The 115,343-nt window shown below is 51.0% G+C and carries 89 protein-coding genes and 1 pseudogene (1 of these 90 running past the window's edge); 49 read left to right on the forward strand and 41 right to left on the reverse strand.

Annotated elements, in window-relative coordinates:
- Window positions 1–472: 472 nt before the first annotated feature.
- Complete coding sequence (locus ACFSW8_RS16370) at window positions 473–1,843, reverse strand: DNRLRE domain-containing protein (RefSeq protein WP_377088054.1); 1,371 nt, start codon at window positions 1,841–1,843, stop codon at window positions 473–475.
- Window positions 1,833–2,342, reverse strand: coding sequence for a sigma-70 family RNA polymerase sigma factor (locus ACFSW8_RS16375; protein ID WP_377178786.1), 510 nt, complete (start codon window positions 2,340–2,342; stop codon window positions 1,833–1,835). The genes ACFSW8_RS16370 and ACFSW8_RS16375 overlap by 11 nt, the downstream gene beginning before the upstream one ends.
- Before the next feature lie 146 nt (window positions 2,343–2,488).
- Between ACFSW8_RS16375 and ACFSW8_RS16380 the strand changes: the two genes are divergently transcribed.
- Entirely contained in the window at window positions 2,489–4,393 is a 1,905-nt protein-coding gene (locus tag ACFSW8_RS16380; RefSeq protein WP_377088052.1) for an FAD-dependent oxidoreductase, read from the forward strand.
- Window positions 4,394–4,714: 321 nt separating this feature from the next.
- Window positions 4,715–5,431 (forward strand): PEP-CTERM sorting domain-containing protein, encoded by a 717-nt coding sequence (locus ACFSW8_RS16385; RefSeq protein WP_377088046.1) that lies wholly within the window; start codon window positions 4,715–4,717, stop codon window positions 5,429–5,431.
- Window positions 5,432–5,481: 50 nt separating this feature from the next.
- Here ACFSW8_RS16385 and ACFSW8_RS16390 read toward each other — a convergent pair whose 3' ends face one another.
- The 3 genes from ACFSW8_RS16390 to ACFSW8_RS16400 are packed head-to-tail and all read right to left on the reverse strand — an operon-like array spanning window position 5,482 to window position 7,883.
- Window positions 5,482–7,029 (reverse strand): serine/threonine protein kinase, encoded by a 1,548-nt coding sequence (locus ACFSW8_RS16390; protein WP_377091410.1) that lies wholly within the window; start codon window positions 7,027–7,029, stop codon window positions 5,482–5,484.
- A gap of 6 nt (window positions 7,030–7,035) precedes the next feature.
- Window positions 7,036–7,278, reverse strand: a complete 243-nt coding sequence (locus ACFSW8_RS16395; RefSeq protein ID WP_377088044.1) for a hypothetical protein — start codon at window positions 7,276–7,278, stop codon at window positions 7,036–7,038.
- Entirely contained in the window at window positions 7,275–7,883 is a 609-nt protein-coding gene (locus tag ACFSW8_RS16400; protein ID WP_377088042.1) for an RNA polymerase sigma factor, read from the reverse strand. Before ACFSW8_RS16400 ends, ACFSW8_RS16395 begins: the two co-directional genes overlap by 4 nt.
- Window positions 7,884–8,048: 165 nt before the next feature.
- Between ACFSW8_RS16400 and ACFSW8_RS16405 the strand changes: the two genes are divergently transcribed.
- The 34 genes and pseudogenes from ACFSW8_RS16405 to ACFSW8_RS16570 all read left to right on the forward strand — a co-directional run bounded on the left by ACFSW8_RS16405 (window position 8,049) and on the right by ACFSW8_RS16570 (window position 57,947).
- The gene (locus ACFSW8_RS16405) at window positions 8,049–8,732 is read left to right on the forward strand and encodes a hypothetical protein (protein ID WP_377088040.1); all 684 of its coding nucleotides are present in this window, start codon (window positions 8,049–8,051) and stop codon (window positions 8,730–8,732) included.
- A gap of 80 nt (window positions 8,733–8,812) precedes the next feature.
- Entirely contained in the window at window positions 8,813–10,354 is a 1,542-nt protein-coding gene (locus ACFSW8_RS16410; protein ID WP_377088038.1) for a right-handed parallel beta-helix repeat-containing protein, read from the forward strand.
- 49 nt (window positions 10,355–10,403) lie between these two features.
- On the forward strand, window positions 10,404–11,819 hold the full coding sequence (locus ACFSW8_RS16415; RefSeq protein ID WP_377178788.1) for a sulfatase-like hydrolase/transferase: 1,416 nt from the start codon (window positions 10,404–10,406) through the stop codon (window positions 11,817–11,819).
- A gap of 163 nt (window positions 11,820–11,982) precedes the next feature.
- Entirely contained in the window at window positions 11,983–14,223 is a 2,241-nt protein-coding gene (locus ACFSW8_RS16420; protein ID WP_377088034.1) for a beta-N-acetylhexosaminidase, read from the forward strand.
- A 474-nt stretch (window positions 14,224–14,697) separates the two neighbouring features.
- Window positions 14,698–15,366 (forward strand): hypothetical protein, encoded by a 669-nt coding sequence (locus ACFSW8_RS16425; RefSeq protein ID WP_377088029.1) that lies wholly within the window; start codon window positions 14,698–14,700, stop codon window positions 15,364–15,366.
- A 9-nt stretch (window positions 15,367–15,375) separates the two neighbouring features.
- Window positions 15,376–15,456 carry a PEP-CTERM sorting domain-containing protein gene (locus ACFSW8_RS16430; protein ID WP_377178846.1) on the forward strand — a complete coding sequence of 27 codons (81 nt, stop codon included), beginning with the start codon at window positions 15,376–15,378 and terminating at the stop codon, window positions 15,454–15,456.
- A 160-nt stretch (window positions 15,457–15,616) separates the two neighbouring features.
- Complete coding sequence (locus ACFSW8_RS16435) at window positions 15,617–16,345, forward strand: PEP-CTERM sorting domain-containing protein (protein ID WP_377088028.1); 729 nt, start codon at window positions 15,617–15,619, stop codon at window positions 16,343–16,345.
- Window positions 16,346–16,389: 44 nt separating this feature from the next.
- A complete protein-coding gene (locus ACFSW8_RS16440) occupies window positions 16,390–17,172 on the forward strand; it encodes a PEP-CTERM sorting domain-containing protein (RefSeq protein ID WP_377088027.1) in 783 nt (260 codons plus the stop codon).
- Between the two features lie 63 nt (window positions 17,173–17,235).
- Window positions 17,236–20,094 (forward strand): VCBS repeat-containing protein, encoded by a 2,859-nt coding sequence (locus ACFSW8_RS16445; RefSeq protein WP_377088026.1) that lies wholly within the window; start codon window positions 17,236–17,238, stop codon window positions 20,092–20,094.
- Window positions 20,095–20,106: 12 nt separating this feature from the next.
- Window positions 20,107–20,592, forward strand: coding sequence for a hypothetical protein (locus ACFSW8_RS16450; protein WP_377088024.1), 486 nt, complete (start codon window positions 20,107–20,109; stop codon window positions 20,590–20,592).
- Window positions 20,593–20,655: 63 nt separating this feature from the next.
- Window positions 20,656–21,381: a PEP-CTERM sorting domain-containing protein gene (locus ACFSW8_RS16455; RefSeq protein ID WP_377088023.1), complete on the forward strand. Its 726-nt coding sequence runs from the start codon at window positions 20,656–20,658 to the stop codon at window positions 21,379–21,381.
- Window positions 21,382–21,399: 18 nt separating this feature from the next.
- Window positions 21,400–22,098, forward strand: a complete 699-nt coding sequence (locus tag ACFSW8_RS16460; protein WP_377088021.1) for a PEP-CTERM sorting domain-containing protein — start codon at window positions 21,400–21,402, stop codon at window positions 22,096–22,098.
- 198 nt (window positions 22,099–22,296) lie between these two features.
- On the forward strand, window positions 22,297–27,501 hold the full coding sequence (locus ACFSW8_RS16465; RefSeq protein WP_377088018.1) for a LamG-like jellyroll fold domain-containing protein: 5,205 nt from the start codon (window positions 22,297–22,299) through the stop codon (window positions 27,499–27,501).
- 89 nt (window positions 27,502–27,590) lie between these two features.
- Window positions 27,591–28,109: a sigma-70 family RNA polymerase sigma factor gene (locus tag ACFSW8_RS16470; RefSeq protein ID WP_377088016.1), complete on the forward strand. Its 519-nt coding sequence runs from the start codon at window positions 27,591–27,593 to the stop codon at window positions 28,107–28,109.
- Entirely contained in the window at window positions 28,106–29,704 is a 1,599-nt protein-coding gene (locus ACFSW8_RS16475) for a LamG-like jellyroll fold domain-containing protein (protein WP_377088015.1), read from the forward strand. The genes ACFSW8_RS16470 and ACFSW8_RS16475 overlap by 4 nt, the downstream gene beginning before the upstream one ends.
- Window positions 29,705–29,742: 38 nt before the next feature.
- Window positions 29,743–30,531 carry a hypothetical protein gene (locus tag ACFSW8_RS16480; protein ID WP_377088012.1) on the forward strand — a complete coding sequence of 263 codons (789 nt, stop codon included), beginning with the start codon at window positions 29,743–29,745 and terminating at the stop codon, window positions 30,529–30,531.
- 39 nt (window positions 30,532–30,570) lie between these two features.
- A complete protein-coding gene (locus tag ACFSW8_RS16485; RefSeq protein WP_377088011.1) occupies window positions 30,571–33,135 on the forward strand; it encodes a sulfatase-like hydrolase/transferase in 2,565 nt (854 codons plus the stop codon).
- Between the two features lie 95 nt (window positions 33,136–33,230).
- Window positions 33,231–34,640 (forward strand): sulfatase, encoded by a 1,410-nt coding sequence (locus tag ACFSW8_RS16490; protein WP_377088007.1) that lies wholly within the window; start codon window positions 33,231–33,233, stop codon window positions 34,638–34,640.
- A gap of 129 nt (window positions 34,641–34,769) precedes the next feature.
- Window positions 34,770–36,218, forward strand: coding sequence for a cardiolipin synthase (gene cls, locus ACFSW8_RS16495; protein WP_377178790.1), 1,449 nt, complete (start codon window positions 34,770–34,772; stop codon window positions 36,216–36,218).
- A 33-nt stretch (window positions 36,219–36,251) separates the two neighbouring features.
- On the forward strand, window positions 36,252–36,650 hold the full coding sequence (locus ACFSW8_RS16500) for a hypothetical protein (RefSeq protein WP_377088003.1): 399 nt from the start codon (window positions 36,252–36,254) through the stop codon (window positions 36,648–36,650).
- A gap of 104 nt (window positions 36,651–36,754) precedes the next feature.
- The gene (locus ACFSW8_RS16505; protein ID WP_377178792.1) at window positions 36,755–40,276 is read left to right on the forward strand and encodes a hypothetical protein; all 3,522 of its coding nucleotides are present in this window, start codon (window positions 36,755–36,757) and stop codon (window positions 40,274–40,276) included.
- A 39-nt stretch (window positions 40,277–40,315) separates the two neighbouring features.
- On the forward strand, window positions 40,316–41,095 hold the full coding sequence (locus ACFSW8_RS16510) for an SDR family NAD(P)-dependent oxidoreductase (RefSeq protein ID WP_377088000.1): 780 nt from the start codon (window positions 40,316–40,318) through the stop codon (window positions 41,093–41,095).
- 186 nt (window positions 41,096–41,281) lie between these two features.
- Window positions 41,282–41,497: an RNA-binding protein gene (locus ACFSW8_RS16515; protein ID WP_377087999.1), complete on the forward strand. Its 216-nt coding sequence runs from the start codon at window positions 41,282–41,284 to the stop codon at window positions 41,495–41,497.
- Window positions 41,498–41,652: 155 nt separating this feature from the next.
- The gene (locus tag ACFSW8_RS16520; RefSeq protein WP_377178794.1) at window positions 41,653–42,969 is read left to right on the forward strand and encodes an alpha/beta fold hydrolase; all 1,317 of its coding nucleotides are present in this window, start codon (window positions 41,653–41,655) and stop codon (window positions 42,967–42,969) included.
- Between the two features lie 223 nt (window positions 42,970–43,192).
- A complete protein-coding gene (gene dnaE, locus ACFSW8_RS16525) occupies window positions 43,193–46,867 on the forward strand; it encodes a DNA polymerase III subunit alpha (protein WP_377087997.1) in 3,675 nt (1,224 codons plus the stop codon).
- A gap of 56 nt (window positions 46,868–46,923) precedes the next feature.
- Window positions 46,924–47,889 carry an IS1096 element passenger TnpR family protein gene (locus ACFSW8_RS16530; RefSeq protein WP_377087996.1) on the forward strand — a complete coding sequence of 322 codons (966 nt, stop codon included), beginning with the start codon at window positions 46,924–46,926 and terminating at the stop codon, window positions 47,887–47,889.
- A gap of 29 nt (window positions 47,890–47,918) precedes the next feature.
- On the forward strand, window positions 47,919–50,255 hold the full coding sequence (gene hsdR / locus ACFSW8_RS16535; protein ID WP_377087995.1) for an EcoAI/FtnUII family type I restriction enzme subunit R: 2,337 nt from the start codon (window positions 47,919–47,921) through the stop codon (window positions 50,253–50,255).
- Window positions 50,256–50,344: 89 nt separating this feature from the next.
- A complete protein-coding gene (locus tag ACFSW8_RS16540) occupies window positions 50,345–51,673 on the forward strand; it encodes an AAA family ATPase (protein WP_377087993.1) in 1,329 nt (442 codons plus the stop codon).
- Window positions 51,657–52,262, forward strand: a complete 606-nt coding sequence (locus ACFSW8_RS16545) for an HNH endonuclease family protein (protein WP_377178796.1) — start codon at window positions 51,657–51,659, stop codon at window positions 52,260–52,262. Before ACFSW8_RS16540 ends, ACFSW8_RS16545 begins: the two co-directional genes overlap by 17 nt.
- 205 nt (window positions 52,263–52,467) lie before the next feature.
- Window positions 52,468–53,933 (forward strand): annotated as a pseudogene (locus ACFSW8_RS16550) (class I SAM-dependent DNA methyltransferase).
- 2 nt (window positions 53,934–53,935) lie between these two features.
- On the forward strand, window positions 53,936–55,135 hold the full coding sequence (locus tag ACFSW8_RS16555; protein ID WP_377087990.1) for a restriction endonuclease subunit S: 1,200 nt from the start codon (window positions 53,936–53,938) through the stop codon (window positions 55,133–55,135).
- 46 nt (window positions 55,136–55,181) lie between these two features.
- Window positions 55,182–55,898 (forward strand): DUF3800 domain-containing protein, encoded by a 717-nt coding sequence (locus tag ACFSW8_RS16560; protein WP_377087989.1) that lies wholly within the window; start codon window positions 55,182–55,184, stop codon window positions 55,896–55,898.
- Window positions 55,899–56,394: 496 nt separating this feature from the next.
- Complete coding sequence (locus ACFSW8_RS16565; RefSeq protein WP_377087986.1) at window positions 56,395–56,919, forward strand: hypothetical protein; 525 nt, start codon at window positions 56,395–56,397, stop codon at window positions 56,917–56,919.
- Window positions 56,913–57,947: a DEAD/DEAH box helicase gene (locus ACFSW8_RS16570; protein ID WP_377087985.1), complete on the forward strand. Its 1,035-nt coding sequence runs from the start codon at window positions 56,913–56,915 to the stop codon at window positions 57,945–57,947. Before ACFSW8_RS16565 ends, ACFSW8_RS16570 begins: the two co-directional genes overlap by 7 nt.
- 311 nt (window positions 57,948–58,258) lie before the next feature.
- Here ACFSW8_RS16570 and ACFSW8_RS16575 read toward each other — a convergent pair whose 3' ends face one another.
- The 11 genes from ACFSW8_RS16575 to ACFSW8_RS16625 form a co-directional block, all read right to left on the reverse strand.
- Window positions 58,259–58,573 (reverse strand): hypothetical protein, encoded by a 315-nt coding sequence (locus tag ACFSW8_RS16575; RefSeq protein WP_377087981.1) that lies wholly within the window; start codon window positions 58,571–58,573, stop codon window positions 58,259–58,261.
- 65 nt (window positions 58,574–58,638) lie between these two features.
- Window positions 58,639–60,459 (reverse strand): sulfatase, encoded by a 1,821-nt coding sequence (locus tag ACFSW8_RS16580; RefSeq protein ID WP_377087979.1) that lies wholly within the window; start codon window positions 60,457–60,459, stop codon window positions 58,639–58,641.
- Window positions 60,456–62,027, reverse strand: a complete 1,572-nt coding sequence (locus ACFSW8_RS16585; RefSeq protein ID WP_377087978.1) for a hypothetical protein — start codon at window positions 62,025–62,027, stop codon at window positions 60,456–60,458. Before ACFSW8_RS16585 ends, ACFSW8_RS16580 begins: the two co-directional genes overlap by 4 nt.
- 98 nt (window positions 62,028–62,125) lie before the next feature.
- Window positions 62,126–62,878: a PEP-CTERM sorting domain-containing protein gene (locus ACFSW8_RS16590; RefSeq protein ID WP_377087976.1), complete on the reverse strand. Its 753-nt coding sequence runs from the start codon at window positions 62,876–62,878 to the stop codon at window positions 62,126–62,128.
- Between the two features lie 207 nt (window positions 62,879–63,085).
- Complete coding sequence (locus ACFSW8_RS16595) at window positions 63,086–63,883, reverse strand: hypothetical protein (protein ID WP_377178798.1); 798 nt, start codon at window positions 63,881–63,883, stop codon at window positions 63,086–63,088.
- Window positions 63,884–63,910: 27 nt separating this feature from the next.
- Window positions 63,911–65,458 (reverse strand): LamG-like jellyroll fold domain-containing protein, encoded by a 1,548-nt coding sequence (locus tag ACFSW8_RS16600; RefSeq protein ID WP_377087973.1) that lies wholly within the window; start codon window positions 65,456–65,458, stop codon window positions 63,911–63,913.
- Between the two features lie 23 nt (window positions 65,459–65,481).
- Window positions 65,482–66,018 (reverse strand): sigma-70 family RNA polymerase sigma factor, encoded by a 537-nt coding sequence (locus tag ACFSW8_RS16605; protein WP_377087972.1) that lies wholly within the window; start codon window positions 66,016–66,018, stop codon window positions 65,482–65,484.
- A gap of 113 nt (window positions 66,019–66,131) precedes the next feature.
- Window positions 66,132–66,725 (reverse strand): alpha-ketoglutarate-dependent dioxygenase AlkB family protein, encoded by a 594-nt coding sequence (locus ACFSW8_RS16610; protein WP_377087971.1) that lies wholly within the window; start codon window positions 66,723–66,725, stop codon window positions 66,132–66,134.
- Between the two features lie 10 nt (window positions 66,726–66,735).
- On the reverse strand, window positions 66,736–67,749 hold the full coding sequence (gene rtcA / locus ACFSW8_RS16615; protein ID WP_377087969.1) for an RNA 3'-terminal phosphate cyclase: 1,014 nt from the start codon (window positions 67,747–67,749) through the stop codon (window positions 66,736–66,738).
- A gap of 302 nt (window positions 67,750–68,051) precedes the next feature.
- The gene (locus ACFSW8_RS16620) at window positions 68,052–69,563 is read right to left on the reverse strand and encodes an RtcB family protein (protein ID WP_377087968.1); all 1,512 of its coding nucleotides are present in this window, start codon (window positions 69,561–69,563) and stop codon (window positions 68,052–68,054) included.
- Window positions 69,564–69,574: 11 nt separating this feature from the next.
- Complete coding sequence (locus tag ACFSW8_RS16625; RefSeq protein WP_377087966.1) at window positions 69,575–69,946, reverse strand: zinc-ribbon domain containing protein; 372 nt, start codon at window positions 69,944–69,946, stop codon at window positions 69,575–69,577.
- Between the two features lie 288 nt (window positions 69,947–70,234).
- On the opposite strand from ACFSW8_RS16625, the gene rtcR reads away from it, so the two are divergent.
- The 4 genes from rtcR (at window position 70,235) to ACFSW8_RS16645 (ending at window position 75,638) form a co-directional block, all read left to right on the forward strand.
- Window positions 70,235–71,830, forward strand: a complete 1,596-nt coding sequence (gene rtcR / locus ACFSW8_RS16630; protein WP_377087962.1) for an RNA repair transcriptional activator RtcR — start codon at window positions 70,235–70,237, stop codon at window positions 71,828–71,830.
- Between the two features lie 113 nt (window positions 71,831–71,943).
- Window positions 71,944–74,013: a TonB-dependent receptor gene (locus tag ACFSW8_RS16635; RefSeq protein WP_377087960.1), complete on the forward strand. Its 2,070-nt coding sequence runs from the start codon at window positions 71,944–71,946 to the stop codon at window positions 74,011–74,013.
- A 137-nt stretch (window positions 74,014–74,150) separates the two neighbouring features.
- The gene (locus ACFSW8_RS16640; RefSeq protein ID WP_377087957.1) at window positions 74,151–74,873 is read left to right on the forward strand and encodes a platelet-activating factor acetylhydrolase IB subunit; all 723 of its coding nucleotides are present in this window, start codon (window positions 74,151–74,153) and stop codon (window positions 74,871–74,873) included.
- A 42-nt stretch (window positions 74,874–74,915) separates the two neighbouring features.
- Window positions 74,916–75,638 carry a cupin domain-containing protein gene (locus ACFSW8_RS16645; protein WP_377087956.1) on the forward strand — a complete coding sequence of 241 codons (723 nt, stop codon included), beginning with the start codon at window positions 74,916–74,918 and terminating at the stop codon, window positions 75,636–75,638.
- Between the two features lie 47 nt (window positions 75,639–75,685).
- Here the strand turns inward: ACFSW8_RS16645 and ACFSW8_RS16650 are convergent, their stop codons facing one another.
- From ACFSW8_RS16650 to ACFSW8_RS16660, 3 genes are all read right to left on the reverse strand, one after another.
- Window positions 75,686–76,675, reverse strand: a complete 990-nt coding sequence (locus ACFSW8_RS16650; protein WP_377087954.1) for an MDR family NADPH-dependent oxidoreductase — start codon at window positions 76,673–76,675, stop codon at window positions 75,686–75,688.
- Complete coding sequence (locus tag ACFSW8_RS16655; RefSeq protein ID WP_377087952.1) at window positions 76,672–77,934, reverse strand: Glu/Leu/Phe/Val family dehydrogenase; 1,263 nt, start codon at window positions 77,932–77,934, stop codon at window positions 76,672–76,674. The genes ACFSW8_RS16650 and ACFSW8_RS16655 overlap by 4 nt, the downstream gene beginning before the upstream one ends.
- Before the next feature lie 149 nt (window positions 77,935–78,083).
- Window positions 78,084–78,491 carry a DUF4259 domain-containing protein gene (locus tag ACFSW8_RS16660; protein ID WP_377087951.1) on the reverse strand — a complete coding sequence of 136 codons (408 nt, stop codon included), beginning with the start codon at window positions 78,489–78,491 and terminating at the stop codon, window positions 78,084–78,086.
- A 161-nt stretch (window positions 78,492–78,652) separates the two neighbouring features.
- Between ACFSW8_RS16660 and ACFSW8_RS16665 the strand changes: the two genes are divergently transcribed.
- Window positions 78,653–79,207 (forward strand): hypothetical protein, encoded by a 555-nt coding sequence (locus ACFSW8_RS16665; protein ID WP_377087950.1) that lies wholly within the window; start codon window positions 78,653–78,655, stop codon window positions 79,205–79,207.
- Here the strand turns inward: ACFSW8_RS16665 and ACFSW8_RS16670 are convergent.
- The 5 genes from ACFSW8_RS16670 to pdhA form a co-directional block, all read right to left on the reverse strand.
- Window positions 79,185–79,595, reverse strand: a complete 411-nt coding sequence (locus ACFSW8_RS16670) for a VOC family protein (RefSeq protein ID WP_377178800.1) — start codon at window positions 79,593–79,595, stop codon at window positions 79,185–79,187. The genes ACFSW8_RS16665 and ACFSW8_RS16670 overlap by 23 nt on opposite strands.
- A 114-nt stretch (window positions 79,596–79,709) precedes the next feature.
- Entirely contained in the window at window positions 79,710–80,978 is a 1,269-nt protein-coding gene (locus ACFSW8_RS16675) for a pyruvate dehydrogenase complex dihydrolipoamide acetyltransferase (protein ID WP_377087947.1), read from the reverse strand.
- Window positions 80,979–81,245: 267 nt separating this feature from the next.
- Complete coding sequence (locus ACFSW8_RS16680) at window positions 81,246–81,656, reverse strand: hypothetical protein (protein ID WP_377087943.1); 411 nt, start codon at window positions 81,654–81,656, stop codon at window positions 81,246–81,248.
- A gap of 193 nt (window positions 81,657–81,849) precedes the next feature.
- Entirely contained in the window at window positions 81,850–82,833 is a 984-nt protein-coding gene (locus tag ACFSW8_RS16685) for an alpha-ketoacid dehydrogenase subunit beta (RefSeq protein ID WP_377087941.1), read from the reverse strand.
- Between the two features lie 30 nt (window positions 82,834–82,863).
- A complete protein-coding gene (gene pdhA, locus ACFSW8_RS16690; RefSeq protein WP_377091408.1) occupies window positions 82,864–83,928 on the reverse strand; it encodes a pyruvate dehydrogenase (acetyl-transferring) E1 component subunit alpha in 1,065 nt (354 codons plus the stop codon).
- A 374-nt stretch (window positions 83,929–84,302) separates the two neighbouring features.
- Here pdhA and mnmG point away from each other — a divergent pair, with 374 nt between their 5' ends.
- On the forward strand, window positions 84,303–86,174 hold the full coding sequence (mnmG, locus tag ACFSW8_RS16695; RefSeq protein ID WP_377178802.1) for a tRNA uridine-5-carboxymethylaminomethyl(34) synthesis enzyme MnmG: 1,872 nt from the start codon (window positions 84,303–84,305) through the stop codon (window positions 86,172–86,174).
- Window positions 86,167–86,607: a DUF1499 domain-containing protein gene (locus ACFSW8_RS16700; protein WP_377087940.1), complete on the forward strand. Its 441-nt coding sequence runs from the start codon at window positions 86,167–86,169 to the stop codon at window positions 86,605–86,607. The genes mnmG and ACFSW8_RS16700 overlap by 8 nt, the downstream gene beginning before the upstream one ends.
- A 149-nt stretch (window positions 86,608–86,756) precedes the next feature.
- Here ACFSW8_RS16700 and ACFSW8_RS16705 read toward each other — a convergent pair whose 3' ends face one another.
- Entirely contained in the window at window positions 86,757–87,209 is a 453-nt protein-coding gene (locus tag ACFSW8_RS16705; RefSeq protein ID WP_377178804.1) for an acyl-CoA thioesterase, read from the reverse strand.
- A 165-nt stretch (window positions 87,210–87,374) separates the two neighbouring features.
- Between ACFSW8_RS16705 and ACFSW8_RS16710 the strand changes: the two genes are divergently transcribed.
- Both ACFSW8_RS16710 and ACFSW8_RS16715 read left to right on the forward strand, forming a co-directional pair.
- A complete protein-coding gene (locus ACFSW8_RS16710) occupies window positions 87,375–89,222 on the forward strand; it encodes a hypothetical protein (protein WP_377087936.1) in 1,848 nt (615 codons plus the stop codon).
- Window positions 89,223–89,308: 86 nt separating this feature from the next.
- Complete coding sequence (locus tag ACFSW8_RS16715; protein WP_377087932.1) at window positions 89,309–90,808, forward strand: trypsin-like peptidase domain-containing protein; 1,500 nt, start codon at window positions 89,309–89,311, stop codon at window positions 90,806–90,808.
- A gap of 103 nt (window positions 90,809–90,911) precedes the next feature.
- On the opposite strand, the gene ACFSW8_RS16720 is transcribed toward ACFSW8_RS16715, so the two are convergent.
- Window positions 90,912–92,285, reverse strand: a complete 1,374-nt coding sequence (locus ACFSW8_RS16720; RefSeq protein ID WP_377087931.1) for an FAD-binding oxidoreductase — start codon at window positions 92,283–92,285, stop codon at window positions 90,912–90,914.
- 95 nt (window positions 92,286–92,380) lie between these two features.
- Window positions 92,381–92,980, reverse strand: coding sequence for a hypothetical protein (locus tag ACFSW8_RS16725; protein ID WP_377087930.1), 600 nt, complete (start codon window positions 92,978–92,980; stop codon window positions 92,381–92,383).
- A gap of 405 nt (window positions 92,981–93,385) precedes the next feature.
- Between ACFSW8_RS16725 and ribD the strand changes: the two genes are divergently transcribed.
- Window positions 93,386–94,474, forward strand: a complete 1,089-nt coding sequence (ribD, locus tag ACFSW8_RS16730) for a bifunctional diaminohydroxyphosphoribosylaminopyrimidine deaminase/5-amino-6-(5-phosphoribosylamino)uracil reductase RibD (RefSeq protein WP_377087928.1) — start codon at window positions 93,386–93,388, stop codon at window positions 94,472–94,474.
- Between the two features lie 9 nt (window positions 94,475–94,483).
- Here ribD and msrB read toward each other — a convergent pair whose 3' ends face one another.
- Window positions 94,484–95,050, reverse strand: a complete 567-nt coding sequence (gene msrB / locus ACFSW8_RS16735) for a peptide-methionine (R)-S-oxide reductase MsrB (RefSeq protein WP_377178806.1) — start codon at window positions 95,048–95,050, stop codon at window positions 94,484–94,486.
- A 103-nt stretch (window positions 95,051–95,153) separates the two neighbouring features.
- On the opposite strand from msrB, the gene ACFSW8_RS16740 reads away from it, so the two are divergent.
- Window positions 95,154–96,182, forward strand: a complete 1,029-nt coding sequence (locus ACFSW8_RS16740; RefSeq protein WP_377087925.1) for a tRNA dihydrouridine synthase — start codon at window positions 95,154–95,156, stop codon at window positions 96,180–96,182.
- Between the two features lie 73 nt (window positions 96,183–96,255).
- Here the strand turns inward: ACFSW8_RS16740 and ACFSW8_RS16745 are convergent, their stop codons facing one another.
- The 5 genes from ACFSW8_RS16745 to ACFSW8_RS16765 form a co-directional block, all read right to left on the reverse strand.
- Window positions 96,256–96,984, reverse strand: coding sequence for a PEP-CTERM sorting domain-containing protein (locus tag ACFSW8_RS16745; RefSeq protein ID WP_377087924.1), 729 nt, complete (start codon window positions 96,982–96,984; stop codon window positions 96,256–96,258).
- Window positions 96,985–97,466: 482 nt separating this feature from the next.
- The gene (locus tag ACFSW8_RS16750) at window positions 97,467–98,774 is read right to left on the reverse strand and encodes a sulfatase family protein (protein ID WP_377178808.1); all 1,308 of its coding nucleotides are present in this window, start codon (window positions 98,772–98,774) and stop codon (window positions 97,467–97,469) included.
- 127 nt (window positions 98,775–98,901) lie between these two features.
- Complete coding sequence (locus ACFSW8_RS16755) at window positions 98,902–100,383, reverse strand: sulfatase family protein (RefSeq protein WP_377087919.1); 1,482 nt, start codon at window positions 100,381–100,383, stop codon at window positions 98,902–98,904.
- A 190-nt stretch (window positions 100,384–100,573) separates the two neighbouring features.
- The gene (locus tag ACFSW8_RS16760) at window positions 100,574–103,978 is read right to left on the reverse strand and encodes a DUF6288 domain-containing protein (RefSeq protein WP_377087916.1); all 3,405 of its coding nucleotides are present in this window, start codon (window positions 103,976–103,978) and stop codon (window positions 100,574–100,576) included.
- Between the two features lie 700 nt (window positions 103,979–104,678).
- Window positions 104,679–105,371 (reverse strand): PEP-CTERM sorting domain-containing protein, encoded by a 693-nt coding sequence (locus ACFSW8_RS16765; RefSeq protein ID WP_377087913.1) that lies wholly within the window; start codon window positions 105,369–105,371, stop codon window positions 104,679–104,681.
- 117 nt (window positions 105,372–105,488) lie between these two features.
- Here ACFSW8_RS16765 and ACFSW8_RS16770 point away from each other — a divergent pair, with 117 nt between their 5' ends.
- Entirely contained in the window at window positions 105,489–106,637 is a 1,149-nt protein-coding gene (locus ACFSW8_RS16770; protein WP_377087911.1) for a helix-turn-helix domain-containing protein, read from the forward strand.
- On the opposite strand, the gene ACFSW8_RS16775 is transcribed toward ACFSW8_RS16770, so the two are convergent.
- The 5 genes from ACFSW8_RS16775 to ACFSW8_RS16795 all read right to left on the reverse strand — a co-directional run bounded on the left by ACFSW8_RS16775 (window position 106,631) and on the right by ACFSW8_RS16795 (window position 111,805).
- The gene (locus tag ACFSW8_RS16775; protein ID WP_377178810.1) at window positions 106,631–107,434 is read right to left on the reverse strand and encodes a hypothetical protein; all 804 of its coding nucleotides are present in this window, start codon (window positions 107,432–107,434) and stop codon (window positions 106,631–106,633) included. The two genes, ACFSW8_RS16770 and ACFSW8_RS16775, sit on opposite strands and share 7 nt — an antisense overlap.
- Before the next feature lies 1 nt (window position 107,435).
- Entirely contained in the window at window positions 107,436–108,992 is a 1,557-nt protein-coding gene (locus tag ACFSW8_RS16780; RefSeq protein ID WP_377087909.1) for a hypothetical protein, read from the reverse strand.
- Complete coding sequence (locus ACFSW8_RS16785) at window positions 108,992–109,849, reverse strand: hypothetical protein (RefSeq protein WP_377087907.1); 858 nt, start codon at window positions 109,847–109,849, stop codon at window positions 108,992–108,994. Before ACFSW8_RS16785 ends, ACFSW8_RS16780 begins: the two co-directional genes overlap by 1 nt.
- A gap of 159 nt (window positions 109,850–110,008) precedes the next feature.
- Window positions 110,009–110,815 carry a phytanoyl-CoA dioxygenase family protein gene (locus ACFSW8_RS16790; protein WP_377087905.1) on the reverse strand — a complete coding sequence of 269 codons (807 nt, stop codon included), beginning with the start codon at window positions 110,813–110,815 and terminating at the stop codon, window positions 110,009–110,011.
- A gap of 15 nt (window positions 110,816–110,830) precedes the next feature.
- Complete coding sequence (locus ACFSW8_RS16795) at window positions 110,831–111,805, reverse strand: aldo/keto reductase (protein ID WP_377087903.1); 975 nt, start codon at window positions 111,803–111,805, stop codon at window positions 110,831–110,833.
- Window positions 111,806–112,001: 196 nt separating this feature from the next.
- On the opposite strand from ACFSW8_RS16795, the gene ACFSW8_RS16800 reads away from it, so the two are divergent.
- On the forward strand, window positions 112,002–112,793 hold the full coding sequence (locus ACFSW8_RS16800; protein WP_377087900.1) for a helix-turn-helix transcriptional regulator: 792 nt from the start codon (window positions 112,002–112,004) through the stop codon (window positions 112,791–112,793).
- A 32-nt stretch (window positions 112,794–112,825) separates the two neighbouring features.
- Here ACFSW8_RS16800 and ACFSW8_RS16805 read toward each other — a convergent pair whose 3' ends face one another.
- The 3 genes from ACFSW8_RS16805 to ACFSW8_RS16815 form a co-directional block, all read right to left on the reverse strand.
- Complete coding sequence (locus ACFSW8_RS16805; protein WP_377087898.1) at window positions 112,826–113,935, reverse strand: zinc-binding dehydrogenase; 1,110 nt, start codon at window positions 113,933–113,935, stop codon at window positions 112,826–112,828.
- Complete coding sequence (locus ACFSW8_RS16810) at window positions 113,932–114,639, reverse strand: creatininase family protein (RefSeq protein WP_377178812.1); 708 nt, start codon at window positions 114,637–114,639, stop codon at window positions 113,932–113,934. The genes ACFSW8_RS16805 and ACFSW8_RS16810 overlap by 4 nt, the downstream gene beginning before the upstream one ends.
- A 97-nt stretch (window positions 114,640–114,736) precedes the next feature.
- A protein-coding gene (locus tag ACFSW8_RS16815; RefSeq protein ID WP_377087893.1) for a phytanoyl-CoA dioxygenase family protein crosses the window boundary here: on the reverse strand, window positions 114,737–115,343 show its 3' portion. Its footprint extends 368 nt past the window's final position; only the last 607 of its 975 coding nucleotides appear in the window; the start codon falls outside the window, past its right edge — the gene reads right to left on this strand; its stop codon occupies window positions 114,737–114,739.

Below are 115,343 nucleotides of genomic sequence, written 5' to 3' on the forward strand. Positions count from 1 at the left end.
AAGTCGCCTAACTAACCTACCAATAATTTAGACACTCCCTGACCGAAATCCGTGGGGAAGCTCACTCTCAGGAAACTGGAAAATCACAGACAACGACACACTCATCATCGGTGAAACCCACTTCTCACACGATCCCAAAACAGGCACACTCAATGCCAACCTCCACCCTAACAGCCCCTTCTCTTCACTCCATATCCAACTCCCAGTCGTGCTCCACTAAAACCATTTTTAAGCAAGTCAATGCTAGGCGGTGTGGACAAAATGGTTTGCCGCCCGCTGAGAGTAGATTGTGCATCTGGAAAGGCGGATTTCATGACGTGGAGAAACATCCTCGCCATGGAAGACAACGAAGCCAGATACAAAAGATGCCTCAGCCTCCCAAATCCCTTTGCCGCAAGGCAACTGACTCCATATCACCCTATCTAAAAACGGGCGGTGAAGCATTGTGTCCACACCGCCTAGGGCTTGTGGACTAATCTAACTCCACCCTGAGGCGCGGTGCCCTCCCACCGGGTGTCTGGTTGCCAGCAAAGGCATGCACCAGGCCCTCCGGCCGTGTCTCAGTCGTCCGCCGCACCACGATCAATGTGAGCACCCCATTGCTATCCTCCCGCATCACCTCAGCTAACCGGCTCCCCTCCACTTCCACCTCACCAGATTGCTGCCCACGTGGAATCGTAAAGGCACCCACTAGCTCCACACGATCCTCCTCTAACTTCCAGCCAGACCTTCTCACATTCGCAGGTGCATTCTCCCACGTCAAAACAGCAGGGTCCCAGTCCTCATCCACCCCATCCTTCAGTGCGTATACCTCAAACTTAGAGTCGGGAACCAAACTAGCATAACCATACGGACTCGCCATCTGCATCAACTTTAAACTCACCCTACCAAAACTCCGTCCCTTCAATCCCCCAATGTCAAACTTCATATACGATTTCCGCTTATATGTCTGGTTCATCGGGTTCTTTACTAACAACAAATGCGGGTGCAAATGCGTGTCCGCATGATTGGAAATAATCGTCGCATGCCCACCTTCCCCATAGGCTGTACTTACTTCTATAAAGTCAGCGGCAGCCTCTTCGAGCTCACTGTGAATAATCTCCCCATCATTTCTCCGAAACACCATTCCCTCTCCACCCGTCTGCACTCCCTCGTTAGTCACTAACAACTTTTTCCCAGCACTCACTTCATGGAAAACCTCAACCTCTCCGTCTATCACATCCACTGTCGATGCCTTCGACCCCTTATCCACATACACCGAAAAAACCGTGCCCAAATCCTTTACCTCTAAGTCCGGTGTGTCCAAACGAAACCCAATTGCCTGCTCCGGCACCTCAGCCACCACACGACCATACAAAACGCGCGCCTGCATCTCCGATACTAACTCAATCGCAGCCGGTGCCTCTAAACTCACCACTGCGCCTGATTCAAAACTCAAACTCGCCGTCCCATGTAATAACTCTAACGCACCCTGACTCAGCACCTCACCCTCAGTCGTCGGTAAACTGCACTGACCCCACTGCGCGAGCGAACTCTCACTGATACTCGCGATCCCCTTCTCCCTCTTTGACATAGGGATAAAAAGACTCAAAGAAAGTAATACCAGCGCCGCTATCGCTGCCACCTTCCATCCCACACTCCCCCTGCCAACCTCCACTACTTCCGCAAATTGCATCGCATTGCTCGATGCCAATAAACTATGTTGAAGCGTGATATCTTGATACAAATCTAACACATCTGCATCACCCATCAATGCCGCCTCTAACTCCTCGACTTCGGTGTCCGTCGCCTCCCCACTAAATACCTTCTCAATCAATACCACCCATTTTTCTTTATCCTTCATCCCTACCTCCTTGGTTTAAACATTCTCTTAAACTCAACCGAGAGCGGCTCAGCGCTCGGTAAGCAGCAGCTACCGTCTTGCCCGTCTTCATAGCGATCTCTTCTATGCTAAATTCTTCCTTGTATCGCAACCGTATCAACTCCCTCTGTACCCCCTTCATCTTTGCAATACACGCACTCAAACGCCGAGACATTCCATCCACCTGACCCACCGTCGGAACCTCCTGCGACTCCAAATATTCCATACAAGCGTCCGAAAATATCAAACGCTTCCCCTCAATCGCTTTCTTCTTCCGAAAGGCCATCACCCGATGAAACGCCACTTTCCGACTCCACGCCCCAAAGTTACTTCCCAACTCAAACTTCTCAAACTCCCTCCACAACGCCATCTTAATGTCCTGAAGCACATCCTCCGCATCCGCTGAGTTCGGTATCATCCCATACACATAGCCACTCAGATACCTCTCGTGCTCTGCGAGTAACTGCACGTACGGCTCCATTCTGCTATCCTCATCTTTCACGTCCCTTACACAGTGCCCGTCTCTCACATTTTGGACAGAAAAATTCTCCTTCTAAGAAAAAATCATCATTTATTTCTATTCTCGCATTTTCTGTCCAATCCTCTCGCCCAGTGCACTACATGAGTATGCCAGCAATCACAAACCGACGTAAATTCCTCGGCTACGCAGGAAGCACCGCCCTCACCCTCCTCATGGGCCAACGCGCACTCGCAGCACCACAATACTCAGAATTCGCCTTCATTGAAGCCGAAGGTTTCGATGACCTCGGTGGCTGGGAACTTGATCAACAATCCATGGACCAAATGGGCTCTCCCTACCTCCTCGCCCACGGCCTCGGAATCCCAGTCAAAGACGCCACCACCACCCTCAATCTCCCATCCGCAGGAACCTACCGTGTCTGGGTCCGCACCAAAGACTGGGTAGCCCCATGGAAAGCCCCCGGTGCTCCAGGTAAGTTCCAACTCCTCATCAATGACAAACCAATCAAAGAAACCTTCGGCACCAAAGGTGACCAATGGCATTGGCACGACGGTGGAACGGTCAAGCTAGATAAAAAAAACAAACTCTCCCTCCACGACCTCACCGGCTTCGAAGGTCGCTGCGAGGCCATCCTCTTCTGTAAAGACCCCAACTTCGTCCCCAGTAATAACCTCGAAAAACTCACGCGCTTCCGCCGTAAACTACTCGGCCTCCCAGACAAACCAAGCAAGGCCGGCCACTTCGACCTCACCGTCGTGGGGGGCGGCCTCGCAGGTACCTGTGCCGCAATCTCAGCCGCCCGCAATGGCCTCAAAGTAGCCCTCGTCCAGGACCGCCCCGTTCTCGGTGGTAACGCAAGTGAAGAAGTCCGTGTCTGGCCAGAAGGTCATACTAACAAAGCCCCCTACCCACATGTCGGTGATATCGTAAATGAAATCCTCACCGATAAACCAAAACGCGGAAATATGAATGGCATGCCAGCCGAATACTTCGACGACCAAAAGAAACTCTCCGTCGTCGAACGTGAACCTAACATCACCCTCTTCATCAATAACCGTGCCATCCAAACCTCAGGCACTCCAGACTCCATCACAGGTGTCACCATACAAGACACCATCACCGCGGAACAAAAATACATCACCTCTGACTTCTTCGCCGACTGCACCGGTGATGCCGTCATCGGCCATCTCGCAAAAGCCGACTATGAATACGAGGTCAAACAACTCATGGGCAGCACCAACCTCTTCAGCCTCCTAGATGCCTCAAATGAAGAACAAGTCCTCAAATGCGAATGCAAAGATAAAGCCGCTCTCGCCGCACAATATAAAGAAGGGAAGCATGAACAACCATTCCCACGATGCCCATGGGCACTCGACCTATCTAACAAACCATTCCCAGGCAGAGACCACCCCAAACTGAGCGGCTTCTCTCGTAAGTGGTATTGGGAAAGTGGCTTCGATAAAGATCAAGTCAATGATATCGAACTCATCCGTGATCATAACTTCCGCGCCATCTTCGGCGCTTGGGATGCGATCAAAAATGTCGATAAAAAATTCCCTAACCATAGACTCGGATGGGTCGCATTCATCGCAGGAAAACGTGAATCCCGCAGGCTCTTAGGGGACGTCATCCTCGATGGTAAAGACTTCATGGACATGAAAGAATACAACGATGGTTGCTTCCCATGCTCCTGGCATATCGACCTCCACTTCCCTCAGAAAAAATTCCAAAAGGGCTTCGAAGGTAACGAGTTCATCTCCGACTACACCCGAGGGAAAGATTACAAATACAGTGGAACCTACTGGGCCCCATACCGTTGCCTCTACTCGCGTAATATCAAAAACCTCTTCATGGCCGGACGCGATATCTCCGTCACCAAATCAGGACTTGGACCTGTTAGAGTCATGAAAACCTGCGGCATGATGGGCGAAATCGTCGGAAAAGCAGCCGCACTCTGTGTCCAAAACAAAACCACCCCCCGAGGTATCTATCAAAAGTACCTCCCACAGCTCAAAGTCCTCATGCAACAACCCGGCACTAAATCTGCCTAGGCGGTGTGGACAAAATGGTTTGCCGCCCGCTGAGAGTAGATTTTGCATCTGGCAAGGCGGATTTCATGGCGTGGATAAACATCCTCGCCATGGAAGACAACGAAGCCAGATACAAAAGATGCCTCAGCCTCCCAAATCTCTTTGCCGCAAGGCAACTGACTCCATATCACCCTAGCTAAAACGGGCGGTGAAGCAATTTCTCCACACCGCCTAGGCCATCTAGACACATTGATTTGTCTCTTGTCCTTGAAATTAGAAGGACAACTCACCCCCTCTCTGCCAGCTGGTAGCACCAGCTGGCACGAACCCCAAATACATTAGATGATGAAAAAAACAATACACTACCTCTGCCTCACTTCAGCACTCCTAACAAGTGCTGAGGCAGCTCAAGCCATCCTCAACCATACCAGCGCTGACGATGTCTTTATCCGCGAGTCCGCCCCAGATTCCCTACAAGCCGAACGCAACATCTTCGGTGGTCAAGGAGCTGGTGCACAGTTCGTTACCCTCATGCGCTTCAGCCTCAGCGAGCTCACCACTGCCACTAGCGGTAGCCCAGTCATCATTGACGCTGTCTCCTTAGACCTCGGACCAAGCATGAGCTACTCAGGCATAAGCTCTTCCTTTACCGCTGACCTCCATACCTACACCAACTTCAATGCCTCCAATGCCACCTGGAATGACCCAGATGGCTCTGGATTCGCTGACACCCAAGCTGGTGGCTCAGTAGCCACCCTCCTCAGCCAAGAAAATTTTAACAATGCCATGGTGGAAGGCTCCTTTAACTTCAGCTCATCGAGCGCCTTTGTACATTACCTCCAGACTGCCTATGACAATGGCGATAGCCACATCTACCTGCGCTTGAGCAATCAAAGCGATACCTCCACTAACGGCTTCCTCCGTACCGACCACGGCTCAGTCACTGACACCGGTAACGCCAGCCTTCAGGTCTCCTACACCGCTGTCCCTGAACCACACACTTCCGCACTCCTCGGACTCGCCGGCCTCAGTCTCATCCTCAGAAGAAAAACCCGCTAATCCCCCCACAACCACTCGTTGCCACCTGCAACGAGTGGCATTCCCTCAAACTAATGGTACTCCACTTCTACCTGAGTCGTCGCAGAATAGACCCCGTAATGGTGCCTATTCTCAACTGTGTCATCCACTAACACCTTCTTGGCTGGCACCGATATCAAGATGAAAAAACCGTGGTAAAACTTCCAAAGCTCATCCGAATCCACCCCAGAATGAACCCAAATCCGATAAAGATCACCATTCCTAGTAAGATCTAACACTTTACTCTTCTTATTGAAGACCAGATCCACATCCTCACGATTGTTGATCCGCTCTAACATGTATTTCAGCATCAGGTCCTTAGACTCCCTACTGAAATTCATTCGAGAATGAGCCAAGAAACTGTGCATGACTATCTCCTCATACCCTTTCCAAAGCCCATCGTATATCGATTGAACCTCCCGCACACTCGGCCGACCTGTCTCAACATACCGCTGACACACCTCAAGCAACTCCGTATCCTGACCATCAGGAAGTTCCTCAAATAAAGGCAAAGCATCAGCAAAACGAAAACGTATAAAATACAGACGCGCAAGCAACCTACGCGCCTCCACGTTCTCGATGTTTTCCTCATACGCCAACTCCGCCAACTGCGTAGACCTCAAATACAAATGGCGCCTCAAGTACGCAAAACTCGACTCTACCATCTGTCTCGAATGGACCTCCTTTGACTCTAACCTCGCTGACCTTTCCTGCTTAAACTTCTCCAACGCCTCACGCGCTATGTGCTCAGATGCCTCTGCCGCCAAACGCTGCCGTTGAGCCTCCGACTCACTTTGCCTCAAAAAATTAACATACCCCACCGTCAATAACACCACCGCCACCATTGCCCCCAATACCACCCGACAAACTATCCGGTTGCGTAAATAAAATAACCGTAGCTGCTTCCCCCAACTCGCTGACTCCGCCGACGGCGCAAAACCATTCAGGTAATCCTGTAAATCCTTGCGCAGAGCACCCACGCTCTCATACCGAACACCCGCATCAGCCACCAATGCCTTCCTTAAGATCGCTATCACACTCTCGGGAATATCTCCAAATGACACTCCTTCTAACACATCTTTCTTCGCCGCCTGAAGATAGTCTTTCAAATCTAAGTCGCGTTTCAATGCCCCCCCCATCAGCAAAAAATAAAGAATCGCTCCCAATCCATAAACATCCACTCTCTCCGTTGGCGATGCCCCTACATCAGATTGCTCAGGAGCCATGAAACCAGGCGTACCACGCACATATGCACTCACACCGCTCGCCCCCACACCTTCATCCCTCTGTAAAAAATGGGAGATCCCCCAATCAGTAAGCACAATCTCCCCAAACTCCCCCATGTGGACATTCTGAGGCTTCAAATCTAAGTGCAATACCTCCCGCTCATGCGCATACGCCACCGCGTCACATAACTCACTCACTACCTCTAAACATTGGTGCAAATTAGGCCTTTCGCGAGATGCCCATACATCCAAAGTACTCCCCTTGATCAACTCCATCGTGAAATACGGTTGGCCTCCATCAATCCCTACATCGTATATGCGTATGATATTCGGATGCTCCAAAGATGCTGTTATTTGAAGTTATCTAACAAAATCTAACACTGACTTATCGCAAACCTTTTCTCGCCGAATCTTAGCAAGCGCAACCTCCCTCTCACAAAACTTATCAGTCACCTGATACACTTCCTTGGTCGCTCCCTTAGCAATCAAGCACTTCTCTCCGTATCGCTCCTCGCGAAAACCCGATAGCACATCGATAGTCTCACCATAGAATTGAGATAAATCCTCATTCAGTCCCTCGACAAATGCCTCGTCATCCATCATTCCAACTCCCGTCGAATTTCATTAATCTCCACCACCAGACGCTCCCGCACTCGTGCGATAATGCGATACACACTGTTGCGCTTCAGGCCATACTGCACCGCAATCTCATCCGCATCCACCCCCTTGAGACTTAACTCAAAGATCTCGACAGATTGCTCCGTAATGTCGCGCCTTACATTCTGCATCGCCACATTAGAAACATAGGTCTGCCATTCCTTTTGAATAATCGTATCCAACACCTCCTCACGCATCACGGACCTTTCCACCGATTCATCAAAAACTATCCCCTCAGGCTTCTTCCCGCGTATCCAATCAATCGCCGTATTCTTGATCACGCGCCCCAACCATGTCCGAAACATCGCCCGATCCGGTTGATATTCATAGCCCGGTATCTTCTTCCATAACTTGACTAAAATCATTTGCTGTAAATCCCCAGTATCCTCATGAGGAATGCCTACCCGCCTCAAAACAGCATAGATGTATCGACTATACGCATCGTGAAAAACCGACCACGCCTCATCGTCGTTAAGACTCTGTAACCGAATTATCAAGGTCTGACGTGTGTCTTCCATCGGACTGCCATCATCCCACCCCAACTCCGTCACAGTCAACCCGTTTCAGTGTATGCATGCGATTTGATGAAAAAATTTCCACCCCGTGTCCACTCACCCGAATTCCTCTCGTTTACCCGCTATAGAAGCACCCCCATCTCTCCCCCCAGAGCCAGGAATGCCTTCGCATCCTAAACAACCTAACACATTAATTCCTCTATGAGAAAATCACTCCTTACTATCACCTGCTTGGCCGTCTGCATCACAGGCACTCAGGCAGCGACCATCCTCAATAATCTAAATCTTGGCAAAGCCAATGGTGTCGCCAACGGACCCCAAACCTATGCTAATCAGTCTATTACCGTCGACGGCGCCTCTTTCACCTTCGACACCGTAGCGACAGGATTCCACGAAAGCGCCACCGCTAACAATGGTATCCAATACGGTAATGGTAACACATCCATCATCTTTGGCTCAGCCGTCACCCAGTCAGTGACTTTCTCCATCACCAATGTCACCGAAACCACTTCCACCGGACGCAGCCTCGTCCTCGACGGTCTCACCCAAGCCAACTTCTCAAATTTTAGAACCGCAGACCCAGCAAATAAATTCTTCCACGACGGCACCAATTCCTACGACAACACCACCGGAGGTGCCGACTCAAACTCCATCGTTGAGGTCGATATCCTCTCTCTCAACAACACCCTCACCGCAGGCTCCCTCAGCGGTGACTCCAGCGCCAACATCCAATGGCGATCCGTCGACCTCCAGTTCAGTACCTCAGTAGCCTCAGTTCCAGAACCTACCAGCTCCACGCTCCACGCTCCTCGGCATCGCAGGCCTCAGCCTCATCCTCAGACGCAAAAAATAATCTGCCGCTATCGACTCACTATCAGCCACTAACACCTCTGAAAGGGAGTTTCCCCCACCCCCATATTTCAACTAACATGAAGTAAGCCCCTCTCACAGAATCCACCACCACAATGCCTCGCCTCATCCACTCTATCCTTTTCATCACACTCTCCCTCACTATCCAAGCCGCGGACTACTTCGTCAGCAACCGCCATGGGAATGACAAAAACGATGGACGCTCACCTCAATCACCGTGGCGAAGCCTCAACAAATTAAATACCTCCACCTTTCAACCAGGAGATACGATCCACCTCGAATCTGATACCACCTACCGAGGCACACTCACCCTCAAAGATAGTGGCTCGAAAAAGCACCCCATCACCCTCACTAACTACGGCAAAGGTGCCAAACCCCATATCAATGCCCTCGGCAATAGCCCAGCCGCCGTCCATATCAAAAATGCCCAAGGCTGGATCATCAAAAACCTCCACCTCAGTAATACAGGAAAAACCAAACGCTGGCTCCGCTACGGAATCTTCATTGAAAATACCTCCCTACCCACTGCCACATTCTTCCACCTCAACAACCTCACCATCTCAGAGGTCAATGGTCGCCCTGAAAAAGATAAAAATGCAGCAGCCGCTATCAGATTCCTAGCAGATGGTAAGTCGAAGACCCGCTTCGACTCTATCCTCATCGAACACTGCCATGTCATCAATTGCTCCCGTAATGGAATCATTGTCCATGGCGGCGCTCTCCGTGGCCCCCATTGGAACCCCTCAACAAATATTATCATACGCCATAACCTCATCGAAGGCGTCGGCGGAGATGGCATCCTCACCACCAGCTCAAAGGGCCCACTCGTCGAATGGAATGTCATGAGAAAATGCCCCCCACTCGGTGAAGCCGGCGCAGCAGCCGCAGGTATGTGGCCATGGGCCTGCGACGATGCCGTTTTCCAATTCAATGAAGTCTCCGGACACCAAGCTTGGAATGATGCCCAAGCCTATGACTGCGACTACAGCTGTAAAAACACTCTCTTCCAATACAACCTCAGCTACAATAACCACGGCGGCTTCATGCTCATCTGCTCACCAGGGCAACCCAAACACGCCTCCTGGCTCACCGAAAATGCCCTCAATCATGGCTCAGTCGTCCGCTACAACCTCAGCATCAATGATGGCCTCCGCACCATCGGTCATAAAAACTATTTCTCTCCCACCTTCAGCCTCTCAGGTGACTCCACACATAACACCCAGATCTATAAAAACCTCATCATCATCCCACAAAAACCTCACCCGCAAATCGACTCAAATCTCATCGCCTTCAATAAATGGGGCCGCGGTACCGCACAAAATACTACCTTCCAAAATAATGTCTTTGTCGTCCTCAATAAACAACAGGCTACTTTCCATTTCGATCCTTCAATTAAAAATCTAACACTATCTAACAATATCTTTTACGGTGATGTCGATCCCATAAAAAATTCCAAGGAAATCACACAATCTAATAATACTTTTTCCGCGCATATCCCAAAAAAAGTAAGCCTATCGGGTCCTAAAGAAGAACTCAAACTTCTCCACGACTTCCTCAAACAGAAAGGCAATCCACAGGAAAAAGAAGGAATCAAAATCGACTGGAACCCCACTCAAAACCCTTCCCCCAACAAATAATTTCCAACCTCGTCCTCCCCACTTCTTGGACTTCCAACGGCTCTCTTCCATGCATATACGACTCCTCTTCCTACTTCTTCTCACAAGCTGCCTAGCTTCTGCCACCCCTCCGAACCTTATCGTCATCATGGCCGACGACCTTGGCTACCAAGATGTCGGGTTCATGGGCGCAAAGCATATCCCCACCCCACATATCGATACCATCGCCCAAAATGGTACCACCTGCACCAGCGCATACGTCACCTACCCAGTCTGCGGCCCCAGTAGAGCCGGCTTCATTACCGGACGCTACCAACAACGATTCGGTTTCGAACGCAATCCAGCCTTCTCACCCACAGACCCCGATGCCGGCCTCCACCCAAATGAACGCACCCTCGGAACCACCCTGCAACTCGCCGGATACCACACCGGATTGATCGGCAAATGGCACCTCGGAGCACACCCTAACTTCCACCCGCTCAAGCGTGGCTTCCATGAATTCTTCGGACACCTCGGTGGAGGAAAAAATTACTTCCCTAAAGACCACTCCATCAAAAGCGACGCCCACGCTAAAAACGAACACCAAAGCTATCGATCACATATCAACCGCGGATACGCACCCGTAAAAACCACCAAATACCTTACCGACGCATTCAGCGACGAAGCCGTATCCTTCATCACTCGCAACCGTAACAAACCCTTCTTCCTCTTCCTCTCCTACAACGCCCCTCACGGCCCACTCCAAGCCACACAACAAAAACTCAACCAATGCGCAAAACTCCCATTCTCTAACCCAAAGCGCACCACCTACGCTGCCATGCTTAGCTCACTCGATGATGGCGTCGGCAAAGTCATCACTACCCTCAAAAAATACGACCTAACAGAAAAAACCCTCGTCGTCTTCCTCTCCGATAACGGTGGCCCCGAATCCCAAAATGCTTCCTCCAATGGCCCCCTCCGTGGACAAAAATCAAGCAACTACGAAGGTGGCTACAGAATCCCATTCGCGATCCAATGGCCAGGCCATATCCCCGCAGGAAAAAAATTCCATAAACCAGTGAGCTCACTCGATGTCTACGCCACTATCGCCGCCCTCGCCAAGGCTCCCATACGCCCAGAAACCCCACTCGATGGAGTCAACCTCATACCCTACCTCAATGGCCAAATCACTGAGCCACCACACCCCTTCATCTACCTCCGTAAATACGACCAAAACAAATTCGCCATCCGCGACCACCAATACAAATTAGTCATCCAAGGAGGTCGATCCCGCAAAGACTTCAAACACGCAAAAATCGAGCTCTATGACCTCTCCAACGATCTCGGAGAACGTAAAAATCAAATCCATGCCATGCCCGAAAAAGCGCGCCAACTCCAACGCCAACTCAACCGCTGGACCGCACCTCTCACCACCCCCTACTTCGAAGGACTCATCTTCCATAAAAATGGTACCCCAAAAAAAACCAGTAAGAAAAAAACACCATAAATACTCCCCCCTGCCGTGAGTTCAATACCACCGATGGTCTCCACCCGTGGCGCCAATAAGCCCCTCCCCCCACGCTGATTCCCCCAAACATGGGGGTAGACATCCCCCCTTTTCCGCGTAGCATAAGCCCAACCAATCCAGAGGATTGGATCCCAACACACTTATGAAACTACCAAATTCTACCACGATCCGTGGCCTTGCTGGCCTTGGCTTGGCTCTCGCGGCCTCCGCTTCCCCACTCCTTGCCGGTGCTGAAGATATCATCCCACTCCCCCAAAAGCTCGAAGTCGCCCAAGGCAATGGCTTCTCGCTCACCCCAGCAACCACCATCACCTACAAGGACAACCAGTCCAAAGCTGCCGCCGAACTCCTCGCTGCCGCCTTGCGCCCCGCCACCGGATTCCCGTTCCAAGTCAAAGCCGCAGATAAAGCCGGTAAAAATACCATCCACCTCGATCTATCTAACAAAATCGAGGGCATCGATGGCTACGCACTCAAAGTCGATGACTCCAGTGCCCACCTCCGCGCTGCCACCCCAGGCGGACTCGTCAGCGGTGTCCAAACCATCCGCCAACTCCTGCCAGAAGCCATCTTTGCCTCTGCCAAACAAACCACAGATTGGACCCTCGAACCCGTCACCATCACCGACTACGCAGAATACCCATGGCGCGGCGTCATGCTCGATGTCTCACGCTACTTCCTCAATAAAGACTACGTCCTGCGCTATCTCGATATGATGGCCATGCATAAACTCAATGTCTTCCACTGGCACCTCATCGATGACTGCGGCTGGCGTATCGAAATTAAAAAATACCCCAAACTCACAGAAATCGGCTCCAAACGTGGCTCCGGACGCTTTTTCCACGAAGGCTTCTACACCCAAGAAGATATTAAAGAAGTCGTCGCCTACGCCGCAAAACTAAATATCGAAGTCGTCCCAGAAATCGAAATCCCCGCCCACATCCTCTCCGCACTCTGTGCCTACCCACACCTCGGCTGTACCGGAAAACAATTTACCGTCCCAGACCGCCATTCCATTTCACCCGAAATCTACTGCGCCGGAAAGGAATCCACCTACGAATTCCTTGAAGACGTTATGGATGAAGTCGTCTCCCTCTTCCCATCAAAATGGGTCCATATCGGCGGCGATGAAGCCAAATACGCACGCTGGAAAGCCTGCCCAGATTGCCAAGCGAGAATGAAAGAACACGGCCTCAAATCCGAAAAACAACTCCAAGGCTACATGACCGACCGCATCGGCAAATACCTCGCCAAAAAAGATAAAGTCATCATCGGCTGGGCTGAAGTCCTCGAGTGCGGTGTCGATAAAAAAACGGGCATCATGGCCTGGCATAAACCATCCCACGCCAGTGAAGGCGCTAAAGAAGGTCACCCAGTCGTCTCCTCACTCGTCCGCCATACCTACTTCGATACCCCTGAAAGTAAACTCCCTGGTGAACCTCCATGTGCTACCTGGACCCCTCCAGTCTCACTCAAAATGGCCTACGATTGGCACCCCACTCCCAAGGATGTCCTCGGCTCTCCCGCTGCTAAGAATATCCTCGGCCCGAACGGCGCAGTCTGGACCGACCGCTTCCTCCACAACCGTGACGTCCTCCACGACAAGCCAGGTGAAGGCTCTACCGCCTCCGAAGCCTACGTCGACTACCTCTCACTCCCCCGCTTCGCCGCTCTCGCAGAAGTCGGCTGGACCGCCCAGGATAAACGCGACTACGCATCCTTCCTCCAGCGCATGAAGCCACAGTACATCCGCTACCAATTAGCTAACTACAACTTCCGCATGCCAACACCCACTCTCGACATCAAACGCCAATCAAATGGTGAGCTCGTCGTCAAAGGAGAATCCCCCATCAAAGGAGGCACCATCCGCTACACCCTCGATGACTCCGAACCCACTGCCAATTCTAAGGAACTCACTGCCACCCTCACTGCCCCAGAAGACGCGATCTTCAAGGCCAAAACATTCGCCGCTAATGGCGATGCCTCACTCACCTACACCCACATCGATGCCACCAATAAATGGCGCAAATTCGGGACCAAAATCGGTGAATGGAAATCTGGTAAAGTCGGAAACAAAAAAACCATGGAAGTCGTCTTCGACGCCACCGGCCATATCAATCAAAATGGTACCTACCTCATCACCTTCATCTACACCGGCGGGCGCGAACGCCTCGACATCGATGGCATCGAGGTCGTCCGTAACGATACCGACCACGTCGGTAAAGATATCCACCACGGATTCACTGGCGGCTCCTCCAAAAATAATACCTACAAAATTAAGGTGAACAATTACGAGACCGGCGCTTCCTTCAAAATCAAAGCCCAAATCTACGGCGATCAAGGCAACGACTCCAACGGAGTCGTCCTCATCAAACGCCAATAATACTCCATTTTACCAGTGTAATTTGGAGATTGGTAGCCCCCCACTTTCCCTCCATCGACCCCAAGTCGTCACCCGATGACTTGGGGTCATTTTTTACCCTTAAATCATACAAAGTTGCCGCATATCCATATAGACACCCCCACCCAGCGCACCCACAATCCATCACTAATACCATTGATCGATACGGAATGGACGAATGGTCGGAATGAGCTTGCAGAATATCAAGGCGGAGTGAAGGAGCCCCGCACGCGCGGGACAACTGAATGACAACGATGACATTATGCAAGATAATCCGACATACTCTAATATCGCGAAGCGCAAACTTCACAGGACTAAACCAAACTCCATTCGTCTATTCCGAGTTGAGAGATGGTATAAGCCTTCATCCCCCCACGCCCACACAACAGCCTGTTTACAAAGGAGATTGACAACCAGTAATATAGATCTCTCAGCTGCCCTCCCCAATACACAACTATGAAAAAGACACTACTACTCCCTACCCTCTGTCTACTTTGCTTATCAGGGATTGCCCAATCCTCGATTATCAGTGTGAACTTCAATCGTAGTAACCAGCTCTTCACCACAGAAGTTGCCGGCGTCGAACCCGCAGCGAACTGGAACCATGTCCTGAGTAATTCTCAAACTGGAACCACTGTGCTTAACAATTTAGTTGATAACTCCGGCTCAGCCACCAGCACCAGTATCACGACCTTCAACGCATTCTGGTATGACAAAGAAAACCTCAGTTCAACCGATGGTAGAATGTTCAGCCATTACACCAATACCAGTGCTGATACCGCAGGTACCATTAATATCTCTGGCTTGAGCTCCAACTTCACTAACAATGGATACAAAGTCATCGTCTACCTCGGCGGTACAGACTCCATGGGAGAAAATACAGCTGCAGAATTTGGTGCGAGCATCAACTCAGACACCCAGTGGATTCGCTACCTCCGCCCAGGCTCCGGCCAAGTCGCTTACGATTCCTTCTCCAGTACCACCTTCTCCTCCGAACAAGATGCCGAAACCAGTGGCACGAATTCCCAGTACATCACCTTCGAAGGCCTCACTTCCTCTGACTTCGACCTAAATATTCTACCAGACCCTGATAGCTCATCTAGCTGGGCTAGAGCCGGAGTCTGAGGGATTCAAATCGTAGCAGTCCCAGAGCCGAGCTCCACCTCGCTGCTCGGCCTCGCCAGCTGCCTGCTCGTCATGCGCCGCCGCCGCTAAACCGCTCCCCTCACACACTGCTCCTCACCAGCAATCCCATACTGACCGAGGAGCAGCCGCATCTTCGCCCCTCTAAAGAAAAAGCTTTTAAATACTCTCATAATTCCTTATTCCTGTGGACAATCTCGCCCCCCCAAGAATTCCCACCCACTTTTACCCCATGCCCCTGAGAACCTCTGCCCTATCCATTTTCGCCTTCCTTGGCCTCGCATCTAGCTCCGCCATAGCCGCCAGCGTCGCCATTAACTTCAGCACCGAACGCGTCGCCGACGATGACCTTTTCGACACCTCTCTCACTGGCCCCACTAACATCTCAGGCACCAATTGGAACCACACAGCGAATAATGCTTCCGGAACCATCAATAACCTCATCGACGACACGGGTGCCTCAACAACTGTCTCACTCAGCTACTCTAGCCAAAATACCTGGAGCAACAATGCTGGTACCGCCAATAACAATAAAAAGCTCTCCGTAGGATACCTCGATGATAGTGGGGCTGGACCTAACATTACTCTCACAGGCCTCAGCTCTCTCGGCGGTTCTTCCTATAACGTCTACATCATTCTCGGTAGCGACTCAGGCAATGGAGGAACCTATACCTCAGAAGACATTACTCTCAATGGCGTCGGCATCATCGGCCAGTCCTTCACAGCCCTTGGCCATCACGCTTTTGGTGCAGGCTCCGCACCCTGGATTCAAGCCACCGCCAGCGTTACTGGTGATTATATCCTTGGATCCGCAAACACAGATACCCTCACCATCACCAACGCAGGCGGAACTGGCCGTGGCTCCATCGCTGGTGTCATCGTCGAAGCCGTCCCTGAACCCAGCTCCACTGCACTCCTCGGAATCGCCGGCTGCCTACTCGTTATCCGCCGCCGCCGCTAAACCTCCCTTCTAAAAGCCTCTCACCCACTAATGAACCCATGCCCATGAAAACCTCTACCCTATCCATTTACACACTCCTTGGCTTCGCATCTAGCTCCGCCATAGCCGCCAGCGTCGCGATCAATTTCTCTGAAAATACCAATCAAAACTTTAACCAAAATAGCCCAATCGGCCCCACTGGTATCAACAGTGCCAATTGGAATAATACCACCAATCGCGACTCCGGATCACTCGCCGCTGGTAGCATCACTAACCTCATCGATGACTCCGGTGCAAGTACCGGTACCTCCCTCACTTGGTCTTCTAACAATGTCTACTATAACCGTGAAGATGGTGTCGGCTCGGATCAGGCAAAACTCGCAGTGGGTTACCTCGATGATACCGCCAGCGCCATTTCCATCTCACTAACTTCAGTCACTTACGCTCAATACCGCGTCTACATCCTCCTCTCGTCCGACCAAGGCCAAACAGGCGCCACTACCTATACCACAACAAGCGATATACTCATCAACGGCCAGAACCCCCTTGGCCAAATTATTAACGGATCAAATACCGGTGCAAACGCCACCGCATACGGATCAATAATCGATGCCAATGCCGGTGCTGGTAATAACTGGGTCCAAATTCTCGGCGACGGTGCCGGCTCCCAAACCCAAACAGGTAACTACTTTACCTTCGAAACATCAGGCGACCTAACCATCACCTCTGGCAGAACCGGTGGCCGTGGCTCCATCGCTGGTGTCATCGTCGAAGCCGTCCCTGAACCCAGCTCCACTGCACTCATCGGACTCGCCGGCCTCGCTCTGATTATCCGGCGTAGAAAATAATTGCCATCGACCCTCTCACAAGCTGCAGTAGCTCTAGACATACTGCAGCTTTTTCGTGCCCCGATGAAATCACCCCTATTGATCTTACCAGCCCTCACCCTTCTCAGCCTGAGCCCACTCAATGCTGCCCCATTTGCGCAGCTCCCAAGCTCCAAACACGGTGTCGAATTTACCCATACCTTTGACACCAACCACCCACGTGCGGACCTGTACCATTCCGGCTTCGCCGTCGGTGCCATCTGCCTCGGTGACATCAATGGTGACAACATCCTCGACCTCTACCTCGTCAACGGCCCAAAACGTAACAAACTCTTCCTCGGTAAGGGCCAACTCGAATTTGCCGAATCACACACCCCCTTTACCCAATCTAACCAAAATTGGGGCACCGGTGCCGCTCTCGTCGATATCGATAACGACGGCGACCTCGACCTCTATCAGTGTAACTTCGCTAAACCTAACCAACTCTTCCTTAACGACGGTAAAGGCTCCTTCACCGAACTCCCAGATGCCGCCGGACTCAATGTCGCCGATGCGAGCATGACCCCCTACTTCGCCGATATCGATAACGACGGCGACCTCGATCTCTTCTTGCTCTGTAATCGCTACTACAACCCGAAAGGCCGTCCCGAAACCCCTCCCTTCGTCATGCAAAATGGCAAACCCCTTATCACCCCAGAATTTGAAAAATTCTACGAGATAATCGACCGCGGCGATGGCTCCTACAATGTCGATTCCTACGGCCGTGCCGATTACCTCTTCCTCAACCTAGGCAATAACCCACAAGGTATCCCATCATTTAAAAATATCAGCGAAAACGCAGGTGTCCACCTCACCGGTGAAGGCCTCTCCGCCCTCTGGTGGGACTACGATACCGATGGTGACCTCGACCTCTACGTCGCCAATGACTTCCTCAAAGAAGACCGACTCTTCAGAAATGATGGCCCAAATCCAAAAGGTATCCCCCAATTCACCAATGTCATCGCAGAAACCTTCCCCAGCATCAGCTGGTCATCCATGGGCAGCGACTTCACCGACATCAACCACGATGGCCTCCCAGACCTCTTCTCAGTCGATATGGCTGCCACAACCCACTTCATGAGTAAGGTCAATATGGGGAGCATCAGCCCAGAACGCAGAAAAGTCCTAGAGACTGGCAACCCACGCCAGTCCATGCGCAACCATCTCTTCATTAACTCTAACGCCTCCATGTTCCAAGAAGCCGCCTTCATCGCTGGCATCGCTTCTTCTAACTGGAGCTGGTCTGCCAAATTCGGTGACCTCGATAACGATGGCTTCCAAGACCTCTTCGTCTCCAATGGTATGTCCAGAAACTTTACCCATGCCGACATCTCCTCAAAAATCGGAGACCTCAATACCGCACTGATCGGCAATACCCTCTGGGCACTCCATAAAGACCAACCACCCATGCTCGAAAAAAACTTGGTCTTCAAAAATCAAAATGGCCTCAAGTTTACCCCTAAAAATGACTGGGGACTCAACCTGCTCGGTATGAGCTATGCCTCCGCCATGGGTGACCTCGATAATGATGGTGACCTCGACCTCGTCGTCTCAGATCTTGGGAAATCTATCAAAATCTATCAAAATAATGCGACCAGCGGAAATAGCCTCAGTGTCAGTCTCAAAGGCACCACTAGCAATGCCATGGCTATCGGAACCAAGCTAGAACTCGTCGACTCGAACGGCACCACTCGCACCCGCTGGTTGAACCCCTGGACCGGCTTCCAATCCCAACACGATTCAAAAGTCCACTTCGGCCTCGGCTCAGCCCACCCCAGCTCACTCCGCCTCACCTGGCCCTCAGGCAAAACGCAATCCATCAAACTCCAAGCCAAAAACCGCCAGCACCTCACCATCGCAGAAGAGCAAACCACTCCCCCCATTGCACAACAACCTAGCAAAGCTACCTTCCAAACCCTCACCGCACCCGACTTCACCCACCGGGAAAAAATCTTCGATGACTTCGCCATCCAACCGCTCCTGCCACAAAAACTCAGCCAACTCGGCCCCTGCCTCGCCGCAGGCGATGTCGATAACGACGGCGACCTCGACTTCTTCGTCGGTGGTGGCAATGAACAAGCGGGTGCTCTCTTCCTTAACCAAAACAACACCTATATAAAATCACCCCAAAACGCCTTCGACGGCCTCGCTAAATATGCCGACGACACCGCTGCCCTCTGGTTCGACGCCGACTCCGATGGCGACCTCGACCTCCTCGTCATCACCGGCGGAAACGAATACAAAGCCGACGACATCCTCTACTACGACCACCTCTACCTTAACCAATTAGTTGACGGAAAAGTCACCCTCACCGAAGCCCCCGATGACGCCTTCCCTGCCCTCATCGACTCCGGTAGCTGCGTTGCCGCTCACGACTTCGACGCCGATGGCGACCTCGACCTCTTCATCGGCTCACGCGCGGTCCCTCATGACTACCCCAATCCCCCCAAAAATCGCCTCCTTAGAAATGAGAGCACGCAAAATGCTGTCCGCTTCACCGAAATCACCCCAAACCTCATCAAATACGCCGGCCTCGTCACTGACGCCCAATGGGCCGACCTCGACGGCAATGGCTCCGCCGAACTCTGCCTCGCCACCGACTGGGGCCCCATCAAAATCTTCCAATTCTCACAAAACCAATGGTCCTCTCACCCAGCATCAAAAGCCCTCGCAAAAAAATCCGGCTGGTGGCGCTCCATCGCCTGTGTCGATGTCGATAACGACGGCGACCTCGATATCGTCGCCGGCAACTCCAGTACCAACACCAAATACAAATCCCCCAACCCAAACTACCCAGCACTCCTCTACTACGGAGATATGGATGGTAGCGGCAATAAACGCATCGTCGAAGCCAAAATCCAAAAATCCGACCACACGCCCCTCCCTCTGAGGGGCCGATACTGAACCTGCCAAGCCATGCCCGCCGTGAGCGAGCAATTCAAAACTTACCACGACTTCGCCTCCGCTAGCCTCCAAGATATCTACGGCGAACGCCTCGATGCCGCCCAACAATTCGTCTGCAACTCCATGCAATCAGGTGTCTGGATCAACCAACAATCCAGCTTCTTCTGGCTCCCCCTCCCTTGGCAGGCCCAACTCTCCCCCATCAATGCCATCGCCTCCGGTGACTTCGATGCCGATGGTAAAATCGAACTCATCCTCGCCCAAAACCACTTCTCCAATTGGATCGAAACTGGCCTCTGGCGCGGTACCCCAGGCACCCACCTCGAATGGAATGGATCCCACTTCCAAACCCTCACATTCCCACAAAGCGGTATCTTCCTCCCCAATGATACAAAAGCCATCATCACCCTGCCCAACACGCAATCCACCCACATCCTCGCCGCCCAAAATCAAGGCCCACTCCTCCTCTTCTCTTCCCAACCATCTAACAAACAATGAATCTTGATTGACACCCTGTGCGATAGGTTTTTATAAAGGATCTCCGTTCTTCATTCTCCCAATATGAAAATTTCTTCCCTCTCCCTCCTGACTATCCTTCTCAGCCCTCTCGCTTCCGCCGCCACCATCACCTGGGGTAGCGCATTCAACTTCAATCACACCGACCAATCCCTCTTCCTCAACGATTTCGATGCCAGCCGCAATGGCGGCCTCACCGCAACCTCCGCGGTCACACTCATCTCCGCAATCGATTACGGTCACCCAGATTCAGGTAGTTCCGTCATCCTCAATGGCGTCCAGTTCGTCAAATCCGGCGGTAGCCGTGACTTCTGGGGAAGCACCGGAATTGACCCCGATATCGATACCGTCCTCTCAGGACACACCGCCACCGGAGGCTCCTTCACACAAACCCTCACTGGCCTTACCATCGGTAGAATCTACCAAATCCAACTCATCGGCATCCACGATAGCCGCGGTGGCATCAATACCCGCGCCTATAATGTCGATAACGGCGAAGGCGACTTTACCAACGCCCCCGTACTCACCCGCGGAGCCTACGGGAACTCAAACCCCGCCAACCCACAACCCGGCTACTTCGGTACCGTCGTCGGCACCTTTACCGCCGATGCCATCACCCAAGACATCACCCTCAATGTCAACACCGGCTCCGACCCCGGACTCAGTGGCTATATCCTCCACGAAACCACCTCCGCCGTCCCAGAACCCAGCTCTGTCTCACTCCTCGGCCTCGGCTCCCTCACCCTCCTCCTACGCCGTAAACGCCCATAAACGCTAATCCTTTTCCTCATGAAAACCGTCATCCTCAGCACTCTCGCAGCCACCGCTCCTTTGCTCACAGCTGCAACCCTCATTGACCCATCTGCTATCACCGGTCACCACCAAGGCGACTCCCTCAGTGGCAGCGGAAGTATCCTCACCACCACCAATAAAGCCGGTATCACCCAGACAGGTGGCGCAGATTCACCCGTCACTTGGACCCATAACTCCGCCTGGCAAAACGATTGGCAAGGAAACCAACTCTCAGGTGCCACCAACAGTAAACTCGGCTGGGCAGTCATCGATTTCGGATCCACCCAAACACAACTCGGTGAAATGCTCCTCTGGAATGTCAATGAAGGCTCACACTCAGGCCGTGGCATGAATGCTTTCAATATCTATTTCGCCACCAGCCCTTCAGTCTCCGCTCCCGCCATTTCAGCCACTCCCACCGACTACGACTTTAGCTCCGGCGGCTGGACCCAACTCGGTGCTACCCGTAACCTCACCCGTGCCGATGAATCAGGTGTCAATGCCCTCGATGGATCATTCGACCTCAGCTCAATCGCATCCGCCCAATATATCGGTATCGAAATTCTCTCCACCCACGGCGAAAATGACCGCGCAGGCTTTGCCGAAGTCGTCTTCACCGCCGTCCCAGAACCCAGCTCAATCTCCCTCCTCGGCCTCGGCTCCCTCACCCTCCTCCTACGCCGCAAACGCCGCTAGCTATCCAAAGGCAGCCCCCATACGCACGCCTACACCAGCAAGGCCAAATCGGCCAGTCTCACCACCAGAGACACCTTACTTAATCCCTTCAAACTAAGAGCTTTCAGTTTGACAGGCCTCGCAGCCATTGCGTAGTTTATCAGGACCCTACCTGTATAACACCTTCCTTCCTCGACCACCCTCCGAGGCCTGCATCCCATGAAGCGCACACTCTCCATTCTGAGCGGCAGCATTGCCGCAGCTCTGTCACTCGCTGCACAAACAGAACCCAACCCCGGGCCAGGTGTCGGCAACCTCACCTACACAGACGCTGAACTCATGCAGGAAATCAGCCGCATCTCCCCATACGATGACGGCCCACTCAGTGGCACAAGCTACCCATACGGATACAATCTCGCACACATGGTCAACGGCTACCTCGCCACCGTCTTTGCCCAAGATGGCGGCGGTGTCCGTGGCGATATCCGCGGTGGCATCCAGTTCTACGATGTCTCAAACCCACGCGCACCACGCCACGTCAAAACCATCTGGGACCCCAGCAATACCACCTCCGCCATGCGCGAAATCCATGCGATCTGCGTCGCTGAAGTCGAAGATAAAAAACTCCTACTTCTCCCCAGCCATAAAGGGATTCAGATCTGGGATGTCACCGACATCAATGCCGTCTCTCGCGTCAGCCTCTACGAGTTTCTCGGAGGTGGTGACTACACCAACACCCCCTGGCAACTCCATTGGCAACACCCCTACGTCTACGTCGCCGCAGGAGGTAACGGCCTCCACATCATCGACGTCAGCGATATCGAAAACCCAACCCATGCCACCCGCCCCGATGCCGCTCCCAACCCCATCCCTAACGGACAACTCGGTGGCTTCAGCATCGGCCCCATCTGGGCCTGGGGCAACCGCCTCCTAGTCACCTCCATGGAAACCTCCTCAGGCTTCTCCACCCTCGATATCTCAGACCCACTCAATCCCAGCCTCCTCGATACCCTCAGCTCTATCCCAGAAAGATACTACGCCCCAGGATTCGATGGCAAAACCATCAGCTTTGCTACCCGGGCTTCTTCCGCACGCACCGCCATCTATTCCATCGATGACGAGGGCCAAATCCTCCTCGAAAGCCACGCCAATACCCCCGTCGTCGGTAGCCAACTCTACACCAGCTCCCAAGACGAGTTCGTCTACCTCGGCTGCCAAGCTGAAATCGTCAAACTCGATATCTCAGACCCCAAAAACCCCACCATTGCAGCGCGCGGCGGCCTCAACAATGTTTCAAACCCCGACTTCGGCCAAGCCGTCCCCTTCGGCAACGTCCTCTTCGTCGGCAACGACCACGGTACCGGTACCGGCTTCATCCCCTCCCAAAAAGATCCCGATACCCGCGCCCCCGAAGTCATCGCTACCAGCCCCGCCAACGGCCAAACCAATCTCGCCACCACCTCCCGCATCGGTATCGCATTCTCCGATAATATCGAACTCGAAAGCCTCAATACCTCCAATATCTCCGTCCAACCACTCGACGACCAAGGCCAACTCGCTACCGCCATCGATGGAACCTTCTCACTACAGTTCGGAATCGTAAACTTCACCCCAGCATCCCCACTCACTCTCGATACCACCTACCTCGTCACCCTACGCGCTGGCGGTGTCAATGACTGGGCTGGCAACGCCCTCGCCAATGACCTCATCTTCGCCTTCCGCACCGGCAACTCGTCTACCCCAACCAACCCAGAGGATACCCTCGGTCTCCAACATAGTTTCAACTTCAATGGTAACACCCTAGACTCCGTAGCTACCCTCAATGGCACCCTCACCAACGGAGCCACTCTCAATGCAGGTAAACTCAGCCTCGATGGCAATGATGACTACCTCGCCCTCCCCGACGCTCTCAGCGAACTCCAATCCACCTCCAGTCTCAGCTTCCACCTCACCACCACCAGCACCGGTGCTAACAATTCTTGGCAGTCACCAGGTGTCACCGGCGTGGAGGTCGTCGGATCAGGAAATGACATCTTCTGGGGCTGGCTCAATCCCTCAGGCCACCTCTGCATCAGCGTCGGTGACCAAAATCCACTCACCACTTCCTTCCCTATCAACGATGGCATCCTCCGCCACTTCACCCTCACCCGCGATGCCTCCACCGGTGACGTCCAAATCTTTATCAATGGCCAACTCAATGCCAGCGCCAATAAAACCAGCGGCGACATCGGCACCGCCTTCAGCAGTATCGGCCGTATCGAAGATACCGGCTCCACCCCAGAAAACCTCCAAGGCTCGCTCGATAATGTCCGCGTCTTCAACTACGTCCTCACTCCCACCCAAGTCCTCGATAACTTCTACCAAAGCCAAGCCAGTAGCCCCCTCCACCAATGGCTCCTCAGCGGAGACCTTAACGACTCGATCTCAGGCCTCCATGCCTCCGCCACTGGCACCCCCACCTACACCGCCAGCGCCCTTACCCTCAATGGCTCTACCGATCAGCTCCTGCTCGCAGACTCCCCAATCACCAATGATTGGACACTCTCGCTCTTTGTCACACCCCATACATACAACGCAAGCACCCAGAAGCTCTTCAGTGACACCTCAAATAGCCTCCTTCTCAACCACCCAGATAACCCACAAAAATTAGGGATCGAAACCTCCAACGGTACCCAATTCTGGAACTATACGTGCCCACCCAACCAATCCACCCACCTCGTTTTCTCCCGCCAAGGGAATACCACCCAACTCTACGCCAATGGCATCCACCAAGGTGCCCTCTCCGTCGGAATCGACCTCCCACGGGACACCATCGGGGCACGCGCCCATGCCACCCTCGACGATATCCAAATCTTCGACTCCCACTTTACCCAAAATGCCGTCCAACAACTGCGTGACCAACTCACCCTTCAATCCCCTCAGGTAGACTCCACCACCCTCGGATCACCCAGCCAATTCTCCACCCAAGCAAGCTCCGCAGTCGGTGAAGTCCTCTATACCTGGGACTTTGGAGATGGCACCCAAACCCAAGCCTCCACCTCCGCTTCCACCACCCATACCTACTCCTCTCCCGGCCACTACACCATCTCCGTCCACGCCACAGATGGCGTCCGAACCCTCACTTCCACCATCACCACCACCATCGCTCGACCCACCACAAGCACCCCACCTACCCGCTCTAACACCCTCACCTTCCATCCAGATAACCAACAAGTCTATTGCGTCAACATCGACAATAACTCCATCACCGCCATGCAGGGCACCTTCCCATTCATCAAACTCTGGGAAGCCCCCACCGGCAAACACCCGCGCTCTATCGCCGTCGATGCCTCAGGCCTACTCTGGGTCGCCAATAAAGAGGACGCCACCCTCACCGTCCACGATCCCTCCTCCGGCACCCTCCTCCACACCCACACCCTCCCCTACGCCAGCCGCCCACACAGCTTCCTCATTGCCCCAGATAAATCCTTCGGCTACCTCAGCCTCGAAGCCCTCGGCCAAGTCGCCAAAATCAACCTCAGCACCGGCGCCATCGTCGCCACCACCCCAGTAGGCCCCATGCCCCGTGGCCTCGCAATGACCCACGACAACACACGCCTCTTTGTCACCCGCTTCATCAGCCCCGATGCCGCAGCCCAAATCACCGAGCTCGACCCCTCCTCCATGACGCTCACCCGCCAGTTCCTCTTGCCTGCCGACTCCACCTCCATTGACGATTCCTTCCAAGCCCGTGGCGTACCAAACTACCTCCCCTCACTCACCGTCAGCCCAGATGGTACCCAAGTCTGGATCCCCAGTAAAAAAGACAATATCTTCGGCGGTACCCACCGCGATGGAACCCCGCTCGACTTCCAAACTTCAATCCGCCCCATCGCCAGTACCCTCGATATCAACACCAATACCCTCAATGGCTCCCAATCTATCGACTTCAATGACGTCGGTATGCCAAGTGACATCGAATTCTCCCAAGACGGTGGCTACGCATTCGTGACCCTCGAAGCCTCAAACCAAATCGAAATCCGCGACAGCTTCACTGGCAACCGCCGCGGCGGAGTCGATAACTCAGGCCTCGCACCTCGCTCGCTCATCAGCTCGCCAGACGGCTCCCACCTCTTCGTCCACCACTTCATGAGCCGTGATGTCAAAGTCTACGATATCTCCGAAATCCAATCAAAAGTCGGCTTCAATATGCCCGTCGTCGGTGTCGCTAAAACCGTCTCTAACGAAACCCTCACCCCCACCGTCCTCAAGGGCAAACAACTCTTCTACAATGCTGGCGACGCACGCATGGCCAAAGATGCCTACATCAGCTGCGCCGCTTGCCACGATGACGGCGGCCACGATGGACGTACCTGGGACTTCACCCAGCGCGGCGAAGGCCTGCGCAATACCACCACCCTCCGGGGTCGCTCAGGTACCGGCCACGGTCGCGTACACTGGACAGGTAACTTCGACGAAATCCAAGACTTTGAACATGACATCCGAAACAACTTCGGCGGCACCGGCTTCATCGACGACTCACTCTTCAATACCGGCACCCGAAACACCCCACTCGGCGATCCCAAAGCCGGCCTCGACCCCGATCTCGACGCCCTCGCCGCCTACGTCAACTCACTCACCAATATCCCTCCTAGCCCACACCGAAACCAAGATGGCAGCATGACCCATGATGCGATCAAGGGCAAAGAAGTCTTCACCTCCCTCCGCTGCTACACCTGCCACGACTCCGCCGCATTCACCGACTCACCAGACCTGAAACTCCATAATGTCGGTACCGCACTCCCCTCCAGTGGCCAACGACTCGGCGCCCCACTCACCGGCTTCGATACCCCCACACTCAAGGGCATTTGGAACACCGCCCCCTACCTCCACGATGGCTCAGCTGCCACCCTCGATGACCTCCTCACCACCCGTAACCCCTCCGACCAACACGGAGCCATCTCCACCCTCACCCCCACCCAACGCTCCCAACTCATCGCCTACCTCCAACAACTCGACGCTAGCTCAGAGCAAGCAAATGCCTACGACCGCTGGAAACACGACCAGTTCACTCTCGATCAAGTCCTCGCAGGCTCCGTCTCACACACCACCAGCGATAGCGATCAAGATGGACTCAATAACTTCACCGAGTACTTCTTTGGCTCTAACCCTAACAATGCCACCACTACCAACATCACCGCCATCACCCCACAAGCAGATGGCTCAGTCACCCTTACCTTCTCACTCAATATCGACGCCCTCACACTCGCCGACTACCAAGTCGAAACCAGCACCGACCTCCTCAGCTGGACCCCAACCACTCTCACCACCCTCAACCAACAAGACCATAACGGTACCCGCACACTCAGCCTCCAAGCGAAAGCCCCAAACTCAAATACCCCACACACCTTCTACCGCCTCACGATCATTCCTAAAAATCAATGATCACCCCCACCCACCACATTTCTTTCTCTCCTTTCCCTCAAAAATTGCGTAATAGTCAGTGTGATATCCACATTGGATAGTGCACCGCAATGACTCCGGAACAAATCGAATACCTCCAACTCGTTACCAACCACCAGGCTCTCCTGTTCGGGTACATCCGTAGCATTGCCCCTAAAGTCTCCCACGATGACGTCCTCCAAGAGACCAATATCGTCCTCTGGGATAAAATGAATACCTTCGAACTCGGTACCAATTTTAAAGCCTTCGCTTGCCGCATCGCCTACCTCAAAACCATGGAGGCCCTCAATGCCCATAAACGCAAAAATTGGCTCGTCTTCGATAGTGATATCCTCGATGGCATCTCGGACTACTATACCTCCGATGACGATGAGTCCCAAAGCCGCATCCAGTCCGCCCTGCGCACTTGCCTCACGAAACTCAAAGAACGCGACCGAGACCTCATCTACAAACGCTACACCCTCGGCAATACCGTCCGCGCCATCGCCGCAGAAATGGGTAAAAAAGAAGGCGCCCTCCAACAAGCCTTCTTCCGCTGCCACAAAGCCCTGCGCAGCTGTATGGAAAAATCACTCAACGCATCGACATGAACGAAGAAACTATCGCACTCATCGGCCAAGCCATGGACGGAACGATCAGCGAGCAAGACTTTGCCCGCCTTCAGGAAATCTTGCGTACCGACCCAAAGGCCCTCGCCCACTACTGCCAACAATCAGAAATCCACGGCCGCCTCACCTGGGAACTCAATGGCTCGGAGATTGACCATTCTCTCATCCAGCCAAAACCGAAAACCTGGCTGCGCCCCGTCCTCATCCCCACTGCCGCCGCCATCACCGTGGGGATCTTTACCTACGCTCTCACACGCCCACCTCAGGACCAAGACGCAGATCAATCAAACTCCATCGCTGATGCCTTCCCTGCCGAAGAAATGAACATCGCCCGCGTCACCAACAGCCTCGACGCTGTCTGGTCCAGTGGCGATACCCCCATCGGCACCTGGCTCAAACCCGGCGTCATGACCCTCGAGGCCGGCAAAGCTGAAATCACCTTCGATTCCGGTGCCCGCGTCCTCCTCGAAGGGCCCGCCAGCATCGAAAACCTCACCCCCCACCACGCCAAACTTCTCAACGGCAAAGGCGTCGTGCATATTCCCAATAGCGCCAACGGTTTCGCCCTCGAAACCCCATCAAATACCTTCTACGACCCCGATTGCGCCTTCGCACTCGCAGTCGATAAAGACACCACTGAAGTCCACGTGCTCGAAGGTACCCTCGATACCAATCTCAAAAATAACCTCGCAGCCACCACCACCCTCTCAAAAGACCAATCACTGCGCTTCAATTCAAAAGAAAACCTCCCCGTCCAGTCACTCACCCTCGACGCCACCAACATCAAAGACGAACTCCCCCAACTCACCGAAGGCAAAGCCGCTGAGTTCGTCCATTGGTCCTTCGATAGCGTCGATAATGAAACCTTCCCAGAAACTGGTACCCACCCATACAATCGCTTTGCCGCCGTCGTAGCCCACGACAAATCTGCCGGCAAAGGTGGCTATGGCATCCACTCCATCAATGGTAAGTTTGGCCGTGCCATCCGCCTCTACGGCGACGGATCCTACCTCACCACCCAATTCCCAGGTATCTCAGGAACCAAAGAACGTACCGTCGCATGCTGGGTCCGTATCCCCAGAAATAACAAAAATAAACACGCCTATTCCATCCTCTCCTGGGGCACCCCCAATAAAAAATCAGGGGAAAAATGGCAAATCGCCTGGAACACCGCCAATGACGGCGGAATCCGCGGTGCCCTGCGTACCGAATTCGGCCGAGGCTCAGTCAGCGGCACCAAAGTCATCTGTGACGCTACCTGGCACCATATCGTCTCCGTCTTCCGCCCCAATGACTCAAATAACGTCGCCTCCCAAGTCCTCCATTACGTCGATGGAAAACTCGATACCACTTCCTGGGCCCGTAACGCCAAAATTAATACCGATATCAGCGATAAAAACGCCCACCTCGCCTACATCGGTAAACGCCTCGAGTCCGGCGACCAATTCTCCACATTCTCCGGCAGTATCGATGAACTCTACATCTTCCCCGCCGCACTCACACCGCGCCAAATCACGCGCCTCTACAAAAAAAATGAACCCCCAAGCAACTTGATTGCCCCGCTCGCGGCACGCTAATCCTCCCCCACACGTATTTTCTGCGTAACAAAGCGTCCATGCTCAACATTCTTAAGAATAGAAGCATGAACGTCACCACCACCCTCATCACTCTCGCCACGCTCGCACTCCCCAGTATCGCTGGGGAAAAAACCCTCGTCGATTACGCACCGCATGGCCCCACCAAAAAAGAAGGTGACTTCGGCAGTCTCACTGGTACCCAATCCAGCTGGACCCCCACAGCTGAATGCGAGACCATCCAGCTGAAACCCCAACTCCCCCAAGGCCTCGGCTCCGAAGTCAATGCCACACTCGGCCGCCAAATCGTCGCCAATGGCGGAAAATGCATCAGCTTCGCCCAGTCCACCAACCATCGCTTCAAAAAAGAAGACCAGTTCTTCGGACACTTCTCATGGATCGCTGCCAGCCGCTGGCACGCCCAAGAAAACGAGATTCTCTGCCACCTCTTCGTCACCGAGGACAATACCCTCACCGGTAAGCGCATCCCCCTCCATACCTGGCAGTCACAACCCGACCAAGGACGAGCAAAATGGCAAACCGACCCCCTTGCCGATACCTCACTCATCCACCAACCCAACGCCCTCGGTAAACTCGTCTTCATCGAGTTCACCAGCACCGCCGGTGTCGGCCAGTTCGCTCGACTCGATAACGTCTTCCTCGCTGTCAAAAATCCCCGCATCGGCAGCCTAAAAGCTCAAAAATCTCCCCCCGTGACCCCAAAAATCGCCAAACCCACCCCCAAGCCATCCATCAAGCCCACCCCCACAAGTCGCCCAGAGGCCCTCGTCGGCCTGGGCTCCATCACCATCTACCTGCGGAACAAATAAGCCGTAATACATTCACCCCTTCACCCATTAGTTGATGCCATGAAATACCCTGCACTTCTCTCTCTCCTCCTTGGCACTACCTGCCCATCCTGGGCAGCTCTGAGCATCCAAGAAATTGCTTCCATCCCGGCCAACCCAGCCATCAACAACACTGGCGCAAGTGATGGCTCCACTGCCGTCGCCACCGACCCCACTAAAGGCTCCAAAGGACAAAGCTTTGACTTCACCACGAATGCCCAACTTACTGGAATCATCCTCCAAATGGGCAGCCCCGGCACCATCGCCTCACTCGACCTCGCCATCTACGCCGCAGACACAAATGGCCTCCCCACCGGCGCCGCTATCTACTCCGACTCCGGCACCCTCCCCACCTCAGGACTCAGCTCCGGCGACTATATCCAGATCGACTTCGCCACTACCCAAAACCTCAATGCCGGTAAGTACGCCATCGTCCTCAGCACAACCGACTCGAATACCAACTTCAAACTCAATAAACAAAACGGCTACACCGCCGGAACCCTCATCAAAAAGAACAATTCATCAGGCAACGCATGGGAAGCACTTACCAATGGCAATGACCTCCACTTTGCTCTCCTCGGTTCTATCGACGGCATCGTAGACCCACCACCACCAACCCGACCCACCGCCTCATCAGGCCCCAATGTCATCCATATCCTCGTCGATGACTGGGGCTGGACCGATAGCTCAGTCGCTGCCGCTTCCGAAGGAAATATCTCAGACTTCTACGAAACCCCAAATATCCAACGCCTCGCCGACATGGGAGTCAGCTTCACTTGGTGCTACGCCCAACCCAATTGCGCCCCCACCCGTGCCGCCTTCATGACCGGCCAATACTCAGCTCGCTCAGGCAATGGCGTCTATAACGTCTCTAGCCTCAGCCGCTCAGGCGGTAGCCGCACCACCTACCTCACCGCCGCTAAACAAGGCCTCGACGACGATTCCTCCGTCGATGACTTCATCAATGGCGATGAAAATACCATCACCCTCGCCGAAGCCATGTACAATGCCGGCTACGTCACCGCACATATCGGCAAATACCACGTCGGCTCCAGCAATGCCTCAGACGCTACATTCCCACTCAACCAAGGACTCGACTACAACTACGGCGGCGGCCATAAAGGAAACCCCGATAACTACTTCGCTCAGGGCTCACCACGTACCTTCCACGCCAATGTCGGCGCCGAACTCGATGCCTACGCCGACGACTACACCCAGTCCTACGTCGATACCTACATCAAACCCTACGAAAATGGGAATGACTCAGACACCCTCGTCGGAACCCAAAAACATATCACCGATGCCACCGCAGACGCCTTCGAAGACTTCGTCGCCACCTACCCAACCGGTGATCTCTCAGGCTATCCCTTCTACGTCCAGTACCACTTCTACGCCACCCACGGCCCACTCCAAGGACGCCCAGACCTCGTCGCTAAATACAATGCCAAGGCGTCCCTCACCCCTCCATCACATGATACAAAATCTAGCTTCGCAGCCCTCACCGAAAGTATGGACCAAGCCGTCGGACGCATTATCGACTTCTTAGATGACCCTAACAGAGATGGGGACAATGCCGACTCCATCGCCTCTAACACAGTCATCTTCTTCACCGCAGATAACGGTGGCAGTAACCCAGAAACCTCAAACTACCCACTTCGCGGCGCCAAAGGTATGCACTTCGAAGGCGGTATCCGCGTCCCACTCATCGTCGCGCAACCCGGTAACATCCCCGCAGCTAAGGTTTCTAACTCCCTCGTCCATACCGTGGACTTCTACCCCACCATCCTCGACTTCGCAGGAGCTACCTACCCAGATGCCTCCACCCACCCGCTCGATGGTGAATCACTCTATAACCACCTCCTCGACCCCGATAACGTCTCGCGTGATCGCAGCCCCATCTTCTACCACTTCCCCGGATACATGGACTCACGCGCCTTCGCCAGCTCCGCTGTCATCAAACAAATCAACGGCAAACGCTACAAACTCATCTACGGCTACGATCCCTACTACGACCCCACTGACCAATACGACCAATTCCAACTCTATAACCTCAGCGACGACCTCTCAGAAACCGTCAACCTCATGGATTATGTCGATGTCGAAAATGCAGATGACTCCGAAGACCCATCTAGCAGCAGAGAATATTGGGACTATATCCTCCATAAAGACATCGCCAATGAATTGACCTACGACCTCAATGCCTGGCTCGTAGGCGCCGATAAAGGCCCCACCTGGAACCCGCTCTACGCAACCTATAAAGATAATTTCCCAGGCCTCGACCCCGAACTCGTGGGTCAAGAAACCGGCCCGTCCCCAAGATCTGTCACTGATGTCCCAATCCCAAACACTGGCGGCTTTACCGTCGCCACCCAGTCCGTCGATACCTCCGGGAACCTCACCCTCAACTTTGCCTCACACAGCGGCTTTACCTACCAAGTCCAAGTTTCTGACTCACTCGATTCTGACTCGTGGCAAAACCTCGGATCCCCAGTTCTAGCAGACTCTAACTCCACTCAGATCAACCTCCTAGATGCCGCCGCAGAAACCGCTTCTAAACGCTTCTACCGCGTGATGCTTGTCCAATAATCCTCAACAATCCAGTACCCTTATGGTACAAACCATCAGCCACACACTGATGCCACTGTCATTTCCAATCCCCCCCCACTCAATACACACACACCATGAACCGAATAGCAAAGTCCTTACTCGCACTCGTCACCCTCTCCGCCACCGCTCTCGGTGCCGATAAACCTAACATTCTCTACATCAATATCGATGACCTCGGTTGGGCCGATGTCTCGATCAATGGCTCGACCTTCTACGAAACCCCCAATATCGATCGCATCGCCAAAGAAGGAATGATCTTTAGTAATGGCTACGCCTCCGCTGCAAACTGCGCCCCATCCAGAGCCTCCGCCATCTCCGGACAAAATACCCCACGCCACGGAGTCTACACAGTCATGAATTCCGACCGCGGAAAATCAAAAGACCGAAAAATTATCCCAACCAAAAATACCCAACACCTCAAACAAGATAACCTGACCTTCGGCCACGCCCTCAAAGCCGCTGGCTACACCACTGCCACCATGGGGAAATGGCACGTCACTAAAGACCCACTCAAAAATGGCTTCGATATCAACGTCGGTGGCACCGCCGCTGGTGGTCCCTACAATGGTGGATACCATTCCCCATTCAAATACCCAAACCTCGAGGTCAAAGAAAAGGGCACCTACCTTACCGATATCCTCACCACCAAAGCGATCGACTTTATCGCCAAACACAAAGACCAACCCTTCTGCCTCTACCTCCCCTACTTTACCGTCCATACCCCACTCCAAGCCAAACCAGAACTCGTAGAGAAATATAAAAAGAAAGGCGGTAACGACGCCCAAAATAACCCCGTCTATGCCGCCATGATCGAATCGCTCGATCAAAATGTCGGCCGCGTCCTCGACGCTCTCGACGCCAACGGTATCGCCGAAAATACCCTCATCGTCTTCACCTCAGATAACGGCGGTGTCAATGTCACCAGCCTCCAACGCCCCCTCCGCGGTGGCAAAGGCATGTACTACGAAGGCGGTATCCGCGAACCCTTCTTCATCCGCTGGCCAGCCAAAATTAAAGCCGGATCCATCTGCCACACCCCCGTCACAAATCTCGATTTCTACCCTACCTTCTGTGACGCCGCCGGTACCGCCCCCCCAAAAGGTAAAATTCTCGATGGCCTTAGCCTCATGCCCCTCTTCGAAAATAAACCACTCGCCGATCGCGCCCTCTACTGGCACTTCCCCATCTACCTCCAAGCATACGGGAAACCAGGTGCCCTCGGCATGAAAGATGCCCAAGACATCCTCTTCCGTACCCGCCCAGGATCCGCTATCCGATACGGTGACTGGAAACTCATCGAGTACTTCGAAAATGGTGACTTCGAACTCTATAACCTCAAAGACGATAAATCTGAGTCCAAAAACCTCGCCAAATCACACCCAGAAAAAGTCCAAGAACTCCACACTAAACTCAAAAAGTGGCGGAAACAAATCAATGCCCCCGTGCCTAACCAACCGAACCCCGCCTACCAACCCCAGAGCTAACTAACACCGCTCTCGTCCTCCCCCCCAAACATTTCCCCCCATACACCCTCTCATCAGCATAGGGCATCATTGACAGGATTCTAGCAGCCGTTAGAATGCCACTGGATGGATCCCTTGCTCAGAGAACTAATGGATGATGCGCGCGCCCTCTGGCCCACCATCGCCTCAATCCTGCACGTCCTCGGTGCCTGTGCCGTCACGGTCCACGCCATCCTCCGTAAGAAGGAAAAAAAGTCTGCCATCGCATGGATCGGTCTCTCCTGGCTCTCCCCCATCATCGGCTCGATCGCCTACCTCGTGCTCGGTATCAACCGCATCGAACGGAAAGCCGTCTCGCTGGGCCTACTCAACGTCTGGGACCATGACCCCTCCCAGGAACTCACCAGTGAAGACCAACGCCTCATCCATCACGCCAAACTCGAACACCAAAACTTCCTCGGCCTCGTCGAACTCGGCTCCCAACTCACCCGAAAGCCCCTCCTCCTCGGTAACGCCATCACTCCTCTCATCAATGGAGATGCCGCCTACCCAGAGATGCTCGCAGCCATTGACTCCGCCCAAGTCTCCATCACCCTCAATAGCTACATCTTCGATAGCGACCGCGCTGGTGACCAGTTCCTCACCGCCCTCACCAATGCCCAACAACGTGGCATCAAAGTCCGCGTCATGATCGATGGCGTCGGCTCCCGATACTCCAAACCCAGCATGGTCGGTAGACTCAAAAAAGCGGGCATCAATGTAGCCGAATTCCTACCCTCACGCGCCCCCTGGAGCATGGCATTTGCCAACCTGCGCAATCATAGAAAAATCCTCGTCGTCGATGGCACAATCGGCTTCACCGGAGGCACCAATATCCGCGAAGGCCATTGCCTCAACCTCCAACCAGATTTCCCCGTCGCCTGCCTCCACTTCAAAGTCCAAGGACCCGTCGTCGCTGAACTCCAAGAAGCATTCGCCATCGACTGGGCATTCACAACCCAAGAAACCCTCGTCGGCCCCACCTGGTTCCCAGATCTCGAACGCCATGGAAAAGTCGTCGCCCGCGGCGTCCCCGATGGCCCAGATGAAGACCTCAACAAAATTAACGAAATCATCCTCGGCGCCCTCTCTATCGCACGCGAACATGTCCGCATCGTCACCCCCTATTTCCTCCCCGCCGACTCCATCCTCGACGCCCTCGCCGTCACTGCCATGCGCGGCGTCACCGTCGAAATCCTCCTCCCATCCAAAAATAATATCGCCATCATGAACTGGGCCATGGTCCCACAACTCCAACACCTCATCAAAAAAGGCATCCACATCTATTCCTCCCCCGCTCCCTTCGACCACACCAAACTCTTCGTCGTCGACCACCTCTGGTCACTCATCGGTTCCACTAATTGGGACGCCCGTAGCATGCGACTCAATTTCGAATACAACCTCGAATGCTATGACGCAACCCTCGCCCGACAACTCGATACCATCATCGATCAAAAACTCGCCAACGCCACACGCATCACCCTAGACCAAATCCAGCACCGACCCCTCCCCATCAAACTCCGCGACGGCGCCGCACAACTCTTCGCCCCCTACCTCTGACACCAAACTCGTCCCTACCCTCATTTTCCTATTATGAAGCCATGCCTCATTCTCTTCCTACTCTCCCAAGCGCTCCTCGCCGAAAACACCCATTTCGGAAAAACTTATGACACCTACCTCGGTAAAGAACCAACACCACATATAAAAAAATGTGTGGCTCTGAAACTTAAACAAGTCTCTATCGATTCTAAAGATGTCGCACATGCACTCATGCAACTCACTGAAACCATGAGAACACAATACCAATCCAACCATGGATTGAGCTTCGTCATGCCGGGTAACCATCCACAATACCATACCCCCATCAAACTCCATCTAACCAATACCTCCCTCATGGCGGCTGTCGATGCCATCTGTAAAAAGGCAAAGATCCAATGGAACTTTTCCTCAGGAAAACTCACAATCACACCACCATCATCCCCGACTAAATAACCTTAGATCATGTGATTTCTAACAATTATAAGCATTTTTATATCAATTTCTGTTAGAATACTATAGACACCTAACAGAATAGTGTGATATACCACTTGGTTCGAATGTACTTTTCGATTCCAGTGAATGAAAAGCAACGTGGTTTTGTCCTCATCACCTCACTCTGTCTGATGACGCTGCTCTGCCTCTTGGCCTTAGCATCCATCCAACTCAGCAAACACGAGTCACACACAATCCGACACCAAACAGCCCAACACCAAGCACGTGCCAACGCACGACTTGCCCTCCAAATCGCCCTAGCACAACTCCAACACTACACAGGCCGCGATACCACCACCACTTGCCGCTCTGATATCCTACTCCCACCTGACACGACAGGCACTTTCCACCCACACTTCACACTGGCTTTCCAGTCAGAACCCATCAGCGGCAACTTCGGCACCGGAGTCCAACTCACACGCCCAGCAAAACTCCCCGCTATCCTCGTTTCAGGTAACGAAGCCTTCGACTTGCTCAACTTAGATGCCTACCCACCTCAATACACCCAAGCACATTCCCCCATCCTCCGCCCCATCACTCTAGACAGCACACACCAAGTACAAGCCCCCCTCGTCTCTCTCACCAAAGGCAACTACGCCTACTGGGTTAGCGATGAAGGTGTCAAAGCCCGTATCAACCTCGATGACCCATTACTCCACAATAAAAACAGTCTAACAGAGTCATTTCACAGCCAAAGAGCCCCCGCATCATTCGGCACACAACTAGCCGGAAATAAACACACCCAGTCGTATCTTAAAAACCTAACAGAACCTTATAAATACATCGACCTCAATAGCTTTGCGCTTCTCAGCCACAAAAGCCAACAAGCACTCCCTACCCACACTATCGATGTCACTTCCTCCTCACGCTCATTGCTATCCAATCCCCTCCACGGAGGTCTAAAGAAAAACCTCTCCGCAGCTCTGCTCAAAGATGACGAAGCTTTTCTCAAACTAACAGAAGTATGCGATGACCCCGTCTTCCTCTATGGAAAATGGACATTTCCCAATGGCGCGCACCTCCTCAGCTACCGTCACTACCCAGGTGCCCCATGGGCGCTCTTCCGAAGCCACCTCAGACGCCATGAGTCAGAACCCTGGCTCACAGGCCCTCAGCCCACCATCTTCAGCCATCTCGGCTCCGCTGCCCACCAGCTGCCATTCTACTGGGACCACTCAGATACCTCATACATCCACCCGCTCACAGCACGCCTTGTCAGACGCTCACCTGTCCTCCTGCGCTTCCAACTCGGTATCGACTATACAGCCAGCTTCCTAACACAACACTTCGACTCCACTACTGACCAACACTGGCAAGAGTTTTCAATCAACCAACATTTCATCCCCTACGCCGCATTCTGGAACCCCTACGATGCCACGCTCATCAGCAGCGAAGCTATCGACTTCAAGCTCTTCCTCGATCGCACTTGGTATGGCGGTAGCCATGACAGCATACTCCAACTCCACTTCCCGAAGCACTGTCATTGGCAAGTCCAATACCCACATAGCGAGGAGTGGCACCACCACCAAGGCCCCCAAACCCTGCGCTACCCCTACCACCCAAACCCCCAATCAGCCCCTCGTTCTGAACGCATACGCAGCAACTACCAAACCCCTCCCTTTACTCTCCCCGCTGGCCAAACTCTCAGTTTTCAAGCCCCCTCACAAACCAAACCACTGAGCCTAACATCCCCGAATCGTCTCTCCCGCTGCCATTCCTCCCCCACACTCAGCCATAGCTTTGTGAGCTCCAATCTCAAAATTCGCGTAGCGTGCCCCCCCTCCACCTCTGCCAAAGACCTCCTCCCAGAAATCACCCTCCTGCGCTACCCCGCCGAAGGCGGTCAACAACACACCCGCCTCCATGTGACCAATGCCACTAGCTTCCAACGCATCCACTGGAACCTCGCTTCCTTTACCAGCCAATCCAAACTCCACTTCGTTCCAAAACTCCTCAATACCAATGACCCACATCCACCCGTCTATCCAAAATTCTCTGCCCTCTTGCTGAGAAAAATGCCCCACATCGCCCATTACTTCCCCTCCTCTACCAGTTGGGGTAACACCCCCAATACCAATGCCTACCTCGCCCCCTGGCAACTCTTCTACCAACTCAACCCCTCGCGCCACGGAGCTCTCGGTGCCCCACTTCACCAGAGCGATAGCTTTATCTCACCACCGCAATACCTCTCTGGCCTCATCCTCGGGTCCTCTGCATTCCACTCCCCCGAAACAACTCCAGATGGACGCTGCTTTGTCGGCTACAGTGATCGCTACGCGCACGGCACGACCCAATCAATCACCACACCACTCCCCCGTGAAGAACTCCGTCTCTTTTCACCCGCACATTTCTCTCACATCAACCTCTCCAAGTGGCTCAGCAATTACAATGCCGATCAAAGCAATGCTTCCGCCACTGACACCACCATCGCTTCCAATGCCATCGGAAACTCCTTCGCCTCCCCACACCTCCCTCTCAATGCTACCCAAATCGAAATCTACGACCAACACGCCTTCCCCAGTGACCGCACTGCCACACACTACGATGCCTCGTTCAAATACAACCACATCCTCTGGGATCGTTACTTTCTCACAGGCCAGTCTAACTCCGACCAGTCCCTCTCAGATTCCATTGGTGAAAAAGGCGCCGCGCGCCACCTCGTCGCTACCCCATCACTCACAAAACCCACGCTCGATGACCCACACCGTGCCGCCGCCCACCTCTGGCTCCACGGAGGGTTCAATGTCAACTCAACCTCCACCGAAGCGTGGAAAATTATCCTCGCCTCCAGCCACAAACGATTTGATGCCACATCTAAGCTCGTCTCCTTTCCTCGCCTTCCCTACGGCCAGTCCCACCCCATTACCACTCCACCTTCTGACCCAAGCTCCGCGCACCACTACGCTGGCACCCACCACCGGGCGCTCACCCCACAAGAAGTCACCCAACTCGCAGAAGCAATCGTCGCCCAAAACCAAAAACGTGGCCCCTCCTCCTCCCTCGGTCAGTGGATCAACCGCAGCCTCCACCCCAGCCATCACCATACAGCCAGCACACTCACCACTGACGATGTCTGTTACGAAGGAACACTCCAAGCCGCTATCAATGCCACAAAACTCAATGGCGTGTTCCACCACAGCAACGCCCAATTCCCCAAACATATCGTCGCCCAAGAAAATGATCACACCGCCTTCCAAAAAGGATGGATTAACCCACGTTGCCTCAAATACCACTCCGCCTACGGTGCACCCGCTACCCTCACCCAAGCCGATGTCCTCAACCGCATCGGCCACCTCCTCACCTCGCGCTCAGATACCTTCAAAATCCGCGCCTACGGCGACTGCACTGACGCCCGCGGCCGCATCCTAGCCAAAGCATTCTGCGAAGCCATTGTCCAACGCTTCCCCGAATACTGCGGCAATACCCCCGCCCACCTCCCACCCAAAATCTGGCAACCCATCGATCCATCCAACCCTAACACTCCCTATCACTGGATCCCTAACCCCAAACTCGACCCACAATCAACACGCTACGGCAGACGCTACAAACTCATCGCATTCCGCTGGCTCAATCCCTCAGAAATATAATTTGTCTCTCGACCAACATTGGCGTAGGAATGAAATGCTATGTCATACCTCGATTCACTTTTTGACCTCAAAGATAAAGTCGCCGTCGTCATCGGCGGTACCGGTGAACTCTGTGGCCAAATCGCCCTCGGCCTCGCTAAAGCCGGCTGCGAAGTCGTCATCTCAGGGAGAGATGAACTCAAAGCCCAAGAAAAAATCGATGCCATCGAACAAGCTAACGGTAAAGCCTACTTCGTCGAAGCTGAAGTCACCGAACGTGGATCCATCGAAGCACTCGTCGATATCGTCAGCGAACGCTCAGGTCGCATAGACATCCTCATCAATGGCGCCGGAATCAACAATGATAGCCCCATCGAACATATCTCCGAAGGCGAACTCCACGCCATCTTCGAAGTCAACTTCAATGGCGCATTCCGTACCTGCCAAATCTTCGCCGACTACTTCAAACAACGCGACCGACCCACCTCCATTATCAATATCGGTGCCATCTCCGGCCTCACCCCACTCTCTAATCGATACATCCATTCCGCCAGTAAAGCCGCTCTCCATAACCTCACTAAAAACCTCGCCCGCGAATGGGCTGAGTTCGATATCCGAGTCAATACCCTCATCCCCGGATTCTTCCCAGCCTCTCATAGTAACACATTGTTAGATGATGCTAGGGTGTTAGAAATACTTAGAAAAACCCCATGCTCTCGCTTCGGAAACCCAGATGAACTCATTGGAGCCACCCTCCTCCTCGCATCACATAGCGCAGGAGGCTTCATCACAGGCTCCGAAATCCTCGTCGACGGCGGATTCAATGCCATGACCATCTAGCAGAAAATTTCCACCACTACCAAACACTCAAAAGCTACAAAATCGCCATTTCAGGCATGTCTATATTCCCATCTGATTAACTAAATCCCCTACTCGCATTGATTTCCATTGACTTACCACCAAAGAAAGTTGGAGAATCGCCCATCCTCATAGGGAGGAACTGATATCACAATATAAGGAGGCTAGATGCAGAACAATAACAACGACCTGTTGCACACAGAAAAGATCATCTCTGACAGAAAAACATTCTACTTGGACCTTAAGAAAAATGCTCGAGGTAAAGTAGTAAAAATCACAGAGGACGTCAGTGGAAACCGTGACACCATCATGGTGCCAGCAGACATCCTTGGCGATTTCATCGCAGCACTCTCAGACATCAAGGACACGTCTGACAACAACTAAGCGTCTCACAAAACGCAGACCCTCTCACTAAAGGACCTTCCAGCAGGAGGGTCCTTTATTTTTTGCTTTCCCTATTTCCATAGAACTAAGTGAAAAATCGGTAAATCACCCGCTTTACTATTTCCACCCCCACCATTCTCTCCTTGAGTAGTCGAATGCTAGGAACTGCTCAATCACACCGCCAACAAAGCACACGCCAATTCAAAGGCATGCGCCTTACCGACCACTATTTCGAGCTGCCTCTCGACTACTCCCAAACCAAGGGACCGTGCATCGAAGTGTTTGCACGTGAGGTCGTCGATCTGAAAAAGGCCAATGAGGACCTCCCGTGGATGATTTTCTTCCAAGGTGGCCCAGGCTTCCCCGCAAACCGCCCGGTCTTCAATGGCGGTTGGATCGCAGAAGCCCTCAAGACCCATCGCCTCCTCCTCCTCGACCAGCGCGGTACCGGAATGAGCTCAAGAATTCTCCCACAAACACTCGCCAACTTCCCCACCCCCGAGGCCCAAGCCGAATACCTCACCCACTTCCGCGCCGATAACATCGTGCGAGATGCCGAAACCATCCACCATACCCTCATCGGATCCGATAAAAAATGGACCGGTATCGGCCAGTCCTACGGCGGCTTTTGCCTCCTCACCTACCTTTCCTTTCACCCAGAAGGTCTCGAAGGCGTCATCATCACCGGAGGTGTGGCCTGTGTGAAACGACAGATCGAAGAAAATTACCGACTCACCTACCAAAAAGTCTTAGAAAAAAACCAAGCCTTCTACCGCCACTACCCAGAAGATGAAGCAAAGGTAAAAGAAATCGTCCAATACCTCGGCAGCCACAAAGTCATGCTCCCCAGCGGAGTCCCACTCAGCCCACGCCGCTTCCAAGCCCTCGGACTCTGCTTCGGCGCCGACGGAGGATTCGAACGCATCCACTACCTCATCGAAAAAGCCTTCGTCGACGGCCCCAATGGGAAAGAAATCGCCTACGACTTCCTCGTTGAAGTCGAACAACTCCACGCCTTCGATACCAATCCCATTTTCTGTATCCTTCACGAGTCTATCTACGCCGAAGGCTATGCCACCCGGTGGGCTGCAGAGCGCCTCAGAGAAGAATTTCCGTGGACCCAAGTAGATGCCGATCGCTTCCACTTCACTGGTGAGATGATCTACCCAGACATGCTCGATGACTTCGCCCACCTCCAACCCCTCAAAGACTGCGCCAACATCCTCGCAGAAAAAGACGACTGGCTCCCCCTCTATGACCTCGACCAACTCGCCAAAAATACCGTCCCCGTAGCCGCCATTTCCTACTACGAGGATATGTACGTCCCCATCGAACTCTCCCGTGAAACCGCCCTCCATATCCCACATTTCTACCAGTGGGTCACCAATGAGTGGGAACACGATGGCATCGGACAAGAAGGTGGCAAAATTCTCAACAGCCTGCTCGATAAGCTCGCTGCCCCACGTCTCTAAAGACAACATTTCTCACATAGCCTCAGACGCCAAAAGTATCTTTATAAGCCACTAAGCAGAATTTACTTGCAATATTTCAAACACTCGTACATAGTGAACAGTGCCCTGAGGGAATCACATACCAGTCCCCCCGCAGTATGATGAATACTCTCAGGCACACAAATCCCCCCGAAAGAAAATACTCCCCCCAATCAAGCCCACCTTCAACGGCGGGCTTTTTTCTTTGATACCGTTCTCATTCTACCTCTTTCGATCTGCGAATGGGCAATACCCAGATGCTGCAGAAAAAAATGCCTCAGTTAGAGACTTTGCTGTTGGTCTTAACCATCGCACTCGCTACAAACTTCCTGTCAGCCCTAGCCCTTTCGACTTCATCCTTTTTCCTAAAAAAATGTCTAACTCCTTCGTCCACCTTCACGTCCATACCGAATACTCAATTAAAGATTCCATCGTACGCATCAAGGACCTCGCAGGAGCCGTTAAAGACAATGAGATGAATGCCGTCGCCATGACCGACCACGGTAACCTCTTCGGTACCGTCGAGTTCTATCAGACGATGACAGGTAAAGACATCAAACCTATCCTCGGCTGCGAAATCTACCTCGCCCCCACCGCCCTCACCGACAAAAAAGACATCCCCGGTCGCAAACGCTCGACCCACCTTACCCTCATCGCCAAAGACAAAACCGGCTGGGATAACCTCACCAAACTCGTCTCCGTTGGCCACCTCGATGGTGACTACTTCGGTGAACCACGCGTCGACCGCGAAACCCTTCGTAAATTCTCAGAAGGCGTCATCTGCCTCACCGGTGACGATGAAGGCCCCATCCAAGAATGGTTAGACAAAGGCGACATGGCTGCAGCCAAAGCCCAAGTCGAAGAACTCATCGACATCTACGGGAAAGAAGACCTCTATGTCGAACTGATGGACCACGCGCTGGAAACCCAGCCCGCCATCATCAAGTCACTCACCTCGCTTGCCGATGAATACGGCCTCAAACTCGTCGCTACCAACGACGTCCACTTCCTCCGCGCCGAAGAACACGAAGCCCATGACGTTCTCATCTGTATCGGTGAATCCTGCCTCCTGCTCGATGAAAACCGCAAGAGCTACTCAGACCAAGTCTACTTCAAGTCCGCAGCCGAAATGCGCGAGCTCTTCAAAGACTACCCAGGCGCTTGCGATAATACCCTCGAAATTGCCGAAAAATGTAACGTCGAACTCGTCCTCGACCCCACCTCCTCAGACAAATACCCACAGTTCGAATCCCCAGATGGCTCACCACGTGAAGAGTACTTCAAGAAAGTCTGTATCGATGGGATGCACGCCCGCTACCCAGAGGATAAAATCCAAGAACTCTGCGGCATCTACGGCACCGATGTCGATGGCGTCTGGAAAATCCTCAACGAACGCCTCGACTACGAAGTCGGCATTATTAACTCACTCGGCTTCGCATCCTACTTCTTGATCACCGCCGACTTCATCGTCTGGGCACTCGATCACGACATCCCCGTAGGACCCGGCCGTGGCTCAGCTGCTGGCTCACTCGTGGCTTACGCCATGAAGATCACCGACATCTGCCCAATGCGCTTCGGCCTCCTCTTCGAACGTTTCCTCAACCCTGAGCGTGTCTCCCCACCCGACGTCGATATTGACTTCTGCCAGACCCGCCGACCAGAGGTCATCGACTACGTCCGTAAAAAATACGGCGAACGCTGCGTCTGCCACATCATCACCTACGGAACCCTCGGTGCAAAATCCGTACTCCGCGACGTCGCCCGCGTCATGGGTGTCTCCTTCGGCGATGCTGATAGAATTGCCAAACTCATCGAGGCGGTCCCCGGCGTCAAACTCCAAGGCGAATACGATGCCAAGGAAGAGCTGCGCGACATGATCGAGTCCTCCTCCACCTATAAGGAACTCTGGAGCTACGCACTCAAGTTAGAAGGCCTAACACGGAACACAGGCGTTCACGCCGCCGGTGTCGTGATCGGTGACGGTGACCTCGACCGACACGTTCCACTCGCTCGAGCAAAAGAAGGGGAAGTGGTTTCTCAGGCAGACATGGGAGCGATCACCGAGATCGGTCTCCTCAAGATGGACTTCCTCGGCCTGAAAAACCTAACAGTCATCCAGGACGCCGTCGACCATATCACTCCACACACTCCCGGCTTCAATATCACCCAAGTTCCTCTCGACGATAAACCTGCCCTCGCCCTCCTCAACCGAGGCGAAACCATGGGCGTGTTCCAGCTGGAATCCGGCGGCATGGTCGAAACCTGTAAAAAATACGGAATCGATAAAATTGAGGACGTGATCGATTTGCTCGCCGTTTATCGTCCAGGTGCCATGCAGTACATCGATGAAATGATCGCTGTCAAAAAAGGTGAGAAGACCGTCGACTACGAACACCCGCTGCTAGAAACCATCTGTGGTGATACCTACGGAGTGATGATCTACCAGGAGCAGGTGCAGAATGCTGCGAAAGTCCTCGCTGGATACTCACTCGGCGGTGCGGATATCCTCCGTCGTGCCATGGGTAAAAAGAAACCCTCAGAAATGGCCAAACAGCGCGAAATCTTCGTCAAAGGCGCTGCCGAAACCAATAACATCAATGCCACTAACGCTAACAAAATCTTCGATAAGATCGCTGGCTTCGCGGGCTACGGTTTCAACAAATCCCACTCCGCCTGTTACGGCCATATCTCCTACTGGACCGCTTACCTCAAAGCAAACTTCCCCGTCGAATTCCTCTGTGGCCTGCTCTCTAACGAAATCAACAATACTGAGAAAATTGCCGTCTTCATCGCCGAATGCCACCGCATGAAGATCGAGGTCCTCCCACCAGACGTCAATAAATCCAAACTCCGCTTCGCCCCAGAAAAACTCCCCTCCGGAAAAATGGCCATCCGCTACGGACTCGCCGCTATCAAAAACGTCGGTGAAGGGGCCATGGCTGTCGCTATCGCTAACAGAGAAGAAAATGGCCCATTCGAATCCATGGATGACTTCTCTAACCGTCTCGATACCAAGGTCGTCAATAAACGCATCCTCGAAAACCTCATCAAAGCAGGCGCACTCGACTGGACCGGTGAAACCCGCGCCAGCATGGACGCTCGCCTCGAAAAAGTCATCGCCACAGCATCCTCATCACACAAAGATCGCGCCGCTGGCCAAGTCTCCCTATTCGATTCCATGGACTTCGGATCCGCCCCTGAACCAGACGACGCCCCAGTCATCCTCCGTGAGTGGCCAAAAGAACAACGCCTTGATACTGAAAAAGAACTGCTCGGTTTCTACGTCTCAGGCCACCCACTCGACGCCTATCGCGGCATCATCGACGCCGACATGTACACCCGCATCGGCTTCATCGAAGACCTCGACCTCACCGACCGCCGCAAGCGCCATCGCTTCGCTGGTATGATCAAACACATCGAACACAAAACCACCAAAGCAGGTAAACCCTTCGGCGTGATCCACCTCGAAGACTTCACGGGCACCAAAGAAATCCTCGCTTGGAGTGAATCCTACACCCCTGCGCGCGATGAAGGCTTACTAGAAGCCGGCAGCGTCATCCGACTCTTCGGCAATGTCCAAGAAGACGACCGCAACCCAGAATCCCGACGCGTCTCAGGCTCCAAGATCGAAGGCCTCGCCGGCAAACGCGTCACAGGTGCCGATAAAAAAGCACTCAACATCACCCTCTGGACCTCGAAACACGACGAAAACGATCTCCGCGAGATCAAGGGCATCCTCGAATCCAACCCAGGTAAAACCCCCGTCCTCCTCCACATCCAGAATACCATGGGAGATCGCGCCACCCTCGCAGCCTCCGATTCCTTCAAAGTCCGCAAATCCGACTCCCTAGAAATGGCCCTCGCCAAGTGGATGGAATAAACAATTTCACACTACTTTTCATTCCCTCCTCCTACATTTAGCTCTAGCAAACACACATGACTTACTATACATTTAGCATTTCCTATAATGACTCTTTTGCCCGCGTCCGGGTCACTAAGAACACATCTCTATTCGATCTCGCAGCTATTCTATTAGAAGCTATCGGATTCGATCTTGATCACGCCTTTGGCTTCCATAGTAGCCCTCAAGGCCCTTACGACCGAAATGAAACTAAAGAGTTCACGCTCTTTGCCGATCAAGGCGAAGGTAAGTTAGCATCTGATACAGGTGTAGAAACCACACCAGTCCTTGCGGCATTCTCAGAAAAGGAAACCATGCTCTTCCACTTCGACTACGGTGATGACTGGCTTTTTCCAGTCACTTGTCAGAACATCGAAACTACCACCAGCCGCAAGCACAAACCAGAGATCCTAGAAGTCAAAGGTGACTTCCCCGTACAATACCCACCACTCGACGAAGATTGGGAGGAACCATGGGAAGAGGGTGAGGAATCTCCCGATAATATTATAAACTTCAATTCTAACACATCAGCTCAAAACTCTAATCACATCGAGGAATATGATGACGAAGCAACCGAGTACAAGCGCATCTTTGAATTCAACTCAAAGCTTGTCGACGAATTCGCCATTTACCAACTCGACAACAAGGTCAGTCAAGCGACCGTAAATAAGCACTGTAGAAATGTCCTCCTTTTCGGCAATGACTTCCTGCTCAATTACGAGGGACTTTCCCTCACAGACGATCCTTCATTCATCGATGAGTATCTAGGTAATTGGTTCATCCGCAAATGCATGTGGTCAGATGAAAAATCTATCAAAGAAAACATTACCAGCTTCAAGAAATTCTACGCTTGGGCTGAAAAGAAAGGTAAAATCACAAAAAATGATTACACCGAACTTCTCCTTACCATCAAAGAAATGAAGAATGTATGGCTGGAGCGCTCCCAAAAATACAACGACCCAAATATCGACATCGAAGACGTCTTCGGCTTCCCAATCTAACAATTCGTAATCCGTTTTGCCTCCCATAAATGACAGAAGCTGACACTAGAGCCAATTATATCGACCCAGCCCTCAAATCCACAGGCTGGAACAAGTCACTCATCACCCGCGAATACTATTTTACCGATGGTCGTAAACTCGCGGGTCAAAAGCGCGGCTCTCGCTGCTTCGTCGATTACCTTCTACATAAAGGAAATCACTTCCTTGCCATCATCGAGGCTAAGAAAGAATCCGAACACCCGACAAAAGGGCTCCAACAAGCGATCGACTACGCTAAAAAGTTAGAGATTCGCTTCGTCTATTCGTCCAACGGCACACAGATCTACGAAATGGATCTGAAGACTGGCTCAGGGAATTACATAGACACCTATCCTACTCCTGATGAACTATTAGATCGTATTACTGGCGATAATACCTCCATCACGGAAACGCTTCGTAACACACCGTTCCAACTAGAAAGTGGCAAGACCCCACGCTACTACCAAGAGCTCGCAGTACATGCCGCAACGGATGCCATTGGCAATGGAACGGAACGCGTCCTTCTCACTCTCGCTACAGGCACTGGAAAAACATTCATTGCTTTCCAGATCGTACATAAGCTCTTTCAATCCCGCTGGAATCGCCAAGAATTTGGCGCACGCAGGCCGCGTATTCTCTTTCTTGCAGATCGTAACATACTAGCTGACCAGGCGATCAATACCTTCAACCCTTACGAAAACGACCTCATCAAAATCGATGGCGATGAAGTCCGTCGGCGTAATGGCGAAGTCCCCACGAATGCCCACATTTTCTTTGCCATCTATCAGGCTCTAGCTGAACGTAAAAATGCAGAGAATGAAGACATTGGTGGCTACTATAAGAAATACCCATCAGACTTTTTCGATCTCATCCTCATCGACGAATGCCACCGTGGAGGCGCGAAGAACGATGGGTCATGGCGCGACATCCTCGATCATTTTTCTCCAGCTGTTCACCTCGGACTCACAGCTACACCCAAGCGCACTGACAACGTTGATACCTACAGCTATTTCGGTGAACCAGTCTACGAATATTCACTCAAAGACGGCATCAACGACGGCTTTCTCACCCCCTACAGAGTCAAACGCGTGCGCACCAATCTCGATGAACTCGTGCTCACTGGAAGTGATCTCATTCTGAAAGGTGAAGCCAAGAAAGATCTCTATGAAGTAAAGGACTACGATACTCAGATCATTGCAGACGAGCGCACTGAACTTGTTGCCAAAGAAATTCTCAAACAGATCAACGCCCTAGAGAAAACCATCATCTTTTGTGTCAACCAAGACCACGCACTCACCATGCGTGACATGATCAACAAACACAAAGCCGCTTTCGGCTGCCCTACAGACCCACACTACTGTGTGCGTGTCACCAGCGATGAAGGCAAAACCGGGCGTGAACTTCTCGAGAAATTCCAAGACAACGACAAAGACATCCCCACCATTCTTACCTCCTCCCAGATGCTCACCACTGGTGTTGACGCCCGCAATGTCCGAAACATCGTGCTCGATCGTAACATCGGCTCCATGGTCGAGTTTAAACAAATCGTAGGCCGAGGAACGCGCGTCTTCGATGGCAAAGACTACTTCACCATCATCGATTTTCGCGGAGCCACCAACCTCTTCTATGACAAGGACTGGGACGGCGACCCTGAAGAACCTGAGCCGAAACAACCAAGACCACCGAGTAAACCAGGTGAAGAGCCTGATGGCAACCAGCCACCAATCGTAGGTGAACCCGACCCTCTCGAAAAAGAAAAGCTCACCGTTTCGCTCAGCCCGACGCGCCAGCTCAAAGTCATCGACGTAGAAATCCGCTATATCGATGACACGGGTCGCCCACTCACCGCTCAGCAATTTGTCGAGCAGCTCATGTTCAAGCTCCCGCAGCTCTTCTCTAGCGTCGAAGAACTCAGAGAAATCTGGTCGCACCCCGACAAGCGCGAGGACTTCATTATCCAGCTCGCCCAGCATGGGTTCGACTCCGATCAGCTCAAGACCCTCCGCGCCATGTTCGAAGCGGAAGCCTGCGACCTCTTCGACATCCTCACCTTCCTCAGTCACGAGAAGCCACTCCGCAAGCGCAGCGAGCGGGTCCTCTCCACCAAGCAAAATACCACCTTCTTCTCTCAGTACCCTCACGCAGATGCTCAGGCATTCCTCGAGTTCATCCTCTTCCGCTACGAAATGACGGGCATCGATGAACTCTCCCGCAAGCGTCTCAACCACCTCATCGAACAAGCCAAACTCGGTACACTCGCCGACCTCAAACAAGCCTTCGGCGGCTCACCTAAAGACGTCCTCGACGCATTCCTCGCCCTCCAACACGTACTCTATCACTGCGCTTAAAACGAAACCTTGGCAAATTACCTAATAATGAGCATTCTCAACGCCAGATCCAGCTAGGATAGCCTTATAAATACGGACATTTCAGTATCATGCAAATAGACTCCATAGAACTCACTAATTTCGCAGGATTCAAATCCCTTGAAATTGATTTCAACTACAAGCATGATGATACGACAGTAATTATTGGTAATAACGGCTCGGGAAAAACAAGTATCATTGAAGGAGTGGTGACATCCCTCAGTTGGCTTACTGCCCGCATTTTAAGAGAAGAAGGCAAAGGATCTCCAATTGATGAACTAAAAATTCATAACGGTGAGAGCACCGCGACTACAGCAATTTCGGTTGGTTATAACTCTACACAATTCAAATGGCAAATTGCTAAAACACGCAAAGGCCGTAAGGCACAATCAAGCACTGAATTAGCAAACGCCACTGAATTAGCAAAAAATCTGCGCGCATCTCTATCTGAGACTCCAGATACAGCCAACCTCCCCTTAATTGCATATTACTCAACAGAAAGAGTCGTTGTTGAAGTACCATTAAAAATTCGAACCAAACACACTTTTGGACAAGTAGACGGTTATGATCAGGCCCTCTCAGCTGGTGTTGATTTCAGACGTTTTTTTGAATGGTTCAGAGAGCGGGAAGATGCAGAAAATGAAAACACTCTCTCCCTAGAAGCCCTAAATAGCTTAAAAGAGCTTTTAGATATGCCTGAACCAGAATGGGAAAAATTTGAAGCAAACATCAAAAATAGAAAGGATCGACAGCTAAACGCTGTTAGAGAAGCTATCTCACTATTTATGGAGAGCTTTACAAATCTTCGTATAAAACGATCTCCACTCCGGATGTTAGTAGATAAAGAAGGCCAAGAACTTGATGTTCGCCAACTATCTCAAGGCGAAAAATCTTTAATGGCTCTGGTTGGTGATATCAGCCGGCGCTTGGCTATGATGAACCCTAGCTTGGAAAACCCACTTCATGGAAATGGTATCATTCTCATCGATGAGGTTGACATGCATCTCCACCCTAGATGGCAGCGCAAAATCGTTACAAATCTTAGAAGGGCCTTCCCAAAGTGCCAATTCATACTCACCACCCATTCTCCTCTAGTCATTAGTGATCCCAAAAATGTCAATACTCTCATGCTCGATAACGGGGAAATGAGACACGTAGAAAATCTCTATGGATTGGATGCAAACCTCGTTCTAAGCAGAGAAATGGGAGTTCCTGTCCGCAATGCGGAAGTCGATCATGCAATCGACACCATATACGAATTAATTCAGGACAATGAACTCGACCTCGCCGAAGAAAGATTGAAAGACCTCCGCCTAGACCTTCCTACCAACCATCTTGAAGTAGCAAAACTTGAATTGATCCTTAAACGAAAATCAAAAATCAATGAGGCAAATCAATAAGGGCATAGAGCCTTCAGAATTTACCACATGGAAACGAGGTAATCCAGATAGCCTATACTCGGATTTACCTCATCCAGAACGTCGAGCCATTCGTCAATCCTGTATCGACGAACAACTTGGCCTCTGCTGCTACTGCTGCCGCAGCATCACCATTGACGATAGCTCTAATGAGCACCTGAAAGACCGAGATCACTTTCCTCAGCATCAATTAGACTACAGCAACATTACTGCAAGCTGCCGGCTATCAGGGCGCTGCAACGATTTTAGGAATAATCAAGCCATTGGCATTAGTCCACTTGATGGCGCATGTGAAACCGAAATCACTTACTACCTTTCTGGGAAAATCAAAGGTCTTACAGATAGTGCGAGAACGACTATTTCAGCCACCAACCTGAAAAGCCTCAAAGAAGAACGTAAAGGCATGGTTAATGCCCTCATTTGGGGCAGTGGTGAGAATCCTGATGAACTTGAATTGCTCGAGAACGACTTAATTGACCTTTTCATAGCGGAATTAGACACTCCAATAGATGGTACACTTTCTAGCTATGCCCCTGTTTTAGTCTCCATTCTAAAAAGCCTCAAAGGGTGATTCATCTCATAACTAAGCCTCGCACTAAACGTCTTAAGCGTAAATCCTGCGAAAATAAGTGTAATTTGAGATTGGGTCTAAGATCCATATAAAATAAAGGATTCCTCATCTCATCATTCACCAAAACACTCCTTAAGCGTAATTTTCACCAAATTAAGTGTAATTTTACCTCCATCACAAATTTCAAATCACTCATCACTCTTTCATGTCCCTACAGCAGAAAATCAACCGCATCACTGACATCCTGCGCCGTGACGATGGCATCTCCGGTGCCATGCACTACACCGAGCAGACCTCTTGGATTCTCTTCCTCAAGTTCCTCGACGACTACGAGCTCAAAAAAGAAGAAGAATCCATCCTCAGTGGCGATGATTTCTCCCCAGTCTTAAGTCAAGAATTCCGCTGGAGCCAGTGGGCGTGCCCGAAGGGCGATGACGGCAAGCTCGATCTCCACGCCGCCCGCACCGGCGATGACCTCAAGGACTTCGTCAACCAGCAGCTCTTCCCCTACCTCCAGAGCTTCAAGGGCAACACCTCTGATCCGCGCTCTTCGCCTACAAGATCGGTGCTATCTTCGAATACCTCGATAACAAGATAGCCTCTGGCCACACCCTCCGCGAAGTGCTCGACATCATCGACTCGCTCAACTTCCAGTCTGAGAAAGAACTCTTCGAGCTCTCCGAGGTCTACGAAGGCCTCCTCCAGAATATGGGCGATGCAGGTGGCTACGCTGGCGAGTTCTACACCCCGCGCGCTGTCATCCGCTCCATCGTCAAAGTCATCGACCCACAGGCGGGACAGACCATCTACGATGCCGCTGCGGGCTCCTGCGGCTTCCTGATCGATGCCTTCGAGCACCTGCGCGAGCAGCGCGACCAGCTCAGCACCGAGCAATGGGACTTCGTCACCCACAGCACCTTCTTCGGCTACGAAAAGACCTCCCTCGCCTACGTCATGGGCATGATGAACATGATCCTCCACGGCATCGAATCCCCCAACCTCTTCCGCGCCAACACCCTGACGCAGAACATCCGTGAAATCGAAGAAAAAGACCGCCACGACATCATCCTCGCCAACCCACCCTTCGGCGGCAAAGAAAAGGCACAGATTCAGCAGAACTTCCCCATCGAGAGCAACGCTACTGAGCTACTCTTCCTCCAGCACTTCATGAAGTCGCTCAAGCTCGGCGGCAAGGCAGCCATCGTCGTCCCAGAAGGCATTCTCTTCCAGACCAACAATGCCTTCACCGCCGTCAAAAAAGAGCTGCTAGAGAACTTCAACGTCCACACCATCCTCTCCCTCCCAGCAGGCGTCTTCCTCCCCTACTCAGGCGTCAAAACCAACGTCCTCTTCTTCGACCGCAACGGCGGCACCACCGAGACCTGGTACTACGAATGCGAACCCGCCCAAAAACTCACCAAAAACAAACCCATCACCGACAAACACCTCGAAGAGTTTGTCAGCCTCTTCAGCACCCGCCCAACCACGAAAAAGTCGTGGACCGTCCCAGTTACTGAACTCCTCGATGACTGCGACCTCTCTGCAAAAAATCCAGCAAAGCAAGTGGAAGCCAAGCATGTCAGTCCTGCGGAAATTCTCAGCGATATTCAGAAAACGCACCGAGAAACAGACAAGTTGATTGCGGAGCTAGAAATCCTAATTGGAAAATAATCATGGCTCAAAATTTTGATGACTTGCCCGAGCTGTGGGAGTGGAAGGAAATAGCTGAAGTTTTCGACGTACGTGATGGCACTCATGATTCACCTAAATACCAAGATGAAGGCTATCCTCTAATTACCTCAAAAAATTTGGGCGTCGAAGGTCTACACTTTAAAAAAGTTAAATTCATATCTGAAGTTGACTACGAAGCTATCAACAAACGAAGTAAGGTTGATAAGGGAGACATGCTTTTTGCTATGATTGGCACCATTGGAAACCCAACTATCATCGATATAGAGCCTTCTTTTGCTATTAAAAATGTAGCTTTATTCAAACCAAAGTCAGATTTAGCTACCATGCAGCACCTTAAATATGTGCTACAGAGCCCAAGAGTACTGAGTAAAATGCTTGGAGAAGCCAAGGGTGCCACTCAAAAGTTTGTAGGACTTACTTACCTTAGAAAATTTCGAATCCCCCTTCCCCCCAAAGCGGAGCAGGAGCGGATCGTCGCCAAGCTCGATGCCCTCTTCAGCCGCATCGACAAAGCCATCGCCCATCTCAAACACACCCACTCCCAATCCAAAGCCCTCTCAAAAGCCAGCTCCAATCTTTGCTTCGATCAACTAGATTCAACAAAGGCCGAGCTAGGAACTATTGTCGATTTCAAAAACGGATATGCCTTCAAAAGTAAAGATTTTTGCGATAGTGGAGTCCCTGTTCTTCGAATTTCAAATATTCAAAAAGGAGGTATTGATTATGGGCGTATGACTTATGTTCCCGACAATACTATTAATGACAAAACAGAACAATTTTATGTTGAACCAAACGAAATTGTCATTGCTATGTCAGGCGCGACAACTGGTAAAATAGCAATGAACGATACAGGTAAACGATTGCTTCAAAATCAGCGCGTTGGAAGATTTATCATCAAATGCGAGACTTTGAGAAATTTCGTATTCCTGTTTTTAGAAACTAAAGTAGAAGAAAATCTACAACAAGCTTTGGGAGCTGCCCAGCCGAACTTAAGCACCAAGCAAATCAAAGAACTTCAGATCCCCCTCCCCCCCCTCGCCGAGCAGCAAAAGATCGTCGCCAAGCTCGACGCCCTCTCCGCCAAGTGCCGCGCCCTCGAAACCGCCACCAGCCAGCAACTCGAGCGCCTCGAGTCCCTCAAAGCCTCCCTCCTCGACACCGCCTTCAAGGGCAAACTCTGAGCGGCAAGCTTGAACTCTTAATCTTATCAGCTCAATATAAACGACCATGAGGGATTTCAGTCAGTATATTGTGTATGTCGATGAGAGCGGTCACGCTTCACCCGATCCTGACCCAAACTATCCCTGCTTTGTTTTAGCCCTCTGCTTATTTGAAAAAAGCTACTACTGTAAACAACTCGCACCTAGACTACAGGAGCTCAAATTCCGCTTCTTCGGCCATGACATGGCGATCATGCACGAACGAGAGATTCGCAAGTCACTCGGCCCATTCAGCATCCTTAAGGACAAAGAGACACGCACCGCTTTTTTTGAATCGCTCAGCCACTTGGTCGAGCAAGCCAAATTCACCGTCATTTCTAAGACGATTCTGAAAGAGGGAAAGCACCTTCCAGAGGACAACCTCTACCACATTGCCGTCCAGCATTGCTTAGAAGATCTCTATGCCATGCTCAAAAAAATCAAGGAACACGAAAAAGTGACGCATGTGGTCTTTGAAAAGCGTGGAAACCTAGAAGATAGCCAACTCGAATTAGAATTCCGCCGCATCTGTTCAGGGGATAACCGTCATCAATCGAGCTACCCGTTCATTCCCGTCTTTGCTTCTAAAAAAGCCAACTCCTCAGGTCTTCAGTTTGCGGATCTCGTAGCGCGCCCGATTGGCCTAGCCAAACTCAAACCAAAGCAAGAAAACCGCGCCTACGACATACTAAAAAAGAAAGTATTCTCGTTGCCCATAGAACAAGTGGAATTCAAACTAGACTAAAAACAAAGGGCCACGGAGTATTCCCCGTAGCCTCATTGCCGGCTGAGAATTCCCAACCCGACTTCAACTAAGCATAACTTCCATAACCACGCAAGCGCGCTATGCTCTTTTTACTTCTCAAAATCCTTCTCCTCGACACCGCTTTCAAGGGCAAGCTATAAGTCCCCTCATTCTTCTACCCATTGATTCGCCAGCTCGGCACCTACGCCGCAGAGCCAACTCTAGCAAGCCACACTTTGGCCTGCTAATACCATTCCGTTTCGCTCAATGGTATTACAAATCATAGGAATCATAGTGGGTTAACCCTCGCAAATGTGATGAATCATATTTTAACTCTCGACTCATCATTCATTTACATTAGCCCTATTTGTGTAGATTTCTGCACCCATGATCAAAGACCCACATTCACTACCCTTCCCCCTGCAGCAGTACATATCCACAGGAAAGTGGAAAGAGAACTTTGAGAAAAAGCGCCTCATGCGTGGAAAGCTCCTCTTTGAAAAAGAGTCATGTCACCCTTCACACTAACCATAATGATCCCCCCAACATTTTTTATTTCCAGTATAGTGTAAAAGGGAGCCGTAGAAACACCTACCAAACAGGCATCATTTTCAACGATATAGAGCTTCTTGATATCAATTGCCAGTGTGCAGATTATGAATACTGCAAACATGCAGCTGCTGCCCTCTTTTTGTTAGAATCTCAGCTCTCAGCACTTACTCAAGGCACTCCCAGCTCACATGACGCAATCCGCCACTGGATAGAAAAACTCAATAACAACCTCATTAAACAATCACAACCCACCAGTGGCGATACAGATGATGCATTTGACCCAAATTATAAAGACCGCGTCGTTTACATCCTATCCGATAACTACGACTCCATAGAAATCACTGCCAAAAAAGACCGCATTCTCAAGGATGGACAGTTCAGTATAAGCACCACTAACGTCAAACGCGGCCTCTCCTCCAGCGCGATGCTGACATCCACCACGAGCAGCAATACCATATCATCGTGTTAGATGAATCCCAGTACATCAAAAACACCGCTGCTAAGACGACAAAAACTGCCAACGAAATTAAAGCAAACCACCGCCTCTGCCTCTCGGGCACTCCCATGGAAAACCACCTCGGTGAACTATGGAGCACCTTCAACTTCCTCATGCCCGGGCTCCTCCAAAACCAAAAAAACTTCAATACAACCTTCCGCCACCCTATCGAAAAACATGGCGACACCAGCCGCCAAACTAGCCTCAATCGCCGAGTGGGTCCACTCATGCTGCGCCGAACCAAAGACGTTGTCGCCAAAGAACTCCCCCCTAAAACTATCATTCCCCATTTCGTTCAACTCACCGACGCTCAAACGAACCTCTATGAGAGCGTCCGCGCAACAATGGACAAACGCGTGCGTGATGCCATCAGACAACAAGGGCTCAATAAATCCCACATCCTCATCCTAGATGCTCTGCTCAAACTTCGCCAAATCTGTTGCCACCCCAAACTACTCAAAATCAAAGCTGCACAGGAAGTAATCGACTCAGCCAAACTCGACTACCTCACCAATCTACTCAACACACTCATCGAAGAAGAACGTAAAATCCTCCTATTCTCACAGTTCACCACCATGCTCGATCTCATCGAGAGCCATCTCAAAAAACAAAACATCCCCTTTGTAAAAATCACAGGCTCCACCAAAGATCGCTCCACCCCCGTCGAACAATTTCAATCTGGTACCATCCCTGTCTTCCTCATTTCACTTAAAGCGGGGGGGACTGGACTCAACCTAACTGCTGCAGACACCGTTATTCATTACGACCCTTGGTGGAACCCGGCAGCTGAAAACCAAGCCACCGACCGCGCCTACCGTATTGGCCAAAAAAAACCTGTCTTCGTCCATAAACTTATCTGCCAAGGCACCATCGAAGAACACATCCAAAAACTCCAAGAAAAAAAAGCAAAACTTGTAGAATCCCTGCTCAGCCAATCAACCAATAAACTCAAAATCGACCAAGCCACACTTGGAGGACTCCTCTCACCAATCAACGAATAATACCATTGAGCAAACGCAATGGACGAATGGTCGGAATGAGCTTGCAGAATATCAAGGCGCAGTGAAGGAGCCTCGCACGCTCCGGACAACTCAATGACAACGATGATATTCTGTTAGCTAATCCAATGTATTCTAAAATCGCCCAGCGCAAACTTCACAACACTCAACCACACCCCATTCGTCTATTCCGAGTCGAGAGATGGAATCAGACTGTTCAAAAACCTCAACGAGGTTTCGGCACCAAGCCCAGAGTGGCAAAGCCAACTCTGGGGACTTGCAAAAAACGTCATGAAATCTGAAAGACTTCAGGCTTAAAAAAAATAGAAATCCTTATGCATAAACACAGGGCCCTTGGTAAGCATCGTATAATTGGGTTTGTTGACTAGGCTGCTCGATATTGTGATCTCCCCAAATGCCCCATAAATATAATCATTCACCTGCAAACCAGCTAGGTCACCAGGCCCCCCCTCTAGCACTTCACTCACCCGAATCATATGCGAGTCAGTCTGGGCGAAATACCGCCCACCAATCTTCCCCAACGGGTAGTCCGCATCAGTTTTCTCCGCTGCCCAAACACCCGGTAATAACCATACGATGCTCCATAGTACTCTAATCCATCCCCTCATTGCTCGAAAAAGCTAAACCACCAAACATTAAGATTCGATGAAGAACACTCCTCCGACAAAAATTATCATTCAAACCAAAGTCGAAAAAATGCCTTATCCCCAAGCGCACTGTGCCGGAATTTGAAACGGTATCGATGCTCTCCCAACTCCTCAACATCCAGCAATGTTAAATCCTCACTCTGCCAGTTTTTTAAATCATAGGAGCCACTAGGCGCCACCACGCCATCATTCCTATTGGTATACGCTATGTAGCTTATGACGATATCTTGCTCACCATACCCATAACCACTCAGATCCTCACAGCTGACTTCTAGCCCCGGCCTTGATAGAGGTGACAAGGCATCGGTACCCATCAAGTATTCTTGGTGATTAGTAAACGTATCAGAGTCTGAGTCTGCCCCCTTCTCCAATAACAAGGCATTTTGCTTCGCCCAATCAGCATACTGGATGCCCTCTTGCCTCTGACCCGCCTGTCCTATGTGAGTACTTAGCTCACTCACCACACTCGGGTTCTCCCCAGAAATATCCTCCACTTCGTATGGAAAACTCGCCAGATCATACAGGTCATAATTACCACTCACCTTGATCAGACGCCAATCCGCAGATCGCACAGTACTCAAATTGTTAAATAAAGAAAAGGCGATATTCTTCCCCGGTGCATAGGGATTTCGTAACATGGGAACCAACGATTCTCCATCCACAGCCTCGGGCGTTTGCAGCCCGCAGAGTTCCGCAATGGTCGGATAAATGTCAATGGTGGATACGACGCCAGTCGTCTGCTGCCCACGAAACGCTGTAGGATTCGTCATCTCTGGCGATCGAATGATCAAGGGCGCATGCAACGACCTCTCCAATACCTTGTGCTTCCCAATCACTCCATAGTCATCCAAACACCACCCGTGGTCACCCCATAACACAACAACCGTATTCTCAGATAAGCCGAGCCGATCCAGCTCGTCGAGAACCTTCCCGACTTGCGCATCAATGTAGGAAACACAGGCAAAATACGCATGACGCAGTGCTGCTCGGTCATTCTGCTGGCTATAACTATTCACTTCCCCTGAGTTCGTCACAGTCCCACTTAGCGCACCACTCGGTGCAGTGACTGGACTCGGTCCCGGTAGCCCCTCAGCAGCATACAGATCGAAATAGGCTTTTGGAGCATTGAAGGGTAGGTGGGGCTTGAAAAAACCTAACGCTAAACAAAACCTCCGGTCGTCATCTTTAAACTCTCTTAGCTTCTCTATCGCGGCCTCAGTAATCTGCCCATCCGGATATGCATCATCTGCTAGGGATTGGCCATCAGCATCCACACCAGCCTCATAGGCAGGCGTCACAGACCTCACTCTACCCGTCCCATCAGCATAGGCAAAAAGTGGGTACCAAGTCGCCCCCCATTTTCCGTGATCCCAGACAATCTCATTCCAAGAAAAAGGCATATCCGCAGAGTTCGCCTTATAGCGCCCGTAATCGTATGATCCAGGGTACGACCACCGATAACCATCCGGCTCATGGCTTAGTTTCCCCATCGACACCGTGTACCAGCCATTCCTCCGCAGCAAATCCACCCAACTCTCAGGCTCTGACGGGTAAGTTCCAGACATCCGACCGAACGCCCCATTACCATCAGTCGCTGTCGTTGGCTTATAACCAGTCATCAAGGCATAACGAGATGCTCCACAAGTAGGAACCGCCACATAATGGTTCTTAAACAATCGTCCGCTCGCTGCCAACTTGTCAATATGCGGAGTCACCATATGACTCTCTCCATAACAAGCTAGTTCTGGTCGCAGATCGTCCACTGCTATAAATAAAACATTCGGTGGGTCATCCGCCCACACTCCATGGACCAGTACCGAACACGCTAATAAAATTGCCTTTATCATTGAGCCAATTGGTAAAGTTCAAAACCATTGATGAGGAAATGCCGCACACTTCCTACCCCATACACACCCGATAATTGCAGTGATAATGGCCCATCTCCATCGTGCTGAAGAGCAAAACGCAACATAGGTATCTGGCGATCATTAAGTGAAGTCGTGTTTAATCCTAAAACCCCCATACAGGTTGGCTGAGTGTTAGCTAACACCTTTGCCCCATGTCTTGCTAACACCGTGTTACGCAACTCTGGAGACATCGCTTGCGCATACCCAAATCCACTGCCTGTATATGAGTCAATATGATATGAGCGAAAATAGTACACACCCGCTGGCAATCCGAAAAATTCGATCTGCAACCCCGATTCAGCAGTCGTGCCCACAAAATCAGTTACCAAGTAGGAACACGATAACTGCCCCCCAGGAATCGCACGAGAGCTATCACCATTCCCACCCAAAAAACGCAATGCCTCCCCCTCCACTTGACTCACCTTCACCTGATACATACCTATTTTTTTCCAGTACTCAGACGTATTCTCTGCCGAGTTCTGAGAGCCACTAATCACCCGAAAGCGCGACTGACTGGGAGTGCCCAAACTGTCACTTCGGTTGAAGTCTATACCAAACAAACGCTCTGCATTTGCTGGCGTGTTAGGATCAGTTCCAAGCTGTCTCTCCTGACCATCATCACTACCGTCACCATCACTGTCTGAGACTGCTGGAGAGGTTTCATCCCCAGTCTCAGCAATACCATCCACCCCCAAATATTCTTCTAAGTTACTCAACCCATCACCATCTAACGAGAGCCCCCCATCATCGACGTCCGGATCCAAGCCATACCATTCTTCATAGTCATCTGGCATACCATCCTCATCACGATCCTCTATCAGATCGACCACTGACGCAGACTCACCATAGGCAACGCGTACATTCTTATACGCCAACTCAGTGTCTGCAAAACCACCCCCATGTAGAAACCCCACAGTATCCACTATAAAATGGCTTGCCGCATAACTTTGTTGATTCGTCGCTAAGTAACCATTGGCCTGACGAAAACTTGAAATCCCTGTTAGCTCATTCCCCTTGCGCCTCAGGATCAACTCGAAATACACGGGTGAGTTCGCTTGATAGCTACCGCTGGCCGAACCAGCCCCCAGAGTCACTCCTCCCGTAAAAGGGTGCACAAGATCACCAACACCATCTTGCTTGAGCATACTCTGCTCAGATGCATAAACCCCCACATAACCATCACCACCAGTGGCAACTAGCGGATCTGGCGCATCAAATAATCCTACTCGGAACTGGCCTTCTCCAAGTGCCCCCCCCACAGTCATCTCACCACTAAGCGTCAGTTCATACCCATCTTCCAGCGTCACAGATGAGATCTTAGAGACAATGCTCGTTTTTTGTGCCCGACTCACCGCGGGAGACGCCGTGCTGCCAGCAGTCAGAGTCGAATTAGCATCACCATCAAACACCTTCACCCAGCCAGTAACCTCGTCATCTGCCCATGCCAGAGCTCCAGATAACCATACGAGGACAGCCAGTGGCTTCAATGCCTGTTTGAGACCCACCATACTCCTTCTTACTTCATTGCTCAGCTCTCAAATGACCACACTATGCTAGTGCATGCCTCCACCATCGAAGACATGCACGATGATTTGAGCCGACTCAGCTATTTACGGCGACGCATGATCAAGGCCATGCCAGCCAAACCAATAAGCGCAGTGGAGCTGGGCTCAGGGACTGCTGTGTAAGTCACGTCAACATTGGAATAAGTAGCTGTTGCATTTGCAAAGCTCCCCCCATGCAGAAAACCAGCCGTGTCAAAAGTAAGTGACACAGGAGACGCATCCGTCTGCGAATTGGTCACGCTAAACCCACCCGCCTGACTAAACATGGAATCGACCTTCAATTCACCTCCCACGTTCGTGAAGGTCAAAGAAAATGACACCGCCGAATTGTCAACATAGCTCCCACTCACAGTTCCAGTACCAAGTGAACTACCGCCAGCAAAAGGATGTGTGGCACTTGCATTAGACGTTCTACTCAAGATGCCTGTATTAACATTAGATGTCCCCGCCTGGCCATAATACCCAGAGTATCCATTGCCACCTATGGGAGGCGTCACACCTGTGGAATCATACATTCCCATGCGAAACTGCCCATTACCAATGTCTCCATCCACAGTCATGTTGCCCGTCAACACAAGCATCTCACCATCCGCAAGGGTCACCTCAGAAAATTTTGCTACAATGCTGGACCTGGTAGCATTCGTTACGCTGGGAGAGGACGTGCCAGCACCACTTAACACGCTATCGCCTTCACCATCGAAGACTTGAGTCCAACCAATAAGGGAGGCGGCTGATGCACTTGTTGATGAGAGTGCTAATGCACCCGATATCACGAGGATTTTGTTTAATTTCATAAGCTATTTGTGTGAGGGATGACCTAAAGCTTAGGTTTCCTATTTTATCGTCTGCGATCCATCAGTCCTGCGCCACCGTCAATGGCCCAAACACACATCGCACTAAGTAATAGAGCAATCTGCAATTTGTGACGCAAAAAGCTGATTTTTTTCTAATTTAATCGGCAAATCACAGCTTTTTAAGTGATCACGCCTCGCTGCCACCCACTATTCATCTCGCAGCATCAAAGAGATTCCAGCAACTCCCAGTATGGCAGCATCAACTTGTCTTTCCTTCTCAACCACTGGCCGCGCCCCAGGATCTGAACTCAGCGTCCCATCACTTACGACATTGATATCAAAGTAGCTCGCTGTCATCGCACCAAACGAGCTCCCATGAAGCACCCCCACCATCCCAAAGTTGAAACTCCTTGGCATATATTCCCCGGTACCTGTACTCAGAAACTCCCCAGTTTTCTCATCCTTCACACTCACCTTCACCCGAAGTGTTTCCCCCACACGCTTTACCTCCATTGCAAAAAATAAACGGCAATTCCCACTCAACTCGGGACCTGAGGATACCATACCTACTCTCAGATTCGGCTGCACTTGGCTGGTGAATGGATGGTCCAAGCCTAGCGCATTCTCTTGTTGATAAATCCCTCCCTTCCTTCCGTTTGTCCCAATCGCTGCATAAACACCCGAATGCTCAACAGAACTATCAAAGAGCCCAAACCGCCATTGTCCAGACCCCACGCGGTCTTCAATATCCATGATTCGTATCACACCACTCATTTTCAACGATTGACCATCTTCCAAACTACGCCGTCCAAAGCTGGCCATCAGACATGTCTTCGCAGCATGATCAACCACTGGACCAGAGCTTTGCTCACGCCGCATCTCAGCATCCTCATTACCATCAAATACTTTTTTCCACTGCACCACAGGCTCCGCACTCAGTGCCGAAATTAAACTCAAAAAGCCTGCAACACATGCGAATATTTTTCGGGGGATTTTATGTTTCATAAGGGAAAGTGGCTTGAGAAAGTTGTACTAGTCAGTCATACCCACAAATGGATTAGCGTCCATCAACGACCGGATTTGCGCCTGGTTGAGCACTCCAAAAAATAAGTAAACCTCGTCCAGGTCACCATCCACCGAGAGCTTTCCTGAAACATTAGCGATACTCGCCCCAAACCTCACAGGCAATGCCCCCTCGCTCAATATATCCGTCATCACCTCAGACTCCGCTGCACTTGCATCGACCGCGACTTCCTCACCATTCAGATAAATACGTATATCGGGATGCCCAGCCTCCGTTTGCTCACCCGTATACACCACAGCCAAATGCACCCATTCCCCCATCACACCACTCGGCTTCTCCACTAAGTTGAGCGGAGCTCCCATTAAAGAAACCCTTGGCTTACCAGAATCTAAAACACTCACCTGCCATAGCTTGCCCACTTCTCTCGTCCCCCATGAACAATAGGGGGAGAGAACCTCAGATTGACAATTCTTCCTATGCCTAATCCACGCAGCAAAACTTCGGGGCGTATTTTCCCCCATCCCCCTGAATGCTGACTCAGCAAAAACACCATCACCAGACAAGGATAAGGCCTGACCAAATTTCCCATCTGTAAGGTAAGTAGAAGCTTCGATACCTACAACTTTGGATGCAGCAGTCTGCTTCAAACGCGCCTCATACCCACTCACTCCAGGCAAATTCCCCTTAGCCTCAAATGCCCCATCTCTAGCAGAATCAAAGGACCAATGCACGTAGGGCATACTGTAACTAAACTGCCTCCTAAACACCTCACTACCCAAATCAATCTGTTCCGCCCTACCATAGGGGTCTAACGCCATTGCTTGGCCTTCATATAAATCACAGTCCTCTCCAGTACGTAACTTTGAGTCCACACGCACACTCCCACGCGCCACATGCACTTGAAGTCGATCTTTACTATCAAACCGAAGTCCAAATTCTGTACCCAAATCTATCACCTTCCCACGGTCAGTATGAACCGTAAACCCTCGACCCGCACTTGGAACTCTAAACCAACCTGCTCCCCCATGCATCCGTAATTCAGCTATAGAAACAACCTCCAACTCCGTCGGTCCCTCAACAATCGCCTCCACCCCCCTTGGTAAACTTAACCTCACAACCCCTTGCTTCAAAACCACACGCTCACCCTTCTCTATCTGACCTGCCTCATCCACTACCTCATCTCTCAGATTCTTCACTTCAAGAATGGCATCATACGAAGCTTCCATGAATACCTGATCTCCTATTCCTCCACCACGGCTGTTGAGTTGGTAGAAATGAAAGGCTACACCTAACATGATCAAGGCAGCCAAACCCGATAAGACAGACATCACTGCAACACGGCGCTTTTGCCTTAAAAGAACAAAATCACTCACAGGCAGCGTGCCACTTTCCCCCTTCATCTTAGCCGTACGCTGTAATAGAGAAACAAGTTCCATGTGCTCAAGATATTGTCTCCTCACTCCAGCATCGTCTTTCATTCGCTGAACAAGCCTCTCAGACTCAATCTCAGTGAGTGAACCGTCTTCAAGCCCCTGAATCAGTTGCTCAATTTCCATAGATCTCTTTGTATTTCTCTTCATCACGCACCTGTCAGCGAATGCTTGGTTTTATTCTGTATGCACTTTTTCAAGGCCGCACGAATTCGATAAAGAGCTGCTCTCACTGCTTGCTCACTGCGCCCACTAGCTTTCGCGTATGCTTTGAGGCCAGATTTCTTCCAATACCGGTGAAGGACTAACTCCTGATCCTTCGACTGCAACAAACTCAGACACTCATTCAACATTGCTAGCTTCTTCCCCCCTCCTGTAGGCTCAGACTCTTCCATCTCCTGATGCAGTAAACTACAAAGTTCCTCATCAAACATCACCGATGGAGCACGCTTTGCATTGCGCTGAAAATTCATCACCTGATACCGTGCTACCCTCAACGACCAAGCCTTAAAATTCGTGCCAATCGTAAACTCATGACGCTTCTTCCACAGCACCTCGTTGGTTAACTGAACCACATCCTCAGACTCAGAACACCCTGGAAGTAACGATATGACAAATGCATGTATCAAGTCTTGGTGGCTCACCAACAACTTTACAAAGGCATCTTCATTCTCCGTCTCCATCATTCACAAAATTCTCTCAACTAAGTCATAGAGGATTTCCGAAAATGTGACGCCAATTTTCGTAATTTTTGTAAAAAATAATCCCACACCTGTGATTTCCATACGTCCTAGACGCATCACCCCACCATCCGACGGAAGGTCAAACTCACCCTCGGGCTAGCTACCTTTTTGGTTTTTGCCACACAATGCTGCCAGCATTGCTGCGTCTTTCCACGCATCACCAACAAGCTCCCATGCTCCAAGTCTTTCGCCACCGTCTCTTTGCTACTCTTGTGACGAAATCGCAAACGCCGTTCTGCTCCTAGGCTCAATGCCGCAATCACTGGCTCCTCACCTAGCTCAGGCTCATCATCGCTGTGCCATCCCATCCCTTCCTCTCCACTATGGTAAAGGTTCAGCAAACAAGAATTGAACCTCTCTCCCGTCTCCTTCTCTACCCAACTTTTTATCTCAAGAAGTAATGGCGACCATGCTACCGCCTGCTTCGTCACACCTGAGTAATGGTACTCCCTCCCCGCATCACCATACCAAATCACCTTCCGCGCCGTAACCACCTTCCTCCCAAACATCACTAGTTCATCATGCGCCCAGTTTGGATCACCTAACAAAGCTTCTAGCCAAGCATCTGAATCCGCTGCCATTGCCCCAAAATAGACCACCTCCCCATCGTAAGGTAAAATCGATTGTCTATCCTGAGGAAATAACTCCATTGCTCACGCTCTATCTCCCGATCACAAAAGTCCACAAGCCCGTTTCGTCTCCTTCAACCGAGATCTTCACATCCAGGAATTGTTGGATCACCCGCATGTTCGTGCGTAAATGGTTAGTCATTTTAGCTGTCGTGAAGCTCCCCGTCCCAGCCAGAGCCATCGGCAACAAAACCTGATCAGCAAGATGTTCGCCAAACGCCGCTTCAGGCACCTTGAGGAATTCCCTCACCTGCTTCACCACTCTGCCAGCCACGCGCTCCGCACTGAGTCCATAAGCCCCATAGTCAGTAAACCTCTCAGAGACATGCTCGTAGTCCAAGTGCACCGCAAAACAATTGCCAGCACCATCCACCAACTTTACCTGATCCAAGGACGAGTCATAGCTCTCCCATGCCAGACGCTTCGCCGCATGGTTCACCTCACGTCGCATGATCTCTCCCGATAAATTCGCCACCATCGCAGAGAGCTCCCGGCGCAATAATGCCCCCCGCTCACAAAACGACGCTCCCACAAGCACTGATGGTTCGACCCTCGCCACAATCTCCCCACCTCCAGCAGGAGCAAAACCAACCCGCTCACACTCCAACACAGCACTCACTCCAAGCTTCCTAACAGCAGGTAGAAAAACCTTCGCGATATAATCTGCCGAAGGAGCCAATGGGTTATGCGTTCCGCCACGCACCCGCAGCACACTCATCCCTTCGGCTAGCATCAAAGCCGGTAGTAAAGTCTGAAAAACCAGAGTCGTGCTGCCTGCACTCCCAATCTTGAATGAATACTCCCCCGCCTGCACCTCACCTGGCTCAAAATACAGCTCCTGTGACCCCATCTCCGCCCCGCTCACCTGTGCTCCCGACACCTCTGCCGCCGCACGCACACAAGTCAAATGCTGACGCATCAAGCCCGGCTTCTTACGTCCACCACGAATCTGCACCATCCGAAACGCCCGCCCCGTCACCATCGACAAAGACAACGCCGAACGCAGCACCTGACCACCACCATCACTTCCATTAATCTCTAACATCTTATTTCTATTCTATTTTAAGGAGACCCCGAAAGGCGCGAAAATTACGAACTAACCCAGCTTGTTGAAACGCTCTATATCACGAATCTCACCAATTTCCACGAATGCTTAAACAAGCTCTTTATGATACAAGCTATACGACAATGTGTGTCGATTCGTGAGATCCGTGGTTTTCAATCGTTCTCTCTAGTTAAAGCTTTCGCCACTTTCGCGGTTCCATCATTATCAAACATCTGACGAAGCCACTAGCTCTCACTTAATACTTAACACTTTTCACTTAACACTGATCGGGCAAAGCCCGATCAATCATCCGCCTTACTTGCATCCTTGATCACGAAACGTGCCCTCAAGCGCGCCACAGTATGCGCTAAGTCAGCCTTCTCTACAGATTCTAACACTGCGCTAAAATCTTTATAGGCATCAGGAGCTTCATCTCTAGGGTAGTTTCTTCCATTAAACAAGATATCCGCTTCATTGAGCCCATGATCGACCTCTCTTTGCTCGAGATTTCGAAATGCCCCTCTTCGGCTCATCTGCCTTCCTGCCCCATGATTCACGGAGTAGCAGGACTTCTCAGCGCCTGGCAATGCCGCCATGACCACGGAACCATCACGCGGATTCCCCGGCAATAAGATCGGATGCCCAGTCTCGTAGAAGGGAGTTTCTTTCAGAGCGAAGTGCCCCGCTGGAAATGCCCGTGTCGCCCCCTTTCGGTGCACCCACTGGAACTTGTCCTTCACCTTCTCGTGCCGCGCGATGTTATGCGAAATGAAGTAAACCAAATGCCCTTCCACTTCTGGCAGCACGGACTGGAAAGCCTCGAGCACCAGCGCATTGATCAACAAATGGTTCACTGTCGCAAAGTTTGCCCCAATCGCCATGTCGTCAAGGTAGTCGTTCGCTTCCTGAGTCCCCAGTGGCGCATAAACTAACTTCTTATCATTCGCCGGATAGGGAATCCCCCAGCGGTCAAACATCTTCTCTAACACTCGGAACTGCCCAGTCGCAAGATCGTGTCCGAGACCCCGAGACCCACAGTGTGAGAGAAATGCCACATGCCCATGCTTCAGTCCAAAAACTTCCGCCTTCGCACGCGCCGCAGCATTGTCCTCGATTTCCACAACCTCCGCCTCACCAAAGTGGTTCCCACCACCATAGGTTCCAAGCTGGTCGACCTTTTTCGGGAATCGCTCCTTGAACTGATTGTTCTCACAGAGCTTCTCGAAACGACGCTCGAGTGCCTCCTGAGTTCGATCATGACCAAGGTGAAAACTATCTTCACAACGAGCCGCCCACTCAAATGGAATGCCAAGTGCTGCACAGACCTCCTCAGAAGCCCCTTCCACACAAATCTTCTGTCCAAGTTCAGCACTAATTTCACGCCCGTGCTGTACCGAACGCTGCCCCTTGCCGGCACCTGTTGGAGTACGCTCACAGATCGCCTCAATCAAAGCACGACGCACACGTTTGTCATCGATCTGATCCTTGTGCACATTCGTCTGCAAAAGACTCATTGAGCACTTAATGTCCACTCCAACAGGTCCCGGATAAATATGGGTAGGAGATACCATCACACAGCCCACCGGAGCCCCATAGCCCGCATGCGCATCTGGATTGAGTACCAACTCAGTCACCCCCGGTGCCTCTCGTGAATTCAATGCCTGCTTCAAACAAAGGTCATCAAAACCCTCACGAATAGCCTCTGTCCCAATCACAGTGATCGGACGTAAACTTGTATCGCGCGCTGGTAAAATTCCAGTCGCCTCCCCTGTCGGGATAATTCCTGTCTCTGGCTTCTCTGCTACGGTATTCATTTTCTTCTTTTCTATTTTAAATTTTTCTTTGCGATTCCCTCAAGATGCTCTTTGCGAGCTTTATCCTTTCTCAGTCTCTCTCTGACTCGGCAACTTCTGCAACGAATAGCGACAGACTCCCAATCCCCACCCACTACCTCGTACCACCATTTCTGCTGCTTTGCTGTCCAGAGTTGACGACTCCCACAATCTCTACACGTAAATGGATAATCCTCATAGTAGTCAGGTAGATCAAACAAGAGAGACGAAGATACTATCTTCTCTTTATCCACTGGCAGATGGTTAAACTTTAATCGATTAGCTTGCTGTACCCTCGCTCGCTTCTCAGCCTTCCGCTTCCGTTGCTCTCTCAACTTCTGCCTTTTTTGTTTATTGCTCAACATGGTGATCAGTGGGATTAGCTGCGATGGTGGTTGGATTCCTCCTCCTCTGCCACCACCGCAGCTTGGTGACGATTTTTGATTCACCACTCCTATTGCACCCACCGTGCCAACCCTCTCTACAAGCCCCCCTAAAAATTAATCAATCCATTATTTTATAAAGAGTTACACGCTGTAAATAAATTTTCACCAACAAAAGAACCCACCCCAAAAACACATTAATTAGATAAAAAAATATATATATCTATCTATTTTTATCTACACACCCTCACCACTCTGCTAGTTCTTGGCATGGCTAAGAAAAATGTCGTCTACGGATTTCTGGGCACCCAGCTCGACTACGTTGGAAAGCGCAACCGCTGGGAAAAGTGGCGCCCGACAGTCTCGCTCTGCCAACAAGAAGACTTCATCGTGGATGAACTCGTTTTATTCCACGACCAACGCAGCCAAAAACTTTTTGACACCGTACGCCAAGACATCGCACAGGTCTCACCCGAAACCCATGTGAGGTCTGAAATCATGAACCTCGCCGACCCGTGGGACTTCGAAGAAGTCTATGCGGCACTCTACGACTTCCTGAGTCGCCAAAGTTTTAAACTAACAGAATCTAACTACTACGCCCACATGACCACGGGCACCCACGTAGCTCAGATCTGTCTGTTCCTCCTAACAGAGACGCACAAACTCCCAGGTAAGCTGGTACAGACCAGCCCGAAACGTCGAAACGAGCCCAACCACATTGCTGGCAACTACCAAATCATTGATCTCGACCTTTCCAAGTATGACAAGCTTGCTACCCGATTCACGGAAGAACAGCTCGAGGCTCAGGACTTCCTCAAATCAGGCATCGACACCCACAACGCAGCCTTCAACAAACTGATAGAAGAAATCGAGCTCGTCTCACTGCGCTCCAGTACGCCGATTCTCCTCACTGGACCCACGGGCGCAGGTAAGAGCCACCTCGCCAGCCGCATTTATGAGCTGCGCCAAGCGCGTAACAATCTTGAAGGGGAATTTGTCGAAGTCAATTGCGCCACCCTGCGTGGCGATATGGCCATGGGCACACTCTTCGGCCACAAGAAAGGCAGCTTCACTGGAGCCAGCAGTGACCGTAAAGGCTTGCTACGTGAAGCGCACAAAGGACTCCTATTCCTCGATGAAATTGGTGAGCTCGGTCTCGACGAACAAGCCATGCTCCTCCGTGCCATCGAAGAAGGAAAATGGCTCCCCGTCGGCTCTGACACCACCGTCAAGAGCTCCTTCCAGCTCATTGCTGGCACCAACAAAGACCTGCGCGAAGAAGTCGCTGAAGGGCGCTTTCGCGAGGACCTCCTCGCCCGCATCAACCTCTGGACCTTCACCCTCCCCGGACTCGCAGACCGACGCGAAGACATCGCCCCGAATATTGACTATGAGCTCAACAAACTACGCCAAAGCACTGGCCGCAGCGTCAGCTTCAACAAAGAAGCGCAACTCAGCTTCCTTCGCTTCGCCAATGCTGACTCCAGCCCATGGTCTGGCAACTTCCGCGACCTCAATGCCGCCATCACCCGCATGGCCACCTTCGCCCCACGTGGCCGCATTCGCACAGAAGAGGTTGCCGCTGAAACCCAGCGCCTGCTACACGGCTGGCAGCGCCCAAACTCAGACCACTCCCCCCACCCCTCGCTCGACCACTACCTCACAGCGGAAGAAATCGCTGAGATCGACCCCTTCGACCGACCACAACTCGCCTTCACCATCCACACCTGTAAACAGTCCAGTAATCTCAGCGAGGCCGGTCGCAAACTCTTTGCCGTCTCACGAGAAAAACGCAAATCTACCAATGACGGTGACCGGCTACGCAAATACCTCGCCAAATTCCACCTCCACTTCGATTCCCTCTAGTCCATTAACCACCCCACTTTCTTACCCTCTGCTCCACCCAATCAAGCTCTCCAAATGATTCTCTCATAAAAATAGGTTGATTTCTTAGAACCCTTAATTTTACCTCTCTGCCCATGAAATGCAAATATGTTGCATATGTAGGGCTCTCATTGGGCGCACAGCTTGCTGTTGCGCATGAGGCTGAGAACTCCCCCTCTGAATTGCACACTCTCGACCCGACGGTGGTCACCGGAAAGGCTGAAAACCTTTTAGGAGAGGCACAAACCGCCTCTCGAGGGCAATCAGATCGGAAAGAACTCCTAGAACGCCCTTACCTGCGCCGTGGTGAAATCCTCGAGGTTATCCCAGGCATGGTGGTGACGCAGCACGCAGGCGGAGGCAAAGCGAACCAATACTTTGTGCGTGGCTATAACCTCGACCACGGTGTGGACTTTGGACTCTTTGTCGACGGCATGCCTGCCAACTACCGAGCGCACGGTCACGGTCAGGGCTACGCCGACCTCAACTTCTTAATCCCTGAGTTCATCGAGCAACTCGACTACACCAAAGGCCCATTCTATGCAGAACTAGGTGACCTCACCACTGCGGGCTCCGCTCAGTTCTCGCTGGTCAATAGCCTACAACATAGCTTCGCAAAATTTGAAATCGGGCAGGACAATTATTGGCGTGGTGTCTTCGGCGACTCAGTAGCCCTTGCCGGCGGTCTTCTCACCTACGGTGGTGAGTACAACTACTATGACGGCCCATGGCAGCTAAAACAAAATGCCAAACGAGGCAATGGTATCCTGCGCTGGCACCGTGGTGACGAAAACCAATGGCTCAATGCCACCTTCATGGCTTACGGTGCCGATTGGCGATCAAGCGACCAGATTCCCTCACGCGCAGTCGCCTCAGGAGCCCTCGACCGCTATGGCTATATTGATCCATCCAATGGTGGTGACTCACAGCGATACTCGCTCTCCTTCAACATGGGCAATCGCCAAAACGATGTCTTCTGGCGTGCCAAAGGCTATGTCGGGTATTACGACCTCGACCTCTATTCCAACTTCACCTACCTGCTCGATGACCCGGACAATGGCGACCAATTCCGCCAAACCGACAACCGTATCTTCTTCGGCGGTGAAGTCAGCTCCACCTTTGAAGACCGCCTCCTCTTCGGTCACGAAACCGATTACCTCGTGGGCTTCCAAACCCATAACGATTACATCTGGGACCTAGCACTGACCAAGACGAGCCTGCGCAATGACCTCAACAACATTCGCAGAGACGATGTCTTCACCGGCAACTACGCCCTCTTCGCTAGCGCCAATACCCGCTGGAACGATTGGTTCCGTACCGAAATGGGTCTGCGTGGTGAGCTCTTCTACTTCGATGTCGCCAGCAACCTCGCTGCCAATAGTGGCGATAAAATCGACGGCATCGTCGTGCCAAAACTCAACATGATTTTTGGCCCATGGGATGAAACCGAATACTACCTCAACCTCGGTGGCGGCTTCCACAGTAACGACGCCCGCGGCGTCACCATCAACGTCGACCCAGTCACTGGACTCCCCACTACCGGTGTCGACCCACTCGTGCGCACTTGGGGCTCCGAGCTAGGCCTTCGCTCACACTTGTTAGAAGACGTGACTGCCACCGTCGCCCTCTGGTGGATCTACAACGACTCAGAGCTCCTCTACGTAGGAGATGCTGGCAATGTCGAAGCTGGCCCCTCGACTAACCGCTACGGTATCGAAGTCGCCACCTACTGGCGCCCAAGTGACTGGTTCACCTTCGACGCCGAAGTCTCCGTCGCAGAAGGCCGCTACGAAGATCCCTCACTCACCGACGGTCCTTGGGTGGAAAACCAAGTGCCCGTGGTCGTTTCATCCGGCATTGTGATCGGAGAAGAAATTGGCTGGTTTGGCGCTCTCCGTGGCCGCTACTTCTCTGAGCGCCCACTCACAGCCGACAAATCCGTCGAAGCCAGAGCGTCCTTCCAAGTCAATGCCCGGGCCGGCTACCGCACCGAACGCTGGGAACTCGCTCTCGATGTTCTCAACCTCCTCGACCGCAAGGATAATGACATCGAGTACTACTACACCTCACGCCTTGCAGGTGAGCCCGCCGACGGCGTCGACGACACCCACTTCCACCCGGCTGAGCCATTGACCGTACGCGCCAATTTCACTTGGTGGTGGTAGCCCCCCCACCTTCAAACTTTCTTAAGCAACCAGTCGTTAGTCCCAAGCCCGCTGAGAGATTTCTCAGTGGGCTTGTTTATTTTTTCCATTCCAATGACAGAGCAACTAGCCTATGGGAGTAGTCCACCCATACCATTATGAAACACCTACTCCTTAGCCTCACAGTCCTCAGTTCCCCACTCTGCGCAGAAATTGCCACCGCAGACCTCTCCACCACTCCCGTCACCCAAGATGCCAAATGGGCCAAGAAATGGTGGATGCCGCGCCACGAAGCAAAATTGAAAGAAAAAGAGGCACTCGGTGAAGTCCAGCTCGTCTTCATCGGGGACTCCATCACCCACGCTTGGGAAAATAAAGGGAAGGCTATCTGGAACACGCACTACGCTCCCTACAAGGCACTCAACCTCGGATACTCAGGTGACCGTACCGAACACGTCCTCTGGCGCATTGATAATGGTGAGCTCGATGGCATCAAACCTAAGGCCATCGTCATCATGATTGGAACCAATAACGTCGGCCACCGCAATGAGGCATCCAAAGAAGTCGCAGAAGGTATCAAAGCCATTCTCGATCGCCTCGAAACAAAGCAACCCCAAGCAAAAATTCTCCTCCTTGGAATCTTCCCTCGTGGCGCCACAAGTAATGACCCAAAACGACTACTCACCGACGGCACTAATGCCATCATCAAAAACTTTCACGACGGCAAGCGCGTGTTCTACCTCAACATCAACGACAAATTTCTCGAAAAAGATGGTACCCTCAGTAAAAAGGTCATGCCTGACCTCCTACACCCCAGCAAAGCCCAATACCAAGTCTGGGCCAATGCCATCGACCCTAGCCTCAAAAAATTAATGCAATAAGCCTCGCTTCTCACATTTGAAGCGAGTCCACCCACCATTCCCATGGACGACTACAACCGCCGCCACTTTATCCGCACCAGCCTCCCGGGCTTCCTCGGGCTCAGCATGGCCCTTCCGAGCATCACCGCTCTTGCCACAAGAGCGAATGCCTGTCAGGGACGCCTACCCGAAAATGGCGCCATCAACTGGGATGCCTTCCTCGAAGCCGTCGAAAAAGAAGCTGCCAAGCAACACCTCGACCACTGGAATCAGGAAAAATACGTCGCCCAAGTGGCTGCGCTCGCTCAACGGCTCCAACTTAAAGACCCATCGCTCGCCAAAGCATTCGAGCGCAGTAAACAAGGCCTCGGGAACCAACACCCAGATTTCTATAAACTAGAAAAACAACAAAACTTCGAAGTCAGCCTCGTGCAGTTTGAAAAAGGAGAACAAATCAAACACCACGACCACCCTGACATGACAGGTGTCCTACTCTGCGCCACCGGCAATGTCGACGTCTGGAACTACGACCTCCTACAACATGATGCAGCAGACAAAGTCCTGCTCAAAGAAACTGCAACATCCCGATTAGAGAAAGGCATGGTGTCCACCCTCACCTCCAAACAACGTAACATCCACCGGCTTCAAGCCAACAGCCTCACCCAACTTGTCGATGTCTTTGCCCCCCCCTACAACCGCGAACGCATTCGCAAAAGCCAATGGTTCGACGTCGATACCGAAACCTATCAAGGCCGCGACAAAATCTATGAAGCAAGTACCCGCTGAGCCCGAGTTATACCATTGAGCGAAACGGAATGGTATTACCTCACAGCCTAAGCTAAGGCACGCCAGTCGATCAGAACCTTGCCACCTCTCTCCCCCTGTTGGGCGTGTACGAGTGCTTCGCTGACCTTCTCTGGTGGATAAAGCGTGTCTATCGATTGCTCTAACTTGCCCTCTATCACCCATGCAGCCAACTGGTCATAAACCTGCTGAACTTCCTCCCTTGGAGCCGCTGCTAACCACTTAGTGATCCAAAGCCCACGCAGGCTAATGCCCTTAAAGATAAGAAATTTGTTAGGAACTTTGAGGCTACGCATACTCATCGCGCCAAAGGTCACCTGGGTCCCATATTCTCCCAGTGCGTCCATCTGCCTGAGCGCACTATCTCCCCCCACCGCATTAGATGCCAAACGCGGCAACTTCTCCCCACAAATCGCACGCACTTTCTCCACAAGCTCCGCATCGTCAATCAATACATGGTCCCCCCCCAGAGCTTTCAGACTTTCTTCAAGCCCATCACGACGCACCACGTTGATCGTATGAAGCCCCATTTGCTTAGCTATCTGAATCAAACACTGGCCAACTCCAGAGTTAGCTGCATTTTGAATAACCCAATCTCCGGCCTCTAACTGCTCAAATCCTTTGAGCACACGCCAGGCAGTGGCGGGGTTCACTTTGAGCATTGCAGCCTGCTCTGGGGCAATCTGAGAAGGAATACGCAAGACCTTGCGAGCGTCGCAGACAATATGGCTCTGCCAGGTCCCCACACGCTCAATAAAAATGACCTTGTCCCCCACTTCGAATCCCTCCGCCTGGCTCTCTAGCACTTCGCCACAACCCTCAATTCCAGGTGAGTCTGGCAGCTCGGGTCGCACCCCGTAATTACCTTGGATAAAATTGAGATCAGCGGGGTTGATAGGTGTCACTAACATCCTAACAAGCACTTCACCAGACTGGAGATCAGGCAGCCTGACTGGCTCGAGCTGTGTCACTTCCTCGGCCTTGCCGAAGGTATGGAATCGTATGGATTGTGAGATCATGGAAAGAGTCCTCGTTGTTGTTTTACATCGGCCACTTCTTTAATGCCGAGAGCAAGTGCCGCCAGACGGTGAGGCAGATTTTTCCACTGCGCAAATGAAATGACACGGTCGAACGCTTTCGCCATCATCGTATCGAGTTTGGAAAGCACCTCTTGTTCGCTCCACTGAAAACGCTGCAAGTTCTGCACCCACTCGAAGTACGATACCGTCACCCCCCCAGCATTACAGAGAATGTCAGGAATCAAAAAGATGTCGCCACGCTTTTCAATGATCTCATCCGCCTCTGGAGTCGTCGGACCATTCGCGGCCTCAGCCAACACCCTGCATTGAAGTTGCCCAGCATTCTCAGCCGTAATCACCCGCTCTAAGGCCGCAGGCACCAGTACATCACATGCTTGTACTAACAACTCATTAGGATCTATCGCAGCAGCTCCCGCGAAACCTTTCACCCCACCGTGCTCCTGAACGTGCGCACTCAAGGCTTTGACATCGATCCCCTCTGGCTGATACAGCGCTCCAGTCACATCCGAAATCCCTGTGATTTTCACTCCAAAACGTGAAAGTGTCAGCGCGGCGTGGTAGCCAACATTACCGAAACCCTGAATAATGGCAGTCGCCTTTTCATGGCGAATCTTGCACTTCGTTAATGCTCGCGTCGCTAAAAATGCCACCCCGTGACCAGTCGCTGCAGTGCGCCCCTCAGAACCCTGAAGGTTGACTGGCTTGCCCGTCACGATGCCCGGAACTAGGTGCCCAGCATGGCTGGAATAAACATCTAACATCCACGCCATCACCTGATCATTTGTCCCCATGTCTGGAGCCATCACATCCGTTTCTGGCCCTATGAAAGGCAACATTTCAGCGGTGTAACGACGCGTCATATTTTCTAACTCCGCCTCACTCATATGGCGTGGGTCACAGGTCACCCCACCCTTACCTCCACCAAAAGGAAGCCCCATGAGAGCACATTTCCAGTTCATCCACATCGCCAAAGCTGCCACCTCGCCAAGCTCCACACTCGGGTGAAAACGCAAGCCACCTTTGACGGGACCGCGCGAAAGGTGGTGCTGGACTCGATATCCAAAAAAGACCTCAGTCTCCCCATTGTCCCGCTTGATAGGAATACTGACCGTCAGCAAACGCTTCGGCCATTTGCACCGCTCTCTCACATCTTCCGAAAGCTCTAAAAAGTCCGCTGTGCGATCAAATTGTTCAGCGGCCATCTGAAATACTGGGTTTTCAAGGAGTTGCTCCTTCATAACCTCTAAGCAAACATGTGAGCCCCAACAGGAAAAGAAAAATGCATCACCTCATTGGTCGTTAGAAAATATCTAACTACTAAAAAAAGAAACCCCAATTGGAATGACCAACTGGGGCTTAGTAAGATCGTATGACGCAACGCGTCAGCTCACATTGTGCTGAGTGATGCGAGAACTTCACGCATGCTTTCGACATTTTCAAGCCACTCGTCGAATTCTTCAGATTCAGACCAGATTTCACGGAGTTCAGATTCCTCACTTAGAACTTTATCTACAGAACCTACAGCAATTGCAGGAAGATCACTGACGTCATCACATTCGTTATCCCCTACCCAGTCAACCAGCTCACCAGGAACACCAGCGCGTGGCTCATCGAGCAGTGCAATGAGTGTCTCACCTGCGGCTAAAATCGTAGAGCCTTGATCAGCCTCAACGTAGCCAGAGTCTGTGCTCAAGGAATCTACGAGAAACTCACGAGGTTCGTCGGAATCAATCAATTCCTGAATCCAATCATTTGCGGTATCTTCTTCGAATGTCTTTGTTCCCCAAGCTGCCATAATCTGTTGTTCCTTGTTGTACGCGTTGATTCGGATTTAGAGGATGGAATTGAGGTGGTCAACCTCTCTTGGTGACTTTTTTTGCTACTTTTCTCAGACGCTATTTCTCAAGCATATAGATCATTGATTCTCATCAGATTAATCGGCATAATCTCACCTCCATGGAGCTCGAAAGCGTCTACCAATGCCCTGAAAACTCCCAACTTCAGGAGATGAACGACCAACAATTGCGGCGTCACTACGCACAGGATGAAATCTGTGTCCAGGTCGTCGCATGGTTCTATTTGTTCTTCGGTAGTTCCCTAGCGACCATCTCATTGATCTTACTCTGGCTCAGCATAGAGATCGACAATGTCATCACCAGCTTCATGAGCTTCTCGGCATTGCTCGCCGCCCTCGTCTACCAATTGATCGGTTGGGGAATGCGCCACTACGACCCGTGGAGCCGCGCCCCTGCACGCTTTGCCGCCATTGTCATGATGTTTTTTATCCCCCTTGGGACCCTGACCGGGCTGCTCTGCTTTTCACTGCTGAGAACGCGTGCTGATGAAGCCATTTTTACCACCAAATATCGCGCTATTTTACTCTCAGAGCCCAATCAAGGGAAATACCTGAGTCTGTGGCTTCCTATCGTTTTTGGCACCCTTACCGGGCTTCTATTGGCCCTCGCAGTCTATCTACAACGCCATCTCATCATCGAGCTCCTCTCCCGCTAGTGTGCGCCCCCCGACCCAGACGCTCGGCAAAGTCTCCATTGAGAAGGTCGAAAAGATTGCCATCGGGATCACTCACGGTCACGACCCGTGCCCCCCATGGTTCATCGCGCACTGTGCCGCTGAACTTCACCCCCTGGGCGCGCAATTCCGCGTAAAGGGCATCCACATCCTCCACGTAACATTGCAGGCCCGTGTGTGCTCGATTGAATGGCTTTTGCCACTCGTAAATACGCATGCCAAAGCCGGCACAATCAAAATGCGCATAACGCGAGAAGTCGTCCCTTCCCTCACACACCACTGGTAGCCCCAGAAGCCGATGGTAGAAATGGTAGGAGGCCTCGAAATCAGAGGCAGGAAAGGCGATGAAGCCAGCTTGTTGAAGTTGCATGCGAGGAAGCTTAGAGAGTCCCAAGCCCCCTGACCATTACCGATCTTCACTTCCCAAAAAAATGGCGCGTCCTCGAACTGAGAACGCGCCATAAGAAATGCTTGAGTAGCTGAATTAGACGAGCATGAGCGTTGGTTGCTCAACAAACTTCTTCACAGCATTGAGGAAGGTCGCAGCAACTGCACCATCAACCACACGGTGGTCACAGCTCAAACCAAGGTTCATGCGAAGCCCTGACTTGATCTCACCATTGACTGAAACTGCTTTTTCAATGATGCCGCCGACGCTGACGATCGCCGCTTGTGGTGGGTTAACGATCGCATCAAACCCTTCCACGCCCCATGCTCCGAGGTTGGAAATCGTGATGGTACCACCATCGAATTCTGAAGGCTTCAGCTTCTTGTCGCGTGCACGCTTTGCCATGTCCTTAATCTCCTCAGAAATGGTGAGAAGTGACTTGTTTTGCGCTTCCTTAACTACAGGAGTCACGAGGCCGTCTTCCACAGCAATCGCCACAGAAATACCCACATTGGCAAACTCAACAATGCTGTCGCCATTGTATGAAGCATTCACCGCTGGCACCTCTTGGGCTGCATTGATGATGGCTTTGACAATAAAGTCATTCACCGTGTACTTGTTCCCCCCTGTCTGCTCGGTCTGCGCGTTGATTTGCTTACGCAAAGCCATCAATGGCGCGGCATCACACTCCACGTGCAAGTAGAAATGCGGAATCGTCACCTTAGATGTGAGCAAACGGTCAGCGATGATCTTACGCATCGTTGAGAGTGGCACGACCTTGTCATCAGGTCCCACGGTTGGAAGAATGCCTTGTGCCGGTGCGGCTGGAGCCGCTGCAGGTGCTGGGCTAACAGCTGGTGCCGCAGGAGCAGCGGCTGATGCCACTGGTGCCGCTTCGACATCCGCTGCAACAATACGACCATTAGGGCCTGTCCCTTGTACCGCATTCAAATCAACGCCTTTCTCAGCTGCAATCTTACGCGCTAATGGTGAGACGCGAAGACGGGAGCCATCGGCTGCTACTGGTGCAGGTGCCGCTGCCTCCTTGGCAACTGGCTCACTCGCTGCTGCCGGTGCCGCTGCTGGCGCTGCCGCCGCTGCAGGTGCTGGAGCGTCCACATCTTCATCTTCCTCAGCCAAAACAGCGAGAATAGCACCCACTGGCGCTTTGGTTCCCTCTTGAACCTTGATTTCTACGATAGTGCCTTCGTCGAATGCTTCCATTTCCATGGTCGCTTTGTCTGTTTCGATCTCAGCAATAATGTCGCCGATTTCCACTTCTTCACCGACATTTTTGCGCCATGTCACAAGTGTGCCCTCAGTCATCGTGTCCGAGAGCTTTGGCATTTCGATATTTATAGGCATAACTAAAAATTTTAAAATTATTTCCGCAACTTGCTGCGGTGCCCATATTTCTCCCAATCTTCCACAATGAGCAAGCGGAATATCGCTCTTTTTATGCCAGCACCCGCCGAAATGCCCAACGGCCCCACCCGACACCGATTCCACACTCCCTCGCTCGCCACTCAGATCCCTCACCGCGTCGCTCCCAAGCTCGAAATACCGAGCACAAAAAAACCCGCTCAGCGGATGCTTGAGCGGGTCTGCTAGATTTTTAGAAAATTTCAGATCTTAAAGATCAGGAGCGAGTGTCTTCATGGTTGGAATCAAACCGAGCTGTGGCTCGCCAGTACCCCCTTGCATAGTCGCACGGGAAAGGACATTGTTGCCAACTGTTCCGCAGCAACCTGGCTTTGGACAGAATGTGGAGTAACACTTCGTGCAACCCTGTGGCTTCTCTGCTTTCTTAGGACGTGGCTTGCATTGCTTGGCCACCTTCTTCGGCTTTTGGTCCTCTGGACAACACCACCACTTCTTCTTAGGACACTTTGCTACTGGTGCAACATACTTACCCTTAGAAGCTAAAGTAGTGTCTTGAGAAACTGCATTGCCACTGGCATCATAATAAATGGCTTCTTGGCTGCATGATGCAAAGAACATCGCCACCAAAGCGGTTGATAGGATTTTAAGTGCGGTTTTCATAGATAGATACGCATGTTAGTTTCCTCACAGAATGTTTCAAATAAATTTTAAATAAATATAAAGAAGAATAATCTAATCTAACTCACTATATATCTAATAGATATTAATATTAAATCATACAGATAAAACAAAAAAAGAGCCCTCGGTGTGAGGGCTCTGAAATGGGATAGGGGTGGGTGAGCAAGCGCGTGGCTTAACTGATACTCAAGACGGCCTTCACCACCTTTGGAGCACTCGGCAACTGCTCAGGCTCGACAGCAGGTGAGTAAATAGCAGGGGCGTCTAGTGAACAGACACGCTTGATAGGAGCATCGAGGTAGTCGAAGGCATGCTCTTGGATCAAGGTTGTGATCTGGGCAGAAACGCCACAAAATGGTTTAGATTCATCAACCAATACCGCACGATTCGTTTTCTTCACTGAGTTCAAAATAGCATCCTGATCGAGTGGGCGGATAGAGCGAAGGTCAACGACCTCAGCGCTGATGCCGTGTTCATTTTGGAGAATCTCCGCAGCCTCAAGTGCATGCAGAGTACTGCGACCGTGAGCAATCAGTGACACATCGGTACCCTCGCGCTTGATGTCAGCCACACCAAGAGGAATTGTGAAATCTCCATCTGCTGGATCCGGCACAGGGCCTTTGATTCCGTAGAGGAGCGTATTTTCCATCACGTAGACGGGGTCATTGTCACGGATCGCCGTCTTCATTAGACCTTTAGCATCCGCAGCAGTAGCAGGGGAGACCACCTTCAAACCAGGAAAGGCTGCAAAAAGACCTTCTGGAGTGTGCGAGTGGGTTGCCCCCACGTTGGTGCCACCATTAGCAGGACCACGCATCACAATGGGACAATTACACAAGCCACCAGACATATACCGAACATTAGCGGCATTGTTGACGAGTTGGTCAAAGGCCACTGAGTGGAAGGACCAGAACATCAACTCCATAACTGGGCGAATGCCCAACATCGAAGCACCCACGCCCATGCCGATGAAGCCAGCCTCAGAAATAGGCATGTCCATCACACGCTTGTCGCCCCATTTGTCCCATAGACCGCGAGTGACTTTGTAGGCTCCATTGTATTGGGCTACTTCTTCACCCATAAGTACGACGTTCTCATCGCGTGCCAACTCCTCGTCGAAAGCTTCATTGAGTGCGTCTCTGTATTCGATTTCTCTCATTGTAAAAGAATGGTTAAAATTAGGTGAAAATTAGTCGTTAAAGAAATGGCGGCCGGTCTTGCCGGACTCCGTCTGGTTATCCACTTCCCAGTACACGTCATCGAAAATATCATCAACGGTAGGGAAGGGGGACTCATCCGCAAACTTCACTGAGGCTGCAGCCTCTTTCTTTGCTTCCTTGTCAATCGCTGTAGCTTCTTCTTCGGTGATAATCCCTTCAGAAATGATTTGTTGCTTCCACAAGGAAACTGGGTCGTGATTCTTTTTGTAATCCTCGATCTCCTCAGGAGTGCGGTACTTTTTGTGGTTAGCATCCGCTACGGAATGCCCGTAATAACGGTAGGTAAAGATCTCTAGCACAGTAGGTTTGCTCTCCTTGTGCGCGCGCTCCAATGCTTGCTGTGTCTTAGCGCGGACCTCATAGAGATCCTCGCCATTCACTGTGTCCCAAGCCATATCATAAGCCTCAGCACGCTGTGCTAAACAATCCTTATAAGCCGAGGATCGCTTCTGACTCGTTCCCATCGAGTACCCATTGTTCTCAATGATATACACTACTGGGATGTCAAAAAGTTCCGCGATGTTAAGTGATTCATGGAAAGCTCCTTGGTTGATTGCTCCATCACCCATGTAGCACAAACATGCTCCCGTGTTGCCCTTATACTTTTCAGCAAATGCCAAGCCGAGACCCAGTGGCGTCTGACCACCCACAATCCCATGTCCGCCCCAGAAATTCTTATCTGGCGCAAAGAAGTGCATGGAACCACCTTTACCCTTCGAACAACCAGTCGCCTTACCAAATAGCTCAGCCATACATTCATTCATGTTCATTCCACACGCCAAAGCATGTGCATGACAACGGTATGCGGTGATCACATGATCGTGTGCGCCACACAAGGACACCGTCCCAACAGCCACAGACTCCTGGCCAATGTAGAGATGCAAAAAGCCTCCCATCTTGCCCTGAGAATAAGGCTTCTGCGTGGCTTGCTCAAAGCGACGAATCCGCGCGAGCTGTCTGTAGAGGCCAATCTTATCATCCGCAGTAAGCTGCTGGTTGATAGGTGCCTGAGAATAATCTGTCGTTGTAGCCATTGTTACTGATCCTTGGTTGTTAATCTCGTTGATCTTTGGAACCCTTGGGTAGACCTTATTCCAACTTCCCGCAAGTCCGAATCGTATCTTACTCTCTGGTCTCCATTTCTCACCAGTATGAAGTCTTTTCATCTCTGTTCCACGTGGAACAGGCAGCCGGAGGCTGCAGTGTTAAATGTTAAGTGATGAATGTTGAATTCCATACAGATGAAACAATTTCGATCACGCGACATATTCTCATATGCTTCATCATGCTGGAATTTAACACTTAGCATTCAACACTCAACATTGTGGCCTCCGGGCCACTGTTCCACGTGGAACCTTGGGGAATCGCGGCTTGCCTTCTGGATCGGCGGGAGTAAGTTTCTGCCGCTATGTTCCGCTATCCTAAAGAATACGACGTCCTCGTCATTGGTGCAGGCCACGCTGGTGTGGAGGCTGCTCTGGCTGCTTCGCGTCTTGGCTGCTCGGTTGCGATGCTGACTCAGAATCTCGACACCATTGGTGCGATGTCCTGCAACCCAGCTATTGGAGGATTGGCTAAGGGACATATGGTCCGCGAGATCGACGCCCTCGGCGGAGCCATGGCTCTCAATACAGATGCCACAGCAATTCAGTTTCGCATGCTCAATGCGGCCAAAGGCCCCAGCGTGCGCGCCCCCCGTGCCCAGTGTGACAAGAAGGCATACCAATTCCGCATGAAGTGGCTCATCGAAGGCCAGGAGAACCTCGATTTACACCAAGGCAATGTCGCAGAAATACTCGTCAAGAATGACAAAGTCTACGGCGTGCGCACCAGCCTGCAGATGGAAATCATCGCCAAGTCTGTCATCCTTTCAGCGGGCACTTTCATGCGTGGCTTGATGCATGTTGGCTTAAAAAATGAAAAGGGTGGCCGTATGGGTGATGCCATATCGACAGTCAGTGACAGCCTCAAACACCTTGGATTTGAAGTCGAGCGCTTCAAGACTGGCACTCCCTGCCGGATCAATGCACGCTCCATCGACCTCAGCAAATGCGAACGCCAAGATGGGGATGAACCCGCTCCCAAATTTTCCTACATGGCGCATACCATCGGGCGCAAAGCGGATGATATCTTCACTCTCAACCCATGGGCTGACCCCGCGTTCCACGTGGAACAAGTTCCCTGCTGGATCACCTACACGAACCCACAAACCCACACCATTATTGGCGACAACCTACATCAATCGCCAATGTATGCGGGCAAGATCGAATCAGTAGGCCCACGATATTGTCCATCGATTGAAGACAAGGTCGTCAAGTTTGCCGAAAAAGAACGCCACCAAGTATTCATTGAACCCGAGGGCAGGCACACGCTTGAGTGCTACATCAATGGAGTCTCCACATCACTTCCCTACGAAGTCCAACTCGACTTCATGCGCACCATCCCCGGACTCGAACATTGCGAAATTATCCGTCCGGGCTACGCCGTCGAATACGACTATTGCCCACCCACTCAATTACTCCCGAACCTCGAAACGAAGTTGATCGAGAACCTCTTCTTTGCAGGACAAATCAATGGGACATCTGGCTATGAGGAAGCCGCGGCTCAAGGTTTGATGGCGGGAGCCAATGCTGCCTTCAAGGTGCGCGGGGAATCTCCCTACATTCTAGGACGCGATGAATCCTATATTGGTGTGATGATTGATGACCTCGTCACAAAGGGCTGCAATGAACCCTACCGCATGTTTACCAGCCGTGCTGAATACCGCTTGTTGCTGCGCCAAGACAACTCGGATCTACGCCTGACTCCAAGAGCTGCCGAGAGGGGACTCGTAAGCGAGGAACGCAAGCATTTTACCGAGGACAAAATGGCCTCCATCGCGGAAGCTTCGGCCTTCATCAAAGAGACAACCTACCAATCCACTCGACTCGATAAGTGGTTCCGCAGAGCTGAGAATTCCTGGCAAGACCTCCCTCAGGAAATCCGTGACAAATGGTCTGAGGCGCTCTGGCCCATCATCGAGACCGACTTCAAATATGCGGGCCACCTCGAACGCCAACAAAAACAAGTCGAACGTCTCTCGAAGATGGAGCACAAGAAAATACCTGCAGACCTCGACTATGAAAATATCTCAGGTCTGAAGCGTGAAGCCAAACAAAGCTTTGCCACCATCCGACCCCAGACCTTAGGCCAGGCAGGCCGCATCGCTGGCATCACACCAGCAGATGTCACTCTGCTCTCCATCTGGCTCGATAAAAATAAAAAAGAAGCCGATGTCTAGCTGGCTTGAATGGTTTGCCGTAATGCTGGGCGGGGGCGCACTCTCACTCAAGTGTCTTGCCGTTTGGTCTCAAACACGCTCAGCTGCCCACGGACTCATTCACGGCCGACTCGCCCCCAATAACGCCTCACCCAACAGCGTCTGCAGTGAAGGTGAGGCAGCCAATATCGCTCCACTCAAACTCTCCGGACCCGATACTTGGGAGGACCTACAAGACGCCATAGAAAGCCTCTCAGGGCGCCTTATCACCGTTGAGTCACACTACCTCCACGCGGTCTTCAAAACGCCTATCTGGGGATTTGAGGACGATTTAGAAGCCCGCCTCGATACCGAAACTGGACACATCCAACTCCGTTCTTCCAGCAGGGTGGGGTACTCTGACACGGGGACCAATGCCAGACGTGTCGAATCACTCAGAGCGCTTCTCGAATAATACTTGCAACATAGCTTTCCTACTTGATCAGTGAAGCAGTACTCACACGAGTGGACCAGAATGCTTCAGAACAGGCTTCTCTTATGGCGTCACTCGAACCACTGAGAGCAGCACAGGAAAAGAACCCCTAGGTGGCTCTGCAGCGGCTTTTAGCCTTGGAGCCCTCCCCAGGTGTCGCGCCATTCCTTCGGCAGCCGTTGCGGACGGCCTGCGGGCATTTGTACCATGGCTAGAGCCTGGCGACAGGTCACGAGGCAACGATCGACTCCCTCAGCATAGATTTCGAAGCTCACCCAGAACTTCACTTTCTCGATCGACTCGAGTCTCCCCTTGATGGTCAATTTATGACCCAAGGTCGCAGGAAATTTGTAATCAATTTCAGTGCGCACGACGACTGGATAGAGGTTGCTATCAGCCATCGACTTTAGGTCCATGCCCATCCGCTCGGTGGCGAGTTTGGTCCGGCAGGTTTCTATCATCCTGAGGTAGGCAATATTGTGGACCACGCCACCAATATCCGTATCAAAGAACATCACATCTTCCTGGGTGATATAGCTGGGAATCTCATCGGCCATGGAGAAGACATAAAAGCATCGACCCACAAGAGCAAGTATCAGATGGTAGGCGAATACGAAGTGGGAAAGTCCACATCCTCAAGTGGACGAGATACGCCCTTTGGTATAAAATCACTCACTTCCTTTGACATTCATGTAACTGTGCTTGCTAGATCGCGTATGGAATTTGTAGACTGAAGTATTCCCGCTACCATGAAACACACTCTCCTAACTCTGGCCCTCAGTTCCTGCATCAGCATCTCCCACGCTGCCAGCTACGTCCCCCCTAATACTGAGGACAAGGTGCTTCTGAAAACTGACCAGCTCCCACTCGATACCAGCACGATGCGATGGATCTCATCCTACCTTACTGAGCTTGCACGTATCCATGCTGGTAGTGACGCAAAACGCCTCCAAGCAAGTGCCAAGCTATTGGTCATTGCAGAACAGCTCGACCACAACAACCCAAAGATTAAAGAAGCGCAGGTGCAACTCGTCTCCAACAAGCGCACGGGCGCAGCAGGGGATATGGAAGCCGGACGCAAGCGGCTACGCCGGATCCTTACCTACCTCAACGAGGACAGTGGCTCGAGCCAAGGTAAGCTACTCGCGAGCCTCATACTGGATGCCCTAGCACCCATCGTTCCGACCGATTCCCCACTGGCGTCCTACAAAGCCCCTCAAGATATTTGGAAAAATACCATTCCTGCACTCAGTGCCTTCGAGAAAGACCCCGAAAGCACACTCGTCAGCAATGAACGCATCATCCACAGCGACCTCAAGCCGATGCGCCCCAGAGAGGAACAAAAAGCTGCCGCTGGTAAAATTGCATTCAACGACAACAAAGCTCGATCCAAATCAGAGGATAAAGCCCCTAAAAAGCATGAAGGTAAGGCATCTGCCGAGGGCTGGAAACGCAATGAATTCACCCTCAAAGCTCCCGTCTACACTTATGAACTCGTGGGGGAATACAACCGCCCTAAGTACACACGCGGTATCACCTTACTCAACATCGAGGTCAAGCCACGCTCTTCCTCAGAGGGAAAACTCAAGATCAAGTCAAAGCCCTATCATCAACACGATCACCTCAGCCACCAAGCCTGGTCCGTCCAACACCCACTGCAAGCCCTCTGGGATAACCTTCCCGCTGGCGAAGTCCAAGTCGAAACCCGCCAGGCCTATGCCCATTTCAATGACAATAGCTTGGTGGTTTCACCTCTGATTCTGGGCCTCGATGCCTCACTCAGAGATAGCTCACTCAAATCAAACCTGCTGACGATTGCGAGCATCGATGGCAGAGCGCAGTTCAAGCGTAGTAAAGATTTCTGGAATACATTGGGATACCTTACGGAAACTGCCAGTGACATGCGCGTGCTCGTCGGCCCCGACTGTGAAGGAGATTTACTCCAGCTGATCGCTCTTGGGAAACCTGACTTTTTCATCAAAAATGAAGTCATTGAAATCTCCGGTTTAGAACAGGCACGCCACTTCTACTCCAAGTCGGATGACAGCGCAGTCGCCGAAGCTACCGCTCTCTTTGCTGAAGTCAAAGAAGCCATTGAGCACAAATCTTTGCGCTCAATGACTGAAAACAAATACGTGCGCGAAAAGCTTGAGAAGGTCCTCGAGACAATGCCCAACCACCTCTCTGCAAAAATTTTGCTCGAGTACGGATCACGCAAAAAACCCTCCACACTCGAGAGTAAATACTTCGGCTACGAACTCAGTAAACACCTTCATTCCATCAGCCGCAAACTCACCTCAGAATCCTCCAACCTAGGAGATGATGAGGCCCTTGAGCAAAGTAAAAAAATTGATGAAGGCATCGAGAGGCTGCCGAAAATTATCAGCGCAGAAGACCGCAAAATTTACGACAAGGTAGACAAATTTTCCGACGAGTTGCGCGCCTATGCGCGTGCGAAAAAGAACTACGAGGACAAAAAGAACGACTACTATAAAAAGTCGTACATCAAGAAACTGCGTGAGCTAAAGTCGCTCAATAACTCACTGCAGATTGACATCGCACGCCTCACTGGCCGCTCAGAAAAAGACGAGGACTAAAGCAATCTCCAAAGTCAGTCGGCAAGTTTCTCTGGGATTCTCAGCTTGCCGAATCAACGCTATCCTTCATCATCCTGAGTAGAGTAATGAAAGATGGATACCGCAGATTTTTAGTGATCACCATTGTGATCCTCAGTGCTTTTCTGATTACCACCGTGGTACGCAGTTCTTTGGGGAGTTACGGAGTGTTGGATTTCCTCAAGAACTCTGGCCCGGATTTCCGCACCACCGCCCCTAAAGAAGTCACTCTCAAATCTCAGCCAGCACTGCGCACGAAGGATGTAAGCATCCTCAACCAACTCAACAACGAGTACACCAAAATTACTGCAGCCGTGATGCCCACCGTCGTGAGTATCAATACGGCTGGCCACGAAAATAAACGCGTGCGCGATCGCTTTGGACGCATCCGCACGACGACTGAACGCACCATGGGCCAAGGCTCTGGAGTCATCGTGAGCAAAGAAGGCCACATCATCACCAACTACCACGTCGTCGCGGGCATGGAGAAAATTGACGTACGGCTCGCCAATGGCTTGATGTACGCCGCGACGCCCGTGGGTACTGACTCAGCCCTCGACATCGCAGTCTTAAAATTAGAGAGCAAAGGCCCCTTTGACGCTCTCAGCTTTGGTGATTCGGACCAGGTCCGTGAAGGCAACATCGTCCTCGCCTTTGGCAACCCATTCGGTATCGGAAAGTCCGTCACTCAAGGCGTCATTTCAGCAAAGGAACGCTCCATCTCCGACATGCAAGGAGGACTCATCCAAAGCTCAGCCGCTATCAACCCCGGCTATTCAGGCGGCCCCTTGGTTAATATCTACGGTGAGATTATTGGGATCAACTCTAGCATCTTCACCAACGACGATAAAAACCCCGGCTTCCAAGGCATTAGCTTTTCGATCCCATCTAACATCGTCAAACGCACCTTCTTTGACATCGTCGAAAGAGGCCGTCCGATTCGCGGGTTTCTTGGCGTTTCTTTCAGCCCACTCGTTAGTGCCCGTAAATCCCAGCTCGGTTACACACGCGACTTTGGAGCGCTCATCAGCGACGTAGGCCCACGCACCCCCGCGGCCAAAGCAGGCCTGCAGCCTAATGACATCATCATAAGCTACGATAAACACGCCATTCGCGACCCCGACCAACTTATCGGGTACATTCAACGCAGTGAGATCGGTAAGCCCGTTAATGTCACTCTCTGGCGCAATAAAGCTGAAATCAAAACGCAAATTACACCCGAAGAGTTCAACAAAGACCTCGCCACGATTCCCGCATCTCGGATTGGTGAACCCGAACAAATTCTCCGCAGTATGGGCGTCGCTGTCACCTACCTAAGCACCCATCACCGCCGCGCTGGTATTACTGGCGTACGCGTCACCCGCGTGCTCGAACAATCAATGGCTGAAGGTCTCATCAAACCTAACGACATAATCTATCAGGTAAATCAATACCGGATCAACCAACCTAACGAATTCTACGATATTATCGAGATGAATGCCGCCAAACACAAAACGGACATCTATCTCATCCGCAACGGTCAGGTGCACAGTAAGCCGATAGAAATCCCCAAACTCATCCTCCAGTAATTGAATCACGAAGTGGTCTTATTCCACATTCTCACATCTCAGAGCACTAAAAAAGCGGCCCCATAAACAGGTGCCGCTTTTTGCTACCGCTTCGGAGCATCGATTAATCGAGAAACTTTCCGGGGTTTAAAATCCCCTTCGGATCCATGGCGTGTTTCAGGCTTTGATGCATCTCGAAAGCTACTGGACCGAGTGCTTGTTTGATCCATGGCTTTTTCGCAAGACCCACACCATGCTCGCCCGTGATCGCGCCACCGTGTTCTAACACCCAGGTAAAGAGTTTATCGACGGCCGCATCTGCACGCTCTTTGATAACTGGATCCGCATAGTCTTCTACCATTAAGTTGGTGTGGATATTGCCATCACCAGCATGTCCAAAACAGGCCACAGGTATGCCTGTATCTTGCTGTAATTGACGGGCGAAATTCACCAACTCTACCAATTGACTGCGCGGCACCACGATATCTTCGTTCAGCTTGGTGAGACCGGTGTGTTTGAGTGAATACGAGAAATCACGTCTAAGCTGCCAAATTTCCTCACAGGCGGCTTCATCAGCCGCTTCGTTAACACGGAGTGCCCCAAGCCCCTCCAAGCGCTTTTTGAGGCCTTCTAGCTCGTTTTTGACAGATTGAATCCGTCCATCGATCTCCACCATCAAGTAGGCATCACCAGGGGGCAAATTTTCTTCCCCTAAATAATCTCTCGCAGCGGCCAAAGTGAAGGCGTCTGTGATCTCTAGAGCACTCGGCAAAATGCCCGCATCTAAGATCGCCTGCACCGCAGCGGCGGCGGCGGTGAAATCCACAAAGGAAGCACCTAACATGGCACGAGTCTCGGGGTGGGGGATCATGCGCAGAGTCGCCTCGGTCACGATCCCTAACATCCCTTCAGAACCGCACATCAGAGTGGTGAGATCAAAGCCGGTTTTATTTTTATGACAGCGCCCCCCCACACGCATGATTTCCCCCTTCGCTGTGACCACTTCAAGGCCTAACACGTACTGTTTTGTGACACCATACTTGAGGCAGCGTGGACCGCCTGCATTCGTGGCGATGTTACCACCGATAGAACATTCTTTGAGCGAGGCGGGATCAGGCGGATAGTACCAACCTTTTTCTCTCGCAGCTTCTTGCAGTTGGCCGGTGATGACACCTGGCTGCACCACGGCCACTCCATCTCCCGTATTCACTTCGAGAATTTGATCCATCTGGGCCACCGAGAGTGCGATGCCCCCTTGGACAGGCACACAGCCACCAACATAGCCAACACCCGCACCACGCGTGTACACCGGCACCTCATTTTCGAAGGCGTAGCGCATGACCGCAGCCACCTGATCTGTGCTTTGAGCAAACACGACCACTTCGGGATCGGCTGCAGCGTGCCATTTATCAATGCGGTGGACTTCGATGTCTCCGCTGGCGATCGAAACGCACTCCTCGGGAAGGAGCTTCCTTAAATCTTCATAGACTGTGCTCACGGCGAAAGCATAAGTATTCCGCCCCTAAAGTCAAAAGCCACTCACAACTCATTTTCTGAGTCAACGAGTGGCTTGTCGCTAAGATCTTCTCGAGGCTATTCGAATTCGCTCTCTACTTTTTTCGGAGCGGGAGCGTTGCGCACTGAACGTGGCTTTATCTCGATGGCATATTGGCCAAATTTCGCCGTGGCATTCGACAAGTTCATCAAATACTCTAACACAACATTGGCTGGCACCTGCTTCATATTGAGGGTGACCAATTTGTCTTTGAGAGTATTGCTGCTGTCATGAATGACGAAGTTCGGGATGACTTTGTCTTTGCTCGTTTCTTCCACCAGCTTGCTGAGATTACGCAAGGCGTCAGAAAGTGGCATTTGATCAAATTCTACAGTAGGAACAATAACGGCCGCAAATTGCCTCTCACGGGCTTTGACCTTAAATTCAGTGCCACTACCTCTCAACTTCAGTGCTAGAGCCGTAGAAGGGCCGTGGCGGCGATCTAATGCAAAGACATTTCGCAGAGCAGACTTGGCAGCTTCAACATCACCATCGGCATAGGCTTGTTCAGCTTGAGCGTAGTACTGGCTAATTTTTTGACTCTTAGATTGGCGAGCCTTAGAAACATCATCTTGGGCAAGTGTCGATAGAGACGACAGAGCCAAGACCATCACTGTTGGGAGTATGGTTTTTCTCATAAACGATTTTTGGGTTAGGTGTGTGCTCGTCCATTTTTGTACGAGCAATGATCACACTAGCAGACAGACAGAAGTGCTAAAACAGAAAAATGCTTTGCTCTCATTTCTTTTTCACAAGGGCTGAGTTCAGGGTAAATCTGAGATTTGTTCACACGGTTTATTATATCTTTTTTTTTAGATACAAAATTTTCTTCTTCTTAAGCGTGTGAATAACTTTCAATTTCAGCTCTAAGTCGATGAGCAGCATAGTTTAAGTGGGTGGGAAAACCGTGTGAATAACTTTTGAACCTTGTTTGGAGATCTCTAATTCATTTCGAAACGAGTTGAATATTTATTCACAGTTATTGCCAATTCACAGTTTATTCACAACACTACTGAGGCTTACCCACACTTATTCACATCGCAATGACCTATCCAGATCGCTTCCATTTTCAAGCATTTCGCAGTCTTTTTGAGCAATCGAGTGGCGATGAAAAATGGATGTGGCGAGCGCTTGAGTTGGCTTGGCAAGGGGTGGGGTTGACGAGCCCGAACCCTGCTGTGGGAGCTGTCATTGTGAAAGAGGGGGTAGAATTAGGGGCTGGATTTCACCGCAAGGCTGGGTTGCCGCATGCTGAGCGGGAGGCGATTGCTGATGCATTGACCCGTCACAGCCTCGCATCTCTGAAGGGCGCGACGATTTACGTGACTTTAGAGCCCTGTTCTACCCGAGGAAAGACACCAGCGTGTACGGATGGGATTATTGAGCACGGTTTTAGTAAGGTCGTCTATGGTGCGGTGGATCCGAATCCAGACCATGCTGGTGTGGCGGATAGTATTTTGAAGCAAGCGGGCATTGCCGTGGTATCTGGTGTGCTGAAAGAGGCTTGTGAGCGGGTGCTTCGGCCATTTGCCAAGCGGATCACAACTGGGGTGCCCTGGGTGATTGCCAAGACAGCAATGAGCTTAGATGGGCGTATTACGCGTCCGCCAAGTGAGGGCCAGTGGCTAACCAATCCAGATTCTCGAGCGATCGTGCATCAGTTAAGAGCGAGCGTAGATGCCATCCTTGTTGGAGGGAAGACGGTGCGTAGAGATAACCCTAGGCTTACCTTGCGAGGAGAGGCTGCATCTGTGGAAAAGCCTCAACCGTGGAGGGTGGTTCTGAGCCACAGTGGGCGCCAGAGCTTGCCTCAGGATTACCACCTCTTTTCAGATGATTTTCGGGATAGGACTCTGGTTTTTGAAGATGAACCACTCGAGGCGGTGCTTCGAAAGCTTGCAGAAAAAGGGTGTAACAGCGTTTTGTTAGAGTGTGGTGGACGTTTGATGCGCCAATTCGCAGAGGCTGAATTAATCGATGAGTATTTTCTTTTTTACGCACCGATCATCACGGGTGGGGAGGACTTTGGGTTTGGGCTTGGCCAACACTTTCACGCAAGTGCTGAGCTCCTGGAAGTGCAGAGTCAGAGTATCGGCCAAGACACCTTGATTCGAGGTGTTGTGAAGCGATGAGATTCGTGATTACTTTTGCGTCTCTTTTTTGTCTGAGGCATCTGGGACAAATTTGAGGACGATACCATTGATGCAATAGCGTTTGTCTGTCGGGGTGTTAAAGCCCTCGCCAGTGAAGACATGGCCGAGGTGGGCATCGCATTTTGCACAAAGGACTTCGGTGCGGACCATGCCTCCCGAAAAATCTTTTTTGGTAACGACATTTTTCGCTTTGGATGGGTCGTAGAAGGATGGCCAGCCACAGCGTGAGTCGAATTTTTCATTGGAGCTGAAGAGTTCAGCATTACAGCCAACGCAGTAGTAGGTGCCCTTTCCCTGTTTTTTAAATTGTTTATAGACATCACCGTTAGGGCGTTCCGTTCCCGCCTGACGTGCGACACGGAATTGTTCTGGGCTGAGTTGGGCTTTCCATTCGGCCTCAGATTTCACCACCTTTGTTGTGGGTTCGGTGGGCTTTTGTTTACTGGTTTCCATGGTTTCTTTGGGTTTCGACTGACAGGCGACTGCGCTGATAGCGAGTGCGGTGACTGTAGCAAGGAGTTTTATCTTCATGCGGGTAAGAGGTGTACGCGTCATAGTTTATTCTGAATATTTCCTTAGTACGAGTCGGATAGAGGAAATTCTTCACCAGCTGGCACTTGCTTCCGAGTCTTGATCTGTTACAGGCTGAGAGAGAGCCATGCAGGACTTGCTACCAGATCACCGACCCGCCTTAGTTCTCGCACCGATGCAGGACATCACTGACCTTGCTTTCATGGGGGTGGTGGATTCCTATGGTGGCCCAGATTATTACGTGACTGAATATTTTCGGGTGCACTGCGATTCGACATTAGAGAAGAAGATCTTGCGCTCGATTACTGAAAATAAGACGGGCAAGCCAGTTTTTGCACAGATGATTGGTGAGAATATCCCAGCTTTAGTGCGATCTGCAAAACAGCTGATGCACTACCCTGTCGCTGGGGTAGATCTCAATCTGGGTTGCCCAGCACCCACTGTGTATAAGAAAAATGCGGGTGGTGGCTTGTTGCGATTACTCGATCATGTGGATGCGATTTTGGGGGCCTTGCGCGACGCGATCGATGGGCGCTTTACTGTGAAGACGCGCGTGGGCTTTGAGACGCACGAGGAATTTGATGCCATCTTGCAGGTTTTTCAGAAGCATGCCATCGACGTGCTGACCATCCATGGACGCACGGTGCGCGAGCAATATAAAACTCCCGTGCATGCCGATCTCGTCAAACAAGCTGTCGAGGTGATGGGGTGTCCAGTCATAGCGAATGGTAATGTGGTCAACGTGGCGACTGGCCAAGCTTACCATGCCCAAACAGGAGCGGCTGGATTGATGATAGGCAGGGGGGCGATCCGTAGCCCGTGGCTCTTTCAGCAACTCAAGGATGCCTACGAGGGTAAAGTACCCACCGCAGCCACTCGCCGCGACCTTCACGCCTACGTCACCGAGCTCTACTTTGCGGTTGCGGAAAATGCCAAAGACTTTGTCGAGCATAGCCATGTCAACCGGATGAAGAAATACATGGCCTACATTGCTCAGGGAATCGATCCCGAATTCGAATACCAAATTCGCCGTGTCAAATCACAGGCTGCCTTCTTTGAAACCTGCGATACATTCTTGTTAGATTCACGCGAACTTCCCGATGCGCCACCTGAGGAATCGAAGCTTTTCTGCGGTTACAAGAAGTTGTTAGAGTAATCTAACAATTATTATGAGAGCATAAAAAAAGCGAGTCCAGTGGCTACTGGACTCGCGGGATAGTGTGCGGTTATTATTTTCTACGTCGGATGATCAATGCGAGTCCACCGAGGCCAAGCAGTGCTGAGACGCTGGGTTCTGGCACAGCGACGAGATCGACTGAGAGGTTATCGACTCCGTTGGTGGTGGTACTTGCATGGTAGGCATTTAGGCCAATGCCATCGATACTGAAGGCACCAGCGAAGCTGTGAGCGCTCAAAGTTTCGTTAGAGTCACTCATCACAATGGAAGTATTGGCTCCATCATAGGTGATAGTGGCTGTGATGTCTTGGCTGGAAGGAGAGCTTGAGAAGGTTGAATGAGAAGTGGCTCCAATATTGATGGCATCGTGGAGACCGACACTACCATTGATCTTTTTTCCAATGAAGAAGCTTGTGGATCCTGTGTCTTTGAGGGTGATGCCGATTCCGCGACCTGATTGAGTTTCAGGGCGGATGAGGGTAAAATTAATGGTGAGGGTGTCGTTGGTTCCGAGGGTGATAGCCGAAGTAAAGGCACGTGTTTGTTCTGTTGTGGTGCTATTGCCGCCTCCTTGAAAGATGGCACTGCCACTGCTGACAATGAAGCGTCTGGTGTCATTGGAGTTGCCATTTTGCCAAGTTTCGGCCCAGCCTGTGCCACCAGTACCTACTGTATCGACGTCGCCATCGCTGTATGAGAAGTTGTCAGAGACGACGACTGCTGCGTGGCTAATGGTGCTCAAGCTTAATAGAGCTGTGAGTGTCATGGGTAATTTATTCATAGTGTTGTGTATTCAGTTGAGGTTTTCTCGTCTCAAAATCAACGAGATAGGGGAATTCTGAGGGTAGCAAGATTTGAGATTTCGTCTTTGCAAGATTGCGCGAATTTTTTAAGATTTTGCGCAGAACGATGGGGAGAGTTGATAAATCGATGATGAAAAAGCGGACGATTGGTTTGGAAGAGTAGGAAGCTAATCGCGTCTATCTCAGAATACATGTAACACAATAGTTACTTCCAGATTAGTCTCGGGCATTTGGTCGAAATAATTATCCAAACTAACAGCTTCCGAGACGTTACCATAATCCTGGATGCTTTTGAGTATGAGGAAGCGTTTTCTAGTTTACTAGAGAACATAAAAAAACGCGCCACTTATATTGGCGCGTTGAGTTTAATACATATGTGACGGGGAGACGGTGCCGTCGCTTCGGAAAATTACTCTTGAAAAGCAAATTGAAAAGTGGTCCCCCCTGCGGGCTCACGAGCTTAGGGCTGTTGTTGGAGGTAGCCTTGAAGAGCTGTTTGTAGATTTGCTTTGATAGTTTGCTGTGTGGCGCTTATTTCTTTTAGAGGCTCATTTTCCGATTTGTCCGCGGTAATGTCAAAGAAGCTACCATCATCATAGAGTTTGTAGCGTTCGTTTCGCACCCATGCACGTGCTTTGGCTTTGTTACGCCCATAGTCCCAGTAATAACAGAAGATAGTCTCGCGTCGTGAATTTACTTTGCCCTCTAGTACTGGGAGTAGAGATTTACCGTCGATGTGGCGGTCTTTTGGGAGTTCCGCACCCGCTGTCTCAACTAAAGTTGGAAGAATATCTGAGAAATCGACTAATTCGGAACTAAGAGCGGGTTTTATTTTTCCTGGCCAATTGATGATAAGTGGTACGTGTGTGCCAGCATCAGTCATTTGATTCTTGCCACCTTGAATCACTCCCTTGTCAGTGTTCGACTTGATTTTCGAGTGTGTGCCATTGTCGGTGGTGAAGATGATAAGGGTATTGTCGCGAATACCTTCTTGTTCGAGTTTGGCGACAATACGACCGACCATCTTATCCATAAAATGGGTCATATCGGTAAAATTCTGCTTTATATCCTGTTTGCGGCTTTTGCTGTCGGGAGTCGGATCAAAAGGCGAGTGTGTGAGAATCATCGGATAATAAACTAGGAATGGCTTTTCTCTGTTCTGGCCGATGAAATCGCAGATAAAATCTGTACAGACTTCAGGGCCATAGCTTTTTTCACCAGGTTGATACCATTGACCATTTCGGTACAGTGTTGGGTTGTCAAAGCGTCTGAGCCAATCTTTCGGTTCTTCGATGGCGGTCTTGTCGCTTTTTTTGTACTTATGCATGTTCCAGAGGCAATGCTCGTCGAAGCCAAAGTTTTGGATAGTTTTTTCATTTCCCCCGAGCTGCCATTTACCAGCGATACAGGTGGAATAACCTTCCTTCTTGAGTAGGTTGGCAAAAGTGACTTCCTTAGGGTCAAGCCAGCCAAAACCCTGATAATTGCGATTATTATAGCGCCCCGTCATGATCTGTACCCTTGACGGTGTGCATAAGGGTTGTGAATAGCATTGTTTGAAACGCTGGCCACTTGCTGCCAAAGCATCAAGATGTTCCGTATGAGTATCTTTGCCACCATAACTGGAGAAACATTCAACGCCGATGTCATCGGCCATGATCAAGATGATATTCGGCTTGCTATCGGCCTTCGTAAGGCTGGAGTAAGAGATGAAAAAGAACGTAAAAAGTTTGAGAATATGTAGACTAAATTTCATTGATATTTGCATGGTTTAGATAGGATGAATTTAATGATTATGTTTGATATCGCAGACTTTGTTTGTGCACTTCATGCATCCCATTAGATTTTGGATTATTGCGATACTAGGGGCATAGACGCTCTAGAGTATTTGTTTTTTAGATTTTAGGTTTATCCCAATAGTTGCCTTCTTGTTTGACTTGGGCTTCGTGGTTTTCGAGTTCTGTGAGCATTTCTTTGACAAGTTCGGGATGATCTTCGGCTCGGTTGATACGCTCAGCGCAATCTTCTTCTATATGAAAGAGCAAGGGAGTGTTGCGATCGGCCTTGTAGCCATAGTTGTCACGCAGCTGTGAGCCGATGCGAACATGTAATTTCCATGGACCTTTGCGGATGGCTGAAGGCTTGTTGTTAGAATAGGAATAGATGAAGTTGAATGGAGCGACTTCCTTGTCGTCGCATAGCTTGTTAGAAAGTAGTGGCCGAATGTCCCTACCATCAATGCTGCGATCCGAGGGAACACTTACATTGCAAATCTTGAAGAGGGTTGGGAGAATATCTAAAGTGCTGGCAGGTTCGAGTTCACGCTTAGGATCGATAGTACCTGGCCAGTGGAAAATACCAGGGACGCGGAAGCCTCCTTCCCAAGAAGCCGAGCCTTTACCATCCCGGAAGGGGTGAGCGTAGCCGATGTGCAGGCGTGCCTCTCCGTACTTTCGGTGATCTACGGTATTTCTGAACAACAGCCAGGGGCCATTATCGGAGGAAAAGATGACCAGAGTATTTTTGTCTATGCCTTCTTCTTTCAATGTCTTCATTACGCGAGCGACAGAATCGTCGACTTCGGCCATAACGTCACCGAGCAAGCCCCGTTTGGATTTACCTTTAAATTTTTTGCTGGCGTAAAGACCCAGGTGGGGTTGGTTGTGAGCGACATAGGCGAAAAAGGGCTTTTCCCTGTTGTCTTTGATGAATTGAACTGCAGCATCTGTGTAGCGACCGGTGAGTGATTCAGAGGCTTTTAAGTCGGAAGGCAAATCTTTGGCTAAACGTGAATATCCTTTGATGGGAGTGTTGCCATTGATGTCGCTCTTAAGTAGCTGTGCATTATCATAATCATGAGAAACATTAGTCCCAACCCATTGATCGAATCCATGAGCAAGGGGCAGAGTGTCTGTACTCATATTGTTCTTTTCGTTAGGGCTACCTAAATGCCATTTACCGAACATACCTGTTTTATAGCCAGCGGTTTTCAAGCCTTCGGCTAGAGTAATTTCCTGAGTGTGAATGTGGCGTGGGCTGCTCGGCCCTATGACCCAGGATTTCAAGCCCGAACGTCCAGGAACTCGCCCAGTGAGCAGAGCATAACGCGAGGCGCTACAGGCTGCAGTACCAACGTAGAATTGGGTGAAGTATTTGCCTTCTTGAGCAAGACGATCGATGTTTGGCGTATGGATGGTTGGATTGCCATTGTGGCTGATATCGCCGTAGCCGCTATCGTCGAGAAAGAATATAATGACGTTGGGCTTTTCGAGTGCGGGTCGAGGGGCATCTGGAACAGTACTGGCAAAACTGGTCAAGCTAGCGAGGCTGGTGGAAAGCAATGCCAACGCGATGCTGTTTAGTGATTTAGTGAACATGAGATGAATAATCTTGAAGTGGAATGTGTTAGCGTGTGCGTGTATTGAGACGGGTGATAGTAATGTAAAGCACTTGGGTGCCTGCCCAAAAATTTATTAATGCACTAATGGTTGGCAGGTAACAGATATGCAAATTGGTTAAGCATGAACCCAAGTGTAATCAGAAATGTTAAAAGAGTCTCAAAGAAATCTAATTAGGTGAGACATAGAGGCCCATTTCCTTTATTTTGTAGCCTTTGATGAATTTTTTCTTATTTTTCAGAGTTAGGGTCACTCGGTATCTATCACTCATAGAATGAGGTAGTTTGCGCGTTTCAATCGCGTCTACTGAGACTAAGGTCCATTTTCCATCAACAAAGGCTTCTACTTTAACAATATGGTTCTTTTCTCTTTCATCATAGAGAAAGTTTATGTGCTTCACCTTTTGTTTTTTACGTAATTGATAGAGAAATTCTATATCAGAATCATTTTTGGAAGGTTCTATATTGATTCCGGTGTCAGGGTCAGAGTCTGTTAGAAATTCAAGTAAGTTGCTATGATTGACTCTATCACTTTCAGTAGTGATTGACTTAATGTCGGCTAACTTAACTTTATTCTCTAAAATTTTAATAGAATATACAGAAGGGCATGCCAATTCGGCGGATGGGTGGTATTCAATTTCGCAACGAGATCCTGTAATTATTGGCCAAAAGTCACGTTTGTTAACCACAAATTGCTTATCTCCCATAATTAACCTACAGGATTTAAAATTCCCCATAAATGCACCTATAGAATGTCCATTCTTAAGAGAGAAGTATATTTCATTTCCTGATGGTTGCCGTTCAATGTTAGCCTCTACGGTAATACTGTTAGTCAGTGTCTCTTGACTTAATGTAAATTTCCTAATGTAGGACATTTTAATATCTCCGATGGTATATTTGATTTCCAAAGGGATAGTTTTTTCTGTATTGATAGTTTTAATATCATGCTCCAGAGACTTATTAGAGAATACTAATTTCTTGCCTCCAGAAATAGCAGGTATAACAAGGACGGGTCTTGAGATCTTAAGATGCTGGTATTTATGTAGCGCTCCATTATAAGGCTCCCAGGTAAGTTTTGATCCTTCTTTGTTTGGTGATGCAGTTACTGTGTACTTAATTCCAGCGATAACTTCAATCAAGCTTGCCTTGAAAACCTCATCTCGGAGTGGCAATGCATAAATGTCTCTAATGACCTGCATGAGATATTTATCAGTAAGTTCGTCAAATTTGTTGCCCAGCGAGGGGTCATCACTCAAGTTTTTAAGACTGATGGTATACTCTTTGAGACTCTCGGGTGATTTTTTTCCTAACTGATAAGCTACTGCAAAGCAACGGTCCAACATGCTTTTACGCATCCAGTATCCATATGAGTCACTTACTAAAACTTTATTCATTTGTTTAGGTAAGTATTTTTCTTCTCCAGTAATCACCATATTTTTTTTGTTTGCGTTGAGAGTTAATACCATAGCTGCAGTTCTCCACCACAAACCTACAACGCGCTCTGCTCCTTGGTGATCTAAAACATCCAAGGGATTGATAATGAAACCTCCATTATCGTATGTTCTATCCATACAAAATCGCCATTTGAACAATTGCATGTTCTCATAAAATAATTCTTTATCAGAACGCGCCATGGCCAGTGAACTCCATACAAGTGACATGTAGCTAACAGCATGCGCTGCATCAGCAGAGCCTAGTTTTTCCCTCATGTGCTGTGTTGCTTTGGTTGTAAACAATTGGTTAGCCCCATAGATTTGGGCACCCAGTAGAGCTGGACCGGTACGGGCCCCACTATTTTTCCCCTTGCGTGTAGGTGTGGTATTTTTTGAGCTTAGACTATCAATTGCTCTTTCATAGCTGGCTCTGGCGTATGGCACTGCCCCATTGGGTGCAAGACGAGCCAACTGATTGAATACGCCATTGGCTTTCTCTACATCGAGTTGAATGGGTGTTTTGGATGCGACAGCAAAGGCTAGTGCTATATTAGATGAGCCTAAATTCATACCCTTCGCCTTATACGCAGGAACTCTGCCTCCATGTCCTGCAGTATTATCTGCTACAAGCTGATTAATGAGATTATCATGAATGTTTTGTAAGGCTAGTAATACGCGTTCATCATTGTATCGAAGATAATACTCAGCTAAAAAGAGCAAACATTGTGCTTTAGGAAGAGTCCACATATCATAAGTGCACTCAAAGGCGATGAAGTGTGCAGCTTTTTTAATAGCCTGATCATATTTGGAATCCCCCATACTGAGCAAAGCTAAAGCAGCCATTGATGTATCAAAATGTCGGCCACAATATGACTTGTCCCGACTCCATGAGCCATCTTCAGCCTGGTTACGCATTAAGAAATCAGCATTCAGTTCTGCTAAGATCTCTGATTTCTGACAGTTGTCAGGGAATGTCTCAGAAAATTTCCCCAAGGTAGGTAATTTTATTCTAACATTACGAACATACTTCTTTAGGCTCTTGGGAATCACTATACTTTCATCAGGACTATACGTCGCAGAGAAGTCTATATCAGCTCTGCTATGATGAGTTTTGTTGTGGAGATCAAAGACAAAGGTTTTTGCGTTTGCTGGTATTTGGATTAATAAGTTTTCCGAGCCTGTATTAGTAAATTTGTGCTCTTGCTCGCCAGACCCTGTGATGAGAGTTTCCAATTGTTTTCCGCTCTTCCACACATAGTTCTCGTAAGACAGGAATTCCCCAGCATGGGTATAGAAGCCAAAACGCTTAAATTGATAGGTCACCGCTTTGTCTGGAGCAGTGGTATTCTGGAAGGACAACTTCAACAAGCCACGCTTTCCGTCTACGGGAAGTTCAATTACTTGCTGTGTTTTTTTCAATGTTCTTTGATCAAGAATCTCTTCAGCTTTTTTTACAAAGTGCTTCGCGTTTTTATCTTCGGGGCTCATTTCAGAGGAGCGTATGACTTTTAGAGTCATTTCACCTGTGGCTTCACTACTGTCGATCAGCTCACCCATATGAATATTTATACCTCGATTACCCTTATAGACATAATTCTTATCCCAGTACTTCTTTCCAGTGATTAAGTCATTTCCATTTACATTATAGATAATATCTCCAGGTAGTAGGGTTTCGTGAGATGGAGAACCTTCATATGTGCCGACTACTTCATAGCAATTTATTGATAGATCGTCTTCTGTATCTAACAAAAAGGATGGAACACTTGCCTTGAATACAGGACGAAAACGCATCCAATATTGATCATGCATCAGTGTTCGAATACCCAGAGGGCCAAAGGTATACTGAACTTTCTCTCTAATCACCTTAGGGGGTAATTTATGTGCATGAAAGTAGGTGGACCATGGCGGAGGATATTTTTCATACCATTCTTCTAAGTCTACAGCCTTAGCCTTTATCGGCGACACATGCTTATTTTTGGGAGCGGTTTCACTGTTGAGTTCTACTTTCCCCTCGGCAGCGAGGGTTTTAGCTTGGAACTCGGGGAGCTGAGTTGTATCAAAAGAGGATGCGTAGACTGCCCCTGTTGCTGCCAGTATGCCTATCGATAAGTTCCATGCTTTTATGGTAAATATGGTATTCATTGATTATCAGATGTTCTATAATTTTTGGTAGACGTGACGAGTAGTAGCTTTGTTTACAGGCTCGTTCTTTGGGGGCGGGTTTGATGATTTGATCAGTTGTTTTTAATACCGCTCATTTTTGGCTATCTTCTTTCCGCATGTCTGTTATCGATAACGGTAGTAGTCCAAATCAGACTTCCCGATATTTTATACAATATAAAATGATTATACTGAAGATAGTATTACTCATTATTCTATAAAACTGTTTTTTGATAGATTGTTTTTACATATGCCGCTCCGCTTCAATTTTTAGATACAGCATGTGCAATGATGCGTTTGTTGCACGTTGAGTAAGTGGTGCTTAACCATTGGCAATGGTGTGATCCTTCTTCATAGTCAGGAAGCTGTGTTGCTTGTCGTTGATTTCTCCTGAAGCGTTCCGGCATTTTCCCCATGCTGCAAAGAGATAGTCGGATGTATGAACGAATAGAGTGGCTCTTGATTCTGTTTTCTGTGGAGCAGTTTATACGATCTAACTATTTCTGGAAGAGATTCATCAATTCTCTTACTGCACTTTTAGTTGTGTTTACAATTTACTTAGAGTGCTCTGGTCAACTACACACTCATCTTTTGGGTATAAATCTGATTACAATAAGAGATCTATACCTTTGTGAGAGTTGATAGGAGCATATAAAGATCAATGTGAAATGAATCTAGTCGATTATTTACGGCGGCTCATGATGAGTACGATTCCTCCGAGGCCAATAAGTACTGAGGCGCTCGGTTCTGGCACAGCGACGAGATCGACTGAGAGGTTATCGATACCGTTGCCGTTGGTTCCTGTGTGGAGAGTTTGTATTCCAATACCATCGACAGTTACTTGGCCCGCTACGGAGTAAGCGGTCAGAGTTTCATTGTTATCAGAGAGTACAAAACTAGTGTTTGCTCCATCATAAGTGATCACAGTAGTGATGGTTTGGTTGATTGGTGCGGATGCAAAACTGGCGAAATCTGCACCTCCGGTTCCTCCATTATCATGCAGACCATAACTACCATTTTGGCGTTTACCAATGTAGTAATCAAATCCACCACTATCTAAAAGCTGGATACCGACACCTCTTCCTGAGAATGTTTCGGCAAGAATTAAATCAAAGCTAATGGTGAGAGTATCGTTGGTTCCCACGGTGATGGCTCCACCATTAAAGAGACGCGTAGCAGTGGTTGCTCCACCAGCGAGGGCTTGGCCAGATGTGACTGTAAAGTTGCCACCAGTCCATGCGCCAGACCAGCCAGTTCCGCCAGTCTGACCAGCGAGAGCTCCATCTGACGCAAAATTATCCGATGCGACGGTTGCAGCTTGGCTGATTGCGCTCAGGCTTAGTAGAGCAGTGAGTGTCAGGGGTAATTTATTCATAGTGTTTGTGTATTCAGTTGAGGTTTTCTCGTCTCAAAATCAACGAGATAGAGGAATTCTGAGGGTAACAAGATTTGAGATTTCGTCTTTGCAAGATTGCGCGAAGTTTTTAAGATTTTGCGCAGAACGATGGGGAGAGTTGATAAATCGATGATGAAAAAGCGGACGATTGGTTTGGTGATGGATTTTTTTAACCCGAAGCTGTTGGAGGGGGCGCAGGCTTACTGTGTGGAGCATGGCTTGTTGTTGGACGCGCGGTGGTCGGTGCGGGGTGACTGGGCACCAAAGGACATCAAATGGGATGGGGTGATCTTTGGTTTGGTGGACCAAGAAGCTATTCTAGAGCGCATGCGCGCGTTGAGAATACCGTCGATGGATTTAGTCAGGGAAGGCAGTGCGCAGTCGGTGACTCCCGACTACCAGGCATGTGGTCGGATGGCTGTAGAGGAGCTGTTGCGGGTGGGAGTGAAAGCCATGTTGATTCCTGTTTTATCACCGAGACAGCTTGATCAGAAATTTGCTCAGGGAGCTCAGGAAGCAGTGCGTGCGAGTGGTCTAAGAGAGGTATCGGTTTTTGGGGATGATGTGCAGGTTTACGATAGACTCATGCGCAAGGTGAAGGCATTGCATCGCGAGGGGGTGGGAGCGATAGGCTTGTGTCTGCCTCATGCTGGGACAGCGTTTTCGCTGATCCAGCAATTGGAAGCGAGAGGTTTGCAGGTGCCGCGAGATGTGGCGATTGTGGTGATCGATAAGGATGCTCAGCGCACTGCTGAATTGGCACCCGTGCCCTTGACGACTGTTGAGCTGAACGAGTGGCATCGCGGTTTTGTGGCGGCTGAGCGGGTGCACCGAAAGATGGAAGGCGAGCAGCTGGTCCACTCACACATCAGCATTCCCCCCCATGGCATCCATGGCCGTACCAGCACTGGACATGTGGAAGAGAAGGATCCGGTCATGGCCAAGGCCCTGAGTTTTCTCCATGCGCATTATCGTGCACCCATAGGGGTGCCAGAAGTGGCTGAAGCTGCTGGAGCATCTCGTAGGGTCTTAGAAATGCGATTTCGCGAGATTCTCAATACGAGCGTGCATGAAGAATTACGTCGTCTGAGGATAGAAGATGCCAAGCAAATGTTGTTAGAATCTGAGAAGAGTGTCACCGAGATTGCTGGGCTATGTGGATTCTCCTCGGTGCATTACTTTTCTGCGGCCTTCAAGCGGGTGGCGGGGCAGTCTCCGCGACAGTTCCAGAAGGCATCTCAGTGATCTTTAAATGTTTGGCCTTTGATATTTATCAGGGAGGGCTGGAGGATGAGCAAGGTGAGTCGATCTTTGTCGGTAGAGATGCCGATCGGTTGGATAAAGGTGTTGTTCACTTTTAGGGTGAGGCCGGTGGAAAGTGTGAGTTTCTTTTTACTTTCTGTTTCAACAGCAAAGAGGGCAAGGCGCAGGTCCATAATGCTATAGTCTTCACTCAGAACTGCCTCTATCTCCACCTCTGTTGGGTGTTTAGAAAGTTTATTAGGATTTGTAAAAATTGTTAACTCTCCACTGCGACTGAGGTTGTGAAAGAGCAGTATTTCCTTGGCGTTAGATTGTTCGACCATTTCCATGGTCCACTCAGCGAAGGGATCGTTCTGGCGTTTGACTGAGATCAGTCTTCCTTGGATCTTGATTAGTGGAATCTTATCTTCAGTGAAGACATTGATTCTGATGAGTTTGTAGAGTTGTTCACTGGCGTGGAGGTGGAGTTGAGAGGTGGAAGTATTGTAGATGGCCCACTCATCCTTGCCCATGACGTAGCCTTCAGAGTTTGAGAAAAGTGGGGCGAGATTGACGAACTGGAATTCGGTACTTTTTTCAGTACGTAGTTGTTTTGGTAGTTCTTGGTGAGTGAGGCGTGGGAGATGGGTGTTCCCAAAAAGTTCATTATATGAGTGGTCTCTGATAGTGAGGCTACGATAGACGAGTTTACGTTTGTCGGCGTCAATGGGCTTGGGGCGTGGAATGGTTTCAGCATTGAGAATACTGATGAGGGCGAGAGCGATGAAGAAGCGGATCATGTTAGTGGGTGTGGAGCTGCGATTTGATAGATGCTTCAAGCAAGAGGTAGGTGGCATTATGGGAGTCTTGTTTGAGGAGGGTGGCAAGAGGGGTGCCGTCTTGTAGAGTGACTACAGATGTATGGCTGAGTGCTGGGCATTTCAGCGAGAGGTGCAAGTCTACATGGTAGCCATCTTCACACAAGACAGGTTCGAACTCACAGCTCATGGGGGCATCTTCATCGAGTGATTCTTGGAGCCGCGTTGTCGACTTTTCCCCACTTCTGCCAATGTTGCTAAAGCTAGCGAGTGTCTGGTATGAACGGTTCTTGATGGCTTGGTATGTCAGTGGGTTGGAATGGGCTGGGAGCTGGACTATATAGGCCTGGATGGCGATGTTTCTGGGGTTACTACAGCCACAGCAGAGAGGTGATAGAAGTTGTTCGATGAGGTCTATCTGGCGTGGAGTATTGTAGGTAATCAGGTTTTTTTGAGTGATATTAAGTACAGCCCATGTGCCGGCTTTGTGATCGATACCATGCATGGAAAGCCATTGTGTGACATCGATACAGATGTCGTCTTCATGGCTTTTTTCAGGAATGTTAGGCGCAGTGACGAGCTGCATTTTGCTCATGAGTAGGTAGTTGTTATGAAGTGACTCTAGTGTGCTGAAATCAGGTTCAGCGAAGGGGTCATCTTGGTCTGGTAGAGATAGCTGAAAAATTTCGTGTATCAGAAAGCTTTGTTTGCTGAAGACGTGGAGTAAAGGTGTGGCATCGGCATCTGGAATGTTAGGGGGGGCTGAAGGGCGAGTAATGAGACGTGCATCCTGGATAAGTTCAGTGAGGGCTGGAGCTTGGGCAACTTGTTGCTTACGAAAGTCAATGTGGAGGCTGCGTTGATTGTCGATGGGAATATTCCAGTTGGTCTGGGAGTTGAGGATGCCGGTTTGAGGGTTTTGTTGGTTAGGGTGTTCAATTTTGTAGTGGAGAGAAATTTTCTGGTCCTTGATTTCTGCATTTAAGTTCAATTTGTATGGACCGATCGTGGTGGATGCGGGGGTGGAAAATGCATGGAAGAGGCTTTGGTGGGTATATTGGTTTTTCTCAGTAAGTGTGATGAATGAATAACACTGGATAGGTGCGAGCTGATTGTAGGCGTTTGCGAGGTTTTTGAGTTTTTTGAGATCTTCAAGTAGATAGCAGTGGAGTTGTTTTTTACTATCGTTGTAGAGGATCCACCCGCCTATCGAGGGGGCTATATTGAACTTTGCGAGGAGTTTTGCTGCATTGTAGACCCGATCATTTGGAGCAAAATAGTCAGCTAACTGAGGAGCTACGACTGGCTCTAGGTAGAGGCTGGCAGGATCAGGATGCGATTCTCTATGCATGTGCTTAAAATTGTAATGGTCACACGAAAATGGATCGTGAAAGGGGTCATCTAAAGCATTTTTGTCGGGTCCGTAGGGGGTGTGCTGCACGAGATAATCTATAAAGGCTGGTTGCACCTGGTAGGAACATAGCTCATCAGCCAGCGATGTTATGATGCTGAGGAGGTAAATAAGGAATATGGAGCGCATTAGAGAGTGGGTGTTAGTTTTGTTTGACCGCTGGAGTCTAACTCAGTGACTTGAATCACGAGAATGTAGTGGTGGAAGTTATCCTGTGAGAGCTCTAAAATCTGAGCTTGAGTTGGGTGGAGTATGCTTTGGGACGTGCGCTCAATCTTCAACTGAGTCTCTGGAATTTGGCATTTCAATGTGAAGTTTTTGAGTTCATAGAATCCTTTTTCGTTGGTTCGAGTGAGGGTGGCTTCGATTTGGTTATGTGTATCCCACTCCAAGTGAATGAATCCATCATTCGTGGTGCTGAGTAGGTGTTGTTGGAGGACTGTGGCGCGGTCAAGATCACTGGTTGACCAAGATTTTCCCGCTGTTTCATCTCGCGGGATGCTGCAAATTTTGATGCTGAGAGAGGGTAGGCTAGGGAGGTTTTTTAGGATGTGGTAGTAGTGGGATTCGAAGTTTTCAATGAGTTGAGGCGGGCCGTAGACGAGATAGTTTGAGTCATGGGGGAGGTAGAGAATGGCAGCTTTATCTGAGTCAGGTAGTAAGGAATGGAGGAAGCCAGTTTGGCGAGGCAGGTAGTAGGTTTTTTGCTTGAGTTGCGATTGGAGGGTGGCTGGGACTTGTGTAGTTTTTGCGGGTGTATGTTGGAACTCATGGTGAAGAAGATTTCCTCTATGTGTTGGGTATGTCCGCAGGATGTTCTGGTGGGAGTGATAGGGCACGAGAATGACTGAAGCTGGGTCATAGTTTTTTGGTGTGGGTTTTTTTTCAGCTGAGGGACCAGCTGGGGAGGATTTTTCCGCAGGGTCACAGCTGCTGAGAAAGCAGAGGCTGGGCAGAGTGAGGAATATACGAGGTAGAGAAAACACAGCTGGATGTTAGGGAGCAGGTCTAAGATACCAAGCAGGAAATAGGTCTATGGGTAACAGAAAGCCCCCAGGCCGTGGTGGATGGCCTGAGGGCTTCGTTTACAGCAATGTATCCGGCATTGCTAAAATGGTTGTGTGCTTATTACACGCGCTTATGGTCTAGGTTGCTGCGGCAGTGAGTTTTCCTGCGGCAGTGAGTTGGGCATCGAGAGCGGCTTGGTAGGCTTTCTTGGAGGCGACATTTTCTTGGGTTGAGGCGGCATAGTAGATGGCTCCCATGGCTTGGCGCGACTTTGTTTTAGAGGTATTGCCATCCGCCCAGTGGGTGGTGAGTGAGTGGTGGGCAATGAGGTGGCCGGCTTTGCACGGGAAGGACATGGTATTTTCGCGGTCGTAGGGGATGCCGAAGTCGAGGATGGTTTGGGAGAATCCGAGAACGCCACTGGAGCCGTGGGCGCGCATGCCAAATTTGTGGGAACCTTGGACGTAGTTGACGCAGCCTTGTTCGGGTTCGACATCTTCAAGGGCAAACCAGATGGTGATGGCGTGATTTGGGGTGAGGTGGAAGAAGTAGCCGTCTTGGTGGGGTGGGGTGGCTTGGCCACCGCCAGCGTGCTTATTAAAGTACTGCATGTTGACCGGGCGGCTGGCTTCACCGAGGCAGATATCTGAGAGGGTGCGCAGCTTGCTTTGTTCGTCCATCATGGAGCCGAAGAAGGCATCGTGCTGCCACATATTTTGGAGTTGCTTGAGTGTCGACTTATCACTGGGGTCTTCATAGTAGACCTGGGTGTCGGGCATTGTTGGAACGACGTCTTGGATAAAGCGCGCTTTATTTTCTTTGATTTCAGCGAGCTCATCGGCATTGAAGAATCCTGGGATGGATACGTATCCGTTGAGGTTAAATTCGTGGTGGAGGCGTTGCTTATGTTTCAGCAGGGCGTCGGTTGTGAGTTTGGTTTCCATAGTTGTTAGTTTCTGTTAGTAAAAGCTGTGTTTCCAGGCGTGTGCGCTGAGCGCTGATACGAGTGCTGCGGGGAATGCGTTACCATCTGAGTGACGGGTGTTGAGGTCGACTTCATGTTTATTGCGCATACCAGGGATGGTGAGGCTGACGGCACTTGGGTGGAGAGCGTAGCGTAGGGCGGCTTCAGCGAGGTTGGAGAAGTGTGGGGAACAGGTTTGTTTGATGGCATCGATACGCTGGAGGGTGGCTTCAAAGTTTCCGTCTTTGGCGTACATTTGATGCCGTTTGTCTGTGGCATCCCATTGCTTGAGTGTGTCGTGGGACCAAGTACCTGTGAGGGACCCTGAGTCGAGTGGCACACGCGCAATGATGGCGGTATTACTTTTCTCAGCCTCGGGCAGGAGTTCGTCGAGGGGTTCTTGTTCGAAGATATTGAATAGGACTTGGATGGAATCGACGAGGCCGAGCTGGGCGAGTGCGACGCCTTGGTCGGGGCGAGCATCGTGCAGGGAGACTCCGATATGTGCTACTTTTCCCTCAAGCTTGAGTGTGTTTAGGGCTTCTAACCAATCGAGTTCGTAGGCACCGCGGTGGTACCATCCGTGGAGTTGGATGAGATCGATGCAGTCGGTATTAAGGCGTTTGAGGGAGGATTCAACCTGGTGGCGGATGTGGACGAGTGGGTAGCGACCGCGCATGGGGCTCTCGTTATCCATTTGTTGGTTCCAGACGGTGGGGGGGATTTTAGTGGCTGTGTAGATTCGGCTGTCACTCCATTGTTTAAGGGCTTTACCGATGACTGTTTCGGAACGTCCAGCGCCATAGAGCGCAGCGGTATCGACAAAGTTGATGCCTTGCTCGAATGCGTAGAGGAGGGTCTCGATAGATTCGCGGTCATCGACCTCGCCCCAGGTGCCTCCGAGTTGCCAGCCGCCAAAGCCAATTTCTGAGACTTGCCAGTCTGTTTTGCCAAAGGATCGGTATTGCATGCGCTTACTTGGTAGAGAGTTTGCGACGGCATTGAGGGCACTGGCGACATTGGGTGGGGTGGCAGTGCAGGGAGTGCTTGGGACGTTTCGCTTTGGGTGTTGTTTGCTCTTTCATGGTCACGACTATGCCGCTGGCTTGGCCGGGTCGAAACATTACAATATTTACAAAAAGTAATAATTATTCATCATATCGTGCGTGATTGAATTTTTACTGCACAGCTATGGTGAATTTAACAAGCAGAGTGTGATGCATCCGGCGGTGTGGCCACACTTTGATTTGTTGTTCATTCACGAGGGCAGGTTAGATTTGATGATCACAGGGAAGGGGCGTGTGAGTTTGGGAGCAGGTGAGGGGGTTTTACTCTTTCCTCAAACGGCATTTTCACCCTTTGGGAGGAAGAGTGAAGCGAGAGCATCGGTGCAGCATTTTTCGCTTGGAGATGGTCAGGGTTTACCTGAGCCCTTTACGATACTTGCGGGCAAGACCCACGCTTCGATTGTGCGCAAGGGGCCGAGGAATCCACAGTTGGAGGCGGATATTGAGCGGGCATTGGCGTTGGCGGTGGCGGAACCTACGCCGATGACGCAGTTGATGCGTGAGTCATTGCTAACCTTGATATTAGGTGAGTTTTTACGTGCAACGGTACCGAATCCGGCAAGGGAAACGAGCACTTCTGGGATTGTGAAGTGGGCTGAGACGCAGTCACTGGATACTCTCAGTGTGGAGGTCTTGGCAGCGAAGTCAGGGTTGACGCCGAGTGGTCTGCGCAGACGTTTTTTGAAGGATTTGAAGGTGACGCCTCAGAGCTATTTGTTGCGGCTACGGCTCAATGAGGCGGCGCGTTTGTTACGGGAGACGACATTGCCATTGAAGGAGATCGCCACTCGGCTGGGGTATTCAAGCAATGTGGCTTTTCATAATGCTTTTAAAAAAAGCCGACAACAGACACCGCGAGAATATAGGATGGGGCACCGGCCCAAAGCGTAGAGTAGGCAGATCGCTTCGCATGCTGCACCACACTAGGTAAAGCGGATGACGCTGCGGATACTCTTTCCTTGATGCATGAGATCGATGGCATGATTGATTTCACTTAGGTCGAGGTGGTGGGTGACCATGGGGCGGAGTTGGATTGCTCCGTTGAGTGCTCTGTCCACGTAGCTTGGGAGTTCGCTTCTTCCCATGACTCCGCCGAAGGTACAGCCGATGATTTTACGTCCACCTAGAAGTTCTGTGGGGTGGAAGCTGAGGCGCTGTTCGGGGCCCGTATTGCCAAGAAGGCAGCAGGTTCCCCAGAGTGGGTGAGCAGATGTTAGAGCATCTTGCATTGCGGCAATGGAGCCAGCGGCTTCGAATGTGTAGTCGCAGCCTCCATTGGTGTGTTCTTGGATTACTTCACCTATGTTAGCGTCTTTCCCTGCTTGGAGGCAGTGGGTAGCTCCGAGTTGTTTGGCGAGTTCAAATTTTTCGGGATGGAGGTCGACAGCGATGATTTTGTCGGCCCCAGCAATGCGAGCTCCTTGGATGCATGAGAGGCCAATGCCTCCGAGGCCAAAGACGGCGACCGTGCTGCCAGGGTGCACCTTGGCGGTCTTGAGCACGGCACCGACACCTGTTGTCACTGCACAGCCTAATAGGCAGATTTCTTCAGCAGGAGCCTCGGAGGAAATTTTTGCAAAAGAGATTTCAGGAGCCACAGTCCACTGGGAGAAGGTGGAACATCCCATGTAGTGCAGGACATCTTTTCCCTGATAACTTAAGCGTGATGTGCCATCCATCAGGACGCCTAATTTTTGGGTAGGCATGATGGTATAACAGTTGTTAGAGCGGCCAGAGCGGCAGGGGTAGCAATGTCCGCATTCGGATTTATAGAGAGGGATGACTTTGTCACCAAGCTTGAGGTTTTGGACGCCGGGTCCGAGCTCGCGGACGACACCGCAGCCTTCGTGGCCAGGTACAAAGGGGAATTTTCTCCAGGGTTCTGCGCCTGAGGCGGAGTGTGCATCGGTATGGCAGACGCCAGTGGCGAGCATTTCTACAAGCACTTCACCTTGTTGGGGTGCTTGGAGGTCGAGTTCGACGATTTCGAGTGGTTTTCCAGGTTCGAAGGCGACAGCGGCGCGTGTTTTCATATTTTAGCTTGTTCTATGATCCAATCGAGGAGGTGATCGCGGAGTTGGTCAGCTTGAGCGGGATCGAGAGCTCTGGGGTCTGCCCCGATGACGCCGAAGAGTGGGTGTGAGGGATCGCGGCGTTGGATGCCAGCGGGATTGGTTTCCTCAATGGGGGTGTTAGGGATCTGTGTGAGGTCGATGCTTTCGGGCTTAAGCGAGTGGAGAAGTGAAGTTTCGAAGAGGCCACCATGGTCAGGATCGAGTGGGAGATCAGGGCAATCGGTGGGGCTGAGGATGATGAGTTTGAGGGCGCGCCATTTGGATTGCCATTGTTGTTGGAGTTCGGCGAGGGCATCGTGTTGGACGACGGCGAAGTGTCCGGTAAGAATGACGGCTTTTTTGACGCCGAGGCTTTCGAGTCGGGTGAGGGTTTTGAGCATGAGTCTGACGATGATGTCGGAATCTTCTCGATCTAGGAGGATGGTCCAGGGGTGATCGGCGATAGAGGCGAAGGCGCCGTAGTGGAGTGGTGGGAGGACGACCCCGCCGAGGGCATTGGCGGCGTGTTGGCAGAGTCCAGAGGCGGTGAGGGCATCGAGTCCGACGGGGGCGTGCCAGCCGTGCCATTCGATAGCGCCCAGAGGGATCCAGGCGATGGGGTTGGTTTCGAGGGCGCTGTAGATTTGATGCGGGAGGAGGTGGGAGATATCGTTTTGTTGCATGGGGAGAGGAGTAGTCTGAGCCTTGACTGGTGGAAAAGGGGGATGCGGTGGTATGGCATTTCCACCAGTATGGTTTGGTTCATGTAGAGCCGCTGGATTAACAGACTTTACCTCGTTTGTGGTAACCGACATGGCCGCGTGGAGCGGGGCCGACCCAGCGTTCATCAGCGGGTTCGCTGGCAAGTTGGTAGCGGGTGTCTGAGGAGATTCTGATGTGGTTGCTTTGGTTATCGAGAGATCCGTGGACCAGTTTCATTGAGAAGGTGAGCAGGTCACCCATTTCAAATTTTGGTGAGGTAAGCCAGCGTCCGCCAAGTTTTTCACGCAGGGTGACGGGGTTCTTTGAGAGCCAGCCTCCCCAGACTTTATTATCGGTGGTTGCTTCGAGGTCGAGCCCTTCGGGGAGAGGGCGGTTAGAGCAATAGTCGTCGACATCGCGATCGAGGTAGGGGGCGAGCGTTTCCTCGTGATTGAGTGAATTTTCGAGGATCATGAGGCCGCCGGTGCGGAGGTCGATATCGCTCCATGGGACCCAGCTAGTGAAGAGTTGGTGGGTACCGCGGCCCATGTAGACGAGGTCGCAGTGGGAGACCGTGCCGAAGCCGGGAGCCATGGCGCGGTACCAGATTTGGTCAAAGTGGAGGCAGGGGCCGCCGAGGAAGGCGGAGAAGAAATCCATGATGCGACCTTGGTAGAGGACATCT

Origin of the sequence: Rubritalea tangerina (genome assembly GCF_042683245.1) — a bacterium.
In the GTDB taxonomy this organism is placed as follows: domain Bacteria; phylum Verrucomicrobiota; class Verrucomicrobiia; order Verrucomicrobiales; family Akkermansiaceae; genus Rubritalea; species Rubritalea tangerina.

Bases quoted from the DNA above. Each gene is read 5' to 3' on its own strand.
- ACFSW8_RS16375 (WP_377178786.1), bottom strand. From the start codon at position 2,342: ATGGAGCCGTACGTGCAGTTACTCGCAGAGCACGAGAGGTATCTGAGT.
- ACFSW8_RS16745 (WP_377087924.1), bottom strand. From the start codon at position 96,984: ATGAATAAATTACCCATGACACTCACAGCTCTATTAAGCTTGAGCACC.
- ACFSW8_RS16405 (WP_377088040.1), top strand. From the start codon at position 8,049: ATGAGAAAATCACTCCTTACTATCACCTGCTTGGCCGTCTGCATCACA.
- ACFSW8_RS16555 (WP_377087990.1), top strand. From the start codon at position 53,936: ATGGCTCAAAATTTTGATGACTTGCCCGAGCTGTGGGAGTGGAAGGAA.
- ACFSW8_RS16385 (WP_377088046.1), top strand. From the start codon at position 4,715: ATGATGAAAAAAACAATACACTACCTCTGCCTCACTTCAGCACTCCTA.
- ACFSW8_RS16510 (WP_377088000.1), top strand. From the start codon at position 40,316: ATGTCATACCTCGATTCACTTTTTGACCTCAAAGATAAAGTCGCCGTC.
- ACFSW8_RS16740 (WP_377087925.1), top strand. From the start codon at position 95,154: ATGCAGGACTTGCTACCAGATCACCGACCCGCCTTAGTTCTCGCACCG.
- rtcA (WP_377087969.1), bottom strand. From the start codon at position 67,749: ATGTTAGAGATTAATGGAAGTGATGGTGGTGGTCAGGTGCTGCGTTCG.
- ACFSW8_RS16780 (WP_377087909.1), bottom strand. From the start codon at position 108,992: ATGCGCTCCATATTCCTTATTTACCTCCTCAGCATCATAACATCGCTG.
- ACFSW8_RS16370 (WP_377088054.1), bottom strand. From the start codon at position 1,843: ATGAAGGATAAAGAAAAATGGGTGGTATTGATTGAGAAGGTATTTAGT.
- ACFSW8_RS16500 (WP_377088003.1), top strand. From the start codon at position 36,252: ATGAAGCCATGCCTCATTCTCTTCCTACTCTCCCAAGCGCTCCTCGCC.
- ACFSW8_RS16680 (WP_377087943.1), bottom strand. From the start codon at position 81,656: ATGAAAACCGCACTTAAAATCCTATCAACCGCTTTGGTGGCGATGTTC.
- ACFSW8_RS16675 (WP_377087947.1), bottom strand. From the start codon at position 80,978: ATGCCTATAAATATCGAAATGCCAAAGCTCTCGGACACGATGACTGAG.
- ACFSW8_RS16490 (WP_377088007.1), top strand. From the start codon at position 33,231: ATGAACCGAATAGCAAAGTCCTTACTCGCACTCGTCACCCTCTCCGCC.
- ACFSW8_RS16560 (WP_377087989.1), top strand. From the start codon at position 55,182: ATGAGGGATTTCAGTCAGTATATTGTGTATGTCGATGAGAGCGGTCAC.
- ACFSW8_RS16725 (WP_377087930.1), bottom strand. From the start codon at position 92,980: ATGAGAAAAACCATACTCCCAACAGTGATGGTCTTGGCTCTGTCGTCT.
- ACFSW8_RS16640 (WP_377087957.1), top strand. From the start codon at position 74,151: ATGAAACACCTACTCCTTAGCCTCACAGTCCTCAGTTCCCCACTCTGC.
- ACFSW8_RS16425 (WP_377088029.1), top strand. From the start codon at position 14,698: ATGAAAAAGACACTACTACTCCCTACCCTCTGTCTACTTTGCTTATCA.
- ACFSW8_RS16575 (WP_377087981.1), bottom strand. From the start codon at position 58,573: ATGAGGGGATGGATTAGAGTACTATGGAGCATCGTATGGTTATTACCG.
- ACFSW8_RS16590 (WP_377087976.1), bottom strand. From the start codon at position 62,878: ATGAAATTAAACAAAATCCTCGTGATATCGGGTGCATTAGCACTCTCA.
- ACFSW8_RS16470 (WP_377088016.1), top strand. From the start codon at position 27,591: ATGACTCCGGAACAAATCGAATACCTCCAACTCGTTACCAACCACCAG.
- ACFSW8_RS16515 (WP_377087999.1), top strand. From the start codon at position 41,282: ATGCAGAACAATAACAACGACCTGTTGCACACAGAAAAGATCATCTCT.
- ACFSW8_RS16650 (WP_377087954.1), bottom strand. From the start codon at position 76,675: ATGATCTCACAATCCATACGATTCCATACCTTCGGCAAGGCCGAGGAA.
- ACFSW8_RS16665 (WP_377087950.1), top strand. From the start codon at position 78,653: ATGGAGCTCGAAAGCGTCTACCAATGCCCTGAAAACTCCCAACTTCAG.
- ACFSW8_RS16440 (WP_377088027.1), top strand. From the start codon at position 16,390: ATGAAAACCTCTACCCTATCCATTTACACACTCCTTGGCTTCGCATCT.
- ACFSW8_RS16530 (WP_377087996.1), top strand. From the start codon at position 46,924: ATGACTTACTATACATTTAGCATTTCCTATAATGACTCTTTTGCCCGC.
- ACFSW8_RS16545 (WP_377178796.1), top strand. From the start codon at position 51,657: ATGAGGCAAATCAATAAGGGCATAGAGCCTTCAGAATTTACCACATGG.
- ACFSW8_RS16595 (WP_377178798.1), bottom strand. From the start codon at position 63,883: ATGAAACATAAAATCCCCCGAAAAATATTCGCATGTGTTGCAGGCTTT.
- ACFSW8_RS16445 (WP_377088026.1), top strand. From the start codon at position 17,236: ATGAAATCACCCCTATTGATCTTACCAGCCCTCACCCTTCTCAGCCTG.
- ACFSW8_RS16380 (WP_377088052.1), top strand. From the start codon at position 2,489: ATGCCAGCAATCACAAACCGACGTAAATTCCTCGGCTACGCAGGAAGC.
- ACFSW8_RS16610 (WP_377087971.1), bottom strand. From the start codon at position 66,725: ATGGAGTTATTTCCTCAGGATAGACAATCGATTTTACCTTACGATGGG.
- ACFSW8_RS16620 (WP_377087968.1), bottom strand. From the start codon at position 69,563: ATGAATACCGTAGCAGAGAAGCCAGAGACAGGAATTATCCCGACAGGG.
- ACFSW8_RS16415 (WP_377178788.1), top strand. From the start codon at position 10,404: ATGCATATACGACTCCTCTTCCTACTTCTTCTCACAAGCTGCCTAGCT.
- ACFSW8_RS16465 (WP_377088018.1), top strand. From the start codon at position 22,297: ATGAAGCGCACACTCTCCATTCTGAGCGGCAGCATTGCCGCAGCTCTG.
- ACFSW8_RS16505 (WP_377178792.1), top strand. From the start codon at position 36,755: ATGTACTTTTCGATTCCAGTGAATGAAAAGCAACGTGGTTTTGTCCTC.
- ACFSW8_RS16790 (WP_377087905.1), bottom strand. From the start codon at position 110,815: ATGGAAACCAAACTCACAACCGACGCCCTGCTGAAACATAAGCAACGC.
- ACFSW8_RS16450 (WP_377088024.1), top strand. From the start codon at position 20,107: ATGCCCGCCGTGAGCGAGCAATTCAAAACTTACCACGACTTCGCCTCC.
- hsdR (WP_377087995.1), top strand. From the start codon at position 47,919: ATGACAGAAGCTGACACTAGAGCCAATTATATCGACCCAGCCCTCAAA.
- pdhA (WP_377091408.1), bottom strand. From the start codon at position 83,928: ATGGCTACAACGACAGATTATTCTCAGGCACCTATCAACCAGCAGCTT.
- ACFSW8_RS16410 (WP_377088038.1), top strand. From the start codon at position 8,813: ATGCCTCGCCTCATCCACTCTATCCTTTTCATCACACTCTCCCTCACT.
- ACFSW8_RS16605 (WP_377087972.1), bottom strand. From the start codon at position 66,018: ATGATGGAGACGGAGAATGAAGATGCCTTTGTAAAGTTGTTGGTGAGC.
- ACFSW8_RS16700 (WP_377087940.1), top strand. From the start codon at position 86,167: ATGTCTAGCTGGCTTGAATGGTTTGCCGTAATGCTGGGCGGGGGCGCA.
- ACFSW8_RS16760 (WP_377087916.1), bottom strand. From the start codon at position 103,978: ATGAATACCATATTTACCATAAAAGCATGGAACTTATCGATAGGCATA.
- ACFSW8_RS16475 (WP_377088015.1), top strand. From the start codon at position 28,106: ATGAACGAAGAAACTATCGCACTCATCGGCCAAGCCATGGACGGAACG.
- ACFSW8_RS16755 (WP_377087919.1), bottom strand. From the start codon at position 100,383: ATGTTCACTAAATCACTAAACAGCATCGCGTTGGCATTGCTTTCCACC.
- ACFSW8_RS16455 (WP_377088023.1), top strand. From the start codon at position 20,656: ATGAAAATTTCTTCCCTCTCCCTCCTGACTATCCTTCTCAGCCCTCTC.
- ACFSW8_RS16795 (WP_377087903.1), bottom strand. From the start codon at position 111,805: ATGCAATACCGATCCTTTGGCAAAACAGACTGGCAAGTCTCAGAAATT.
- ACFSW8_RS16775 (WP_377178810.1), bottom strand. From the start codon at position 107,434: ATGATCCGCTTCTTCATCGCTCTCGCCCTCATCAGTATTCTCAATGCT.
- ACFSW8_RS16480 (WP_377088012.1), top strand. From the start codon at position 29,743: ATGCTCAACATTCTTAAGAATAGAAGCATGAACGTCACCACCACCCTC.
- ACFSW8_RS16715 (WP_377087932.1), top strand. From the start codon at position 89,309: ATGAAAGATGGATACCGCAGATTTTTAGTGATCACCATTGTGATCCTC.
- ribD (WP_377087928.1), top strand. From the start codon at position 93,386: ATGACCTATCCAGATCGCTTCCATTTTCAAGCATTTCGCAGTCTTTTT.
- ACFSW8_RS16660 (WP_377087951.1), bottom strand. From the start codon at position 78,491: ATGGCAGCTTGGGGAACAAAGACATTCGAAGAAGATACCGCAAATGAT.
- ACFSW8_RS16580 (WP_377087979.1), bottom strand. From the start codon at position 60,459: ATGATAAAGGCAATTTTATTAGCGTGTTCGGTACTGGTCCATGGAGTG.
- ACFSW8_RS16805 (WP_377087898.1), bottom strand. From the start codon at position 113,935: ATGAAAACACGCGCCGCTGTCGCCTTCGAACCTGGAAAACCACTCGAA.
- ACFSW8_RS16710 (WP_377087936.1), top strand. From the start codon at position 87,375: ATGAAACACACTCTCCTAACTCTGGCCCTCAGTTCCTGCATCAGCATC.
- ACFSW8_RS16670 (WP_377178800.1), bottom strand. From the start codon at position 79,595: ATGCAACTTCAACAAGCTGGCTTCATCGCCTTTCCTGCCTCTGATTTC.
- ACFSW8_RS16750 (WP_377178808.1), bottom strand. From the start codon at position 98,774: ATGCAAATATCAATGAAATTTAGTCTACATATTCTCAAACTTTTTACG.
- ACFSW8_RS16485 (WP_377088011.1), top strand. From the start codon at position 30,571: ATGAAATACCCTGCACTTCTCTCTCTCCTCCTTGGCACTACCTGCCCA.
- ACFSW8_RS16395 (WP_377088044.1), bottom strand. From the start codon at position 7,278: ATGATGGATGACGAGGCATTTGTCGAGGGACTGAATGAGGATTTATCT.
- ACFSW8_RS16625 (WP_377087966.1), bottom strand. From the start codon at position 69,946: ATGTTGAGCAATAAACAAAAAAGGCAGAAGTTGAGAGAGCAACGGAAG.
- ACFSW8_RS16810 (WP_377178812.1), bottom strand. From the start codon at position 114,639: ATGCAACAAAACGATATCTCCCACCTCCTCCCGCATCAAATCTACAGC.
- ACFSW8_RS16635 (WP_377087960.1), top strand. From the start codon at position 71,944: ATGAAATGCAAATATGTTGCATATGTAGGGCTCTCATTGGGCGCACAG.
- ACFSW8_RS16420 (WP_377088034.1), top strand. From the start codon at position 11,983: ATGAAACTACCAAATTCTACCACGATCCGTGGCCTTGCTGGCCTTGGC.
- mnmG (WP_377178802.1), top strand. From the start codon at position 84,303: ATGTTCCGCTATCCTAAAGAATACGACGTCCTCGTCATTGGTGCAGGC.
- ACFSW8_RS16460 (WP_377088021.1), top strand. From the start codon at position 21,400: ATGAAAACCGTCATCCTCAGCACTCTCGCAGCCACCGCTCCTTTGCTC.
- rtcR (WP_377087962.1), top strand. From the start codon at position 70,235: ATGGCTAAGAAAAATGTCGTCTACGGATTTCTGGGCACCCAGCTCGAC.
- ACFSW8_RS16540 (WP_377087993.1), top strand. From the start codon at position 50,345: ATGCAAATAGACTCCATAGAACTCACTAATTTCGCAGGATTCAAATCC.
- ACFSW8_RS16685 (WP_377087941.1), bottom strand. From the start codon at position 82,833: ATGAGAGAAATCGAATACAGAGACGCACTCAATGAAGCTTTCGACGAG.
- ACFSW8_RS16645 (WP_377087956.1), top strand. From the start codon at position 74,916: ATGGACGACTACAACCGCCGCCACTTTATCCGCACCAGCCTCCCGGGC.
- ACFSW8_RS16520 (WP_377178794.1), top strand. From the start codon at position 41,653: ATGCTAGGAACTGCTCAATCACACCGCCAACAAAGCACACGCCAATTC.
- ACFSW8_RS16435 (WP_377088028.1), top strand. From the start codon at position 15,617: ATGCCCCTGAGAACCTCTGCCCTATCCATTTTCGCCTTCCTTGGCCTC.
- ACFSW8_RS16585 (WP_377087978.1), bottom strand. From the start codon at position 62,027: ATGGTGGGTCTCAAACAGGCATTGAAGCCACTGGCTGTCCTCGTATGG.
- ACFSW8_RS16765 (WP_377087913.1), bottom strand. From the start codon at position 105,371: ATGAATAAATTACCCCTGACACTCACTGCTCTACTAAGCCTGAGCGCA.
- msrB (WP_377178806.1), bottom strand. From the start codon at position 95,050: ATGACGCGTACACCTCTTACCCGCATGAAGATAAAACTCCTTGCTACA.
- ACFSW8_RS16600 (WP_377087973.1), bottom strand. From the start codon at position 65,458: ATGGAAATTGAGCAACTGATTCAGGGGCTTGAAGACGGTTCACTCACT.
- cls (WP_377178790.1), top strand. From the start codon at position 34,770: ATGGATGATGCGCGCGCCCTCTGGCCCACCATCGCCTCAATCCTGCAC.
- ACFSW8_RS16655 (WP_377087952.1), bottom strand. From the start codon at position 77,934: ATGAAGGAGCAACTCCTTGAAAACCCAGTATTTCAGATGGCCGCTGAA.